Origin of the sequence: Caballeronia sp. LZ028 (assembly GCF_031451415.1) — a bacterium.
GTDB lineage: Bacteria > Pseudomonadota > Gammaproteobacteria > Burkholderiales > Burkholderiaceae > Caballeronia > Caballeronia zhejiangensis.
Genome location: NZ_JARUXN010000003.1, coordinates 499,651 through 613,084 on the forward strand (window position 1 = coordinate 499,651; position 113,434 = coordinate 613,084).

General features: G+C 61.9%; 109 protein-coding genes (1 of these 109 cut by a window edge). 62 read left to right on the forward strand and 47 right to left on the reverse strand.

Features of this window, described 5'->3' with window-relative positions:
• Positions 1-156: 156 nt before the first annotated feature.
• The gene (locus QCE58_RS19590; RefSeq protein ID WP_034470980.1) at positions 157-912 is read right to left on the reverse strand and encodes a GntR family transcriptional regulator; all 756 of its coding nucleotides are present in this window, start codon (positions 910-912) and stop codon (positions 157-159) included.
• Positions 913-1,076: 164 nt separating this feature from the next.
• Here QCE58_RS19590 and QCE58_RS19595 point away from each other — a divergent pair, with 164 nt between their 5' ends.
• The 7 genes from QCE58_RS19595 (at position 1,077) to QCE58_RS19625 (ending at position 11,051) form a co-directional block, all read left to right on the forward strand.
• Positions 1,077-2,297, forward strand: coding sequence for an alanine--glyoxylate aminotransferase family protein (locus tag QCE58_RS19595; RefSeq protein ID WP_250521864.1), 1,221 nt, complete (start codon positions 1,077-1,079; stop codon positions 2,295-2,297).
• Positions 2,294-3,058, forward strand: a complete 765-nt coding sequence (locus QCE58_RS19600; RefSeq protein ID WP_250457225.1) for a 2-keto-4-pentenoate hydratase — start codon at positions 2,294-2,296, stop codon at positions 3,056-3,058. Before QCE58_RS19595 ends, QCE58_RS19600 begins: the two co-directional genes overlap by 4 nt.
• A gap of 54 nt (positions 3,059-3,112) precedes the next feature.
• Positions 3,113-6,151 (forward strand): FAD-binding and (Fe-S)-binding domain-containing protein, encoded by a 3,039-nt coding sequence (locus QCE58_RS19605; protein ID WP_250521865.1) that lies wholly within the window; start codon positions 3,113-3,115, stop codon positions 6,149-6,151.
• A 253-nt stretch (positions 6,152-6,404) separates the two neighbouring features.
• Entirely contained in the window at positions 6,405-7,694 is a 1,290-nt protein-coding gene (locus tag QCE58_RS19610) for an MFS transporter (protein ID WP_008347831.1), read from the forward strand.
• A 65-nt stretch (positions 7,695-7,759) separates the two neighbouring features.
• Positions 7,760-8,569 carry an enoyl-CoA hydratase/isomerase family protein gene (locus QCE58_RS19615; RefSeq protein WP_008347833.1) on the forward strand — a complete coding sequence of 270 codons (810 nt, stop codon included), beginning with the start codon at positions 7,760-7,762 and terminating at the stop codon, positions 8,567-8,569.
• Between the two features lies 1 nt (position 8,570).
• Positions 8,571-9,809, forward strand: a complete 1,239-nt coding sequence (locus QCE58_RS19620; protein ID WP_250521866.1) for a CaiB/BaiF CoA-transferase family protein — start codon at positions 8,571-8,573, stop codon at positions 9,807-9,809.
• A gap of 93 nt (positions 9,810-9,902) precedes the next feature.
• Positions 9,903-11,051, forward strand: coding sequence for a DSD1 family PLP-dependent enzyme (locus QCE58_RS19625; RefSeq protein ID WP_250457228.1), 1,149 nt, complete (start codon positions 9,903-9,905; stop codon positions 11,049-11,051).
• On the opposite strand, the gene QCE58_RS19630 is transcribed toward QCE58_RS19625, so the two are convergent.
• The 6 genes from QCE58_RS19630 to QCE58_RS19660 all read right to left on the reverse strand — a co-directional run bounded on the left by QCE58_RS19630 (position 11,048) and on the right by QCE58_RS19660 (position 18,166).
• Positions 11,048-12,097, reverse strand: coding sequence for an aromatic acid exporter family protein (locus QCE58_RS19630; RefSeq protein ID WP_250521867.1), 1,050 nt, complete (start codon positions 12,095-12,097; stop codon positions 11,048-11,050). The genes QCE58_RS19625 and QCE58_RS19630 overlap by 4 nt on opposite strands.
• Positions 12,098-12,342: 245 nt before the next feature.
• Positions 12,343-13,539 (reverse strand): c-type cytochrome, encoded by a 1,197-nt coding sequence (locus QCE58_RS19635; protein ID WP_250521868.1) that lies wholly within the window; start codon positions 13,537-13,539, stop codon positions 12,343-12,345.
• A gap of 74 nt (positions 13,540-13,613) precedes the next feature.
• Complete coding sequence (locus QCE58_RS19640; protein WP_250521869.1) at positions 13,614-15,353, reverse strand: methanol/ethanol family PQQ-dependent dehydrogenase; 1,740 nt, start codon at positions 15,351-15,353, stop codon at positions 13,614-13,616.
• A gap of 240 nt (positions 15,354-15,593) precedes the next feature.
• Positions 15,594-15,875, reverse strand: coding sequence for a pyrroloquinoline quinone biosynthesis peptide chaperone PqqD (gene pqqD, locus QCE58_RS19645; RefSeq protein WP_008347844.1), 282 nt, complete (start codon positions 15,873-15,875; stop codon positions 15,594-15,596).
• A gap of 66 nt (positions 15,876-15,941) precedes the next feature.
• Positions 15,942-16,016 carry a pyrroloquinoline quinone precursor peptide PqqA gene (gene pqqA / locus QCE58_RS34125; RefSeq protein ID WP_008347847.1) on the reverse strand — a complete coding sequence of 25 codons (75 nt, stop codon included), beginning with the start codon at positions 16,014-16,016 and terminating at the stop codon, positions 15,942-15,944.
• A gap of 206 nt (positions 16,017-16,222) precedes the next feature.
• Complete coding sequence (locus tag QCE58_RS19660) at positions 16,223-18,166, reverse strand: sigma-54-dependent Fis family transcriptional regulator (protein WP_250521870.1); 1,944 nt, start codon at positions 18,164-18,166, stop codon at positions 16,223-16,225.
• A gap of 352 nt (positions 18,167-18,518) precedes the next feature.
• Between QCE58_RS19660 and QCE58_RS19665 the strand changes: the two genes are divergently transcribed.
• Entirely contained in the window at positions 18,519-18,713 is a 195-nt protein-coding gene (locus tag QCE58_RS19665) for a hypothetical protein (RefSeq protein WP_008347853.1), read from the forward strand.
• A gap of 162 nt (positions 18,714-18,875) precedes the next feature.
• Here QCE58_RS19665 and QCE58_RS19670 read toward each other — a convergent pair whose 3' ends face one another.
• The 3 genes from QCE58_RS19670 to QCE58_RS19680 all read right to left on the reverse strand — a co-directional run bounded on the left by QCE58_RS19670 (position 18,876) and on the right by QCE58_RS19680 (position 22,232).
• Entirely contained in the window at positions 18,876-19,520 is a 645-nt protein-coding gene (locus QCE58_RS19670; RefSeq protein ID WP_175980695.1) for a LysE family translocator, read from the reverse strand.
• A gap of 96 nt (positions 19,521-19,616) precedes the next feature.
• Positions 19,617-21,140: a diguanylate cyclase gene (locus tag QCE58_RS19675; RefSeq protein WP_250521871.1), complete on the reverse strand. Its 1,524-nt coding sequence runs from the start codon at positions 21,138-21,140 to the stop codon at positions 19,617-19,619.
• Between the two features lie 255 nt (positions 21,141-21,395).
• A complete protein-coding gene (locus QCE58_RS19680) occupies positions 21,396-22,232 on the reverse strand; it encodes a FadR/GntR family transcriptional regulator (RefSeq protein WP_008347857.1) in 837 nt (278 codons plus the stop codon).
• Between the two features lie 213 nt (positions 22,233-22,445).
• On the opposite strand from QCE58_RS19680, the gene QCE58_RS19685 reads away from it, so the two are divergent.
• The 7 genes from QCE58_RS19685 to QCE58_RS19715 all read left to right on the forward strand — a co-directional run bounded on the left by QCE58_RS19685 (position 22,446) and on the right by QCE58_RS19715 (position 29,854).
• Positions 22,446-23,654, forward strand: a complete 1,209-nt coding sequence (locus QCE58_RS19685; protein WP_008347858.1) for an ABC transporter substrate-binding protein — start codon at positions 22,446-22,448, stop codon at positions 23,652-23,654.
• Positions 23,655-23,738: 84 nt separating this feature from the next.
• Entirely contained in the window at positions 23,739-24,599 is an 861-nt protein-coding gene (locus tag QCE58_RS19690; RefSeq protein WP_250436444.1) for a branched-chain amino acid ABC transporter permease, read from the forward strand.
• Positions 24,600-24,628: 29 nt separating this feature from the next.
• A complete protein-coding gene (locus QCE58_RS19695) occupies positions 24,629-25,618 on the forward strand; it encodes a branched-chain amino acid ABC transporter permease (protein WP_235366230.1) in 990 nt (329 codons plus the stop codon).
• Positions 25,615-26,382: an ABC transporter ATP-binding protein gene (locus tag QCE58_RS19700; protein ID WP_008347861.1), complete on the forward strand. Its 768-nt coding sequence runs from the start codon at positions 25,615-25,617 to the stop codon at positions 26,380-26,382. The genes QCE58_RS19695 and QCE58_RS19700 overlap by 4 nt, the downstream gene beginning before the upstream one ends.
• Complete coding sequence (locus QCE58_RS19705) at positions 26,379-27,080, forward strand: ABC transporter ATP-binding protein (RefSeq protein WP_250440909.1); 702 nt, start codon at positions 26,379-26,381, stop codon at positions 27,078-27,080. The genes QCE58_RS19700 and QCE58_RS19705 overlap by 4 nt, the downstream gene beginning before the upstream one ends.
• 36 nt (positions 27,081-27,116) lie before the next feature.
• On the forward strand, positions 27,117-28,376 hold the full coding sequence (locus QCE58_RS19710; protein ID WP_250521872.1) for a Zn-dependent hydrolase: 1,260 nt from the start codon (positions 27,117-27,119) through the stop codon (positions 28,374-28,376).
• On the forward strand, positions 28,373-29,854 hold the full coding sequence (locus tag QCE58_RS19715) for a M81 family metallopeptidase (protein ID WP_250521873.1): 1,482 nt from the start codon (positions 28,373-28,375) through the stop codon (positions 29,852-29,854). Before QCE58_RS19710 ends, QCE58_RS19715 begins: the two co-directional genes overlap by 4 nt.
• A gap of 24 nt (positions 29,855-29,878) precedes the next feature.
• On the opposite strand, the gene QCE58_RS19720 is transcribed toward QCE58_RS19715, so the two are convergent.
• Complete coding sequence (locus QCE58_RS19720; RefSeq protein ID WP_250521874.1) at positions 29,879-30,550, reverse strand: hypothetical protein; 672 nt, start codon at positions 30,548-30,550, stop codon at positions 29,879-29,881.
• Between the two features lie 244 nt (positions 30,551-30,794).
• A complete protein-coding gene (locus tag QCE58_RS19725; RefSeq protein ID WP_250457242.1) occupies positions 30,795-32,261 on the reverse strand; it encodes a mannitol dehydrogenase family protein in 1,467 nt (488 codons plus the stop codon).
• Between the two features lie 121 nt (positions 32,262-32,382).
• Between QCE58_RS19725 and manD the strand changes: the two genes are divergently transcribed.
• The 12 genes from manD to QCE58_RS19785 all read left to right on the forward strand — a co-directional run bounded on the left by manD (position 32,383) and on the right by QCE58_RS19785 (position 45,191).
• A complete protein-coding gene (gene manD, locus QCE58_RS19730) occupies positions 32,383-33,591 on the forward strand; it encodes a D-mannonate dehydratase ManD (protein WP_008347871.1) in 1,209 nt (402 codons plus the stop codon).
• 47 nt (positions 33,592-33,638) lie between these two features.
• Positions 33,639-35,009, forward strand: coding sequence for an MFS transporter (locus tag QCE58_RS19735; RefSeq protein ID WP_250521875.1), 1,371 nt, complete (start codon positions 33,639-33,641; stop codon positions 35,007-35,009).
• Positions 35,010-35,064: 55 nt separating this feature from the next.
• The gene (locus tag QCE58_RS19740; RefSeq protein ID WP_250521876.1) at positions 35,065-36,102 is read left to right on the forward strand and encodes an L-idonate 5-dehydrogenase; all 1,038 of its coding nucleotides are present in this window, start codon (positions 35,065-35,067) and stop codon (positions 36,100-36,102) included.
• Between the two features lie 91 nt (positions 36,103-36,193).
• A complete protein-coding gene (locus QCE58_RS19745) occupies positions 36,194-37,492 on the forward strand; it encodes an MFS transporter (protein WP_008347877.1) in 1,299 nt (432 codons plus the stop codon).
• Between the two features lie 65 nt (positions 37,493-37,557).
• A complete protein-coding gene (locus QCE58_RS19750) occupies positions 37,558-38,364 on the forward strand; it encodes a GntR family transcriptional regulator (protein ID WP_008347879.1) in 807 nt (268 codons plus the stop codon).
• 132 nt (positions 38,365-38,496) lie between these two features.
• Entirely contained in the window at positions 38,497-39,651 is a 1,155-nt protein-coding gene (locus QCE58_RS19755; RefSeq protein WP_008347880.1) for an efflux RND transporter periplasmic adaptor subunit, read from the forward strand.
• 1 nt (position 39,652) lies between these two features.
• Positions 39,653-40,345 carry an ABC transporter ATP-binding protein gene (locus tag QCE58_RS19760; protein WP_008347883.1) on the forward strand — a complete coding sequence of 231 codons (693 nt, stop codon included), beginning with the start codon at positions 39,653-39,655 and terminating at the stop codon, positions 40,343-40,345.
• 6 nt (positions 40,346-40,351) lie between these two features.
• Positions 40,352-41,506: an ABC transporter permease gene (locus tag QCE58_RS19765; RefSeq protein WP_008347884.1), complete on the forward strand. Its 1,155-nt coding sequence runs from the start codon at positions 40,352-40,354 to the stop codon at positions 41,504-41,506.
• Positions 41,507-41,515: 9 nt separating this feature from the next.
• Positions 41,516-42,682 carry an ABC transporter permease gene (locus tag QCE58_RS19770; RefSeq protein ID WP_250521877.1) on the forward strand — a complete coding sequence of 389 codons (1,167 nt, stop codon included), beginning with the start codon at positions 41,516-41,518 and terminating at the stop codon, positions 42,680-42,682.
• Between the two features lie 103 nt (positions 42,683-42,785).
• Positions 42,786-43,178 carry a tautomerase family protein gene (locus QCE58_RS19775; RefSeq protein WP_008347888.1) on the forward strand — a complete coding sequence of 131 codons (393 nt, stop codon included), beginning with the start codon at positions 42,786-42,788 and terminating at the stop codon, positions 43,176-43,178.
• A gap of 29 nt (positions 43,179-43,207) precedes the next feature.
• Positions 43,208-43,579 carry a GFA family protein gene (locus QCE58_RS19780; protein ID WP_250521878.1) on the forward strand — a complete coding sequence of 124 codons (372 nt, stop codon included), beginning with the start codon at positions 43,208-43,210 and terminating at the stop codon, positions 43,577-43,579.
• A 142-nt stretch (positions 43,580-43,721) separates the two neighbouring features.
• Positions 43,722-45,191, forward strand: a complete 1,470-nt coding sequence (locus QCE58_RS19785) for an alkaline phosphatase family protein (protein WP_008347891.1) — start codon at positions 43,722-43,724, stop codon at positions 45,189-45,191.
• Between the two features lie 16 nt (positions 45,192-45,207).
• On the opposite strand, the gene QCE58_RS19790 is transcribed toward QCE58_RS19785, so the two are convergent.
• Complete coding sequence (locus QCE58_RS19790) at positions 45,208-45,726, reverse strand: GNAT family N-acetyltransferase (protein ID WP_250521879.1); 519 nt, start codon at positions 45,724-45,726, stop codon at positions 45,208-45,210.
• Positions 45,727-45,971: 245 nt separating this feature from the next.
• Between QCE58_RS19790 and QCE58_RS19795 the strand changes: the two genes are divergently transcribed.
• The 5 genes from QCE58_RS19795 to QCE58_RS19815 all read left to right on the forward strand — a co-directional run bounded on the left by QCE58_RS19795 (position 45,972) and on the right by QCE58_RS19815 (position 51,326).
• Positions 45,972-47,057, forward strand: coding sequence for a linear amide C-N hydrolase (locus tag QCE58_RS19795; RefSeq protein ID WP_250521880.1), 1,086 nt, complete (start codon positions 45,972-45,974; stop codon positions 47,055-47,057).
• Between the two features lie 107 nt (positions 47,058-47,164).
• The gene (locus tag QCE58_RS19800) at positions 47,165-47,851 is read left to right on the forward strand and encodes a DUF3348 domain-containing protein (RefSeq protein ID WP_250521881.1); all 687 of its coding nucleotides are present in this window, start codon (positions 47,165-47,167) and stop codon (positions 47,849-47,851) included.
• A gap of 10 nt (positions 47,852-47,861) precedes the next feature.
• The gene (locus QCE58_RS19805) at positions 47,862-50,108 is read left to right on the forward strand and encodes a DUF802 domain-containing protein (protein WP_250521882.1); all 2,247 of its coding nucleotides are present in this window, start codon (positions 47,862-47,864) and stop codon (positions 50,106-50,108) included.
• Positions 50,105-50,752, forward strand: coding sequence for an OmpA family protein (locus QCE58_RS19810; protein ID WP_008347904.1), 648 nt, complete (start codon positions 50,105-50,107; stop codon positions 50,750-50,752). Before QCE58_RS19805 ends, QCE58_RS19810 begins: the two co-directional genes overlap by 4 nt.
• Complete coding sequence (locus tag QCE58_RS19815; protein WP_250436471.1) at positions 50,745-51,326, forward strand: DUF2894 domain-containing protein; 582 nt, start codon at positions 50,745-50,747, stop codon at positions 51,324-51,326. The genes QCE58_RS19810 and QCE58_RS19815 overlap by 8 nt, the downstream gene beginning before the upstream one ends.
• A gap of 42 nt (positions 51,327-51,368) precedes the next feature.
• On the opposite strand, the gene QCE58_RS19820 is transcribed toward QCE58_RS19815, so the two are convergent.
• From QCE58_RS19820 to QCE58_RS19855, 8 genes are all read right to left on the reverse strand, one after another.
• The gene (locus tag QCE58_RS19820; RefSeq protein ID WP_008347908.1) at positions 51,369-52,352 is read right to left on the reverse strand and encodes a transketolase family protein; all 984 of its coding nucleotides are present in this window, start codon (positions 52,350-52,352) and stop codon (positions 51,369-51,371) included.
• Positions 52,349-53,191, reverse strand: a complete 843-nt coding sequence (locus tag QCE58_RS19825; protein ID WP_250521883.1) for a transketolase — start codon at positions 53,189-53,191, stop codon at positions 52,349-52,351. The genes QCE58_RS19820 and QCE58_RS19825 overlap by 4 nt, the downstream gene beginning before the upstream one ends.
• Positions 53,192-53,215: 24 nt before the next feature.
• Entirely contained in the window at positions 53,216-54,544 is a 1,329-nt protein-coding gene (locus tag QCE58_RS19830) for an MFS transporter (RefSeq protein WP_250436473.1), read from the reverse strand.
• A 55-nt stretch (positions 54,545-54,599) separates the two neighbouring features.
• Positions 54,600-55,349 (reverse strand): SDR family NAD(P)-dependent oxidoreductase, encoded by a 750-nt coding sequence (locus QCE58_RS19835; RefSeq protein ID WP_008347913.1) that lies wholly within the window; start codon positions 55,347-55,349, stop codon positions 54,600-54,602.
• A gap of 93 nt (positions 55,350-55,442) precedes the next feature.
• Complete coding sequence (locus QCE58_RS19840) at positions 55,443-56,336, reverse strand: LysR substrate-binding domain-containing protein (protein WP_175980739.1); 894 nt, start codon at positions 56,334-56,336, stop codon at positions 55,443-55,445.
• Between the two features lie 6 nt (positions 56,337-56,342).
• Positions 56,343-56,930: a peroxidase-related enzyme gene (locus QCE58_RS19845; protein ID WP_250436475.1), complete on the reverse strand. Its 588-nt coding sequence runs from the start codon at positions 56,928-56,930 to the stop codon at positions 56,343-56,345.
• A 48-nt stretch (positions 56,931-56,978) separates the two neighbouring features.
• A complete protein-coding gene (locus tag QCE58_RS19850) occupies positions 56,979-59,588 on the reverse strand; it encodes a PAS domain-containing protein (protein WP_175980743.1) in 2,610 nt (869 codons plus the stop codon).
• 230 nt (positions 59,589-59,818) lie between these two features.
• On the reverse strand, positions 59,819-60,184 hold the full coding sequence (locus QCE58_RS19855; protein WP_250457259.1) for a hypothetical protein: 366 nt from the start codon (positions 60,182-60,184) through the stop codon (positions 59,819-59,821).
• On the opposite strand from QCE58_RS19855, the gene QCE58_RS19860 reads away from it, so the two are divergent.
• Entirely contained in the window at positions 60,183-61,289 is a 1,107-nt protein-coding gene (locus tag QCE58_RS19860; protein WP_250521884.1) for an aldose epimerase family protein, read from the forward strand. The genes QCE58_RS19855 and QCE58_RS19860 overlap by 2 nt on opposite strands.
• A gap of 205 nt (positions 61,290-61,494) precedes the next feature.
• Here QCE58_RS19860 and QCE58_RS19865 read toward each other — a convergent pair whose 3' ends face one another.
• Positions 61,495-61,791, reverse strand: coding sequence for a hypothetical protein (locus QCE58_RS19865; RefSeq protein WP_008347927.1), 297 nt, complete (start codon positions 61,789-61,791; stop codon positions 61,495-61,497).
• A gap of 272 nt (positions 61,792-62,063) precedes the next feature.
• Here QCE58_RS19865 and QCE58_RS19870 point away from each other — a divergent pair, with 272 nt between their 5' ends.
• Entirely contained in the window at positions 62,064-63,116 is a 1,053-nt protein-coding gene (locus QCE58_RS19870) for a helix-turn-helix transcriptional regulator (protein WP_250521885.1), read from the forward strand.
• Here QCE58_RS19870 and QCE58_RS19875 read toward each other — a convergent pair.
• Complete coding sequence (locus QCE58_RS19875) at positions 63,067-64,356, reverse strand: MFS transporter (RefSeq protein WP_250521886.1); 1,290 nt, start codon at positions 64,354-64,356, stop codon at positions 63,067-63,069. The two genes, QCE58_RS19870 and QCE58_RS19875, sit on opposite strands and share 50 nt — an antisense overlap.
• A gap of 145 nt (positions 64,357-64,501) precedes the next feature.
• Between QCE58_RS19875 and QCE58_RS19880 the strand changes: the two genes are divergently transcribed.
• The 6 genes from QCE58_RS19880 (at position 64,502) to QCE58_RS19905 (ending at position 68,381) form a co-directional block, all read left to right on the forward strand.
• Positions 64,502-65,383, forward strand: coding sequence for an RNA polymerase sigma-70 factor (locus tag QCE58_RS19880; protein ID WP_250521887.1), 882 nt, complete (start codon positions 64,502-64,504; stop codon positions 65,381-65,383).
• Positions 65,384-65,500: 117 nt separating this feature from the next.
• Entirely contained in the window at positions 65,501-65,980 is a 480-nt protein-coding gene (locus tag QCE58_RS19885; protein WP_008347936.1) for a carboxymuconolactone decarboxylase family protein, read from the forward strand.
• Between the two features lie 38 nt (positions 65,981-66,018).
• Positions 66,019-66,426 (forward strand): cupin domain-containing protein, encoded by a 408-nt coding sequence (locus QCE58_RS19890; protein WP_250521888.1) that lies wholly within the window; start codon positions 66,019-66,021, stop codon positions 66,424-66,426.
• Between the two features lie 76 nt (positions 66,427-66,502).
• A complete protein-coding gene (locus QCE58_RS19895) occupies positions 66,503-67,516 on the forward strand; it encodes a LysR family transcriptional regulator (RefSeq protein ID WP_250482013.1) in 1,014 nt (337 codons plus the stop codon).
• Between the two features lie 118 nt (positions 67,517-67,634).
• A complete protein-coding gene (locus tag QCE58_RS19900; RefSeq protein ID WP_008347941.1) occupies positions 67,635-67,808 on the forward strand; it encodes an NAD-dependent epimerase/dehydratase family protein in 174 nt (57 codons plus the stop codon).
• 39 nt (positions 67,809-67,847) lie between these two features.
• Positions 67,848-68,381 carry an Ohr family peroxiredoxin gene (locus QCE58_RS19905; protein WP_008347943.1) on the forward strand — a complete coding sequence of 178 codons (534 nt, stop codon included), beginning with the start codon at positions 67,848-67,850 and terminating at the stop codon, positions 68,379-68,381.
• Here QCE58_RS19905 and QCE58_RS19910 read toward each other — a convergent pair.
• The 4 genes from QCE58_RS19910 to QCE58_RS19925 form a co-directional block, all read right to left on the reverse strand.
• Complete coding sequence (locus QCE58_RS19910) at positions 68,363-69,727, reverse strand: aromatic acid/H+ symport family MFS transporter (RefSeq protein WP_250521889.1); 1,365 nt, start codon at positions 69,725-69,727, stop codon at positions 68,363-68,365. The genes QCE58_RS19905 and QCE58_RS19910 overlap by 19 nt on opposite strands.
• Before the next feature lie 71 nt (positions 69,728-69,798).
• On the reverse strand, positions 69,799-70,134 hold the full coding sequence (locus tag QCE58_RS19915; protein WP_008347947.1) for an NIPSNAP family protein: 336 nt from the start codon (positions 70,132-70,134) through the stop codon (positions 69,799-69,801).
• Positions 70,131-71,876 carry an FAD-dependent oxidoreductase gene (locus tag QCE58_RS19920; protein WP_250521890.1) on the reverse strand — a complete coding sequence of 582 codons (1,746 nt, stop codon included), beginning with the start codon at positions 71,874-71,876 and terminating at the stop codon, positions 70,131-70,133. Before QCE58_RS19920 ends, QCE58_RS19915 begins: the two co-directional genes overlap by 4 nt.
• A gap of 60 nt (positions 71,877-71,936) precedes the next feature.
• A complete protein-coding gene (locus QCE58_RS19925; RefSeq protein WP_250521891.1) occupies positions 71,937-72,776 on the reverse strand; it encodes an SDR family NAD(P)-dependent oxidoreductase in 840 nt (279 codons plus the stop codon).
• 136 nt (positions 72,777-72,912) lie between these two features.
• Between QCE58_RS19925 and QCE58_RS19930 the strand changes: the two genes are divergently transcribed.
• Positions 72,913-73,806: a helix-turn-helix domain-containing protein gene (locus QCE58_RS19930; RefSeq protein ID WP_250457268.1), complete on the forward strand. Its 894-nt coding sequence runs from the start codon at positions 72,913-72,915 to the stop codon at positions 73,804-73,806.
• A gap of 133 nt (positions 73,807-73,939) precedes the next feature.
• Positions 73,940-75,589, forward strand: a complete 1,650-nt coding sequence (treA, locus tag QCE58_RS19935) for an alpha,alpha-trehalase TreA (RefSeq protein ID WP_250521892.1) — start codon at positions 73,940-73,942, stop codon at positions 75,587-75,589.
• A 60-nt stretch (positions 75,590-75,649) separates the two neighbouring features.
• Here treA and QCE58_RS19940 read toward each other — a convergent pair whose 3' ends face one another.
• Both QCE58_RS19940 and QCE58_RS19945 read right to left on the reverse strand, forming a co-directional pair.
• On the reverse strand, positions 75,650-75,886 hold the full coding sequence (locus QCE58_RS19940; RefSeq protein WP_008347957.1) for a 4-oxalocrotonate tautomerase family protein: 237 nt from the start codon (positions 75,884-75,886) through the stop codon (positions 75,650-75,652).
• 69 nt (positions 75,887-75,955) lie between these two features.
• The gene (locus tag QCE58_RS19945) at positions 75,956-76,666 is read right to left on the reverse strand and encodes an SDR family NAD(P)-dependent oxidoreductase (RefSeq protein WP_175980772.1); all 711 of its coding nucleotides are present in this window, start codon (positions 76,664-76,666) and stop codon (positions 75,956-75,958) included.
• A 186-nt stretch (positions 76,667-76,852) separates the two neighbouring features.
• On the opposite strand from QCE58_RS19945, the gene QCE58_RS19950 reads away from it, so the two are divergent.
• Positions 76,853-77,575 carry a haloacid dehalogenase type II gene (locus tag QCE58_RS19950; RefSeq protein WP_008347961.1) on the forward strand — a complete coding sequence of 241 codons (723 nt, stop codon included), beginning with the start codon at positions 76,853-76,855 and terminating at the stop codon, positions 77,573-77,575.
• Positions 77,576-77,608: 33 nt separating this feature from the next.
• Here the strand turns inward: QCE58_RS19950 and QCE58_RS19955 are convergent, their stop codons facing one another.
• Positions 77,609-77,902 (reverse strand): DUF1330 domain-containing protein, encoded by a 294-nt coding sequence (locus QCE58_RS19955; RefSeq protein ID WP_008347963.1) that lies wholly within the window; start codon positions 77,900-77,902, stop codon positions 77,609-77,611.
• 228 nt (positions 77,903-78,130) lie between these two features.
• Between QCE58_RS19955 and QCE58_RS19960 the strand changes: the two genes are divergently transcribed.
• Positions 78,131-78,430 (forward strand): DUF4148 domain-containing protein, encoded by a 300-nt coding sequence (locus tag QCE58_RS19960; protein WP_250457273.1) that lies wholly within the window; start codon positions 78,131-78,133, stop codon positions 78,428-78,430.
• A 48-nt stretch (positions 78,431-78,478) separates the two neighbouring features.
• On the opposite strand, the gene QCE58_RS19965 is transcribed toward QCE58_RS19960, so the two are convergent.
• The 3 genes from QCE58_RS19965 to QCE58_RS19975 all read right to left on the reverse strand — a co-directional run bounded on the left by QCE58_RS19965 (position 78,479) and on the right by QCE58_RS19975 (position 81,618).
• On the reverse strand, positions 78,479-79,360 hold the full coding sequence (locus QCE58_RS19965) for an oxaloacetate decarboxylase (protein WP_008347967.1): 882 nt from the start codon (positions 79,358-79,360) through the stop codon (positions 78,479-78,481).
• A 97-nt stretch (positions 79,361-79,457) separates the two neighbouring features.
• Positions 79,458-80,327 (reverse strand): amidohydrolase, encoded by an 870-nt coding sequence (locus QCE58_RS19970; RefSeq protein WP_250436492.1) that lies wholly within the window; start codon positions 80,325-80,327, stop codon positions 79,458-79,460.
• Positions 80,328-80,334: 7 nt separating this feature from the next.
• On the reverse strand, positions 80,335-81,618 hold the full coding sequence (locus QCE58_RS19975) for an MFS transporter (protein ID WP_250521893.1): 1,284 nt from the start codon (positions 81,616-81,618) through the stop codon (positions 80,335-80,337).
• Between the two features lie 126 nt (positions 81,619-81,744).
• Here QCE58_RS19975 and QCE58_RS19980 point away from each other — a divergent pair, with 126 nt between their 5' ends.
• From QCE58_RS19980 to QCE58_RS19995, 4 genes are all read left to right on the forward strand, one after another.
• Positions 81,745-82,626 carry a LysR family transcriptional regulator gene (locus tag QCE58_RS19980; protein WP_008347970.1) on the forward strand — a complete coding sequence of 294 codons (882 nt, stop codon included), beginning with the start codon at positions 81,745-81,747 and terminating at the stop codon, positions 82,624-82,626.
• Between the two features lie 29 nt (positions 82,627-82,655).
• Positions 82,656-83,828 (forward strand): alpha/beta hydrolase, encoded by a 1,173-nt coding sequence (locus QCE58_RS19985; protein WP_250440937.1) that lies wholly within the window; start codon positions 82,656-82,658, stop codon positions 83,826-83,828.
• A gap of 144 nt (positions 83,829-83,972) precedes the next feature.
• Entirely contained in the window at positions 83,973-85,169 is a 1,197-nt protein-coding gene (locus QCE58_RS19990) for an acyltransferase (protein ID WP_250521894.1), read from the forward strand.
• 14 nt (positions 85,170-85,183) lie between these two features.
• A complete protein-coding gene (locus tag QCE58_RS19995; RefSeq protein ID WP_250521895.1) occupies positions 85,184-85,888 on the forward strand; it encodes a class I SAM-dependent methyltransferase in 705 nt (234 codons plus the stop codon).
• Here the strand turns inward: QCE58_RS19995 and QCE58_RS20000 are convergent.
• Positions 85,873-87,180: an MATE family efflux transporter gene (locus tag QCE58_RS20000; RefSeq protein ID WP_250521896.1), complete on the reverse strand. Its 1,308-nt coding sequence runs from the start codon at positions 87,178-87,180 to the stop codon at positions 85,873-85,875. The two genes, QCE58_RS19995 and QCE58_RS20000, sit on opposite strands and share 16 nt — an antisense overlap.
• A 358-nt stretch (positions 87,181-87,538) precedes the next feature.
• A complete protein-coding gene (locus tag QCE58_RS20005; protein ID WP_008347976.1) occupies positions 87,539-88,912 on the reverse strand; it encodes a sigma-54 dependent transcriptional regulator in 1,374 nt (457 codons plus the stop codon).
• Between the two features lie 406 nt (positions 88,913-89,318).
• Between QCE58_RS20005 and QCE58_RS20010 the strand changes: the two genes are divergently transcribed.
• Positions 89,319-90,230, forward strand: a complete 912-nt coding sequence (locus tag QCE58_RS20010; RefSeq protein WP_284502573.1) for a response regulator — start codon at positions 89,319-89,321, stop codon at positions 90,228-90,230.
• A 21-nt stretch (positions 90,231-90,251) separates the two neighbouring features.
• On the opposite strand, the gene QCE58_RS20015 is transcribed toward QCE58_RS20010, so the two are convergent.
• Positions 90,252-94,199 carry a response regulator gene (locus QCE58_RS20015; protein ID WP_250521898.1) on the reverse strand — a complete coding sequence of 1,316 codons (3,948 nt, stop codon included), beginning with the start codon at positions 94,197-94,199 and terminating at the stop codon, positions 90,252-90,254.
• A 474-nt stretch (positions 94,200-94,673) separates the two neighbouring features.
• Here QCE58_RS20015 and QCE58_RS20020 point away from each other — a divergent pair, with 474 nt between their 5' ends.
• The gene (locus QCE58_RS20020) at positions 94,674-94,847 is read left to right on the forward strand and encodes a DUF3563 family protein (protein WP_235366224.1); all 174 of its coding nucleotides are present in this window, start codon (positions 94,674-94,676) and stop codon (positions 94,845-94,847) included.
• A gap of 25 nt (positions 94,848-94,872) precedes the next feature.
• Entirely contained in the window at positions 94,873-95,697 is an 825-nt protein-coding gene (locus QCE58_RS20025; RefSeq protein WP_081851823.1) for an alpha/beta fold hydrolase, read from the forward strand.
• On the opposite strand, the gene QCE58_RS20030 is transcribed toward QCE58_RS20025, so the two are convergent.
• Together QCE58_RS20030 and QCE58_RS20035 are read right to left on the reverse strand one after the other, a co-directional pair.
• On the reverse strand, positions 95,698-96,345 hold the full coding sequence (locus QCE58_RS20030) for a VC0807 family protein (RefSeq protein WP_008347981.1): 648 nt from the start codon (positions 96,343-96,345) through the stop codon (positions 95,698-95,700).
• A gap of 148 nt (positions 96,346-96,493) precedes the next feature.
• A complete protein-coding gene (locus QCE58_RS20035; RefSeq protein ID WP_250503641.1) occupies positions 96,494-96,805 on the reverse strand; it encodes a hypothetical protein in 312 nt (103 codons plus the stop codon).
• 222 nt (positions 96,806-97,027) lie between these two features.
• Here QCE58_RS20035 and QCE58_RS20040 point away from each other — a divergent pair, with 222 nt between their 5' ends.
• Together QCE58_RS20040 and ppk2 are read left to right on the forward strand one after the other, a co-directional pair.
• Positions 97,028-97,249 carry a YdcH family protein gene (locus QCE58_RS20040; protein WP_008347983.1) on the forward strand — a complete coding sequence of 74 codons (222 nt, stop codon included), beginning with the start codon at positions 97,028-97,030 and terminating at the stop codon, positions 97,247-97,249.
• A 52-nt stretch (positions 97,250-97,301) separates the two neighbouring features.
• Entirely contained in the window at positions 97,302-98,393 is a 1,092-nt protein-coding gene (gene ppk2, locus QCE58_RS20045) for a polyphosphate kinase 2 (protein ID WP_008347984.1), read from the forward strand.
• Here ppk2 and QCE58_RS20050 read toward each other — a convergent pair.
• On the reverse strand, positions 98,390-99,280 hold the full coding sequence (locus QCE58_RS20050) for a LysR substrate-binding domain-containing protein (RefSeq protein WP_175980791.1): 891 nt from the start codon (positions 99,278-99,280) through the stop codon (positions 98,390-98,392). The genes ppk2 and QCE58_RS20050 overlap by 4 nt on opposite strands.
• An 82-nt stretch (positions 99,281-99,362) precedes the next feature.
• On the opposite strand from QCE58_RS20050, the gene QCE58_RS20055 reads away from it, so the two are divergent.
• The gene (locus tag QCE58_RS20055) at positions 99,363-100,130 is read left to right on the forward strand and encodes a sulfite exporter TauE/SafE family protein (RefSeq protein ID WP_250521899.1); all 768 of its coding nucleotides are present in this window, start codon (positions 99,363-99,365) and stop codon (positions 100,128-100,130) included.
• A 220-nt stretch (positions 100,131-100,350) separates the two neighbouring features.
• On the opposite strand, the gene QCE58_RS20060 is transcribed toward QCE58_RS20055, so the two are convergent.
• Entirely contained in the window at positions 100,351-100,701 is a 351-nt protein-coding gene (locus QCE58_RS20060; RefSeq protein WP_235366225.1) for a hypothetical protein, read from the reverse strand.
• Between the two features lie 30 nt (positions 100,702-100,731).
• On the opposite strand from QCE58_RS20060, the gene QCE58_RS20065 reads away from it, so the two are divergent.
• The gene (locus tag QCE58_RS20065) at positions 100,732-101,001 is read left to right on the forward strand and encodes a hypothetical protein (RefSeq protein WP_235366226.1); all 270 of its coding nucleotides are present in this window, start codon (positions 100,732-100,734) and stop codon (positions 100,999-101,001) included.
• 69 nt (positions 101,002-101,070) lie between these two features.
• Here QCE58_RS20065 and QCE58_RS20070 read toward each other — a convergent pair whose 3' ends face one another.
• Entirely contained in the window at positions 101,071-101,274 is a 204-nt protein-coding gene (locus tag QCE58_RS20070; RefSeq protein WP_008347993.1) for a cold-shock protein, read from the reverse strand.
• 241 nt (positions 101,275-101,515) lie between these two features.
• On the opposite strand from QCE58_RS20070, the gene QCE58_RS20075 reads away from it, so the two are divergent.
• Positions 101,516-102,304: an aldolase gene (locus QCE58_RS20075; protein ID WP_250436501.1), complete on the forward strand. Its 789-nt coding sequence runs from the start codon at positions 101,516-101,518 to the stop codon at positions 102,302-102,304.
• Between the two features lie 111 nt (positions 102,305-102,415).
• Here QCE58_RS20075 and QCE58_RS20080 read toward each other — a convergent pair whose 3' ends face one another.
• Positions 102,416-103,042 carry a DUF1349 domain-containing protein gene (locus QCE58_RS20080; protein WP_250521900.1) on the reverse strand — a complete coding sequence of 209 codons (627 nt, stop codon included), beginning with the start codon at positions 103,040-103,042 and terminating at the stop codon, positions 102,416-102,418.
• A 129-nt stretch (positions 103,043-103,171) separates the two neighbouring features.
• On the opposite strand from QCE58_RS20080, the gene QCE58_RS20085 reads away from it, so the two are divergent.
• Positions 103,172-104,584 carry an HdeD family acid-resistance protein gene (locus QCE58_RS20085; RefSeq protein WP_250521901.1) on the forward strand — a complete coding sequence of 471 codons (1,413 nt, stop codon included), beginning with the start codon at positions 103,172-103,174 and terminating at the stop codon, positions 104,582-104,584.
• A 17-nt stretch (positions 104,585-104,601) separates the two neighbouring features.
• On the opposite strand, the gene QCE58_RS20090 is transcribed toward QCE58_RS20085, so the two are convergent.
• Together QCE58_RS20090 and QCE58_RS20095 are read right to left on the reverse strand one after the other, a co-directional pair.
• A complete protein-coding gene (locus QCE58_RS20090) occupies positions 104,602-104,859 on the reverse strand; it encodes a hypothetical protein (protein ID WP_033536198.1) in 258 nt (85 codons plus the stop codon).
• A gap of 38 nt (positions 104,860-104,897) precedes the next feature.
• Complete coding sequence (locus QCE58_RS20095; RefSeq protein ID WP_309780135.1) at positions 104,898-105,350, reverse strand: hypothetical protein; 453 nt, start codon at positions 105,348-105,350, stop codon at positions 104,898-104,900.
• Between the two features lie 42 nt (positions 105,351-105,392).
• Between QCE58_RS20095 and QCE58_RS20100 the strand changes: the two genes are divergently transcribed.
• Positions 105,393-105,713, forward strand: coding sequence for a hypothetical protein (locus QCE58_RS20100; protein WP_309780137.1), 321 nt, complete (start codon positions 105,393-105,395; stop codon positions 105,711-105,713).
• A 13-nt stretch (positions 105,714-105,726) separates the two neighbouring features.
• On the opposite strand, the gene QCE58_RS20105 is transcribed toward QCE58_RS20100, so the two are convergent.
• Positions 105,727-106,788, reverse strand: a complete 1,062-nt coding sequence (locus tag QCE58_RS20105) for a glycosyltransferase family 2 protein (RefSeq protein ID WP_250521904.1) — start codon at positions 106,786-106,788, stop codon at positions 105,727-105,729.
• A 339-nt stretch (positions 106,789-107,127) separates the two neighbouring features.
• On the opposite strand from QCE58_RS20105, the gene QCE58_RS20110 reads away from it, so the two are divergent.
• On the forward strand, positions 107,128-107,415 hold the full coding sequence (locus QCE58_RS20110) for a hypothetical protein (protein WP_250457295.1): 288 nt from the start codon (positions 107,128-107,130) through the stop codon (positions 107,413-107,415).
• A gap of 65 nt (positions 107,416-107,480) precedes the next feature.
• Here QCE58_RS20110 and QCE58_RS20115 read toward each other — a convergent pair whose 3' ends face one another.
• The gene (locus QCE58_RS20115; RefSeq protein ID WP_250521905.1) at positions 107,481-108,533 is read right to left on the reverse strand and encodes a LacI family DNA-binding transcriptional regulator; all 1,053 of its coding nucleotides are present in this window, start codon (positions 108,531-108,533) and stop codon (positions 107,481-107,483) included.
• Between the two features lie 146 nt (positions 108,534-108,679).
• Between QCE58_RS20115 and QCE58_RS20120 the strand changes: the two genes are divergently transcribed.
• Both QCE58_RS20120 and QCE58_RS20125 read left to right on the forward strand, forming a co-directional pair.
• Positions 108,680-109,759, forward strand: coding sequence for a fatty acid desaturase family protein (locus QCE58_RS20120; RefSeq protein WP_250521906.1), 1,080 nt, complete (start codon positions 108,680-108,682; stop codon positions 109,757-109,759).
• 17 nt (positions 109,760-109,776) lie between these two features.
• Positions 109,777-110,085, forward strand: a complete 309-nt coding sequence (locus QCE58_RS20125) for a non-heme iron oxygenase ferredoxin subunit (RefSeq protein WP_008348011.1) — start codon at positions 109,777-109,779, stop codon at positions 110,083-110,085.
• Between the two features lie 83 nt (positions 110,086-110,168).
• On the opposite strand, the gene QCE58_RS20130 is transcribed toward QCE58_RS20125, so the two are convergent.
• Positions 110,169-112,124, reverse strand: a complete 1,956-nt coding sequence (locus QCE58_RS20130; RefSeq protein ID WP_175980809.1) for a methyl-accepting chemotaxis protein — start codon at positions 112,122-112,124, stop codon at positions 110,169-110,171.
• Between the two features lie 401 nt (positions 112,125-112,525).
• Between QCE58_RS20130 and QCE58_RS20135 the strand changes: the two genes are divergently transcribed.
• A protein-coding gene (locus QCE58_RS20135; protein WP_250521907.1) for an MFS transporter crosses the window boundary here: on the forward strand, positions 112,526-113,434 show its 5' portion. The gene runs 381 nt beyond the window's last position; the window shows 909 of its 1,290 coding nt (coding positions 1-909); the start codon lies at positions 112,526-112,528; its stop codon lies off the right edge, out of view.

Below are 113,434 nucleotides of genomic sequence, written 5' to 3' on the forward strand. Positions count from 1 at the left end.
ATATTGCTTGCGCTTCATCGCCAACCTCCCGTTCCTATTGGGAAAATTGCCTCCGAAACACTAACACTCATTTGTGTCCAGGATTTCTAGAGCAGATCACTGACGCCCTTCGCGCCATACCTTACCTTCCGCGAAATCACGCGACCGTTCTATTCGCTACCGCCCGTCCGGCGTCGGCTTGGCCGTTGAGCGCTTTCTCGATGGCGCCGGCTTCACCGTCGTCAACGTGCGCTCCGCGAGCACCGCATCGCGCTTGGAGAGCAAATGCTTGCGCAGGATCTCGCCCATGCGTCGGCCATCGCGCGTTTCGAGCGCTTCGATCATTTCTTCGTGATCGCGAATCGCGCTGTCCCACTTCGGTGTCTGGAAATTCGAACGAAAGCGCAATGCCATGAGACGCCGGTTGATCGATACGTAAGTCTGACGCAAGGCCGTATTGCGCGCCGCTTCGTTGATCTTGTCGTGGATGGCCTGGTTGCGGCTGTAGTAGCCGGAGAGATCGTTCTGCGCGCGGCACGCGAGCATCGCGTAATGCAGCGCCTTGATCTCGGCGATCTCCAGCGGCGTGATGCGCTCGCACGCGAGTTCGCCTGAGAACGCCTCCAGCCCGCTCATCAATTCGAACATCTCGCGAATTTCGAACTCGCTCATCTGCGATACCGACGCCCCCCGGTTCGGCGAAATCTCGATCAGCCCTTCGGCCGCGAGCACCTTCAACGCCTCGCGCAGCGGCGTGCGCGAAATGCCGAGCGTCTCACACAGCTTGCGCTCGTTGAGCTTGACGCCGGGAGCAAGCAAGCCTTCGACGATGAAGCCGCGCAAGTGATCGACGACGGTGTCGTGCAGACGCAGGCGCTCTAACTTCGGAAGCGAGGACGAAACGTGCACGTCTGGTAAATCGGGATTTTGCATTCAATACCTCGCAATCTATTTGCGGCAATTTTAACGCAGTGCCAGCGGAAAAAACCGCCAGCGGGTTATCCCTAGGCCGTTCGGTCTATGTATTCCTTTACCTGCGGTTGTTGCTGCGTTATTGTATTTTGCATGCAAAATTACATTTACAAGGACGCGGACCCATGTTGAAGCTCGATTTCCATCCTGCTGGCCGTCACTTCCTGCAGATCCCGGGGCCGAGCCCTGTGCCCGATCGCATCCTGCGCGCGATGAGCTATCCGACGATCGATCACCGTGGGCCGGAGTTCGGCGCGCTGGGTCTCAAGGTGCTCGATGGCATCAAGAAGATCTTCAAGACGAGCCAACCGGTGGTGATCTATCCGGCATCGGGCACGGGCGCATGGGAAGCGGCGCTTTGCAACACGCTCAGTTCCGGCGACACGGTGCTGATGTATGAGACGGGCCACTTCGCAACGCTATGGAAGAAGATGGCCGAGAGCCTCGGGCTGAAGCCGGAGTTTCTCGGTCTGCCCGGCATCGAAGGCTGGCGGCGCGGCGTACAGGCCGACATGATCGAGAAGCGTCTGCGTGACGACACGAATCACGCTATCAAGGCCGTGTGTGTCGTCCATAACGAAACGTCGACGGGCGTGACATCGGATATCGCCGCCGTGCGACGCGCGATCGACGCCGCGAAGCATCCCGCGCTGTTGATGGTGGACACGATCTCGGGTTTGGCATCGGCTGACTATCGTCACGATGAATGGGGCGTCGACGTGACCGTTTCCGGTTCGCAGAAAGGTTTGATGCTGCCGCCGGGGATCAGCTTCAATGCGGTATCGGAGAAGGCGCGCGAGGCGTCGAAGCGCGCCACGTTGCCGCGCGCATTCTGGGATTGGACCGACATCATCGAGATGAACAAGCAAGGCTACTGGCCTTACACGCCGAACACGAACCTGCTCTACGGCCTCTCGGAAGCGCTCGACATGATCCTTGGCGAAGGGCTCGACAACGTGTTCGCGCGCCATCAACGGCTCGCGGCCGCGTGCCGCGCGGCGGTGAACGCATGGGGACTGGAGATTCAATGCGCCGATCCCGCCGTGTATTCGCCGGTGCTGACGGGCGTGATGACACCCGAAGGCGTCGATGCCGATGCGGTGCGCAAGCTCATCTACGAGCATTTCGATCTGTCGCTCGGTACGGGGCTCGGCAAGGCGAAGGGCCGCATGTTCCGCATCGGTCATCTCGGCGATTGCAACGAACTCACGCTGATGGCCGCGCTCACCGGTTGCGAGATGGGACTGAAGCTCTCGGGTATCGCGTTGAAGGACAGCGGCGTGGCGGCGGCGATGGACTATCTGACGAGCCACGTCGCGAAGCCCGCGTTGAAGGCGGCCGCATGAGCGCCGCGTTCGACGCCGATGCGCTCGCGCGGCTTCTCGTCGACGCGCGCGCGCATCGGGCGAAGCTCGACGCGCTGCCCTTGGGCGCACGTCCGTCCGACGCCGACGATGCCTACGCGGCGCAGGACGCGACGCTGCGCGCGCTGAACGCAGACATCGGCGGATGGAAGGTCGGCGCGAAGACGCACGACGGGCCGATCCAGGGTGCACCGCTTCCCGCCGATGGCATGCATAAAACCGGTGCGCGTCTCTCGATGCTCGCGTTCGGCAAGGCCGGTCTCGAACTCGAAGTGGCATTCAGGATCGGCCGGCGCTTCGAACCGAACAGCGGACCGTATAGCGATGAAGACGTGGTCGCTGCGATCGAGTCCGTGCATGCGGCCATCGAAGTGGTCGCGAGCCGTTTCGCCGCGTGGCCCGATGTCGAAAAGCCGTGGCAACTCGCCGATTTGCAGAATCACGGCGCGTTGATCGTGGGCGAGGGCGTGCCTTACGACGCGGCGTTCCCGTTCGTATCGCCCGCGATGGCGTTCACGTTCGACGGCGCGTCGCTTTTCGACGGCGTTCCGGCGAATCCTGCGGGCGACCCGCGGCGCCTGCTCGCGTGGACGGTCAATCACAGCGTGGCGCGCGGGCTCGCGGTCGAACGCGGGACCGTGCTCACGGCGGGTTCTTACACCGGCATGGCGTTTCCGGATGTGCCCGGCACGGCCATCGGCGCGATCGAAGGCTTGCCCGCCGTCGAATTGCATTTCGCATAACGCATTCATAAGGCCAGGAACCGCAAGGCACTCCGGCACTCACCGACAGCGACGATGCTCAATTCCCCCACAGACCGGCTCGTCAAGCCGATTCATCTGATGCCCGCTTCCGCGCGTGCGCGGGTCGCGTCAACGGCGACACCGCTGCAGGCGCGATTGCAGCGCGAGCTGAAAGGCGATGTGTTGTTCGATCGCGCATCGCGCGGACGCTATGCGACCGATGCGTCGATCTATCAGATCGTGCCGCTCGGCGTCGTCGTGCCGAAGGATCAGGACGACTTGCGCGTTGCGCTGCAGATTGCCCGCGACAGCCGCGCGAGCGTGCTGGCGCGCGGCGCAGGCACGAGCCAATGCGGGCAGACAGTGGGCGAAGCGCTCGTCATCGACACGACGAAGTGGGTCAACAACATCATTCACTTCGACAAGGACGCGCGCACGGTCACGGTCGAACCGGGCGTCGTGCTCGATCACCTGAATGCGTGGCTCAGGCCGCATGGCCTCTGGTTTCCGGTGGACGTATCGACGAGCGCGCAATGCACGATCGGCGGCATGGCGGGCAACAACTCGTGCGGCTCGCGATCGATGGAATACGGGATCATGGTGCATAACGTCGACGCGATCGACGCGATCCTCGCCGACGGTCACGAAGCGCGCTTCGGCAAGCTGTCGTCGATGACGATCGATGCACGCACGCGCGATCTCGTCGACGGCGTGCGGGGCATCGCCATGCGCGAGCAACAGGAGATGCGCGAACGCATCCCGAAGGTGCTGCGACGCGTCGCGGGTTACAACCTCGATGTCTTCGATTGTCAGAGCCCGCTTGCATTCACCAACGACGGCGAGCCGAATCTTGCAAACCTTCTGGTCGGCTCCGAAGGCACGCTCGCGTTCAGCCGTCAACTGACATTGACGCTCGCGCCGTTGCCCGCGCACAAAACGCTCGGCGTCGTGAACTTCCCGAGCTTCTACGATGCGATGGACATGACGCAGCACATCGTGAAGCTGGGGCCGGTGGCGGTCGAGTTGGTCGATCGCACGATGATCAACCTCGCGATGTCGAATCCGGCGTTTCGTCCCGTCATCGCGAAGGCTTTGGTCGGCGAGCCGGAAGCGATTCTGCTCGTCGAGTTCGCGGGCGCGGATCGCGATACGCAAGTAGCAAAGCTTGCGCAGCTCGTCGCGTTGATGAGCGATCTCGGCCTGCCGGGATCGGTCGTGCAAATGCCCGATGCGGGGCCGCAGAAGGCCCTGTGGGAAGTGCGCAAGGCCGGTCTCAACATCATGATGAGCATGAAGGGCGATGGCAAGCCGGTGTCCTTCATCGAAGACTGCGCGGTGCCGCTCGAACATCTCGCCGAATACACCAGCCGATTGACCGATGTATTCAGGAAGCACGGAACCGAAGGAACGTGGTACGCGCATGCGAGCGTCGGCACGCTGCATGTGAGGCCGATTCTCGACATGCGCCGCGACGGGGCCATCAAGATGCGCGCGATCGCCGAAGAAGCCGCGGCGATGGTGCGCGAATACAAGGGCGCGTTCTCGGGTGAGCACGGCGATGGTCTGTGCCGCGGCGAATGGGTGGCGTGGCAATACGGCCCGCGCATCAACGAGGCATTTCGCGAGATCAAGCGGCTCTTCGATCCGGAGAACCGGCTGAGCCCTGATCGCATCGTGGCGCCGCCGAAGATGGATGATGCGCGCAACTTCCGCTTTCCGCCTTCTTATCGCGAGCGTGGATTGACCCCTCGTCTCGACTGGTCGGCATGGAACGTCACCCGCGATCCATTGACGGGCGAGCACGGCGTGCCGGGATCGGGCGGCGATCTGTCGGGCGGGCTCGCGAAAGCGGTCGAGATGTGCAACAACAACGGCCATTGCCGCAAGTTCGATGCAGGCACGATGTGCCCGAGCTATCGCATCACGAAGGACGAGCAGCATCTCACGCGCGGCCGTGCGAACACGTTGCGGCTCGCATTGTCGGGACAATTGGGCGATGACGGCCTCGCGAGTCAGGATGTGAAGGACGTCCTCGATCTATGCGTCTCGTGCAAGGGTTGCAAGCGCGATTGCCCGACCGGTGTCGACATGGCGCGTATCAAGATCGAGGCACGCGCCGCATGGACGCAGCGTCATGGCGTTCGATTGCGTGAGCGCCTGATTGCGTTCCTGCCGCGCTATGCGCCGTATGCGAGCCGCATGCCTGCGCTGTCGCATGTTTTCGAATCGAACATGCCGGGCGTGGCGCGCTGGCTGAAGTCGAAACTCGGTCTCGCGCGGCAACGTGCGTTTCCACGTTTCGAAAAGCCGTTTCTCGCGAATGCCACGGACAAACCGGTTGCGTCTGCAACTAACGAAGTCCTGCTCTTCGTCGACACGTTCAACAACTACATCGAACCCGAGAACGCGCGCGCAGCCAAGCGCGTGCTCGAAGCGGCAGGCTATGCGGTTCATCTGAACGTGAAGGCGGCCGAGCGGCCGCTCTGTTGCGGGCGCACGTTTCTTTCCGCCGGTCTCGTCGATGAAGCGAAGGTCGAAGCACGCCGCGCGCTCGACGCACTCATGCCTTATGTCGAGCGCGGCGTGATGATCGTCGGCCTGGAGCCTTCATGTCTGCTCTCGCTGCGTGACGAGTTTCTCGGGTACGGCTATGGCGATGCCGCGCGCAAGCTGTCGCAAGCGTCGTTTCTGTTCGAGGAATTTCTCGTGCGCGAAGAAGCGGAAGGGCGATTGCAACTGAAGCTCAAACCGCTCGGTCGATCCAAGGCTCTGTTGCACGGACATTGTCACCAGAAGGCATTCGATGCCGTGCGTCCCATCGAGAAAGTGCTCGGCTGGATTCCGGGGCTCGATGTGAGAACGATCGAATCATCGTGCTGCGGCATGGCGGGCAGCTTCGGATATGAAGCGGAACATTACGACGCATCGCAGGCGATGGCGGAGTTGTCGCTGCTGCCGGCTGTTCGCGCCGCACACGATGCGCTGATCGTGGCGGACGGCACGAGTTGCCGTCACCAGATCGCGGATGGTGCACAACGTGAGGCGCTTCATGTCGCGCGAGTTCTCGCCATGGCGCTCGATGCGATGGATTGAAAAGAGCAGGACAAGCGTTTCATTCACCGAAGCAAAAAAAGCGGACATCGACGAGCCGCGATCAGGAGACGAACCATGACATCACCGCGCAAACCACGCATTCGCAAACTGCGCCGCAGAACGCAATAGGCAGGCTCATACCGAGCTGCAGTCCTCATCCGACGTATTCACGTGAAGTTCCGCATGCCGTGACATCGGGCGCCTTTCGACATTCGAAGGTGGCTCGCGCACGCACGCGGCCAACAAGGAGACGATGATGTTCCGTCGAGCCACGACGCGCGTTCTACTATTGCTATGCGCGATGTATTTCATCACCTATATCGACCGGGTCAATGTCAGCACGGCGGCGGCCCAGTTCGGCGCGGAGCTTGGCCTCTCGCACACGCAAGTCGGTTTCGTGTTTTCCGCCTTTGCGTATCCGTATCTCGTGTTTCAGATCATCGGCGGATGGGTCGGCGACCGGTTCGGACCGCGGCGAACGCTCACGCTATGCGCGATCATCTGGGCGGGAGCCACCGTCCTCTCCGGTCTCGCGGGCGGCTTCGTGTCGCTGATCGTGGCTCGCGTGCTGCTCGGCCTCGGTGAGGGCGCGACCTTTCCGACCGCGACGCGCGCAATGTCGAACTGGATGCCCGCCGATCAGCGTGGTTTTGCACAAGGCATTACGCATGCAGCATCACGCATCGGCAATGCAGTGGCGCCGCCGCTCATCGTCTGGCTGATGGTCGCGACGAGCTGGCGCGGCGCGTTCATCATCACCGGCGTCATCAGTTTCCTTTGGGCGCTCGCATGGGTCTTCTATTTCCGCGATAACCCACGCGATCATCCGCGCATCACGGAAACAGAATGCGCGACGCTCGCGACGTATTCGGGTGTGAAGCAACGCACGCCTGTGCCGTGGCGCACGCTGCTCGGCCGCATGGCGCCCGTCACGGCCGTGTATTTCTGCTATGGCTGGGTCCTGTGGCTCTTTCTCGGCTGGATTCCGCAATACTTTCTGCACAGCTATCACATGCAGCTCGGCAAATCGGCGCTGTTCGCCTCGGGCGTGTTCTTCGCTGGCGTACTCGGCGACTGGCTCGGCGGCTCGCTCACCGATCGCATCCTGAGAAAGAGCGGCAACGTGCGGCTTGCGCGCAACGTGATGGTCGGCGTGTGCATGCTGCTGACGCTGCTCTCGCTCGCGCCGATCATGCTGATCTCCAATATCTCCATCACGCTCGCGGCGGTGTGCCTCTCGGCCGGCTTCTTCTTCAACGAAATGACGATCGGCCCGATGTGGTCCGTGCCCATGGATATCGCGCCCAAGCATTCGGGCACCGCGGCCGGCATCATGAATTCCGGTTCGGCGCTTGCGGCGATCATCAGCCCGGTCGTGGGCGGCTGGCTGATCGACCGCACAGGCAACTGGAACCTGCCGTTCACCGTGTCGATGATCCTGATGGCGGCCGGCATCGTCCTTTCGTTCATGATGCGCCCGGACCGTGCTCTGGAAGTCGAGGAGGAAAAGAGCGACGCGGCAGACACCCGCAAGTTCGTCTGACTCGGCGCACGCGGCGGTTCGGTGCATTTTGCATGCATTGAACCGCATCGAATAAAGCATTCAGCATGCAGCATTCAATTCTTGGAGGCGACGTGGCGGAACCATCCATCCTGATCGAGCGTGACGGCGATATCGCGACAGTCGTGATCGACCGGCCCGAGAAGCTCAACGCAATGACCAAGCACTTGTGGCGCTCGCTCGGAGAGACCATCGAGACGCTTTCCGGCGACGACACGCTGCGCTGCATCGTGCTGCGCGGCGCGGGCGAGAAAGCGTTCTCGCCGGGCAACGACATCGCGGAGTTCCGCACGGATCGCTCGAACGTCGAACAGGCGCGTACGTACGGCGCGATCATGCATCGCACTTTGCATGCATTACGCGAGTGCCGGCATCCTATCGTCGCGATGATTCATGGCATCTGCGTCGGCGGCGGTCTCGAAATCGCGGCGATGTCCGATCTGCGCATTTGCGGCGAATCGAGCCGCTTCGGCGTCCCCATCAAGAATCTCGGCCTCGTGATGGCGCATGCGGAAATGGAAGGGCTCGTGCGTCTTGCGGGGCCTGCCGTCGCGCTCGAGATTCTTCTCGAAGGACGCATCTTCGATGCAAAGGAAGCGCTTGCAAAAGGACTCGTCACGCGTGTCGTCGCGGATGGGGAAGTGACGGCGCACGCGTATGAAACCGCGCGGCGCATCGCGGACGGCGCACCGCTCGTCGCGCGCTGGCACAAGCAGTTCGTGCGCCGCGCGATGGAGCCTCAGCCGCTTACCGACGAAGAGCGCGATGAAGGCTTCGCATGCTTCGGCACTGAGGATTTTCGCATCGGCTATCAGGCCTTCCTCGACAAGATCAAACCGCAATTCAAGGGACGTTGACATGGCAGACACGAAATCGACAGTAGCGCCCGGCGCGGGACCGCTTGCGGGGATGCGCGTGATCGAACTCGCGCACATCATGTCGGGGCCCATCTGCGGGATGATGCTCGCGGACATGGGCGCCGATGTCATCAAAGTGGAGAAGATCCCCGGCGGCGACGATTGCCGTCGTTTCGCACCCATTCTTGCGAGCGGCGAATCCGCGTCGTTCATGATCGTGAACCGCAACAAGCGCGGCATCGCCCTCAATCTCAAGACCGAGGGCGGCAAGGAAGTGCTGAGGAAGATGCTCGCGAGCGCGGACGTCGTGACGGAGAACTATCGGCGCGGCACGATGGAAAAGCTCGGCATGGGCTACGAAATGCTGAAGGCCGTGAATCCGGGACTCATCTACTGCGCGATATCGGGCTATGGCCGCAGCGGGCCGATGGCCGACAAGGGCGGCTTCGATCTCATCGCGCAAGGGCTGAGCGGTTTGATGAGCATGACGGGCGAGCCGGGGCAGGCGCCGATCAAGGCGGGCTCGCCCGTCACCGACATCAACGCGGGCATCCTCGCGGCGCTCGGCATCAGTGCGGCTTATGCGCGCAAGCAGGCGACCGGTCTCGGGCAGATGGTCGATACATCGCTGTTCGAAGCCGGCCTGCAGCAGATGTACTGGGCCTTCGCCAACTACTTCGCCGATGGCACCGTCCTGCCTAAAGCCGGCTCGGCCAACCCCACGAGCGCGCCGTATCAGGCGTTTCGCACGCGCGACGGCTGGGTGAACATCGGCGCGGCGAATCAGAGCAACTACGAGCGTCTCGTCGGCGTGTTGAATATTCCGGGACTCGCTGAGGACGAGCGCTTCCAGACCAACGCGGGACGTCTGAAGCATCGCGAGGCGCTCGTCGATATCCTGACGGCGCGTCTCATCGAACGCACGACCGACGAGTGGCTCGTTTCCTTCGATGCCATCGGATTGCCGAGCGGCGCGGTGTTGGGCGTGCCGGAAGCGTCGTCGCACGAGCAGGCCATGGCGCGCGGGATGATCGTCGAAACGGAGCATCCGCTTGCCGGCCCGATGCGCGGCATCGGGTTGCCGATTCACTTCTCCGAAGGCTGCACGAAGGCTTCGCGTCCCGCGCCGCTGCTCGGTCAGCACACCGGCGAAGTGCTCGACGAATACGGTTTCGACGAGGCGCGCATTCAGGCGCTCAAGGACGAAGGCGCGATTCTGGAAACGGACGTTCCCGCGTGAAAGCGACGGGCGAGCAAATGGTTTTATGCATTCATCATGCAGTATGCAGCGCTATGATCGATGTCTGATCCAACTTCATCGACACCCTCTGCCATGACGCTCGCACCTCCTCCCGCCGCTCGCGCGGGCGATTCGCTCGCTTCGGTCGCCACGCCTTCCCTGATGATCGATCTCGATGCCTTCGACGCCAATCTCGCGGCGATGTCGGCGTTCGCCGCGCGTCATGGCGTCGCGTTGCGTCCGCATGCGAAGGCGCACAAGTGCAGCGAGATCGCGAAGCGTCAGGTCGGCGCGGGTGCGGTCGGCGTGTGTTGTCAGAAGCTGTCGGAGGCGTATCCGTTCGCGGCGGCGGGCATCGCGAGCATTCATGTCAGCAATGAGTTCGTCGGCGCGGACAAACTCGCGATGGCCGTCGAACTCGCATCGCATGTGCATCTTTCGGTATGCGTGGATGCGTTGCCGCAAGTTCAGGCTCTCGGCGACGCAGCGGCACGCGCGGGCGTCACGATCGACGTGCTGCCGGAAGTCGATGCAGGTCAGCATCGCTGCGGCGTGACGAGCGAAGATGCGCTGCTCGCGCTCGTCGACGGCATCGCAGCGCAGAGCGCGCTGCGCTTCGCAGGACTGCAGGCGTATCACGGCGGCATCCAGCACGTCGCGGATTGGATTGCACGCAAGGCCGAAGCAAGCCGCGCCGCCGATATCGCCGCGCGCTACGTCCGCGCGCTCGATGTTCGCGGCGTGCGTTGCGGCATCGTGACGGGCGGCGGCACAGGCACTGTCGAGTTCGATGCTGCGAGTGGCGTCTTCACCGAATTGCAGCCGGGCTCGTATCTGTTCATGGACGGCGACTATGGCGGCATCGGTTGGGGCGGCGAATTGCGCTGGCGTCACAGTCTCTTCGTGCTGTCGACGGTCATGAGCGCCACGCGCCCCGGCATGGCCGTATGCGATGTCGGCCTGAAAGGGCTCGCGGTCGATTCGGGCTTGCCGCGCAGCGTGAACTGGCTCGGTGCGGGCGCCAAGCCCACGTTCAGTTATATCTCCGCGAACGATGAGCACGGCATGCTGCAAGCCCAGCACGATGCTGAAGGCGATTTCGCTGATCTCGTCGGCAAGCGTGTGCTGTTGCCGCCGGGTCATTGCGATCCGACCGTGAATCTCTACGATGAATACGTCTGCTATCGAGGCGAACGCGTGACCGACATATGGCCGATCGACGCGCGCGGTCTTTCGCGCTAAGCCCGTGACTCCTTCGGCGGATAGATCGTCGCGATCAGCGCATCGACGTCGGCAACGATCAGGCCGATCACGAACTGCGCCACTTCCTGCGCGCCGTGCGTCGCTTCCTGTTGCTCGAGCATGGCCTTGAGTTCGTTCACGGCGGAACGTGCGCGCGCGAGCTTCTCATCGTCCTGACGATTCGCTGCAAGCACGCTCGCGAGCGTCTCGAACAAAGCCTGCAATTCGCGACCGGCCGCGCCGAGCCGAGCCGCGCAAGTATCGCGATCGAGGCGCGATACAGCTTTCGCGAGAAAGAGCGCATCGCTATGGAGACGCCGCAGAAACGGTGCGGCCTTGTCGATGGCATCCGAGCGGCGGTTTTGCACGAGCACGATGATGTGTTCGCGTTCGGCTTCCTTCAACGCATCGTCGAAGGCTTTTTGCGCGTCGGTGCTTTGCGTTTCGAGGCGCGTCGCGCGAGCATCATCCCGCTCGCCCGAAAGATGGAGCGCGATCAACTGGCCGAGGCTCTTCAACGTATCGGCGACGCTGCGATGCGCGGCCGTAAGCGCACGATTGGGCCAGAGCGCCGACACGACGAAGGACGAAGCGGCGCCGATCAAAATCTCCAGCACGCGATGCATCGGCCGCTGGAAAGGCGATCCCGGTCCCGCCGGAATCAGCACGACGATCACGAGCGTCACGCACGCAAGCCTGAACGCAGGCCGCTTCGCGCTCAACGCGGCAAGCGGCACGAGCGCGACCGAAAACACCGCGAGCGGCGGCGCGCCGCGGTTCATCGCGACAATGCCGAGCACGCCCGCGATCGCGCCGATGAATGCGCCGATGATCTGGTCGCGAGCAATATCGACCGCCTGCGAGAGGCTCGGTTGCGTCACGATGACGAGCGTCGTGATAAGTGCCCAGTAACCTTCGGGCAGTGCGGCCAGTCGTGCGGCGGCATAGCTGATCGCGCAACTCATCAGTGTGCGAAGAAGGCGTCTTGCTTCGGGTGCGCCGAAGAAGGCGCGCACCTGAACTCGAGTACGAGTGATCGAAGTCATGCGGTCTCGGTCGTTGACGAAACGGGACAAGCGAAGGAGACGCGAAGCATGCGCGCCCGTGCTGCATTATGCCAATGTGCACGGTGCGAAAAAATGAAGCTGTTCAGGAAGGGAAAGACAAGGCGGCACATATGCCCGATGTTTCCGGGGCACATGTGCCGCCTTCGTGTCGCGACGTAAGCATCGGCACGGTTTCGACGAGCGTCACCATTCGAGCCTGAGTGGCCGGTGCCGGCATGGCGACCTTATCGGGCCGGCCCGGCGTTGAGCGGGAGTTTCGACGCGCGGGCACTGTCGGCTGTCATCTTTGCACCGCCGGGCTTGTAGCCGTTCGACATCAGCAGGAAGGCCATGATGTCGGCATAGTCCTGGTCCTTCATCTTGCCTGGACGGTCCGCGGGCATGTTGGTGGCCATGTAGGTGAAGATGCCGCCCACGGTGAGATGCGAATTCGACGGCGGTGCGAACGACGGACCTTGCAACGCGGGCGCTGTGATGCCTTGCAACTGTGCCCCATGGCACTTCGCGCACGAGCTCGAATAAAGCGCCTTGCCGTGCGTCGTTTGCGCTTGTTCGAACGTCGGCGGCTCGACGGTTCCCTCATTCGCGACCTTGGTGAAGCGGCCGGCGCGCGCGCCATTCATGTCGGCGAGCATGATGCCCGAGTGCTTCGACGGTGCTGCAGAAGACGATGCAGTTTGCACGGGCAACGTCCACTGTTTCGTGAGCGCCTGAAGGCGGCCTTCGTCGATCATCGATTTGAGCGCATCGTCGATGCGCGGACGCAACGCAGCGCTCCTGTCGCCGAATGCGAATGCCAGATGCCAGTCCGCGTAGGGCGAATTCGCGGCTGCGACGGTGAAGCTCTGTTGCGGATGCGCAATGCGATAAGCCACGACAGCGGGATACCACACGATCGCACGATAAGCGCGTCCGTTCGCGACTGCATCGACGGTCGATGCCGACGTGTTCTCCAGATCGAGCGTCACGTCGCGCTGCTGCACGGCGATCAGTTGTGCGGGGCTTGCATAGGTCGCGGCGACCGTGCGCTTTGCGGCATCGTTCAGAAGCACGTCAGGCGCTTCGATGCTGACATAGCCCGCACGCAGATAGCCGCGCGAGAATTGCATCTTGCCACCCGATGCATCGGCGACGGTGGAACGGGGAAAGCCAGCGATCACATCGCAATCGCGCGCGAGCGTCTTGTCGAGTTCGTGAAGCGACACGCCGTCGTCGTCGCCTTCGCCGATACCGTGCGATACGAACGTTGCTGCGATGTTGGCGCGGGCGAAGACCGCTTGCGCGACGCTGCGGTCGAGCGCGGCCGAAGGACTGCCGGGAAACGTGCAGATCTTCACGGCCGCGTCGGAAGCCGATGGTGCGAGCGCGATGCATGCGGCCAGCATGCCTGCTGCGCGAATGGAGTTGAGCGAATGATTCATGTCGAAGCGTCCGGTGATGTCGGTGAGCACCGCAAGCGCGCGGCGATGCGCGCTCGCGGTTCGATCAGCATGGGTCAGGCGCGATTGAGCGCGAACACATAGAGCGTGCCGCCGCGCGGCACCTTGTCCGCGGCCTTCGCCATCGGTCCGCCCCAGATCGGATTGGCGCCACCGTATCCCGCGAGAATGGCAACGTATTCCTTGCCGTCGATCTCGTACACCGAAGGCTGGGCGATGATGCCGCTCGCGAGTTTGGGGCTTTGCCACAAGACCTTGCCGGTCTTTTCATCGAACGCGTAGAGATGGCCGTCGAGCGAGCCGCTGAATGCGAGGCCGCCCGCCGTCGTCGCGACGCCGCCGTTCCAAGGCAGCTTGGTCCAGTGGCTCCAGATCTTCTTGCCGGTGTCGACATCGATCGCCTGCAGTTCGCCGTAGCCCTTGCTGTTCGGTTCCGGCTTGATCTCGAAGCCTTCGCCGAGATAGGGCAGGCCTTCCATGTAGTTCACCGATTTGCCGGACAGGGACATGCACGCATGCAGCGCCGGCACGAAGGCTATATGTTTCTGCGGATCGTATGAAACGGACCACCAGTTCTTGCCTCCGAGGAAGCTCGGACACGTTTCGATGGTCGTGCCGGTCTTCGGATACTTGGCGGGATCCTGAATCGGCTTGCCATCGTCCGTATAGCCTGTGACCGATGTCGCGGTGACGAAGGGCCGCGCATAGATTAGCTTGCCGTTGCTGCGATCGATCGCATGGAAAAAGCCATTGCGGTCTGCGTGAATGATCGCGTCGTAGTCCTTGCCCTGATACTTGATGTTCGCGAGTACCGGCGTATTGACGCCGTCATAGTCCCACGTGTCATTCGTCGTGTATTGATAGTGCCACTTGAGATCGCCCGTCTTCGGATCGAGCGCGAGCAACGAGTCGGAATAGAGGTTGTCGCCAGGACGAAGATCGGCGAGCCACGGTCCCGGATTTCCGACGCCCCAATAAAGCGTCTTGCTCGCCGCATCATAGGTGCCGGTGAGCCACGCGGGGGCGCCGCCATGCTCCTGCATGCCATCGGGCCATGTGTTGCCGCCGGGCTCCTTCGCGCCGGGCACCGTATAGCGTTTCCACAGCACATTGCCGTCGTTGGGATCGAGTGCTGCGATGAAGCCGCGCGCGCCATACTCGCCGCCCGAGCTTCCGACGACGAGCGCGCCATCGAGTGCGAGCGGTGCGAGCGAGAACGCATATCCGACGCCCGGATCGAACATCGCCTTCTTCCACACGAGCGAGCCCGTTTGCGCATCGAGCGCGGCCACTTCGCCGTTCAACATCGCGACATAAACGTTCTTGCCGTATAACGCGACTCCGCGATTGACCACATCGCAACATGCGGTCTTGAACGATTTCGCATCGAGATTCGGCTCGTATTTCCAGAGTTGTTTGCCCGTTGCGGCATCGAATGCATAGACGTTGTCCTTGGGCGTCGTCACGAAGAGAAAGCGACCGTTGACGATGGGCGTGGCCTCGAAGCCTTGCTGCAAGTCCTTTGGAAACTTGTAGCTCCAAACCTGCTTCAGGTTCTTCACGTTGCTCGTATCGATCTGCTTGAGCGGCGAATGCCCATGACCGTTATACGTGCGGTAATACGTGAGCCAGCCGGGGTCGTCTTGCGCGTTCGCGAGGCGTTCATAGCTGACGTCCGGGTACTGCGCCGGTGTGCCTTCCGCCGCGATGGCAAGATGCTGCGCCACGCTGAACGCAGCGACGGCACCTGCTGCAAGGGCCGCGACGCGCAGGGCCGGACTGAAGCGAATGTTCATCGTTGTCTCCTGGATATTGTCGATGCAACGTCTTATTGAAACTCGATAGCGATGCGAAGCAGTTGCGACGTCATCAAGGCAAGTCATGTGCCATCGACGACCGATACGCGCAATCGCCTTGCTGTACGCGGTTGTCGCGTCCAAAGCGCTCAATGCGGGCGCATTGAGGCGCTATTGAAGAGGTGTTGCATCGTGGAGCAGTGGGACGTTTGACGTGTTGCCCGATGTGACAACGCGAGCTCAGGCGAGCCAACCTAGTCGACGTGCTGCATCGACGAAGCGATAGACATCCGCGGCGAGACCTGCGATGCCGAAGCGCGTCTCCAGTTCGCCGATGATCTCGTCGAGCGCGCGCGTGCCATCGCAGCGTGCGAGTATCTCGCCCGCGCTGCGGTTCAGTTCGACGCTGCCGTGCCGATGAACGATCTCGCACGTTTGCATGTCCGCATGCCAATGCAGCTTGAATGACGCACGCAGGCGCGGGCGCGTGCATGCGTCCGCATGCGCGGTCGTAGAGTTCATGTGGGACGGAAAGGGAAGGGTGCAGGCCCGGGGCAGATTCGCCCCAGGCTTGCCGTCATCGAAGGATCAACGTGTAGCGATGTACATCGTGATCTCGAAGCCGAAGCGCAGGTCGGTGAAGGCGGGTGTCGTCCATTGCATGTTCATCTCCTTGATGATGTTCGAGTTGGATCGCGAGCCGTTTCGCGACCGGACCTCGAAATGCAAGGTCCATGCCTTCGATCATCGACAGTGCACGTGCACGCTCTTTGCCTTTCAATTCGATTTCGATGACGCGCAATGGATGTGACGATGTTGTTCCGCTTCGCAACAAGGGTGTACCGAAGTGAAACACTGCACTGAACAACTCATTGCTCCATCGATGAACATGCGGGCATCTTTCGATAGATGGTGTTGCGCGATATGCCCAAGGCGCGCGCGGCGGCGGAGACATTGCCACGATGTTGCGCGAGCGCCGCCGCGATCACGGATGCCGTGACTTCCTGCAGGCGTCCCGAAGCGAGCGCCGATGGAGCGCATGCTTCGGACACGCGATGCACGTTGGCGCGAGGTTCATCGAAGAAGTCTTCCGGTAGATGTTGCCGGCGAATGCAGCCGTCGTCGTCGACCATCGCTGCAGCAGTGCGTAGCAGGTTGCACAGTTGCCTGAAGTTGCCGGGCCACGCATAGCGCTCGAAGAGCGCCATTACGTCATCGTCGATGGACAGGCGCATGCCGCTCCCATCATCGGCGCTTACGGCGTGGAGCATCTTCGTGATCACGGCTGCGAGATCGGTGCGTTCGCGCAATGGCGGTAGTTTGACGACGAGCCCGTTCAGACGGTAGTACAAGTCCTCACGGAAGCGACTCTGCTCGATCATCTCGCGCAGGTTACGGTGCGTCGCGCAGATGATGGCGACATCGACAGGAATCGACTTGCTGGAGCCGAGCGGATCGACGACGCGCTCTTGCAGCACGCGCAAGAGGCGCACTTGCAGCGGGTAGGGCATGTCGCCGATTTCATCGAGAAAGAGCGTGCCGCCATTGGCCTGTAGCAGCTTGCCCGCCGCGCCCTTGCGCCGTGCGCCCGTGAACGCGCCTTCCTCATAACCGAAGAGTTCCGATTCGATCAGGTTCTCCGGGATCGATGCGCAGTTCACCGCGACGAACGGCCCCGCGCGACGCGGCGAATCGCTGTGAATGGCTTGTGCGAGCAGTTCCTTGCCGGTGCCGGTCTCGCCGGTGATGAGTATCGGTATGTCCTTGCCGATGACCTTGCGTACCTTGCCGATGACCGCGGCCACTTTCGGGTCGCCCGTGTCGAGCGATGCGAGCTTCGACGATGAATCGATCGCAGCCGATGCGCGCGGCGCGGATGTCATCGGCAAGGACGTGGACGCCGTTTCGACGAAAGGCGCGCGGTTGAGGCGCACGCGGGCGCATACGACTGCGCCATTGTTGAGATCGAGCGACATGTGCGGCGCGCGGCTCGCTTGCGAACGATCGATCAGTTGCGCGCTCGTCAGTCCGAAGAGCGACGACAGCGTATGCGCGCGCAGCGCCGAGAGCGGCAAGCCGAACTGAAACTGCGCGCTGCGATTGGCGGAGAGAAAACGTCCATCGCAGGTGAAGGCCATGATCCCTTCCATCAGCGTGCCGAGAAACTCGGGGCGGCTGTGAAATGCGATCTGCAACATCCCCTGAAAAGTGCTGGAAAACAGGTGGTTTTCGATCATCTGGACGGACATGCGCGCGAGGGCCATCGTGTGTCGATGGTAGCTGCGATGATCGCCGGTGACGTCGAGCACGCCGATCAGATCGCCGTACGGATCGAGAATCGGCACGCTGGAGCAGGTCAGAAAACGATTGGCCGCAAGATAGTGTTGATCGCCGTGCACGACCGTCGGCGAGCGCTCTGCGATGGCCGTGCCGATGGCGTTGGTCCCTTGCCGTTCCTCGGCCCAGTTCGCCCCCGCCCTGAGCGCGACCTTTTCTGCGCGTGCGAGGAAGTCGTCATCGCCTGTGGAGTGGAGGATGAGCCCTTGTGCGTCGGTCAGTACGATCATGCTTTGCGTGTTGACGATCTGTTCACGCAGCGTTTCCATCACCGGCGTCGCGTGCGCGCATAGCACGCGGTTCTGCTCGAGCTTGAGGAGCAACTCGCCTTCGGTAAGCACGTCGTAGTCGGGTCGTGTCGAGGCGTTCAGACCGAATGTCTCGGAGCGTTCGTGCGCCTTGCGTATCGCGGGAATCAGCCAGGCGCTCTGTCGTTCATCGTGGGTAGCCGCGATCTCGTGGATGTCGTCTTGCATCGTCTCCTCCGTTGTGCAAGTGCCGGTCATGTCGCCGGATATTTGAGCGGGGAGAAAAGCAAGTCCTGCGCCAATGAGCGCCGTCGACGGCTGTTGTTGGCTAATCGAAAGGATGCGGGATGTCATCGTGACGCCGACAGCTCCGCGGACGTTGTGTTGGGCTGCGGATGACTCGGCGCGCTGACGGAGCAGGTGTGTCTGCACCCTGCGAGCGCGCCGCGCAAGGCGCTGCGGGCATTCGAGCGTTGCGCCCGCGCGTTGGCATATCGAATGCAAAAGACCAGGCGAGCGCCGACACACGCTCGATTCGACTCAAACGAACGCTTGCTCACGCACCGTAAGGAGAAACACCATGACGAACCTGAAGCTCGACGATCTGCAACATAGTCAGGAGCTTTCCGCTTCCGAGATGAAGCGCATCATCGGCGGAGACAAAAAGGAGCCAGCCGGCAGACCCATCCATATCGACGCTCAGAGCGGCGTGCTGACGTTCAAGGACGGCTCGAAGTGGACGATGGATCTTGACGGCAAGTTGCATCCGCTGTGATTCGCGCACATCGATGCTGCTTGCAGGAAGGCCGGACGAGCCTCGCGGCGCGGCCGGCCTTTTGTCTTTTGTCTTTTCTCTTTTGCCTTTTGCCTTTTGCCTTTTGCCTTTTGCATTCAGAGTTTCCGAAGGCTTTTTGAGTTACGCGTTTTGCATGCGAAATCAAAGGCCGGTTCGACCCGCCGTCAGCACGAGGCGCAGGCCGAGCATCGCGATGACGCTCGCTGCGAAACGGTCGATCCACTTCCTCGCCCGCAGATACATCTCGCGCGGACGCTTGCTTGAGAAGCCAAGCGCGACGATGGTGTACCAGCCCGTCTCGATCACGAAGACCATAGGCGGCAATACGAAGTAGCACCACAGCGGAGGATGCTGCGGCAAGAGCGCCGCGAAAATGCTGCCGTACCAGATGGCTGTCTTGGGATTGCTCAGTTGCGTCGAGAGGCCAAGCCAAAAGGACTTTCGAGCGCGCCCGGTGAGCCGGGACGCGCCGTCCGTTGCCGGCATCTCCATCGGCTGCGCGGCGCCCCGCCAAATCTTCGACGCCACATAAATCAGATACAGGCCACCGGCGACCTTCAGCGCGAGATAGAGCCACTCGACGGCAACGAGCAGCGTGTACAGTCCCGCGAGGGCGACGCCGCCGAAGAAGATGCCGCCCACGCCCATGCCGAGCGCGGTCGCGAGGCCATCGGTGCGTGATATGCCGATGGCATTGCGCGCCACGATTACGAAGCTCGGGCCCGGAATCATCGCGCCCAGCAACAGTGAAAAGAGAATCGCGAGTACGGCGGTCGAAGCGGTCATCGGAATAACTCCTTCGGATGTGCAGTTTGAATGCGGCATGCAAAACGCCGGATTGCATTCACGACGCATGATACGTCCGACTTCACGTGCATCGCGTCAGGCGCCGCTGCCGGCGACGCTGTCTTCGTGGATGGCGCGATTGCGCCCGCTGCGTTTGGCGAGATAGAGCGCGGCGTCGGCATTGTTCAGCAACTTGAGCGCGTCGTCGTTATGGCGTGGCGAGGCTGTGGCAATGCCGATGCTGATCGTCAGCACGCTCCTTGGCGCCGCGCTGTGAGGAATGGCGAGTTGTTCCACGTTCTCGCGCAGACGCTCGGCAAATGTGAGCGCGCCGCTCGCCGCGGCGCCCGGCAAAACCACGACGAATTCTTCGCCGCCATAGCGCGCGACGATGTCGCCGGGGCGCTTCGCGGCATTTTGTATGCAGTCGGCCACGGCGATGAGCGCGTCGTCGCCCATCGCGTGACCGTAGGTGTCGTTATAGAGCTTGAAGTGGTCGACGTCGATGAACAGCGCGGACAGGGGCTGATCGACGCGGCGCGCTCGCCGCCATTCTTCGTCGAGCTGCCGGTCCAGCGCGCGGCGGTTGCATAGTCCGGTGAGCGCATCGGTACCCGCGAGCCGTTGCAGCTTCTCTTGCGCAATTGCTCGCGAGCGCAGTGAAATTGCGAGCAGCCATGAGATGACGATGAAGCCGCCTCCGAACGCCATCGTCAATCCGCCGATGACGAGGCTGCGTTCGCGCCACGCCGCGAGGACGTCATCCTCGGCGGGCGCGACCGCCGCGATCAATCGGGTGCCGGGTACGTGCTGGAATGTATAGAGCCGCCTGACGCCATCGAGCGGAGACCGTGAGATGTATGAGCCTGAAGCCGCGTCGCGCATCGCGGAGAAGGTCGGTGACTTCGCGACGTAGCCGTCGCTATCGCCTGGCAGCGCAGGCTTGCGCGCGATCATCACGCCATCCTGCTGTACGATGAACACCGCGCCCGAAGTGCCGAGCTTCACGCGCGACAGCAGGTCCTTGAAGTAGGAGACGTTCAAGGCGATCACGGCGACGCCCGCAAACGAGCCATCCGATGCATCGATGCGCCGGCTCAATGCGAGCGAAGCCGCGCCCTTGCGCAATCGCGACGCATAGGGTCCGGAAATGTAGAGACCGGCGTTCGGGTGTTCGGCGTGGGCCTTGAAGTAGTCGCGATCGTTGAAGAGCAAGTCGGCATGATCGGAAGGATCGCGTTCGATGACGATGCGTCCCTCGCGATTCATCACGAATGCGCCGCCGACGGAGTTCATGCCGGTGGCGCCATCGAATAGAACAAGCTTGCGCAGATCAGGCGGAAGCCCCATTACGGCAGGGTTTCTAACGCCATTGACGATGGTGCGCAGCGACAGGTCGCTCGATTCGATATTGCGCGCGATATCGGCGCTCAAGGTGGCGACGAGGTTGGCCGCAGCCTGATGCGCGTTTTGCAGCGCTTGCGCGCGTCCCTGCCACAGCGCGGCAAACGACAACACGGCCATACAAATGGCGATGGCGGTGCCGATAAGACCAGCGAGCGCCGGAAAGTGCGAAAACACTTCGGCGAAACGGATTGCGGCGGTGCTGTTGCGTCGCATCAACCGGCGACTGACCATGCGTCCGGTCTTACGAACGGCTTTTAATCTGGCGGGCATTCAGGTTCTCCGCGCGGCGCGATTTCCGCACATCCGGGCACGACATGATGTGCGGCGCGACTGCGCTATGCGTCGAAAAACTCCGTATCTTATGGATTGGTTTGCATCTTATGCGCTATGTGGTGAACAGCGCCGCGCGTATTTGCACCCCGATTGTAGTCGCTCAGGCTCAATCCTTTCTGCACGGCCATGCTCGAATCACCCGCCGCGCCCGCCCATGCGCTTGCGAATCTCCGAGTCGAGAATGAGCCGCCCGCGCAGCTTGCCCTTCATGCGCTTCACATAGCGCGGCGCCTCGGTCATGTGAATCACCATCAGTTCTCGAACCTTGTCCGCGTCCCGCGCGCGCGCCGCTTCGGTGATCGCCTTGTGAATCTTCACGTTCGCGCGGCCGAAGCGTTCATGTTCGGCTTGCGGCGTGTCGTTCCTGAACTCGATGAGTTGCCGGATCATTTCGTTGATCAACTCGCAGGTGAAGCGCAAAAACGGATTGGGATTCGCAGCGGCCAGAATATCGTGGAAGTTCACGTCTTCCTGTCGTTGCCGGACGATGTCGCGATTCGCGTGCGCCGAGGCCGGCTCGTCGCAACAAGCGATGTTCGCTTCCAGCGCGTTGAAGTCATCGTCGGTGAGATGCGGCACTGCGCCTGCCGCGAGCTCCGGTTCGAGCAACTGACGCACCGTATAGATATCGTCGATGGTCACGTCCTTGAAGAACAGATAGTTCTGCAAGAGTTGCAAGGTGCGATCGAGCGGCACCTCGACGATCGTGCCGCCACCCGAAGGTCCCGTCGTCACTTTGATCAGCCCTTGCACTTCCAGCGATTTGAGCGCCTCGCGCGTCGTGCTCTTGCTGACGGAAAAGAGCTGCTGCAATTCCACTTCACGCGGCAGCTTGTCGCCGGGCTTCAGGTTCTTTTCCGTGATCAGCCGCTTGATTTCTTCGGCGACGAGATCCGCGCGCTTGGGCTGTTTGATCGGCTGCTGCGCGATTTCGATTGCCGCCCCGGTGCGTTTTGCACGCTCCATCACCATGTCGATGCTCCCTGTCTTTGTCTGCTTTATACGCGCGCGTGTCGCGAATTCGCAGACTGGAATATTGCCTTATTGACACCCGAATTTATTGTTCCTAGCATCAGGTTCATTCTATTTATCATGATAAATAGAATGAACCGAGCCGAGGCTTGAACCTACCACGAAAAAAAAGCGGGGCGGCTGCGCGGGTCATCTTCTCAAGGAGCGTCAATTTTGAATCGCCGAAACATGTTGAAGCTGGCCGCGCTGTCGGCCATTCCAGGATCGTTCGAAGCGCTCGTCGCAAGAAGCGCCTTTGCGCAGGGCTCGCCGATCCAGTTCGCATGCCCTGTGCCGATGTCCGGTCCGTTCGCGGCCAATGGCAAGTACGCCGATCTCGGCATGAAGCTGGCTATCGAACAATACGGCAAGGTGCTGGGTCAACCGCTCGCCTATGCGACGCTCGACACCGAGGGAAAACCCGCAACGGCCGTGCGCCGCGTGCAGGAAATCGCGCAGCAGAAGAACGCACGTTATTTCGCGGGCGGCATTCTTTCGTCGGAAGCACTCGCGATGGGCAAGGAAGCGGAGAAGGCCGGCGGCATCTTCATCACGACTGCGGGCGCCGACGAACTCACCGGCAAGGATTGCAACAGCGCGACGTTTCGCTGGTCGGTGCCCACTTTCGGCGCGATCGAGCAAACGGTGCGGCCGCTCATTCAGTCGATGCCCAATGCAAAGCGCTGGTACACGATCACGCCGCAATACGTGTTCGGAGACGGGCTTTTATCGGCGGCGAAGAACATCTTCAAAGAGAAGGGTATCGAGCATGTGGGCAACAGCTATCACTCGCTCAATGAAAAAGAGTTCAGCGGTTATTTGACGAATGCTGTCGCGGCGAAGCCCGATGTTCTTCTTATCCTCAACTTCGGCTCGCAATCATCGGACACGTTGCGTCAGGCCGTGAGCTTTGGCATGAAGAACAACTGCACGATCCTGATGGCATGGGCGTCGGGGCTGGAGCAATTCGAAGCACTCGGACCGGAAATCTGCGAGGGCGTCTATTTCGGCGCGCAATACTGGCATGCGGTCGATACGCCGCTCAATCAGGACCTCGTCAAGCGCGTGAATGCGGCTTATAAGTCGAACCCTAACTATAGCCTCGCGGGTTCGTACATCTGCACGAAGATTTTGCTCGACGGCATCGTAAAAGCGGGCACCGCCGACCCGAAAAAAGTCGTCGCTGCGCTGCAAGGCATGAAGTACGCGGGCCTGACCGGGCCGGAGGAAATTCGCGCGGGCGATCATCAGGTGTTGAAGAACTACTATCTTCTCAAAGGCAAGCCCAAGAGCAAGATGAAGGATAAAGACGATTACGCCGACATCGTGAGTTCGGGCCAGTCGTTCCTGCCGCTCGACAAGACGCAATGCAAGCTTGCGTGATCGCCTGATCTTGTGACGCGCGTTGTTTTCATGCGAATGCGGGCGAGTTCTGCATTCGCGTTGCCACTCTTCTGATGCAAGGCCATGAACGTTTATCTGTTGCAGGTCGTGAACGGCATCGGCGTGGGCATGCTGTATTTTCTGCTCGCGGTCGGGTTGTCGATCGTGTTCGGGTTGCTGCGCTTCGTGAACTTCGCGCACGGCGCTTTCTATCTGCTGGGCGCGTACTTCTGTTATCAGGCGATGCAGTGGTCGATGAACTTCTGGAGTGCGCTCGCCGTCGTGCCCATCGTCGTCGGCGTGATCGCATGGATCGTCGAGAAAGTCGTGCTGCGCCACGTCTATGCACAGCAACACGAGTTTCATATTCTCGCGACAGTCGGCCTTGCGCTCGTGATTCAGGAGTGCGCGATCATCGCGTGGGGACCGCTCGGCGATAACGTCCCGGTGCCGGATGTTCTCAACGGCGTTGTGATGTGGGGCAGCTTCATCTACCCGAAGTATCGCCTCTTCGTCATCGCGTTCACGGCGGTGCTGGCGGGCATTCTATGGTGGGTGCTCGAAGGCACGCGGCTCGGCAGCGCTGTGCGAGCGGGCAGCGAATCGAGCGAGATGGTATCGCTGCTCGGCATCAACGTGACGCGCATCTTCAGTCTTGTATTCGCGCTCGGTGCGGGAACAGCGGCACTCGCGGGCGTGCTTGCCGCGCCGATACGCGGCGTCGATCCGTTCATGGGGATCGAAGCACTCGGCGTCGCATTCGTCGTCGTGGTCGTGGGCGGCATGGGCAATTTTCTGGGTGCGCTCGTCGGCGGACTGCTCGTCGGCATCGTGCAGAGCGTGATGAGTACGCTGTGGCCGGAAGGCGCGCGTCTCATGATCTATGTGGCGATGGCCGCGGTGCTGCTGCTGCGTCCGAACGGATTACTCGGGAGGACCGCGTGAATTCCAAACTGGATTCGAAGACACTGGACATGAGCGCGCCACCGCGATCCCTCAGGCAGTCGCTTCATCGCTATCGCTTTCTGTTGCTCGCGGCCATCGTCGTCTGCGTTCTTCCGCTGACGATCCGCTCCGGATCGCTCGCAACCGAAGTGCTCGTCTATGCGCTCGCCGCGCTCGGCTGTAATCTGCTGCTCGGGCATACGGGCCTGCTGTCGTTCGGACAAGGCATATTCTTCGGTCTAGGAAGCTATGCCGCGGGTCTGATCCTCACGAAGTCGGGGCTTCAGATTCCTGCGGCATTGCTCGGCGCCATCATCGCGGGTGCGCTCGCCGCGGCTCTCGTCGGATGGTTCTCCATTCGTCAGCGCGGCGCGTACTTCGTGATGCTCACGCTCGCATTCGGGCAGATGTTCTACTTCCTTGCCTATACGACACCCGATCTCACCGGCGGCGACAACGGCTTGCTCGATATTCCGCGGCCCGCGTTGTCATTCTTCGGGCAGCCACTCGTTTCGCTCGTGTCGCCGTGGCAGTACTACGCGTTCGTCGCCGTATTGTTCTTGATCGCATTCTGGTTCATGTTGCGCGTGTCGCATTCGGTCTTCGGCCGCACGCTGCTCGCAATCCGCGATAACGAGGCGCGCGCCGCTGCCGTAGGTTATGACGTAAAGCGTTTCAAGCTGGCCGCGTTCGTCGTATCGGGTGCGGTCACTGGCCTGGCCGGGGCATTGCACGCGATGATGACGGGCATCGCGCCGTTATCGAACATCGACTACCACACGAGCGAGATGATTCTCGTGATGACCGTTATCGGCGGTACGGGCAATCTCTTTTCTTCCGTACTGGGCGCAGCGTTCTATGTGCTATTCGCCGACTGGCTTTCAACGCTATGGCCGCGCTGGCTGCTGTTGCTCGGGCTCGTGCTGATCGCGGTAAGTCTCTTCATGCAGCGCGGTTTGTGGGGTCTGGGTGAACGCATCTGGCGCGCGATGAAGCGCGATCGAGGAGAGCCGGCATGAGCGCGTCGATACTGGAAGCAAAGGGCGTCGTGAAGCGCTATGGCAAGTTCGCCGCGCTAACCGATGTCAATCTGCGCATCGCAAGGAACACGGTGCATTCCGTGATCGGACCGAACGGTGCGGGCAAGACCACACTGTTTCATGTGTTGACCGGGACCGTGCCGATCACCGCGGGCAATATCGTGTTCGATGGTCACGACGTGACACAGGAACCCGATCATCGTCGCGTGAAGCGTGGCATCGCACGATCGTTTCAGGTGACGAGCCTCTTCACGAATCTGTCGGTGCGTGAGAATCTGCGGCTCGCCGCGCAGGGCGTGGACTCGAAGCGCGCACTCAACGCATGGACGCCGCCGCGCGGCGCGCTGGAACATCGCGATACGGTCGATGGCATTCTCGAACGTCTCGCGCTGCAACGCCTGGCGTCGACGCAGGCGAGCGCGTTATCGCATGGCCAGCAGCGGCGTCTCGAAGTGGGCATGGCGCTCGCCGCCCGGCCCAAGGCGATCTTTCTCGACGAGCCGACCTCGGGTATGGGCATCGACGATCTCGACGACATGAAGCATCTGATCCGCAGTCTGCGCGATGACTACACGGTCGTGCTGATCGAGCACAACATGGATATCGTGATGGACATCTCCGACATCATCACGGTGATGCAGCAAGGCCGCGTGCTTGTCGAAGGCAAGCCCGCCGATATCCGCGGGGACGAACGTGTGCGCAGCGCCTATCTCGGCAACATGATCACCGGAGGACGCGCATGATGCTCGATGTCGATAACATTCACGGCTATTACGGCAAGAGCCATATTCTTCAAGGCGTCTCGCTCACGATGGGCGAAGGCGAAACCGTCACGCTGCTCGGCCGTAACGGCGCGGGAAAATCGACCACGCTGAAAAGCATCGCCGGCGTCGTGGCGCCGCAGCGTGGCAGCGTGAAGTTCAAGGGCGTCGAGCTCGCGAAGATGCCGCCGCACAAGATCGCTGCGCGCGGCGTGTGCTTCGTGCCGGAACATCGCGGTATCTTCAAGCTCTTGTCCGTCGAAGAGAATCTGCGGCTCGGCGCGCGCAAAGGTTCTCCATGGCAACTCGCGGATATCTATCGCATCTTTCCGCGTCTCAAGGAGCGCCGGACGAACGGCGGTGGCCAACTCTCGGGCGGCGAGCAGCAGATGCTCGCGATCGGCCGCGCATTGATGAATCATCCGCGCTTGCTGATGCTCGATGAACCGGTGGAAGGACTCGCGCCTGTGATCGTCGAGGAAATCGTCGCGCAACTGAAGCTGATTCGCCAAGCGGGCGTGACGATTCTGCTCGTCGAACAGAATCTGGAAGTCTGCACGCAACTCGCCGACCGCCATTACATCATTGAGCAAGGGCGCATCGTGTACGAAGGAACGAACGATGCGTTCATCGCCGATGAATCGATCAAGGATCGCTATCTCGGCGTGGGCGTCGTCTGAACCTCATATCTGCATCACTCAGCTCAGGAACCTCGAATGCAAGCTCATGATATGCCGGCGCAGGCCGCTCTGCGCATCGACGGTGCGCGTCTCTGGAACAGTCTGATGGATCTCGCGCGCATCGGCGCGACGGAGAAGGGCGGCGTGTGCCGTCTTGCATTGACGCAACTCGACAAGCAAGGCCGCGATCTTTTTATCGCGTGGGCAAAGGAAATCGGCTGCACCGTGCGCGTGGATGCGATCGGCAACATCTTCGCGCGCCGTGCGGGCACGCGTGACGATCTTCCGCCTGTGATGACGGGCAGCCATATCGATACGCAACCGACGGGCGGCAAGTTCGATGGCAACTATGGCGTGCTGGCGGGCCTCGAAGTGTTGCGCACGCTGAATGACAATAACGTGCGTACGGTTGCGCCGCTCGAAGTTGCCGTCTGGACTAACGAGGAAGGCTCGCGCTTCGTGCCGGTGATGATGGGTTCCGGTGTATTCGCGGGCGCGTTCACGCTGGATCATGCACTCGCGCAGAAGGATCGCGACGGCGTGTTCGTGCGGGACGCGCTGGCATCGATAGGTTATGCGGGAGATCGCGTCGAGGCGCATGACGTGGGTGCGTATTTCGAAGCGCACATTGAGCAGGGTCCGGTGCTGGAGGCGAAGGACAAGGTGATCGGCGTCGTGCAAGGCGCGCTCGGTCAACGCTGGTACGACGTGACGATCGAAGGCATGGAAGCGCACGCGGGTCCGACGCCGATGGAACTGCGCCGCGACGCCTTGCTCGTCGCGGCAGATCTCATTCGCGCCGTCAATCGCATCGCAATCGATCATGCGCCGCATGGACGCGGAACGGTCGGCTGGGTCGACGTGCATCCGAACTCGCGCAATGTCATTCCGGGGCGCGTCAAGCTGACCGTTGATCTGCGCGCGCCAGACGACGCGACGCTTCTCGCAATGGACCGTGCAATGCGCGACGCATGCGAGCAAGCGGATCTGCCGGTCAAGGTAGACGAAGTTGTCTACTTCGCGCCGCAACCGTTCGACGCATCGCTGGTTGCGTCGGTGCGCGAGAGCGCCGATGCGCTCGGCTTCACGTCGATGGATGTTGTGAGCGGCGCGGGTCATGACGCCGTCTATCTCGCACGCGTGGCGCCGGCAGCGATGATCTTCGTGCCGTGCAAGGACGGCATCAGCCACAACGAGATCGAGGATGCGCGCGCCGATCATCTCGAAGCAGGCTGCAATGTGCTTCTGCAAGCGATGCTGCGCGCAGCCAACGCGTCCGAAGGAGACGCAGCATGAAGATACTCATCGCCCGCATGAACCACGAGACCAACACGTTCTCGCCCGTTGCGACGCCGCTCGAAGCATTCGGGCGCGACGGTCCGTGTCATGGCGCCGAAGCGTATAACGAGAATGCCGGCATGCGTACGGCGATGTCCGCATTCATCGATGCTGCGAAGCGCGAACATGCGGACATCGTGACGCCGATATCCGCTTCGGCAAATCCGAGCGGTCGCGTCGCTGCTGCCGCTTATGACGCGATCTGCCAGTCGATCGTCGATGCAACAGAAGGCTGCGATGCCGTGATGCTCGACCTCCACGGCGCGATGGTCGCGGAGAATTCGCCCGATGGCGAAGGCGATTTGCTGGAACGCGTGCGACGCGCGCTGCCACATGCGCCTATTGCCGTATCGCTCGATCTGCATGCGAACGTCACGCAGAAGATGATCGACAACGCGGACGTGATCACGAGCTTCAAGACCTATCCTCACGTCGATATGTACGAGAGCGGTGAGCATGCGGCGCGACTGCTGCTCGATCTGATTCATGACAAGGCGAAGCCCGTGATCGCTTGGGCGCAGCCGCCGCTGCTAACGCATACGCTGAGGAGTTCGACAGCGGACGGTGCAATGAAACGTGCAGTCGATGCCGCGCGCGCAGCCGAAGCTGAAGATGGCGTGCTGGCCGTGTCGGTGCTATCCGGTTTCTCGTTGGCGGATATCGCCGCCCCTTGCATCAGCGTGGTCGTGGTGGCGGATGGCGAGCGCGCGAAGGCGCAGAGCGTGGCGGACCGCATCGCGCGGCAAATCTGGAACGAGCGTGACGCGTTCGTTTATCGGAGCGTGCCGCTCGCGCAATCGATCAGCGAGGGCGCTGCGCTCGCACGCGAAACGGACAAGCCCGTACTGCTGCTCGACCACGGCGACAACTGCATGTCGGGCGGAACGTGCGACACGACCGACGCATTCGAAGAAGCGTTGAAGCAAGGACTCGATGGCATCGTCGTCGGACCTTTATGCGATCCCGAAGCTGTCGCGCAACTCTTCGCAGCCGGCGAGGGCGCAACGGTCACGATCGGCGTCGGCAACAAGCTAGCGAGCGTGGCGTCGCGAGCAAAGCCGCCGCTCGAGGTTACCGGCATAGTGCGGGCGTTGACCGATGGCGAATACATCATCAGCGGACCGACGTATACGGGGCAGCGCGCGTTCATGGGCCGCGCGGCCGTGATCGAGACCGCCGCGGCGCGCATCCTTGTAACGGAACGCACGCACGAGCCGTGGGACCTGGGCGTGTTCGAGAGTGTCGGCATCGATCCACGCGGCGCGCGCTTTCTGATTCTCAAGTCGCGCATGTATTGCCGCCCCGTCTTCGTGCCGATATCGGGTGGCCTCGTCGAATGCGATAGCCGCGGCGTCACGAGTTCGGACTATGGACTCTTCGCATTCGAGAACCTGAAGCGGCCCGTCTATCCGCTGGATCCGAACGTCGAATATTGATCGAACAGAAGAGCGGCGCGCCTTTCACTTCACGAGGCGCAGCCGCTTCGTAATGATCGTGCCTTCCTTGCGATCGATGAGCCACGCTGCATCGACATGGCCCATCAATATCGATGTTCTGCGCGTGATATCCGTGGGTTCTTCATCGGTGGGCGCGTTATGCTCGATGTCGTCCGTCAGGTAGGGTGGCGCGAGCGTGCAGATGAGCACGATCGCGAAGTCATCGCTGCCATGCGCGCGGTCGAAGTTCGGAAGCACGATGCTGCCTCTGACCGTGGTTCTCGCGCTGCCTTCCTGCTTCAGTTCAATGCTGTCGAAGGTCTGAACGAAACCCTTTTCCTTCGCTTCGGGCGCAACAACGAGCTTGCGGCCGCTTTGCCCCTTCACCGTTTCCTTCAGCAGGATGGCATCCGGATCGTGAGACGCCGCCAGGGAGACGTTCACCGTCAGCACTTTCTTCTTCGACAGATAGCGCACGCCGTATGAAACCGGAATGACGAACGTGAACCTGCGATCTGTCTGCGCGCCGGGTTGGCTCGCGGCATGCTGCGCCTTGGTGAAGGGCCGCGAAAGAAACGCCCCTACGCGGCCGGTGATCGATGCAGGCTGTCCCGGTGCTGAATGACCTGCCAGCGCATCGCGGACGTGTTCCGGATCGTCGCCGGTAAAGTTCGGTGCAAGCGCGTCGGCCGACATGATGCCTTGAGCATTGGCGCCGCTCGCTATGTCGGCAGCGCTCGCTGCACGGCCAGGCTGCGGCGCGGCCGCCAGAGCGGATACGGATACCCACGACAGCGCGCATGCGATGCACAGAGCAGAGCTACGTCCACGTTTCAATAAATACACCTGCCACTCCTGGCGCGTCAGGGCCGCTCATGATGGAAGTGGCTATCTTAAAACGAAGCGGACTGTTCGGCATTTTGCGTGCGTGATAATGAATTCAATCCAACCGCACATATTCGTCGATCGCCGTGAGCGCGCCGTTCGCGAGCCTTGTCGCGGCGCGCAGAAGCGCTTCCCGGAGAACCGGATTGCGTGCCAGCGATGCGGGGAAAACATCGCTTGCGCCGACGAGCGCATCGACGAGGCCTGCCGGCGTGGTCGCATCCTCCGCCGCTTTCGTGAGACGTTCGGCCAGCGGATCGCTGATCGCGTAACGGGTGCCGTCGTCCGCTCGTCCGCGCAGAAACGTGAACCATGCCGCCACCGCAAGCGCGAGCCGTTCGAACGGCTGACCCGCGTCGAGCCTTGCCTGAATGGTCGACAAAATTCGCGGCGGCATCTTCTGGCTACCGTCCATCGCAATCTGGCTGCAACGGTGTTTCAGCGCGGGATTCGCGTAGCGGTCGAGGAGCGCGTCGCGATATGCGGCGAGATCGAACGATGCCGGTACCGCGAGCGTCGGCGCTATCTCGCGCGTCATCATCGCGTGGATCAGTGACTTCAGCGGCGGGTGGCCGACGGCGTCGCTGATCGTGTCGAAACCGGCGAGCATGGACAGATACGCGAGCGTCGAGTGTGTCGCGTTGAGCATGCGCAGTTTCGCGATCTCGAAGGGCGCGACGTCGTCGACAAGTTGCGCGCCTGCCGTTTCCCACGCAGGACGCCCGGCGGGGAAGCGATCTTCGATGACCCATTGCCTGAACGGCTCGCACGGCACGGGCACTTCATCGCCCACGCCCAGCGCCGCTTGGGCGGCTTCGCGATCCGCGTCGGTCGTGGCGGGGACGATGCGATCGACCATCGTCGACGGAAACGCGACGCGCGTCTCGATCCACGTCGCGAGCGCCGGGTCCAGCCTGCGTGCGAACGAACACACCGCCTGACGCAATGCATCGCCGTTGTGCGAGAGGTTGTCGCAGGAAAGCACGGTGAAGGGCGTGGCGTCCGCGTCGCGTCGCGCTCGCAACGCGGCGCAGAGTATGCCCGGCACGGTGGACGGCTCGTCCGGATGCGCGAGATCGTGCGCGACGCCCGCGTGCGCAAAGTCGGCATCGCCGGTTCGCGGATCGCGACAGTAGCCTTTTTCCGTAACCGTCAGCGACACGATGCGGACGCGTTCGTCGGCGAAAAGCTCGACGAGACGTGCGCGATCGAAGGGCATCGCCAGCACTTCGCGCAATGCACGCACGACCGTCACGCGCACGCCGTCCGGCCCGCGTTCCACGACGCTGTAGAGGCCGTCCTGTGCCATCAACGCATCGCGCTTGGTGACGTCGCCCTGCAGCGTGACGCCGCAAATGCCCCAATCGCCCGGCTCGGCGAGCATCGCCTCTTCGGTATAGAGCGCTTCATGCGCGCGATGAAAGTTGCCGATGCCCAGATGCACGATGCCGATAGCTGGCTCGTGCCACTCGCGCGACAGGCAATGGCCTTCGAGTGCATTGAGCGATGTACGGGAGAGCATTGGTTTCTCAGGCATTTTCGATGGCATTTTGAATTAGGAATGGGGAAAACCCGTTATTGACGTCGTAACATACTGGTATGGTAGTATCCGCCACATCGAATGCCCATTCAAGGAAATACCTATGAAGATCATCCGCGCCGACGTGATCGTGACTTGCCCCGGCCGCAACTTCGTCACGCTGAAAGTGGAAACGGACGAGGGCATCTACGGTATCGGCGATGCGACGCTCAATGGCCGCGAACTCGCTGTCGCGTCGTATCTGAAGGATCACGTATGTCCGCTGTTGATCGGGCGCGAAGCGGGCCGCATCGAAGACACGTGGCAGTTTCTCTACAAGGGCGCGTACTGGCGACGCGGCCCCGTCACGATGACCGCAATCGCCGCCGTCGACATGGCGCTCTGGGACATCCTCGGCAAGGCCGCGAACATGCCGCTCTACAAGCTGCTCGGCGGTGCGTCGCGCGACGGCGTGATGGTCTACGGACACGCAACCGGCCGCGACATCCCCGAAGCGCTCGACCGCTACGCGGAGCATATCGAAGAGGGCTACAGGGCGATTCGCATCCAGTGCGGCGTGCCGAACATGCGTTCGGTTTATGGCGTCGCGAAGGGCGACGGCATGTATGAGCCGGCGACGAAGGGTGCGGTCGAGGAGCAGAGCTGGTCCTCCGAAAAGTACCTGGATTTCGTGCCGAAACTCTTTGAAGCCGTGCGCGACAAGTTCGGTTTCGACACGCATCTGCTGCACGATGTGCATCACCGGCTTACGCCGATCGAAGCGGCGCGGTTCGGCAAATCGGTCGAGCCGTATCGCCTGTTCTGGATGGAGGATCCGACGCCCGCCGAGAATCAGGCCGGCTTCCGTCTGATCCGCGAGCACACCGTGACCCCGATTGCGGTGGGCGAGGTGTTCAACAGCATCTGGGACTGCAAGCAGCTGATCGAAGAGCAACTGATCGACTACATCCGCGCGACGCTCACGCATGCGGGCGGCATCACGCATCTGAAGCGCATCGCCGATTTCGCATCGCTGTATCAGGTCCGCACGGGCTGCCACGGTCCTTCGGATCTGTCGCCGGTCTGCATGGGCGCAGCGCTGCACTTCGACTTGTGGGTGCCCAACTTCGGCGTGCAGGAGTACATGGGCTTTCCGAAGGAAGCGCTCGATGTGTTCCCGCATGCATGGTCGTTCGATCGCGGGATGATGCACCCGGGCGAAGCGCCGGGGCACGGTGTAGACATCGACGAAAAGCTCGCCGCAAGGTATCCGTACGATCCGGCGTACTTGCCGGTGGCGCGCCTCGAAGACGGCACGCTCTGGAACTGGTAATCGCGTTTGGTTTAAGGCATTCAAAACACAAGATACCGGAGACAGACATGGCACACAGGGAAACCAGCGCGATGCTGCGCCGGGTGGCAGCGGCATCGACCATCGGCACGGCGGCGGAGTATTACGACTTCTTCGTGTACGGCACGGCAGCGGTGCTCGTGTTCGGCGCAAAATTCTTTCCGAGCCACGATCCGCTGATCGGCACGTTGGCCGCGTTCGCCACGTATGCGGTCGGGTTCGTCGCGCGGCCTGTCGGCGGTATCGTGTTCGGGCATTTCGGCGACAAGATCGGCCGCAAGAAAGCGCTGATTGTCACCATTCTGATCGTGGGTCTGGGCACGTTCGCCATCGGCTTGTTGCCGGATTACTCGCAGATCGGCATCTGGGCGCCGGCGGCGCTTGTGCTGATCCGCGTGCTGCAAGGCTTCGGCGTCGGCGGCGAGCAGGCCGGCGCGGTCTTGCTCACCGCCGAATATGCGCCGCCGCGCGAACGCGGCTTCTTCGCGAGCCTCGTCCAGCTCGGCGCGCCCGCGGGCTTTCTGATCCCATCGGGCATCTTCGCCGTTCTGACCGCGATGCTCACGCACGAACAACTGATGGACTGGGGCTGGCGTCTGCCATTTCTCGGCAGCATCGTGCTTGTCGTCGTCGGGCTCTATATTCGACTGCGCACCGAGGAATCGCCGGTGTTCGCGGCGATCCGCGAGACCAAGGCGGTCGAATCGCGGCCCGTCGTGGAAGTGGTGAAGCAGCAGGGCGCGACCATCGTGAAGGGTGTCGGCGCGAAGCTGATCGAGGCTTGCACGTTCGCGATGTACACGATGATCGTGCTCGCCTACGGCCGCGCGCACGGCATCGCGGACTCGCTGCTCCTGCAGACGATCATCGTCGCGGTCGTGCTCGAACTGATTGCGATCCCGCTCGCGGGCGCACTGTCGGATCGCATCGGTCGGCGCGCGACATTCATCGCGGGCGCAGTGCTGCATGTGCTGCTCGTCATGCCGCTCTTTCACGCTATCGATAGCGGCAGCCGCCTCGCGATCCAGACCGTGATGATTCTCGCGATCACCGTCGGCCACAGCCTTTGTTATGCACCGCAAGCATCGCTCTTTCCCGAGCTCTTTCCGGCACGCGTGCGATGCAGCGGCATTGCGCTCATCTGGCAGATCGGTTCGCTGATCGGCAGCGGCGTGCTAGGTCTCGTCGCGGTGAAGCTGATTCAGGCGACGGGCGGAAGCTCGATCGGTCTCATCGTGTACGTTGCCGCGCTCGGCATCGTCTCGACGATCTCGCTTCTGCTTCTGCCCGAGACCGCGCCGGCGCGCGTCGGCCGTGATCTGCACGACTGGGGCGCGCCGCAACACGATGCCGCGATCGCCGGATCGAACGCAGAACCGGCGCTCGCCGCCCGCCGTTGATTGCATGCAAAACGCTTTATACAAAGTGCAAACCGCAGATTCCAGGACACAGATCATGCTCGCAGCCGTTCTACACGAACCGAAGAACCTCGTCATCGACGAGATCGACACGCCCGAACCAGAACCCGGACAGGTGCAGATTCGCGTGCGCGCGGGCGGCATCTGCGGGTCGGATCTTTCGTATTACTTCAAGGGCAAGAGCGGCGACTTCGCCGTGCGCGAGCCGTTCGTGCTCGGTCACGAAGTCGCGGGCGAGATTGCCGCGCTGGGCGAGGGCGTGACGGGCCTTGCAGTCGGCCAGCGGGTCGCGGTGAATCCGGGCCTGAATTGCGGAACGTGCCGCTTTTGCGTGAAAGGCATGCCGAACCATTGCCTGAAGATGCGCTTCATGGGCAGCGCGTCGACGTTCCCGCATATGCAGGGCATGTTCCGGCAATACATCACGGCAGCCGCGCGGCAATGCGTTCCGGTGCCGGATACACTCGATTTCGCGCAGGCGTCGATGGCCGAGCCGCTTGCTGTCGCGCTGCACGCGTTGAAGCTCGCCGGCCCGCTCGTCGGCGCGAAGATGCTGCTCGTGGGTTGCGGGCCGATCGGCTGCATCGTGTTGGCCGCCGCGCGGCGCGCGGGCGCGCATCGCATCGTCGCGCTCGATCTTGCTGACAAGGCGCTCGCGATGGCGGCGTCGCTCGGCGCCGACGAGACCGTGCTCGCGAACGATCAGGCGCGCATCGATGCCTGGTCGCGCGAACGCGGCACCTTCGACGTCGTGATCGAGGCATCGGGCAGCCCCGCCGGTCTCGACACCGCGTTGCGCTCGGTGCGTGCGGGCGGCACGGTGATCCAGCTCGGAAATCTGCCGGCTGGTCAGTCGCCGGTCGCGGCGAACCTCGTGATGGCGAAAGAGCTGCGTTATCAGGGCTCGTTCCGCTTCACCGATGAATACGCGATCGCCGCGGATGAAATCGCCTCGCAGCGCATCGACCTTCGTCTGCTGATGACGCACGCATTTCCGCTCGCCGAAGCGAATCGTGCATTCGAAGTCGCGCTGGATCGCTCTCAATCGATGAAGGTGCATCTCCAGTTCGACTGACGGGCGCCACTTGGCATCGGCATTCAAAATTCATCATTCATGAAACCGCCGGACCGGAAGGCCACAAGAAGCGGTGCATCGGAGACTCGACATGATCAAAAGTCAGCGGTGGTTCGTCGTCGGCCTGCTGTTCCTCGCGGGCGTCGTCAACTATCTCGACCGCGCGGCGCTTTCCATCGCCGCTCCGCTCATCCAGAAAGACCTGCATTTCACGCATGCACAGATGGGCATCGTGTTCAGCAGCTTTTTCATCGGGTATGCATTATTCAATTTTGTCGGCGGCGTGCTGTCGGACAGGATCGGCGCGAAGAAAGTCTTCGGCGGCGCAATGGGTATCTGGTCGCTGTTTTGCGGTGCGACTGCGCTGGCGAGCAGTCTCGTGTCGCTGATCGTGCTTCGCGTGCTCTTCGGCATGGGAGAGGGACCGTTCAGCTCGTCGAACAGCAAGATGGTGAACAACTGGTTTCCGCGTCGTGAAGTGGCGAGCGCGATCGGGGTCATCAGTTCGGGGACGCCGCTGGGCGGCGCGCTCGCCGGCCCGGTCGTCGGTTACATGGCGATCCAGTTCGGCTGGCGCTGGGCGTTCGTCATCATCATGATGATCGGCTTCGCGTGGCTCGTGCTTTGGGCGCTTTCGACGACCGAGCATCCGCAACAGAACAAGCGCGTCACGCAGGCCGAACTCGATCTGATCGTCGCGGGCCAGCAGGACGCCGCGTCGATGGAGCACGGCACGCACGGCAAGCAGGCGAATCTCGGCTTTTATCTGCGTCAGCCGATCATCCTCGCCACGGCATTCGCGTTTTTTGCATACAACTACGTGCTGTTCTTCTTTCTCTCGTGGTTCCCGACGTATCTGACCGAAGCGCATCACATGTCGCTGCGCGACATGAGCTTTGCGACGGTGATTCCGTGGCTGCTCGGCAGCATCGGGCTCGCGGCGGGCGGCTTCATCACCGATGCGATTCTGCGTATCACAGGCAAGCCGCTCATGTCGCGCCGCATCGTGCTGACCGTGTGCCTCGGCATGGCGGCGCTGTGCGTCGCGTTCGCGGGGCGTGTGGAGAGCACGCAGGGCGCGGTGGCGTTGATGTCCGTGACGATCTTCTTCCTCTATGTAACCGGGTCCGTGTACTGGGCCGTGATTCAGGACACGGTGCGGCGCGAAAACGTCGGCGGCGTGGGCGGTTTCGTGCATCTGCTCGCGAATCTCGCGGGCGTGATCGGACCGGCGGTGACGGGCTTCATCGTCGAGGCGACGCACGGCGCGTATGGCAGCGCCTTCGTTCTGGCGGGCGCGATCGCGGTGCTCGGCGCGCTGTGTTCGCTCGTATGGATTCGCGAGCCGAAAGCGCGCGCGAAGCGTGAAAGCGCGGCGAGTGCTGCGTGATAGTATCGGGAAGCGAGGCGCGCGAACGTGGCTCGCTTTCTCCTCATTAGCGTTCAGGTTCAATCATGCAAGACGGTATCGTGTCGAATGGCTCGGCTGCAGTGCGGCGTGCGCGCGTACGCAGGCCGCTCGCATCGCAGAAGTTCGAATTGCCCGATCTGACTTCGGCGATATCGCACGACTCGCATGAGCCCATCGGCAAGCAGATTTTTCGGGCGCTGCGTCAGGCGATCTTCGCGGGACAACTCGTGCCCGGCACGCCGCTTTCCGAAAAGGAAGTCGCGGAGATGTTCCAGGTTTCGCGGCAGCCGGTGCGCGAGACCTTCATCAAGCTCGTCGAGGCGGGCGTGCTGCAAGTGTTGCCTCAGCGCGGCACCTTCGTGAAAAAAATCTCGCCGCGTCAGGTGCGCGAAGGGCGTTTCATTCGCGAGGCGATCGAAACGGCGGTCGCGCGCAAGGCCGCGGTCGCCATCACCGATTCGCAACTCGACGATCTCGCCGCGAATCTTCGCGAGCAGAAGAGCGCATCGAAAGTGAACGACACCACTGCCTTTCTCGCACTCGATGAACAGTTCCACATGCAGATCGCGCAATCGATCGACTGCGTCGCTGCATGGGACACGATCCAGGACATCAAGGCGCAGATGGATCGCGTGCGTTATCTGAGCTTGCCGGATGTATCGCCGCTCGATCTGCTCATCAAGCAGCATGCGCGCATCGTTAGCGCGTTGAAGGCGCATGATCCCGATGGCGCCGAGGAAGCGATGCGCGCGCATCTGCGCGAGATTCTGGTGTCGTTGCATCCGATCGCGGAACGCAATCCCGATTGGTTCGAGCCCGACGAGCCGGAGCGGGTGGCCTTGGGAAGCTGATTGAAAGGACAGCGCTATACTGACCATCCTTTCACCGCATGCCGATCCGCGGGCCCATTCCGCGGCGCACGTCCAAAATTGGCTGAACACAACTTAGAAAAACTCAAGATCGACCGGGGTCCGTCTGCCGCGATGCCGCGGCGCCGGCGCAACTGGCTTCGTTACGCCATCATCGTTGCGATTCTGCTCGCGCTCATCGGCGTGGCGTTTCGTCTCACCGGCCCGCAGGCCGTCGAAACCGCCACGGTCACGTCGGTGTATCCGTCGCAGAGCTATACGCTTCTGAACGCCACGGGCTATGTCGTGCCGCAACGCAAGGCCGCAGTCGCATCGAAAGGACAAGGGCGCGTCGAATGGCTCGGCGTGCTCGAAGGCACGCCGGTGAAGGAAGGGCAGATCATCGCGCGGCTGGAGAGCAATGACGTGGCTGCGTCGCTCGCGCAGGCCCAGGCGCAGGTCAAGGTCGCGCGGGCGAATCTCGAGCTGCAGCGCGCCGAACTGAAGAACGCGGAAGTCGATCTCAAGCGCTACAAGATCCTCGCACCGCAAGGCGCGATTCCGGCGACACAGTACGATGCCGCGCTCGCCCGCTTCGACAAGGCCAAGGCGTCGATCAACAGCGACGAAGCCGCGATCGTCTCCGCGCAAGCCAACGCGCAGGCAGCGCAAGTAGCCGTCGATCAAACCGTGATTCGCGCGCCCTTCGACGGCGTCGTGATCGAGAAGCACGCGAATGTCGGCGACAACATCACGCCGTTCTCATCGGCGTCGGACAGCAAGGGCGCGGTTGTCACCATCGCTGACATGAAGACGCTCGAAGTCGAAGCCGATGTCGCCGAGTCGAACATCGCGCGCATCGCTGTCGATCAGCCGTGCGAGATTCAACTCGATGCGCTGCCCGACGCGCGCTTTGCGGGCCGCGTGTCGCGCATCGTGCCGACGGTCGATCGATCCAAAGCCACCGTGCTCGTGAAAGTGCGTTTCGTCGAACGCGATTCGCGCGTGCTGCCCGATATGTCCGCGAAAGTCGCGTTCCTGTCGAAGCCGGTGCCGCCCGAGGAGAAGAAGGCGGTTGTCGCCGTGCAGCCATCGGCGGTCGTCACGCGTGATGGCAGGAAAGTGGTCTACGTGGTCGATCACGACGCCGCGCGCGAAGTGCCGGTGACGACGGGCGAGCGCATCGGCGATCTGCTGGCCGTGCAGGGCGTGAAGCCCGGCGACGTGCTCGTGCTCGCGCCCGGCGACAAGATCAAGAACGGCGCCAAAGTCACGCTGGCGAAGAAATAACGTGAGCACGACGCCTCTCGTTCAGATCAGCCACGTCGCGAAGTCGTATCGGCGCGGTGTGCAGACCGTGCCGGTGCTCACCGACATCACGTTGTCCATCGCGGAAGGCAATTTCGTCGCGTTGATGGGGCCGTCCGGTTCGGGCAAGAGCACGCTGCTCAACCTGATCGCGGGCATCGACCGGCCCGATAGCGGCGAGTTGCTCGTCGGCGGACTCGATATCACGCGCCTGCCCGAAGCCGCGCTTGCCGACTGGCGCGCGGCGAACGTCGGCTTCATCTTCCAGTTCTATAACCTGATGCCGGTGCTGTCCGCGTTCGAGAACGTCGAGTTGCCGCTGATGCTCACGCGCCTCACGCGCCACGAGCGCAAGGAACGCGTCGCGATGGTGCTCGACATGGTCAACATGGCCGATCGCATGAGTCACTATCCGTCGGAGCTGTCGGGCGGGCAGCAGCAGCGCGTCGCGATCGCGCGTGCGCTGATCACGGACCCGAAGCTGATCGTCGCCGACGAACCGACCGGCGATCTCGACCGCAGCTCCGCCGCCGATGTCCTCGCGATGCTGCAACGTCTCAACGACAAGCTCGGCAAGACCATCATCATGGTGACGCATGACGCGCACGCGGCCGGCGCGGCGAAGGCGCTCGTGCATCTGGAGAAAGGCGAGCTGATCGATGGAACCGTGGGCTAAGCCATCATGTTCGTGTTCAAGCTGATCCTGCGCAACGCGATGCGGCACAAGCTGCGCACCACGCTGACGGTGCTCGGGCTGACCATCGCGGTGCTCGCATATGGTCTTTTGCATACCGTCGTCGATGCGTGGTATGCAGGCGCCGCGGCTGCATCGAACGCGCGGCTCGTCACGCGCAATGCAATCTCGCTCGTGTTTCCGTTGCCGCTCGCCTATGAGAACCGCATACGCGGCGTCGAGGGCGTGACGCTCGTTGCGCGCTCGAACTGGTTCGGCGGCGTGTATCGCGATCCGAAGAACTTCTTCGCGCAGTTCGCCGTGTCCGACAACTATCTCGATCTCTATCCCGAGTTCATCGTGCCCGAGCAGCAACGCGCCGATTATCGACGCGATCGCAAAGGCGCGCTCATCGGCCGGCAGCTCGCGGATCAATACGGCTTCAAGGTCGGCGACGTCATTCCGCTCAAGGGCACGATCTATCCGGGAACATGGGACTTCGTCGTGCGCGGCATCATGGAAGGGCGCGACGAATCGACCATTACGCGGCAACTGATTTTTCACTACGACTATCTGAACGAGACGATCCGCAAGACGACCAAGCGCAATGTCGATCAGGTCGGCGTGTACGTGGTCGGCATCAAGGATCCGGACGAAGCGGCTGTCGTGTCGCGCAAGATCGACAATGTCTTCAAGAACTCGCTCGCCGAAACGCTGACGGAAACGGAGCAGGCGTTTCAGCTCGGCTTCGTCGCAATGTCGAATCAGATCATCGCGGCGATACGCGTCGTGTCATATGTAGTGATCCTGATCATCATGGCGGTGATGGCGAACGCGATGGCAATGAGCGCGCGCGAGCGCATCACCGAATACGCGACATTGAAGGCGCTCGGCTTCGGCTCCGCATTTCTATCGGTGCTCGTGTTCGGCGAATCGATGGCAATCTGCGCGATCGGCGGTGGCATCGGCATCCTGGCGACGCCGCCGATGGCCGAAGTCTTCAAGCACGCCACAGGCGGCGTGTTCCCGGTCTTCATGGTGTCGCACGAGACGATGCTTCTGCAGGCGGCATGCGCGTTCGCCGTCGCGATGGCAGCGGCGATCGTGCCGGCGGTGCAGGCGAGCCGCGTGCGCATCGTCGAAGGCCTGCGGGCGATCGGCTGAGGACGCGCGATGGCCATTCCCGTTTCCTACGTCGCACGCAATCTCTGGGCGCGCCGTCTCACGACGATGCTGACGGCAGGCGGTCTCGCGCTCGTGGTGTTCGTGTTCGCGACCGTGCTGATGCTCGACGCGGGACTGAAGAAAACGCTCGTATCGACGGGCGAAGCGGACAACGTCGTCGTGATCCGAAAGGGCGCGGAGACGGAGATACAAAGCGCGATCGACCGCAATCAGGCGAACGTGATGGAGATGCATCCGTCGGTCGCGATGAACGGCGACGGCGAGCCGCTCGCATCGAAGGAAACCGTCGTGCTGATCTCGCTCACCAAGCTCGGCACCAACACGCCCGCCAACGTCGTGATTCGCGGCGTCTCGCCGATGGGCGTGCAATTGCGTCCGCAAGTGAAGCTCACGGCGGGGCGCATGTTCAGGCGCGGCTCGTCGGAGATCATCGTGGGCAGCAGCATCGCGAAGGGGTTCGGCGGCACGCGCATCGGCGACTCGCTGCGTTTCGCGCAGCGCGACTGGACCGTGGTCGGCCATTTCGATGCGGGCGGCAGCGGCTTCGATTCGGAAATATGGGGCGACGTCGATCAGTTGATGCAATCGTTCCGGCGCACGAGTTATTCGTCGATGGTCGTGCGGCTCGCCCGCAGCGATGCATTCGAGCGCTTTCGCGGCGATATCGACGTGGACCCGCGCCTCGCCGACGAAGCGAAGCGCGAACAGGTGTTCTACGGCGATCAGTCGAAGGCGCTGTCGACGTTCATCAATATCCTCGGCTTCACGCTGTCGATCATCTTTTCGATCGCGGCGATGATCGGGGCGATGATCACGATGTACGCGTCGGTGGCCAATCGTGTCGCGGAGATCGGAACGTTGCGCGCGCTCGGCTTCAAGCGCTTCGACGTGCTCGGGGCGTTCCTGCTCGAAGCGTTGTTGCTCGGGCTGGTCGGCGGCGTGGCCGGACTTTCGTGCGCCGCGCTGATGCAGTTCGCTTCGTTTTCCACGACCAATTTTCAGACCTTCGCGGACTTGTCGTTCCGCTTTATCCTGACGCCTTCGGTGATCGCAAAGACACTCGGGTTCTCGCTCGCGATGGGACTCGTCGGCGGATTCCTGCCGGCGATGCGGGCGTCGCGGATGAATATCGTGGACGCGCTGCGCGCGCGATGATCCCGTTTCGTCGAACGGTCGCTCCGAAAGTATTCAATATTCAACATGCATTGTGCGGCGTAGAGTCGAGATCACCCGAACTCGATCTCGAAGGAGTTTCATCATGCCGCTCGTCAGAATCTCGCTCATGAAAGGCAAGCCGCGCGAGCATATCCGCGCGATCTCGAACGGCGTGCACGAAGCGCTCGTCGAAGCGTTCAAGGTCCCCGCCGACGACCGCTTTCAATTGATCGACGAACACGAGCGCGACCACTTCATTTACGATCCCGGTTATCTCGGTGTCGAACGCAGCGACGACGTCGTGTTCATCCACATCACCGCGAGCGACTGGCGCGACACGGCGACGAAGAAAGCGTTCTACAAGACACTGGTGGCGAAGCTCGCGGCATCGCCCGGACTGCGGCCCGACGACGTGATGATCGCGCTCGCGCCGAATCGCCGCGAAGACTGGTCGTTCGGACGCGGACTCGCGCAGTACGTGGAGGACGCGGCCTGACCGAAAACCGCAAAGGAGCCGTATCCACGATGAACCCGACGACCCTGAAAGGCGCGTGTCACTGCGGCGCGATCACCTTCGAAGTCGAAACTTCGCCGGAACCCGCCGCGCGCTGCAATTGCAGTTTCTGCCGAAGGCGCGGCGCGGTCATGTCGCCGCCCTTTGTCAAAGAGAAGTTGCACATCCTGTCGGGCGAGGACGAACTCACGCTTTATCAATTCAACACGCAGGTCGCGAAGCATTACTTTTGCAAGCGCTGTGGAATTTACACGTTCCATCAAACGCGTTCGAATCCTGCTGAATGGCGCGTGAACCTCGGCTGTGTCGATGGCGTGGATGCGTATTCGCTCGATGCACCCGTCAAGGACGGCGCGAGCAGTTCGGTAGTGGGGCGCGCATAGCAGCGTCGCCATGTGAGTGAAGGGTGCCGGGAACGCGGCGTGCTACAACCCGGCACCCACAAGCCGTTCGCGTTCGATGTTCAAGGCGCAACCGCGTTTCCGAGAACGGCGTTCGATAACAACACTCACATGGAGCGCCGTCATGGCACACAAGCCTTCCAACGAACCCGACGCGGTACGCCGGCGTCTGCTTGCCGCGTTCGCCAGCACGGCGATGCTGTCGGCCTGCGGTGGCGGCGGCAGCGACGATGACTCGGGCACCGTCACGCCGACGAGTCCTATCGGCACGATTCCGTCCGATCGCGCGAATCTGCCGCGTCCGGCGTTGCCCGCGCCGGAGACTTCGGGCATCGATCACATCGTGCTCGTGACGATGGAAAACCGCTCCTTCGATCACATGCTCGGCTGGGTGCCGGGCGCGGAGGGCGTGCAGGCGGGCAAGCAGTTCACCGATGCGTTCGGCACGGTGCAATCGACATTCGCGCTGTCCGCCAACGCTGCGTTTGGTTATCAAGGCTGCCAGTTTGCCGATCCCGATCACGCCTACGACGCAGGCCGCACGCATCTCGCGAACGGCGCGATGAACGGCTTCCTGCTCACGCCGGATACGAACAAGACGCGCGGCGATCTGCTGCCGATCGGTTACTTCACCGGCAGCGATCTCGAGTTCTATCGACAGGCGGCGACGCAATACACCGTCTGCGATTACTACATGAGCGGCATTCTCGCCGACACGTTTCCGAACCGCGTCTATCTGCATAGCGGCGAAACGGATCGCTTGAGCGATACGCTCGATACATCGTCGCTATCGACGATCTGGGACCGGCTCGATGCGAAGAACGTGTCGTCGAAGTATTACTTTCATGACGTGCCGTTCACGGCGCTTTACGGCACGCGTTACGTCGGCCGCTCGAAGCTCTTTTCCGATTTCCTGTCCGATGCGGCGGGCGGCAATCTGCCGTCGTTCTGCATGGTCGATCCGAGCTTTGCCGGCGAGGCGAACGGCACGTCCAACGACGATCATCCTCATGCCGATGTCCGCAACGGCCAGGTCCTGCTCGCGCAAATCTACGAAGCGCTGCGCACGAGCCCGAACTGGAGCAAGACGCTCATGATCGTCGTCTACGACGAGTGGGGCGGATTCTTCGAGCATGTCGCGCCGCCGGTCAAGTCGCTGTCGGAGGCGGAACAGAAGCTCGGCAACGACGGCCGCTTGGGGTTTCGTGTGCCATGCGTATTGCTCGGACCGCGCGTGCGCGCGAACAACGTGGCGCGCTATCCGTTCGATCCGAGTTCGATCCATCAACTGCTTGCCTGGCGCTTCGGGCTCGATCCGCTGGGCGTGCGCGCGAGCGATCCGACCACGTTCAACATGGCTTACGCGCTCGATCTGAGCGATGCGCCACGCACCGATGCGCCCGCGATTACGGTGGCGCAAGGGCCGTTCGGACTCGAATGCTCGAACACGGCGTCGACAGGATCGGGTCTCGAGACCATCGACAAGTCGCGGACGGCGAAAGCAGCGGAGGGCGCATCGCAGACGCCGACGCCCGGCGGGCGCTTCGCCGACTTGCGCGCCAAGGCAACTGCGCTGGGATTCCCTTCTTCGTGATTTCCTGATCGACGCGCTATGCACCGCGCGCGAAGTCGAGCGTCATGAGGACCGAATCGTGATACGTGCCGTCGATCTTCAGCGCACGCGGCTCGCGCGCGTATTCGACGAATCCCGCCGCGCGATACAGCCTCATTGCAGCGAGATTCTCCGGCGCGACTTCGAGCTTGATTTCGTCGACGACGCCCCGCGCGTACGCAAGCACGGCATCGACGAGCGCAGCGGCAAGTCCCGTGCCGCGCGCACTCTCGCGCACGTACATGCCCCAGAGAACGCCTTTGTGCCGGAGCTTTGCGCCCGTCGGCACGAGCAGCCCGGCTACCCCGGCTAACCTGCCATCGCGGCCGTCGCCACCGAACACCGCGTGATCCGCGATGCGCGCGCCGAACCAGTCGGGCGTCTGCATGCGCTCGTCGTCATACGAAGCGCCGAACGACGTTGGATAACGCTGCAGGCCTTCGAGACGAATATCGCGGAACGCTTGTGCGTCGGCGGGCGTCAGGCGTCTGATCGGCGGGATGATGGCATTCTGCATAACGCATGCAATGAACAAATGGGGGGACATCCATGATAGCCGGGCGCCTCACATCTCCTCTTCGCAGACGGACGAATCGGAAATAAATCCTTAGCCCATGCGCCGATCGAATGTCTTCAGGTAATTGTCACCATCGGGTAATCATAAAGACGACGCCCTTGTTGCCACCGGTGCGCTTTACAAAGCAGGGCGAATCCAATATTTCTGAAGGCGGCTTCACGAACCAACGAAAAGGGAACACGGCCATGACCCGTCTGATTCGAACGTTCGCTTTCCTCTTCGCGCTGGCATTGCTCTCCACGTCGCTCGCGCTTGCCTGCACGCGCACGCTCTATGTCGGCGACAAGGGCCTCGTCATCACCGGCCGTTCGATGGACTGGTCCGAGGACATGCGTTCGAATCTCTGGGTGATGCCCGCGGGCATCGAACGCGATGGCAACGCGGGGCCGCGCTCGATCAAATGGAAATCGAAGTACGGCAGCGTGGTGGTGTCGGGTTATGAAATTGGCACGGTGGACGGCATGAACGAGCGCGGGCTCGTCGCCAATGCGCTCTATCTCGCGGAGACCGATTACGGCAAGCCCGACCCGAAGCGCGATCCGATGTCTATCAGTCTGTGGGCGCAATATGCGCTCGATAACTTCGCGACCGTCGGGCAAGCCGTGTATGTGATGTCGCGCGAACCGTTCCAGATCATCGCGCCGCCCCTGCCCAACGGCAAGCCGCTGACGATCCATCTTTCTCTTTCCGATGCGCGCGGCGACTCTGCGATCTTCGAGTACATCAACGGCAAGCTCATCATTCGTCAAGGCAAGAAGTACAAGGTGATGACCAACTCGCCGATCTACGATGAACAGCTTGCTATCGATACTTACTGGAGAAGCGTCGGCGGCATGGGCTTCTTGCCGGGCACGAATCGCGCGGCGGACCGCTTCGTGCGCGCGTCGTTTCTGCTCGATGCGATTCCGAAGCAGGCCGATGCGAATTACATGGCGGGCGTGCCGCAGCAGTCGTACGCGTTCCAGGCCGTCGCGAGCGTGATGAGTCTCATGCGTTCGGTGAGCGTGCCGCTCGGCATCAGCACGCCGGAGCAGCCGAATCTGTCGTCGACGATATGGCGCACGGTCTCGGATCAGCAGAACCTGATCTATTACTTCGACTCAGCGACGCGGCCCGATACGTTCTGGGTGTCGCTCAAGAAGCTCAACCTGAATCCAGGCGCGCCGGTGATGAAGCTGACGATCGATTCGGGACAGGTCTTCTCCGGCGAGACGGCGGGCAGCTTCGTCGCGACGCAGCCTTTCGCGTTCATGCCCGCGAAGGCGCCATGAGCCAGCATTTGCCTCGACGTTGTCGCGGCTCCGCACGAAACGGGGCATCGATTTCGCCCGCGCAGGTAAAATAGTGTCCTTTTGCCCCCGGTGATCCTGTGCAAGGCATGAAGCGCACGGCATTCAGCGGCCCGGCGCTCGTTCGCCTGCTGGCACATTTTGCCGATCTCGACGTTCACGAACCCGCTCAATCGCTCGCGGACCGCCTGAGCCAATGGCTCGGCTGGACCGATGCGATTGCGCTGTCCACTGCGCTCGCATCCGATCCGCCCGCCGCGTCGGGCGCGCGATCCGTTGCGCGCGAGGTGGAAGAAGAGTGCGCGCGCGTGCGCAACTCGCTCGCAGGCGCATTCGCACGCGAGGAAGCGGCCGCGCGCCGCAGGAATCGTACGCCGGTGAAGCCGTCGTCCGACGATGCGCCCATCGACCACGCGGACTTTCGTCAGCGCTATGTGTCCTTGCAGCAAGCGATGGAATCCGACATCGGTGCGCTGCGCACGCGTCTGCGAGCGACGCTCGCGACGAAATCGCCGGACATGGCGCGTCTCGCCGTCGTCGATGCCGTGATGGAACAGGCGTTGAGCGCGCGCGAACGCAGTCTGCTCGGCAACGTGCCCGCGCTGCTCGGCAAGCATTTCGAGCGTCTGAAGCGCGCTCAAGCCGCTGTCGAGACATCGGCGCCGAATGCATGGCTCGACGTGTTTCGCAAGGATCTGCAGAGCGTGCTGCTCGCCGAACTGGATGTTCGTTTTCAACCGATCGAAGGCTTGCTCGCGGCTCTTCGGCCCCGCTAACTGGCTCGCTATGCCCCGAAATCTTTTGAACATCGCTGTATTTTCGATTGGCCTCGCCGCGGTGCTCGGCATCGGCATTGCATACGTCACGTCGAATGCGATCGCGTTCGCCGTCACGCTCGTGATCGCCGCATGCTATCTCGCGGGCGCGGCGGAATTGCGCCGCTATCAACAGATCACCGGCTCGCTCGAACAGGCCGTCGCACAACTCTCGACCGCGCCGCGCAGCCTCGCCGTGTGGCTCGACAGCCTCGATCCGAGCCTGCGCAATGCGGTGCGTCTGCGTGTCGAAGGCGAGCGCGCGCCGTTGCCCGGTCCGGTGCTCGCGCCGTATCTCGTCGGTCTGCTCGTGTTGCTCGGCATGCTCGGTACGCTGCTCGGCATGGTCGCGACCTTGCGCGGCACCGGCACGGCGCTGCAAAGCGCATCCGATCTGACGGCGATCCGCGCATCGCTTTCCGCGCCCGTGACTGGGCTGGGCTTCGCGTTCGGCACGTCGATCGCGGGTGTCGCGACATCCGCGATGCTCGGCCTGCTGTCGGCGCTGTGCCGTCGCGAGCGTCTTCATGTCACGCAGCAACTCGACGTGAAGATCGCGACGACACTTCGCGTCTTCACGCAGGCGCATCAACGCGACGAAACGTTCAAGCTGCTGCAGCTTCAGACCGAACTGATGCCGAAGCTCGTCGATCGTCTTCAGTCGATGACGATCGCAATCGAACAGCAAAGCCTCGCCGCGAGCGAGCGTCAGATCGCGAGTCAGGATGCGTTTCATGCGAAAGCGGAGACGTCGTATCGGCGGCTCGCAACATCGGTCGAACTGTCGTTGAAGCAAAGCGTTGCCGATAGCGCGCGCGCCGCGAGCGCCGCGTTGCAGCCCGTCATGCAGGCGACGATGGATGGCATCGCGCGCGAAGTCACCGCGTTGCACGGCAATGTCGAGCAGGCGGTGGCGCGTCAACTGGAAGGCTTGTCGAGCGGCTTCGAGGCATCGTCGGCGAAGGTCGCGGACATCTGGAACGCATCGCTCGCGAAGCACGCGCAGTCGAACGCAACGCTCGTCGGCGAGATGAGCGCGTCGCTCGATCGCTTCGCGCAAGCATTCGAGCAACGTTCGACGCATCTCGTCGACGGCGTGTCCGCGCAAATGGATCGCGTGTCGGGCGCGCTGGCGTCGTCGGTTGCGAAGCACGAGCAATCGCGCGATGCGCTCGTCGCACGCATGGATGCATCGCTGGAACGCTTCGCACAGACTTTCGATACGCGTTCGTCCGGCTTGATCGACGATGTGTCCGCGCGCCTCGAAACCGCGACGGGCAACATGTCGCAAGCGTGGACCGATGCGCTCGCACAGCACGCGCGCGCGAGCGAGCAGGCAGCCGCGCAGAACCAGAACGCGTTGACGACCGCGGCGGCCAGCTTCGAGCAACATGCAGCGGCGCTCGTGCAATCGGTCGATCGTTCGCATGCGGATTTACGCGCCGAACTCGCGCAAAGCGGGGAAGAGCGCCTCGCCACATGGAGCAGCGCGCTCGACTCGATGACCGGCTCGTTGCGCGAGCAATGGCAGCAAACGAGCGACGTCGCGGCGAATCGTCAGAAGGACATCTGCGATGCCCTCGCGCAAACCGCGCGCGACATGTCCGCGCAATCGCAGACACACGCGAGCGCGACCATCGCGGAGATCGAGCGGCTCGTGCAGGCCGCATCGGAAGCACCGAAGGCAGCCGCCGAAGTCGTCGCCGAAATGCGTCAGAAGCTGTCCGATTCGATGGTCCGCGATACCGCGATGCTCGATGAACGCAGCCGCTTGCTCGCCACCGTCGAGACATTGCTCGGCGCGGTGAACCTCGCATCGAACGAGCAACGCGCCGCGATCGATGCGCTCGTCGACACATCGGCGACGCTGCTCGAACGCGTCGGCGCGCAGTTCACCGGCACGGTCGAAGCCGAGGCCGGCAAACTCGTTTCGATGGCCGCGCAAGTGACGACGAGCGCCGTCGAAATGGCGAGCCTCTCGGATGCGTTCGGCGCGGCCGTGCAGTCTTTCGGCGAATCGAACGACAAGCTCGTCGCGCATCTCGAACGCATCGAGAGCGCGCTCGACAAATCGCTTGCGCGCAGCGATGAACAGCTCGCGTATTACGTTGCGCAGGCGAAGGAAGTGATCGACCTGAGCATGATGTCGCAGAAGCAGATCGTCGAGGACTTGCAGCATATCGCCGGGCAACGCGTGGCCGGAGCGCGCGCGGCATGAACGAGGAAATCGACGGCGGCGCGGAACACGCCGCGCCGATCTGGGCCGCGTTCGCCGATCTGATGTCGGTGCTGCTGGGCGCGTTCGTGCTGATACTCGTCGGCGTGATCGGCGTGCAGTTGCAGCTGGAGAACAAGCTCGACGAAGAGGTGAAGCATCGTCAGGAAGAGACGCAGCGCCGCAAGACGCTGGAACAGGCGCTCGCGGGACCGCTCGCATCGGGACGCGTGACGCTCGTGAACGGTCGCATCGGCATCAGCGGCAGCGTGCTTTTCGCGCTCAATTCCGATCAATTGCAGCCGCAGGGCCGCGATGTGCTGAAGAGTCTCGCAGCGCCGCTTTCGACGTATCTGCGTGCGCATGAAGAGATTCTCATGGTGAGCGGTTTCGCCGACGATCAGCAAGTCCACGAAGGTAACCGCCGATTCGCGGACAACTGGGAGCTTTCAGCGAAACGCGCACTGACGGTCATGCGCGCGTTGATCGATGCGGGCGTGCCTTCGTCGTCGGTGTTCGCGGCGGCGTTCGGCTCGGAACAGCCGGTGAGTTCCAATGCCGATGAAAGCGGGCGCGCGAAGAATCGTCGCGTGGAGATTTCAGCTGTGCCGCGTTCGTCGGATGGCGCGGTGAAGGCGCATGAGTAACGTGGCCTCTGCACGCGCGATACTCGAAGCATGGCGCGCGAATGGCGACGATCGCGCGAATCCCGTGCGCTTCCATCTGATCGATGCGCTGGACAAGCGCGCGGCCGCGTATGAAGGCGAGGCGCGTCGCCTGCTCGATGAACGTGTCGCGCAATTGCTCGATGCGTATCGAAGTGATATGGAACGTGCTGCATCTTCGGATGCACCGATAAGCGATGCCGATGTGCGCGGTCCGCTGGCAACGCTGATCGCTGACATCGCCAAAGCATCTTCGATGCATGGAACATCTCATGCGGAGTTGCTCGATTACTTTCGCGCGGTATGGTCGAAAGTCAGTGCGGAAAAGCAGTTGCGCGATTCGCTCGCACAGGTGCCCCGAAACGCAGGACCGCTCAATTCGAGCAGTCTCGTGCATCGTTCGTTGTCGCTGATGCGCGAAGTATCGCCGGGTTATCTCCAGCAATTTCTTGCCTACGTCGATGCGCTTTCGTGGATGGAAGAGTTGAATGGGCCGACTGTGACCGTCGCGAAAGAAGCGTCGGGTGCGAAGAAGGGCGGACGCAAGAAGAAGTGATGAAGCGCCGCGCGATTCATCGATCGCGCGGCGTGCAGTCTGTTACGCGAGCCAGCCTTTGATCGTGCTCGACATCACGTTCGTCGAAATGCCGTAGCGATCGTGCAGCGTAGGCAACGCGCCTGCATCGAGGAACGCATCGGGCAATGCGATCTGACGATAAGCCGGCGCGACCCCCGCCGTCAGCAGTGCGGTTGCCACCGCTTCGCCGAGCCCGCCGATCACCGTATGGTTTTCCGCCACCACGACGAGACGTCCCGAGCGCTTCGCTTCGCGGACGATCGTCTCCGTGTCGAGCGGCTTGATCGTCGGCACATGCAGCACGGCGACATCGACGTTATCGGCTTGCAATGCCTTCGCGGTTTCGAGCGCGCGCATCGTCAGAATGCCCGACGAAATGATGAGCACGTCCCGGCCATCGCGCAGCAGCTTCGCCTTGCCGAGTTCAAAGCGATAGTCGTATTCGTCGAGCACGGCGGGCACGTTGCCGCGCAAGAGACGCGCATACACCGGACCTTTGTGCGCGGCGATCGCGGGCACCATCTGTTCGATATCGAGCGCATCGCACGGATCGATCACGGTCATGTTCGGCATCGCGCGCATCAGTGCGAGGTCCTCCGCGGCTTGATGGCTCGGGCCGTAACCCGTCGTGAGTCCCGGCAGCGCGGCGACGATCTTTACATCGAGATTGTCTTCCGCGATCGTTTGATGGATGAAGTCATACGCACGGCGCGTCGCGAATACCGCGTACGTCGTCACGAACGGCTGCGCGCCTTCGTGTGCGAAGCCCGCAGCCGCGCCCATCAGCAATTGCTCGGCCATGCCCATCTGGTAGTAACGCTCGGGGAATGCCTTCGCGAAGATATGCAGGTCCGTGTACTTGCCGAGATCGGCCGTCATGCCGATGATATTCGTCTTCGTGCGCGCTTCTTCCACGAGCGCATGGCCGAAGGGGGCCGAACGCGTGACCTGTCCTTCGCTTGCGATCGACGCGATCATCGCGGATGTCTTCAAACGAGTGCTCATGCTTGTCTCCCTGCTTCGAGTGCTTGCAGCGCCAGTTGCCATTCATGGGCATCGACGCGGATGAAGTGGTTTTTCTCGCGTTGTTCGAGAAAGGGCACGCCACGGCCCATCTGCGTATCGCATACGATGATGCGCGGCTTCGCGTCCTCAAGATTGCGCGCGTTGTCGAAAGCGTTCTTCACCGCATCGATGTCGTTGCCGTTCACGCGCTGCACGTACCAGCCGAATGCTTCGAGCTTGTCGACGAGCGGCTCGAACGACATGATCTGCGTCGACGGGCCATCCGCCTGCTGATTGTTCACATCGATCATTGCGATGAGATTGTCGAGCTTCCAGTGCGCCGCCGACATCAAACCTTCCCAGATCGAGCCTTCATCGAGCTCGCCATCGGAGAAGAGCGTGTACACGAAAGACTTCGAGCCCTTGCGCTTCAGACCGAGGCAGCGGCCCACAGCGATCGTGAGACCTTGCCCGAGCGACCCGCCGGACATTTCCATGCCGGGCGTGTAGCTTGCCATGCCGGACATCGGCAGACGGCTATCGTCGCTGCCATACGTTTCGAGTTCCTCTTGCGGCAGGATGCCTGCTTCGAAGAGCGCGGCATACAGCGCAATTGCATAGTGACCGTTCGACAGCAGGAAGCGGTCGCGGCCTTCCCATTCGGGATCGTCGGGGCGGTAGTTCATCGCGCCGAAGTAGGCGACGGCCAGCACATCGGCGATATCGAGCGCCTGGCCGATATAACCTTGACCTTGCACTTCGCCCATCAGAAGGGCATTGCGGCGGATACGATAGGCGCGCTCGGCGAGCGTCACCTCTTCGATAACGGGAGCATTCATGCGTTGTCTCCTTGATTAATAAAATTAGCGATTGACCGTTTTCGCGGGCACGAAGAACACGAGCGCCGCGCCGATCACGATGGCTATGGAAATGAAGATCAGGCCCGCGGTCGATTTGCCGGTGAAGTCGTTGAGCCATCCGACGATGGCAGGCGAGAAGAAGCCCGCGAGATTGGCGAAGCAGTTGACCGCGGCAATGCCCGCCGCCGCCGACATGCCGCCCAGCACAGCCGTAGGCAAGGACCAGAATTGCGACGATGACGCGAGGATGCCTGCTGCCGCGATGCTCACGCAGACGATCGATGCGCCCACGCTGCCGAGCATCGGCAAGGTGGCGAAGCCGGCTGCGGACACAAGCATCGGAATCGCGAGATGCAGGCGGCGTTCGCGACGCTTGTCGGCACTTGCACCGATCAGCGGCAGCGCGACGATGGCGCAAAGATACGGAATCGCGGTGAGAATGCCGACCCACAGCGGGTCCGCTACGCCGGTGCGGCGCACGATGGTCGGCAGCCAGAACGTGAGTCCGTATTGACCCATCACGACGCAGAAGTAGATCGCGGCCATCAGCCAAAGACGACGATCGCCGATGAACGCGCGGATCGATACGTGCTTCACCGTCTGCGCGTTGTCCTTCTCGACATTGCGCCGAAGCAATGCTTTCTCTTCGTCGCTGAGCCACTTCGCGCCGGCGATGCCGTTGTCGAGGTAGAACAGGATCGCGACACCCAGGAAGAGCGAAGGCAGCGCTTCGAGCATGAAGAGCCACTTCCATCCGGCGAGCCCCTGCACGCCCTGGAACGCATGCATGATGTAGCCCGAGAGCGGTCCGCCGACGATGCCTGCGAGCGGAATCGCCATGAAGAACAGCGAGAGCGCTTTGGCGCGGCGCGCGGCGGGAAACCAGTACGTCAGATAGAGAATGACGCCGGGCGCGAAACCCGCTTCTGCGACGCCCAGCAAAAATCGCAGGACATAGAAGACTGTCGGTGACTTCACGAACACGAAGCTCGCGGATATCACGGCCCACGTCAGCATGATGCGTGCGAGCCAGTTGCGCGCGCCCACTTTATGAAGGATGACGTTACTGGGCACTTCGAACAGGAAGTAGCCGAGAAAGAAGATGCCCGCGCCGATGCCGTAGATGGTTTCGGAGAAGCGCAGATCGTTGAGCATCTGCAGCTTGGCGAAGCCGACGTTCACGCGATCCAGATACGCGCCGAGATAGCACAGCATCAGAAAGGGAATCAGGCGGCGTCCGACCTTGGCATAGGTCTTTGCTTCGAAGCTGGCGGCATCGTCGGACGATGTGAACTCAGCGCTTACCGCCGCCGCGGATAACTTTGGTTTCATGTGTGTCTCCATCCATGTTCGGCGCCCTGGTTTCCAGGTGCGCCCGTACGTGCAATCAATGAATCAGCATGCCGCCGTTGACATCGAGTGTGACGCCAGTGAGATAGGAAGAAAGATCGCTCGCGAGATACAGGCACGCGTTGGCGATATCCGCTGCATCGCCGAGACGCGCGAGCGGAATGCTCTTGATGATGTCCGCGCGCATTTCGGGCGTGAGCTTGTCACCGGTGATGTCGGTTTGAATGAGGCCCGGCGTGATCGAATTCACACGGATGCCGTCGGCGCCGAATTCACGCGCCATTGCCTTCGCGAGGCCCAGCACGCCGGCCTTCGCCGCGCTGTAATGCGGCCCGCCGAAGATGCCGCCGCCACGTTGCGCCGACACTGACGACATGCATACGATGCTGCCGCTCTTCTGCTTTTTCATCTGCGGAATAACGGCTTGCGACATATACAGCGTGCCGCGCAGATTCACGTCGATGACGGCATCGAAGTTATCGGCGCCTATCTCCAGCGTCTTGATCGGCTGCGTGATGCCCGCGTTGTTGATGAGCGCGTCGATGCGTCCGTATTTATCGATGGTGGCATTGGCGGCCGCGATGCACGCGTTCTTATCGGTGACGTCGCAAGCGAGACCGAGATGGCCATCGCCCAGATCGTTCGCGGCGCTTTGCGCGTCTGCTTCCTTCAGATCCAGCACGACGATGCGCGCGCCTTGCGCCGCAAGCGCCTTCGCCGTTGCCTTGCCGATACCGCGCGCCGAAGCCGCGCCCGTGACGATCACTACCTGGTTCTCGAGCAACATCGTTGTCTCCGTTGGTTGTCTGGTGTAGGCGCAGTTTCTCCGCCTTCGACCTGACGATCAACGCAGTTTGGCTCAACTATTGCTGAGAAATTTTCAGGTATCGCCGCGACGCTCGATTTGCTGATCCATCCACGCCAGAAACTTTGCGACGCGTGGCAATCCGGCGTTTTGACTCGGGTAAACGAGATGATGCGCGCCGACTTCGACCGCGTATTCCTTGCCGAATACAGGCACGAGCGAACCGCGTTCCAGATGCCCGGACGCGAGCATCGTGCTTTCGAGCGCGATGCCGTGACCGAGCGCGGCCGCTTCGAGCGACATGTACGAGCGGTCGAATGAAAAGTCGAATGCCTTGCGCTTCACCGCGACGCCGAACTTGCCGAACCACTGCTGCCATTGAACGAGCGGCGATTCGGAGAGAATCAGACGACGGTCGAGCAGATCATCTGGCGTAGCGACTGGAAAGCGTTCGAGATAGGCGCGCGAAGCGAGCGGCGCAATGCTTTCATGCCGCAGCGTCTTCACTTCGACATCGGTCCAATGAGCATAGCCATGACGCACGGCGATATCGTAGTAACCCGATGTGAACGACACGTCTTCATACGAGCACGCGAGGTTCATTTGAATATCGCCATTGGCTTCCTGAAACGCGGCGAGACGCGGCAATAGCCACATCAGGCCGAAGCTCGGACTCGAATGAATGCGCAGTATCTCGACGGATGTTTCGCTCGATGCGCGTTCCGTCGCGCGATTCAATTCGGCGAGCGCGCCGGTGACGTCGGCAAGATATTGCGTGCCGGTCGGGGTGAGGACGAGACCGCGGCCGAACCGCGTGAACAACGGCCGCCCGACGATGCTCTCCAGATTCGCCAGTTGATGACTGACGGCCGAAGGCGTGAGGCCGAGTTCGTCGGCTGCGCGGTTGACGCTCTTCGTGCGCGCGACGCTCTCGAACGCGATGATGGATTTGAGAGGAGGAAGGCGCATGGAAGCTTACTTCGGCTCCTTCGGCACGCGCCCCATCAAAAAGAACTCGTCGTTGGGCCGCATTGAAATGACATTCGCCATGCGATTCGATAACCCGAAAAATGCGGTGATCGCGGCGATATCCCAGATATCTTCATCGCTGAAGTCATGCGCGTGCAATGCCGCGAAATCGGCATCATTCACCGTGCCCGATGCGCGGCATACCTTAAGCGCAAAATCGAGCATCGCCTTCTGACGCGGCGTGATATCCGCCTTGCGATGATTCACCGCCACCTGATCCGCCACGAGCGCGTTCTTTTCATAGATGCGCAGAATCGCTCCGTGCGCGACGACGCAATAAAGGCAATCGTTCACCGCGCTCGTCGCGACGACGATCATCTCGCGCTCGCCCTTGCTCAGGCCGCCTTCCTTGAGCATCAGCGCATCGTGATAAGCGAAGAACGCGCGGAATTCATCGGGCCGGTGCGCAAGCGTGAGAAACACGTTCGGCACGAACCCCGCCTTGTCCTGCACTTCGAGAATGCGTGCGCGGATATCGTCGGGCCATTCTTTCGGATCGGGAACGGGATAGCGGCTGATGGGCTTTGGCGTCATGACGTCCTCGAAGGCTTGATCGAACGCCCATTGTAGAGCGAGAGTTCGTCAACGCGTGACTGTGAGCGACGACAATAGCTTCAAGAGGCTCTCGACATTCACGGGCTTCACGAAGTGATAGTCGAAGCCTGCCGATTGCGCGCGCAATCGGTCTTCGGCCTGGCCATAACCCGTGATCGCGATCAGCAAAGGCGTCGTGTCTCCCTTGCGACGCAAACGACGCGCGAGTTCGTAGCCGTCGATATCTGGCAGGCCGATATCGAGCAGCGCCACATCGGGCTGCAAGAGCGGCGCGGCTTCCAGCGCTTCCGCCGATGAATACGCGACGCGCGCGACATGTTCCTCCGACTCGCACAGCATCGCGAGCGAATCGGCGGCATCGCGGTTATCGTCCACGACGAGAATGCGCAGCGCCGTGCGCGTCTCGCGCATGCTCGTCTCCGAAAGTGCGAGCGCGGAATGCCTTTCGTGATGATGCAAACGCGGCAGCCGCACGGTCACCGTCGTGCCGAGGCCCGGTCCCGGGCTTTGCACGGTGATCGTGCCTTTATGCATTTCCACGAGCTTCTTCACGAGAGAAAGCCCGATGCCGAGGCCGCCGTTCGAGCGGTCGAGCGTGCGCTCGCCTTGCGAGAATAGCTCGAATACTTTCGGCAGAAGGTCGGCGGAAATGCCCGTGCCCGTATCGGCGATGACGATAGACACCGAATCGTCGGCAGCCTGCACACTCACGCTGATACGGCCTTGCTCCGGTGTGTACTTGCTCGCATTGTTCAGCACGTTGACAAGGATCTGCGAGAGACGCGTGGGATCGCCGCAGACCCATGTCGTCGCATCGGAAACATCGACTTGAATGTTTTGCGAACGCGACTCGACCATGCCCGCAATGGCTTCGACTGCGTGATATACCGCCGTGCCGACGAGAATCGGTTCGAGTTGCAAGGCGATGCGTCCCTGCGTAATGCGCGAAACCTCCAGCAAGTCGTCGACGATGCGCGTCATGTGCTCCACTTGCCGGCGCATGAGATCGATAAGATCGCGCGGATGCGTGTCGCCATCTTGATCCTTTTGCAGGAGCGCTATGGCCGTTCGCAGCGGCGCAAGCGGATTGCGCAGTTCATGCGCGAGCATCGCGAGGAACTCGTCCTTGCGTCGTCCCGCTTCGCGCAACATCAGCTCCATATGCTTGCGTTCGGTGATGTCTATCACGCTGCCGATGATGCGCAGCGGCTCGCCGTCCTTGCTGCGCTGGAGCAGGGCGCTGCCTTGCATCCACTGTTCTCCGTGCATGTTGCGCACGCGAAACTCGAAATGTCCCTCGGCGTCTTCACCGGCCGCGATGCTGCGCACATAGCGATCGAGCATGGCGCTGTCATCGGGATGCACGCGTGCGAGCGCTGCCTCATAGCTGAGCGTTTCGGTGGTCTGACGCTCGCCGCCGGTTTCGAGCGACAACGTCCACGTCGCGAGTTCCAGCGACGCGATATGAATGTTCGCGGCCTGCATCGCCACCGTGAGGCGCAAGCTGCGCGCCTCGATTGCGGCTTGCGCTTCGAAGCGCGGCGTGACGTCGGTCGTCGTGCCGAACCATTCCTGCAAGCTACCCTTGTCGTCGTAGAGTGGCGCGGCGTGCGCCTGCACCATGCGATAAACGCCGTCGCGACGGTACATGCGAAAGGTGAGCGTGCAAGCGACGCCGTCGCGCAATGCATCGAGCCATGCCTGATGCGTGCGCTCGCGATCGTCGGGATGGATGTAATCGAGCCAGCCCCAGCCGGACAACACGTCCGGCGACGTGCCCGTGAACTGTTCCCATTCGCCGCCAGAAGGACGAATTTCGCCGTTTGCATCGGCGGACCAGACGAGCGCGCCCGTCGTTTCGACGAGTGCCCGATAGCGTCGTTCCGAAAGGCTCAGGCGATCTTCATCGGCGCGTTGCGTGCTGATATCGAAGCTCACGCCATAGACGCGCGTGAGCACGCCATGACGGTCGAACTCGGGATGCCCGCGCATGCGCAGCCATCGACGTTGTCCTTGTTCGCTTTCCAGAACGAAGTCGAATTCGAATGGTCCGCCATCGCGCAATGCTTCGGTCAACTTGCGCTGAAACGGCTCGCGATGTTCGGGCGCGACGCGGTCCCACACTTCCGAAAGAAGAACCGCTTCGGTTCCGGGCGGAAAAGAATAGAGCGCGGCGAGCTGTGCGGTCATGCGTACGACGCGCGTCTTCATGTCCCATTCCCACGCGCCCATGCGTGCGCCCGCGAAAGCGGCCTGCAAGCGCCGCTCGCTGGCTTCATACATTGCCCATGCGTGACGACACTCATGAATGTCGATGGCCACACCGACCGTCTCGCCGATCTGCCCTTCCTCATCGCGCCGCGCCTGAAGATGGAGCGTATGCCAGCGGAACGCGGCATCGTTGCGTAACAGGCGCACATCGACGTTGCGAAGCAGCGTGCCGTCGCGCATCTGACGCAGTGCTTCGAGAACCGGCGGGATGTCGTCGGGGTGAACAAAAGCTTTCCAATGCTGCCCGACGAGTTCGGGAAACGGAATGCCGAGATACCGGCAAGCCCACGGATTGGCGTACTGGATTACCCCGTCTCGTGCCGCGCGCCACACAAACGACGGCAGGAAATGAGCAGGATCGTGCATGGCGTCCTTGCTTCCTTACTCCGGCGAAAAGCGTCGCCGCGCACGCCATCCGAGGCTTTGATAGCTTAGGGATACCATACAACAAAAGCGATGGGCTTCATCGCGATACGGCGATGCAGCCATCATCGCTCCGAAAGGTTATATGTAATTTATACGTATCAAAGAATGTTTCGTCTTATGAATCAGCGCGTCGCCTTATTGATTCATTGGACGATAGCAAGCACGCAAGATCAGCCGGCCTCACCTACGTCTTTCGGATTCGGCAGCTTTTCTTCCTTGCTTTGATCGGTGCGCTTCGGCGGCTCGGGCTCATTTCTCATCGTGCGCTTTTGCTCGTCGGACAAGCGGCGGTCGGCCATGTTCGGATCTTCTGGCGTTTGGGTGGGCGGCGTCGGTCGATCGGTTTGCTGATTCATGAGCGGCTCCTTGTCGTGTTCGTCGGATGACATGAAGAGGTCGCATCCGACGTGCCCGCCGTACCGGGTACAGCCGATGCTCAATTCACACTCCGATGTATCGATCGAACGTTCTTCTCTCATTGCTCTTATGCAGTTCGCGAAAAACACGCTCATTCGTTTTGCCGCTATCGCATGCATGATTTTGTTATCGCCGCGCGGCTTCGCTGCTTCGATTGCCTCCGCGCCCTATGGCGCGACCCAACAAGGCCAGGCGGTGACGCAATTCACGTTGTCCAATGCGCGCGGCGTGTCGATGAACTGCATCACGTATGGCGGCATCGTCACGCGTCTCGATGTGCCGGACCGGCGCGGGCGTCGCGCGGATATCGTGCTCGGCTTTGGCTCGCTCAACGACTATGAGAAGTACAACGGCAAGATCCATTTCGGCGGTCTGATCGGGCGTTATGCGAATCGCATCGCCGATGGAAAGTTCGAACTTGATGGCCGCGACTACAAGCTGCCCGTCAACGAGCCACCGAATACACTGCATGGCGGTCCGCATGGATTCGACGAGAAAATCTGGACCGTGGTGAAGACGTTTCAGGGCGCGCAAGGCGCGGGCGTGCAGCTTCGCTATGTGAGTCCCGATGGCGAGAACGGCTTTCCCGGCACGCTTACTGTCGACGTAACCTACACGCTCACCGACGATAACGAAGTGCGTATCGACTATCGTGCGAAGACGGACAAGCCGACCGTCCTGAACCTCACGAACCATAGCTACTTCAACCTCGCGGGCGAGGGCAGCGGCAATGTCGAAGGGCAGCTCATCATGATCGCGGGATCGAGCTATACGCCGACGCGCGCCGATTCGATTCCGTCCGGCGAGATGGCGAGCGTCGAGAACACACCGCTGGATCTGCGAGCGCTGACGCCGATCGGCGCGCGTTTGCGTTCGTCGAATCAGCAGATGCGTTATGCGCGCGGCTACGACCACAACTGGAAGCTCAACAAGAACGGACAGCGCAATGGAGAACCCGGCTTTGCCGCGCGCGCCTACGATCCGTCGAGCGGCCGCGTGCTCGATGTCTATACGACGCAGCCCGGCTTGCAGTTCTACACGGGCAACGGTCTCGATGGCAGCGCGATCGGCACGTCGGGCGTGGCGTATCGACAAACGGATGGCTTCGCGCTAGAAACCCAGCATTTCCCGGACTCGCCGAACCGCCCCACGTTCCCATCGACCGAACTCACGCCCGGCGACGAGTATCACGAAGTCACCGTCTGGAAGATCGGTGTGCGTTAGCGCATGTGTCGGGTGCGAATCGCACCCCGGGACGCGAAGCCACACGTAGAGGCACTTTTCGACGCGGTGGTCGGAATCGGCCCCCGCGTCGAGTGCTCTCTCTCAGGCTGGCCCTCGGAATTCGTTCGGCGCAAACGGAATTTTGCGTTTTGCATTCGAAATGCCTTGTCCTGTTTTGCATTTCGCATGCGTTGCTGGCGGAGCGCTAGGCGGCCGCCTTGTCGGAGTCTGCTGCCCGGTTCTGTTCGAGAAGATCGAGGAGCCGCAGCACGCGGGCGCGTTGCGTCGAGACGAGATCGCTTTCGTCGCCGACCGCGGCGAGCCGCCTTTTCCAGTAGGCATGATCGAACTGGTCGACCGCCTTTGAATTTCCCGATAGCGCGAGCGAACGGATCATGTGCTCGAGATGATCGAGCTGGGTGTCCGCGAGACGCGCGGGCTTGAGCATCGCTCGCGTGGCCTGCGCGGCGCGCCCGACTTGCACAATTTTCGACTTTTCCATGTGTGACGCCCCGAAACGTCTTTTCTCTCTTTATGTGCGGCTGAATTTTTTATCTTGACTAGCCGTAAACCCTAGGATGGGGAGTCAGCAATGTGACGGCGGGATGAAGGCAAGGAATCGCCGACCTGGCCGCCCACGACGCCGCACACGCTGCTCCTCGTCCAGCACGATATACCGGCATTCAAAATACGCTTTACCATGCGTCTCATTTGCTGGCGCGTATCGTGCGCGCCACAGCGCGAAGGACGACCCGACAACATCGACTGCCGCATATGCCCGCAGATTCCGATCCGCCGAAGATTTCCACGCACTTTTCGACGCGCGCCTGTCCGCGTGAGCGTCAATTGCTCGCATGGCGCGATCGGGTCGGGCAGGTGGTCGATGTCGTGCCGGACAAGGATCAGATTGCACGCGGCTTCTCGGGCAGCATCGATTTGCATGCGGCGGGCGGCCTCGTGTTCACGGAAGCGCGCACCGACGCGCTCGTGCTCGAGCGATCTATCGCGCGCGTCTCCACTGACACGCGTCGCGATTTCGCATTTCACGTCTATGTGGAAGGCGAGACCGGTCACGTCAGCGGGCTGAGCGTCAAGCGCAGCGCGCCTGGCTCTGTGCGCGGCATCATCGCACTCGATCTGAATCAGCGCTTTCGCGTCGAACGTCCGGCGTGCCGCGTGCTGACGATGTTCGTACCGCGTGCAATCGTCGCCGCGCATATCGGCGACTGCGACGCGTTGCACGGTCGCGTGCTGCCCGACCAAGCGCCGCTCGTGCATTTCGTGTTCGAACATTTCGAGGCCACCGCGCGAGAATTGCCCGTGCTCGACCGGCCCGACGCCGCTGACGCGCTCGATGCCGGCGCGCGGCTCCTGCTCGGGGCATTCGCCGACAAGCCGAATGCCGCGAGCGATTCACGCGCCGCACTGCAAACGGCCGTGAAGAGCCAGGTGAAGCGTTACATCGAAACGCGCCTGCATGAGGCCGATCTCACGCCGACCGCGATCGTCGAGGCACTCGGGCTCAAGCGCGCGACAGTCTATCGGTGGTTCGAGCAGGAGGGCGGGCTCGCCGCATATATTCGACTTCGCCGCTTGCGCGAAGCGGCCGACGAACTCGCGCTGTTTCCCAATCTGCAGATTGCGGATATCGCATTCGGTCTCGGCTTCAAGAGCGCATCGGATTTCACGCGCGCGTTTCGCCGCGCGTTCGACGTCAGTCCGCTCGAGATGCGCCTGCGCGCGCTCGAACTGTTGCGCGCGACGAGTGGCGATCCCGTCATGCGGATGCGCGCCGCGCACTCGCGCGGCCTTCCGGAAAGCGGCTGAGCGCAAGAAGCGTCAGGCAGTTCGCGGCGAGCAGATACCACGCGGGCGTCATTACGTTGCCCGTCGCGCCGACGAGCCATGCGACCGTCAACGGCGAGAATCCCCCGAAGATGACGACGCCGAAGGTATAGATCACGGCGAGGCTCGCCGCGCGCCGATGCTTCGGGAAGGCTTCGAGCATGAGCACCGAAGCGGCGCCCGCGTTGTTCAGCGCGACTGCGACATAGAGCAGGATGATGACGAGCGCGAGCCCATCCGGTGCGCCTCGCGTGAGCGCATAAAACGCGGGATAAGCCGTCGCGAGCGCGGCGAAGAGCGAGGCATATTGCAGCGTCTTGCGGCTCATCAGCCGATCGGCCGCAAGCGCGACGAGCGGCGTGACGATCAGAATAACGAGGCCGGAGAGCGACGCGATCAGAAAGCTGATGACAGGGGGCCGCTGCAGCGTATGCGTCAGATAGCTCGGCATGTACAGCACGGCGATGTAGATGCTCGACGATGGCGCGGCCATCATCAGAATGCCGCATGCGAGCGGGCGCGCGTGCTCGCGCAGTACAGTTGCGAGCGGCGTGCGCGCGGGTCGGGGCTTCGACGTGGATGCGTCGCCCGGCATGCGCCGCAGAAACCATCCGAGCGGCGCGATCAGTCCGCCGATGAAGAAGGGCACGCGCCATCCCCATTGCAAGAGTTGCTCCGGCGACAGAAGCGCCGATGTGCACGCGCCGACGAGCGCCGCCACGCACGCGGCCGCGCCCTGACTCGCACCACGCCAGCTGACGATGAAGCAGCGCCGTTCATAAGGCACGGCTTCCATCAGCAGCGCCGATGCCGGTCCGATCTCGCCGCCCGCCGCGAGTCCTTGCAAAAGCCGCGCGACCACGATCAGCACGGTCGCGCTCGCGCCGATCGCCGCGTGCGTCGGCAAGCATGCGATCAGCCACGTACCCAGCGCCATCACGGCGATCGACAGCCGCATGCCGGCTTCGCGTCCGCATCGATCCGCGTATCGTCCGATGAGCACTGCGCCGAGCGGACGCATCACGAAGCCGGCGCCGAATGTCGCGAGCGATAGCAGCAGAGACGAGGCGGGATCATGCGCGGGAAAGAACAGCCGCCCGATGATCGCCGCGGAGAAGCCGTACACAGTGAAGTCGTATGCGACGAAGCCGTTGCTGATAACCGTCGCTACGATGATGCGGGTCAGATTCGCGGGCGCTTGTGGACGTTCGATTTCAGTCATGAATGAGATTGGCGCGTTCGATTCTGGCCATCGATATTAACGGCCGTATTATTCATATCTTTAAAGGAATATCGCGCACGCGTAATATACGATCTCCTTTCAAGCCGATGACTTTACAGACGTTCAGTAATGAGGAATCGCCGTCATGGATGACGCCACGCGCGAATTCGACCGCTTGCGCCCTCGTCTGCAGGGCATTGCGTATCGCATGCTCGGTTCGGTCGCCGAAGCCGAGGATATCGTGCAGGACGTGTGGCTGCGCTGGCATGCGGCGGCTCGCGAAGCGATCGGGAATGCCGAGGCGTGGCTCGTCGCAGTGACGACGCGCCATTCGATCGACCGGTTGCGCGCCGCGAAGTTGCAGCGCGAACACTACACCGGCATCTGGCTGCCCGAGCCGCAGATCACCGACCCGCCGGCAACGCCGGAGGAAGTCACGGAGCGCGCGGACGACGTATCCGTCGCGTTCCTCATGCTGCTCGAACGCCTCACGCCCGAAGCGCGCGCGGCGTTTCTGTTGCGCGAGGTCTTCGACGCCGACTATGCGGAGGTCGCGAACATCATCGGCAAGACGGAGGCCGCATGCCGCCAGCTCGTGAGCCGAGCCAAGGCACAACTACGCGAAGAGCGTCCGCGACGTTCGGTGTCGCGAGAGATTCAAAGGCGCTTGCTGCATGCATTCGCGCACGCGATGGAGCTCGGCGATTTCGCAGCTATTCACGCGATGCTCGCGGAGGACGCCATGCTGATCGGCGATGGCGGCGGGCGCGTGCAGAGTTTCCCCAAACCGCTTTTGGGCGGCAAACGCATCGCGCAGCTTTTTTATGCGGCCTTTCTGCGGTATGGAAACGGCGTGTGTCTCGAACTCGTCATGCTGAATGAGCAATGGGCGCTGCTGCGTTTCATCGACGGCAAGCTCGAATCCGCGCAGACTTTCGATATCGAAGGTGAACGCATCGTACGCATACAGGTGCAGCGCAATCCGGATAAGCTCGAACGCATTGCGGCTCGCCATGGCAATGCATGAACGCTCGCGATTCGATTGATGCATGCGAGGCAACAGCGTGGGCACGTTCGCATGTCTACCGCGACAAGCCGCGCAAACCTAGGATGACATCCATCTTCAACCAGACATGGAGTCATCATGACGCAGCGAGTCAACTACATTCAACAATCTCCCGAGCTTTTCCGGAAGTTCTATGAGTTCAGTCAGGCGGTGCGTGAATGCTCGATCGAGCAGACGACCCGCGATCTCGTGACGCTTCGCGCATCGCAAATGAATGGCTGTGCGTTTTGCGTCGATATGCATGTGAAGGAAGCGAAGATTCATGGCGAGCGCGAACTGCGCACGCATCACGTTGCGATCTGGCGTGAATCGCCGCTGTTTTCGCCGCGCGAACGTGCCGCGCTCGCGTGGACCGAAGTGCTGACGCGCATTCCCGAGCATGGCGTGTCCGACGATCTCTTTGCACGCGTGCGTGAGCAGTTTTCGGAGAAGGAGTTGTCGGATCTGACGTATATCATCATCGAGATCAATGGGTGGAACCGTGCGAATGTCGCGTTTCAGACGGTTCCGGGTTCGTCGGATAAAGCTTTCGGCCTGGACAAGGCAAACCTGTCGTAGTGCGTTCGCGCCGTCGTTCGATCATGGGAGAACGGATCATGCACAGCATCAAACGCGTGGGACTTGCACTCGTCTTCGGATGCGCGGCGCTCGCGGCGAGCACGGCGCACGCGGCGCCGGAGGCCATCGTCAAGGAACTCATGACGAAGGCGCTTCCGGAATATCCCGGCAAGGAGGCGCTGATGATCAGGGTGGAGTATCCTCCGGGCGCGGTCGATCCCGTGCATCGTCACGACGCTCATGCCTACGTATATGTCCTGGAAGGTACGATCGTCATGCAGGTTCGCGGCGGCAAGGCCGTGACGCTCAAAGCCGGCGATACCTTTTATGAAGGCCCTGACGACATTCACACTGTGGGACGCAACGCGAGCAACACGAAGCGCGCGAAATTCATCGTGCTGCTTCTCAAAGACAAGGACAAGCCCGTTCTGACGCCCGTTAAATAAAAAATTCGGCATGGCGCGTCACAAACCGTGTGGCGCAAACGTCTTGTTGGACAGAGCCACTACGTTTCGTGCCGCCATGCCATCAGACCTTGTGTGTCATTCCGACGATTCTCTCGCGTATAGCTTCGTAGCGAGTTATGCGGGCGTCGTTTCTTTTCTTGCCGTCGCCAACGAAGGCAGCTTCGCGAAAGCGAGCGACCGCCTGGGCATCGGCCGTTCCGCCGTCAGCCGCAACGTACAGAAGCTGGAAGCACAGCTCGATGCGCGTCTCTTCCTGCGCACGACGCGCAGCACGTCGCTCACACGCGAAGGCGAGCTCTTCTACAAGAATTGTCAGCCAGGCGTGGAGCGCATCGTGCAGGCGCTGGAGGACATGCGCGAGTTGCGCAACGGGCCGCCACGCGGTCACTTGCGCATCGCGTCGGCACCGGGCTTCGGCCGCAAGGTCGTCGCGCCGCTTCTAGCCGGCTTTAATGCACGCTATCCGGACATCGCACTCGAACTGCTGCTCAACGATCGTCCGTGCGATTTCACGGCAGATCGGGTGGATGTCGCGTTTCGCGATGGTCACATGGAAGATAGCGAAGTCGTTGCAAAGCAATTGATTCCGATGCAGATGATCGTCTGCGCATCGCCGGCGTATGCGCGCGAGCACGGCCTGCCGCGTCATGTCGACGATCTCGACGACCATCGCTGCATCAATTTCCGCGCGCCGGCGGGGCGCATCGCTGAATGGGAATTCAAGGTCGACGGCCTTGCGCGAAAGCGCTCGCCCGCGGCCCGGCAAACCTTCAACGATATCGACCTGATGCTGCAAGCAGTGCTCGACGGGCAGGGCATCGCACAACTGCCTGCGTATCTCGTCTGCGATTCGCTCAAGGCGGGGCGCCTCGTCACGTGTCTCGCGCAATACGCGCCCGACGATGGCGGCCACTATCTTTGCTATCTCAGCCGCAAGCATTTGCCCGCGCGCGTGCGTGTATTCGTCGATTACATGACCGAGCAGACGCGCGCGCTTGATCTGCATTGCCTGACGACGTTCATCACGAACCCACGTGCGGGCGTGCAGCAGCTCGTCTCAACCGATTGATGCATCGAAGGCAACACTGCGCATCCGTGCGAGGCGCTACCGGATGCACGCCTGCACGCCTACGATGCGTCACGCATCGCGCATTCGCGCATTCGCGCATCGTTTCGAGGAGGAAATCATGAACATCGTAGTCATCGGCGGAAGCGGACTCATCGGCAGCAAGGTCGTGGAGCGTCTGCGTGCGCGCGGGCACGAAGTAATCGCGGCATCGCCGGCATCAGGCGTCGACACGATGACAGGAAAGGGCCTGCAAGAAGGGTTGCAGGACGCGCGCGAGGTCGCGGCGCCTTGAGCGATCGTGCAACGTTCGCGCGAAGAATGGATGACCGCCATGGAGCATATCGATCCGCCGCCCGTCAGCCTGCTCGACAGGTATCAAGGACGCGACGTGCAACCCCTGTATTCGACGACCGTCGCGGTGACGGGTGGCGATGCGGGACATGGCCGCGCGACGGGCGAGGCACGATCCGACGACGGCAATCTCGCTCTTGACCTGCGTATGCCCGAGGCGCTCGGCGGTCCCGGCGGCGGCACGAACCCCGAGCAACTGTTCGCCGCGGCCTACGCTGCATGTTTTCATGGCGCGATGGTCCTGCTTGCGGCGCGCGCCGGCATCGTTGTCGCGGCTGCAAGCGTGTACGTCACGGTCGAATTCAGCCGCGATCCGATGGACGGGCTCTTCGTGTTGACCGCCCACACACGCGTGCAGATGCCCGGCATCGAACGCAGCGTAGCTGAGGAACTCGTGCGCAGCACGGAACGCTTTTGCCCTTATACGAAGATGGCGCGTCAAGGCATCGTCAACATAGTTGCGCTTGCAAATACCGACGATGCCTCGAAAGCACATCAAGTCATCAAACGTTGAGTGGCTTCACTCGCTCTATCGCGCCGGCTCAACGCGCCCAACGCGAACGCGGCGATGATTGCGGGAATCGCGAGCAGCGTGAAGACCGCGCCAAATTGCAGCCCCATGCTCATGAGCACGCCGCCGGTCATTGCGCCCGCGACCGCGCCCATGCGGCCGATGCCAAGCATCCATGCGACGCCGGTCGCGCGGCTTCGCGTCGGATAGAACGACGCGGCGAGCGCCGACATCGATGTAACCGCGCTCGTCACCGCTGTTCCGGTCAGGAAGATCAGCACAGCAAGCCAGAACTGATCCGCGATGCCGCGTCCGATTGTCAGCACCATCGCCGCTGCGAGCACATAAGCGCACGCGTTCACGCATCGCGGATTGGCCTTGCCCATCACCCAGCCAAGGCACAGGTTGCCGAGAATGCCGCCGAGCGGAAAGAGCGATGTCGTGAGCGCAGCGCGCTCGGCGGAGAAGCCTGCATCCTTGAAAAGCGTAGGAAGCCAGTTCGTCAGCAGATAGAAGATCATCAGCCCCATGAAATAGGCGAGCCATAACATGGACGTGCCAAAGCGATAGGGACGCGAGACGATGATGCCGAGCGAAGATTTGTCGGCGCCAGCCGTGCGCGTATCGGCAGAAGTGAACGTGACGCGCGCGCCTTCCGCGAGACGCGGATCGTTCGAGATGCGGCGCAGGACGCGCGCGATCTTTCGCGTAGGGCGTTGTCTCACGACCATGAACTGTGCGGACTCGGGCAACAGAACGAGCAACAGCACGGTGAGCCCGATAGGACCGAGTCCGCCGGCGACGAGCACGCTTTGCCAGCCGAAATGCGGTATGAGCCATGCGGCGCAGAGCCCGCCAAGCGATAGTCCTACGGAGAAGCCGCAGAACATCGCATTGACGGCGATAGCACGAACGCGCGCCGGTGCGTATTCGGACATCAGCGTGACCGCGTTGGGCATTGCCGCGCCGAGACCCAGGCCGGTGAGAAAGCGCCACGCGGTTAGTGTTTCGACTGAGCTTGCTTGTGCCGATGCGAGGCTCCATACGCCAAAGAAGAACACGGAAAGGGCAAGCACCGCCTTGCGTCCGATACGGTCGGCGGCCGGCCCGGCCACGAGCGCGCCGATGCCGAGACCGACGAGCGCCGCACTCATCACCGGGCCTAACGCGGCGCGCGTGATGCCCCAGTCGCCGATCAACGACGGCGCGATAAAACCGATTGCCGCGGTATCGAAGCCGTCGGCCGCGACGACGAGAAAGCACAGGATCAGAATGACCCATTGATAGGGCGAGAAGCGCTCGCCGTCGATAAAGCTCTGGACCTCGATGGTCCCGACGTTCTTTTCCATGCCGTTATGTCTCCATTCATTCATGTGCAAGCGGAAGAATGCGGCCTTCGTCGTGCCGCTATGCCGCGCGCTTATCGAACTGCTGGCGAAAGACTCTTGAACTCGACGCGCCTGATGATGCGGCTTTCTTGGGCGACGATGAGATGCGCCGACGCATGCAGATAAGCGGGCCATTCGGGGTCGTTGTCGCGCGCGGTGCGCCGCTGGTCGTAATCCGCGATGCTCTCGTAGCCCCACAGATGCACGACCTGATTCAACGCGCCGATATCGCTCATATAGAAACCTACGGGCGCGCCGAGATATCTGGTCTGAATAGGCATCGCTAGACGGTCGAATACGTCGATGAATTCCGACATGCCGCGCGGCTTGATCGTATAGATGCGGTGATCGATGAAAGGCTTGCTCATGCTGCGCTCCTCAATTCGCTGGACTTCGCGTGCGCGTCGACGCTGCCCGCGAGATGCAATCCGGTGAGATAACCGAACGTCATGATTGGACCGAGCGTGATGCCCGCGCCGGGGTAGTTGCCGCCCATGACGCTCGCGCGGTCGTTGCCGACGGCATAGAGCCCTGGTATCGGCTCGCTGCCCTTGAGTACCTGGCCATGCGGATTCGTCGCGATTCCGTCGAAGGTGCCGAGATCGCCCATAACGACCTTGAGCGCGTAGTACGGACCGTCGCCAATCGGTGCGATGCAAGGATTCGGCTTGTGAGCGGCATCGCCGAGATAGCGGTTGAAAGATGTCGTGCCACGGCCGAAAGCAGTGTCCTTGCCCTGCGTGGCATCGTGGTTATAGTCGCGGACCGTCGCTTCGAGCGCTGTGGCGTCGATGCCTGTCTGCCGTGCCAGTTCCGCGAGCGTGCGGCCTTTGACGAGATAACCGTTCTTCAGATGAGGACCGACCGGTAGCGGCGCGGGCTTTGCAAAGCCGAGGCCGTATTTGCGAATCGTCGCGTGATCGCAGATGAGCCACATGGCTGTTTCGCTTTCATCGCGACAGGCTTCGATCATCGCTGCGCCGACATCGTGGTAGGAATTCGATTCGTTGGTGAAGCGCACGCCGCTGCGTGTCACGCCGATCACGCCCGGCTTGTAGCGATCGAGCAGATGCGGGAACACGCCGTATTTGCCGCCTTTGAGCGGCACGCGCGAGACCGGCATCCACGCAGCGGGCTGCGGATAGCGAATATCGACACGTCCGCCCACGCGCTCGGCCATGCGCGCGCCATCGCCGGTATTGCCTGCCGGCACAGGCGATACATGTTCGCCGCCGCGCCGCACATGCGGATAGGCCTTTGCGATGCGCGCGACATCGTGAGAGAAGCCGCCACACGCCAGCACGACACCGCGTCGCGCAACGATGCGCGTTTCATGTCCGTTCGCAATCACGATCGCCCCGGTCACGCGGCCCTTCACCGTAGTCAGTTCTTTCGCGCCCGTTCGCGTGTGAATCGGAATGCCGAGATCGAGCGCGGATCTCGCGAGGCGCGCGGCGAGTGCGTTGCCGCTCGTGATCTGCACGCCGCGCTTGTATTGTGCGAGTTCCCGGATATGGCTCGCGAGTCGCTTCGCGACATACCACGCGGATTCGATCGATTTCGTTGCGTTAAAGAAATGCTTGAGATCCGCGCTCGACGAATTGAACATCATGCCGATGAAAGTTATCGTCTTGAGCGGCGGGCGCAGGCGCACGATGTCCTTGCCAAGCGCGCGTGCGTCGAACGGTTTTGCAACGACGGAACGTCCCACGTCGACACCGCCCGGCGCATCGGGATGATAGTCGGGGTAGAGCGTCGGCAGAAATTCGACCGAGGTCTCGCGCTCGAAGAAATCGATCATGCGTGGGCCGCTTTCAAGGAACGCTTCGACGGCTGCTTCGTCATACATCGCGCCCGTTTCGCTGCGCATGTATCGAACTGCGGCTTCGCGCGTATCCTGCACGCCCGCTTCTTTCGCGTGGCGATTTCCCGGTATCCACAAGACGCCGCCCGAGAACGCGGTCGTGCCGCCGAAGTATTCCTCCTTCTCGACGACGATCACGTCGAGCCCTTGCTTCTTCGCTGTAATGGCCGTGGAAAGGCCGCCGGCGCCCGAGCCGATCACGAGCACATCGCAAGCGAGATCGGACGACCGCGTTACGGTAGTCATGATGAAGTCCTTTGATTGAAGCCGGGCGCTTCGCACGCCCGTGAGATGAGAAGCAGCGTGTCAGGCGTTGCGCGGCGCTTCGAAGCCGGGACGTGGAACGAGATCCATCAACATGCATTCGAAGCCGCCGTCGACGGCAAGCTCCGCGCCGTTCACATAGGCCGCGCGCTGGCTTGCGAGGAATGCAACCACCTCGGCGATATCGCGCGGTTCGCCGATGCGCCGGCTTGCGATCATTGCGCTGCGGCGGGCTTCGACATCGCCTTGCTCATAGAACGCCATCGAAAGCGGCGTGCGGATCATGCCGGGGCAGACCGTATTGCTGCGCACGCCGCGCACGCCCCATTCGGCGGCGATCTGACGGGATAACATTGCGATGCCCGCCTTGCTCGGGCTATATGCGCCGCTCCACGTCTGCGGATGATGCGCCGCCACCGATGCGATATGCACGATGCTTCCGGCGCCGCGCGCGAGCATGTCGCGCCCGAATGCCTGCGCACATAACATGTAGCCGGTGAGATTGACGGCGAGCATCGCATTCCATGCATCGAGGCCGATATCTTCGATGCCGCCCGCGCGCAACAGGCCTGCGTTATTGACGAGCACATCGACCTGACCGAACTTGCGTGCAACCTGATCGCGTGCGCGGTTCACGCTCGTTGCATCGCCGATATCGCAAGTTATGGCGATGGCATCGACGCCAGTTGCGCGCAATGCTTGCGCCGCATCGTTGCAGCCCGCTTCATCGCGATCGAGTAGCGCGAGCCTTGCGCCCGCATCGGCGAATGTCGATGCAATGGCGCGCCCGATTCCGCCGGCCGAACCCGTCACTACGCATACGCTCGATTCGAGGCCGAGCCAATGCTGCGCGGTGTGATCCCGCGCCGCCTGATTAGTCATCCTTGTCTCCTGAGTTCGTTCGATGCAAAGGCGCCGATAGCCTTGCCTGTGAAAAAAGTATATTCACGGCCATGCACGAAAGATTGGACAAAGGACGCAGACGACAGGACAATTTGTGCATCAGGAGACGCAGGATATGAGGAAAATCCCTAACTACAACTTGTACGGGGAATCGGCGCGTCCGCCGTGGTATGACGCGTTCAACTTCGAATGGATCGTCGAGCGCAGCGCGCCCAACGACTGGCATATCGACGCGCATCGCCACGACGCGCTCTTGCAATTTCTGTACATTCGCGGCGGCGGCGGGCAAGTGCTGATCGAGAACAGCATGATCGATCTCGTGCCGCCGTGCGTCATCATGCTGCCCGCGCAAACGGTTCATGGATTCAACTTCGCGCCGAACGTGGATGGTCTCGTCGTGACCGTCGCGCAAAGATCGATCGAGGCGCTGGCATCGATCGCGGCGCCGGGACTCGTTCCGGTGTTGCAACGCGCAGGCGTCTCGCGCATGAGTGCCCACTCCGTGAAGGAAAGCGCATTCGTGCCGATCGTCGAATTGCTCGAGAAGGAATTCCGCGCGACGAATCGCGGTCACATGGCGGCGGGCATGTCGCTATTGATTGCACTCTTTGTGCATGTCGTGCGCCTATGCGAAAGCGCATCTGCGCCGAGTGTCGCATCGACCGAAAGGCGGGCGCAGCAGATCAAGCGCTTCAGGGAACTGGTGGCCGCGCATTTTCGCGAGCATCGACCTGTCGAGTTCTATGCGCAGAAGCTCGGCATGACGGTCACACAACTCGGGCGGATATGCCGCGAAGAGATCTCGAGTTCGCCGCTCGCAATGATCAACGAGCATCTTGTGCGCGAGGCGCAGCGCGATCTCGTTTATTCCAGTATGTCGGTCAAGCAGATCGCACATGGACTGGGCTTTGCCGATATCGCTTATTTCAGCCGCTATTTTCGCAAGCAGACCGGCGTCACGCCGACCCAATTCCAGGCGGAAGCGCACAAGGCGCTGGCCATTCAATAGCCCGTTCGCTTCCTTCTTCGAGGGTTGCCAGCTTCGTACAAGCGTGCGATGCTTCGCCGTGCTGTAAATCGATAACAACAAGAAAGGCCCGAGCGAGACCAGTCCGGTTCAATCACCCTTCGAAGGAGTGAACATGATCGTACTGTCATCGGATCGAGCGGCGCACGACGCGTCGCGGCGCTTCCGCATAAAGGCACGCGGAATGCTGTGCGCCTGGCTCGTCATGAGCTCGGCTGCCAATTTCGCCTATGCCGACGCACAAACGGCGTATACGCTTCTGCCGCCACCCAGCGAGTTATACGGTGACCTTTTCGTCGCCGTGCAGACGCAGGGCGTCTATCCCGATCAGAAGACTTTCGTCGATGCCATACCCAAGATAGACCCCGCGCAGATCGTGCAGGCTTATCATCAGCAGATGTCGGTGCCGGGCTTCTCGCTCGCGACGTTCGTCGCACAATACTTCACGCCGCCAACGGATCAGGTGATTACGCCGCCGCCGAATCAGAGCCTGCGCGAACATATCGACTGGCTTTGGCCCGAACTCACGCGTCTGACGACGACCGCGAACGTACCCGCCAACAGTTCCCTGATTCCGATGCCAAAGCAGTACGTGGTGCCTGGCGGACGCTTTCGGGAAGGTTACTACTGGGATACCTATTTCACGATGCTCGGTCTGCAGGAGGCAGGCCGCGAAGATCTCGTCGACGATATGCTCGATAACTTCGCGTATCTGATCGACACGATCGGCCATATTCCGAATGGCAATCGCACATACTATGTGAGCCGTTCGCAGCCGCCGTTCTTCTCCTATATGGTCGAACTTGCCGCGCACAAGGAAGGTGGACGTGTTTATCAGAAGTATTTGCCGCAATTGCGCCGCGAACATGATTACTGGATGCAAGGAGCGGATACGCTGCAGCCAGGCGGCGCGGTACGCAACGTCGTGATGATGCCGGACAAGACCGTGCTCAATCGGTATTGGGACGAACGCGATACGCCGCGCGACGAGTCCTACTCGGAAGACGTGGCGACCGCCAAGCTGGTCACGAACCGTCCGGCGAACGAGGTGTATCGCGACTTGCGTGCGGCGGCTGAAAGCGGCTGGGACTTCAGCTCGCGCTGGTTCGGCGACAATATGACGCTTGCGACGATCCGCACGACATCGATCATCCCCGTCGATTTGAATAGCCTGATGTTCCACCTCGAAACGACGATCGCAATCGGTTGCGGCGAGGCGCGTGATTTCCGTTGTGTCGGCGAATTCGTGGGGCGTGCGGCCAAACGCGCGATCGGCATCAACAGATATCTCTGGAACAAGAACGGGTATTACGGCGATTACGACTGGAAACTCGGTCAGCCGCGCAACAACCCATCGGCTGCTATGCTCTATCCGCTCTTCGCCAACGTGGCGTGGCCGGAGCGCGCGCACAAGACCGCGGAAACCGTCGAAGCGATCTTGCTCAAGCCGGGCGGACTCACGACGACCACGTACAACACGACGCAGCAATGGGACGCGCCGAATGGCTGGGCGCCATTGCACTGGATCGCCGTGCAAGGATTGAAGCGCTATGGGCGCAGCGATCTCGCGCAACAGATCGGCACGCGCTTTCTTGCCGACGTGAATAACGTCTATAACACTCAACATAAGCTCGTTGAGAAGTACATCGTGGAAGGTAGTGGAACGGGCGGCGGAGGAGGTGGGGAATATCCGTTACAGGATGGTTTCGGATGGACGAATGGCGTGACGCTGAAACTGCTCGATCTCTATTCGCCGGGGCAATGAGCCGATGAAACGGCGGGCATCGTCAAAGGTCATGTAGCGATGCCCGCGTTTCGGTTCGCGTCAATCCTTCTTCGCCTGCTTTTGCCGCCGATATTCCGGTACTGTCATGCCGCCCACGCCCCAGTTCTCCATTTCCACTTCCTGGATGACGACGAACGTGGTATCGAGCGGCTTGTTCAATACTTCGAGAAGGAGTTGGCTCGCGCCCTCGATGAGTTGCTTCTTTTCCTCGGCAGTCACCGCGTTCGTGCCGGGCTTGTTGCCTTCGCGTGTCACCTGAATCGTTACGATCGGCATGACGATCTCCTTGAGTGGGAAACGACGAAGCGCCTGCGAGAGGCGCATCCTCAACGGGTAAAGAATCGATCAATGTCCCGCGCTTTGACCGCCGTCGACGTGCAGGATCTCGCCCGTCACGAACGGCGCCGCATCAAGATACAGCACCGCGTTCGCGATGTCGCTCATTTCGCCCATGTGTCCCATCGGATGCAGTGCGCCGAGCGCGTCGTGCGTTTCGGGCGCATGCATCGGCGACTTGATGATGCCGGGCGACACTGCATTCGCGCGAATGCCTGACTTCGCATACTCGATAGCAAGCGACTTTGTCGCGGAATTCAGACCGCCCTTGGTCAGCGACGCCAGTACCGAAGGCACGCCGCTTACCGCATGATCCACGAGCGACGTGGTGATGCTGACGATGTGGCCGCTCTTGTTCTTTTCCATTTGCTCGATAGCCAGTTGCGTGATGTGGAAGAAGCCATTCACATTCACGTTCAGAACCGCGGCATAGTCTTCCTGCGTATATTGCGTGAAAGGCTTCGCGACGAATATGCCGGCGTTGTTGACGAGCGTATCGATGCGGCCGAACTTTGCGATTGCCGCTTCGACCACGCGCTGCGCGGTGGCGCGATCGCCGATATCACCGGCGACAGCGACGACGTTCGGATCGTCCGGTTGCTGAATCGAGCGGGCGGTCGCGACGACGCGATAACCTTGCGCACGGAATGCCTTGACGATTTCAGCGCCGATGCCTTGCGATGCACCGGTAACGATAGCGACTTTGCTTGCGTTGCTCATGATGAACCTCGATGAATGTTGGTTTGGGCCTGTTGCGGATCGGACCGACGGCTCCGATGGCTCGTAATCTAGGCCTTTCGAGATTCCTTGCGTACACCCGTGATGGACAATCAGTCTTGCGTGCGAGGAACAAATGGGCCGCAGCGAAATCGATCAGACGAATGAATCACCGATAGGAGAAACGACGTGACGCTGCAAAACGTAAAGGCCTTCGTGTTCGACGTATTCGGCACGGTAGTGGACTGGCGCGGCGGAGTTGCACGCGAGGCTGCGCCATTTCTTCAACGCCACGGCGCAATCGACGCAACGCCCGAAGCGTTCGCCGATGCATGGCGAAGCCGCTACGTGCCTGCGATGCGCAAGGTGATCAACGGGGAGCGGCCATTCGTGCGGCTCGATGTGCTGCATCGCGAGAATCTGCTCGACGTGCTGCCGGAGTTCGGCATCGATCCGAATGCCGTGGCTGCCGAAGCGCTCGAAGAGTTGAATCTTGCATGGCATCGGCTCGATCCGTGGCCGGATTCGATAACGGGTTTGCAACGGCTCAAGGCGCGCCATATCATCGCGCCGCTTTCGAACGGCAATATTCGATTAATGGTCGATATGGCGAAGCGCGCCGGTCTGCCTTGGGATGCGATTCTCGGCGCGGAGATTGCGCAAATCTATAAGCCCGATCCGCAGGCGTATTTGCGCACGGCCGAAGTGTTGATGCTGACGCCGGAAGAAGTATGTCTCGTCGCCGCGCATAACGACGATCTCGCGGCGGCAAGAAGGTGTGGGTTGCGCACGGCGTTCATCGCACGGCCCTATGAACGCGGTCCCGCTCAGACAGTGGATTTAAAAGCCGAAAGCGATTGGGATGTCGTTGCCAAGGATATGAACGAATTGGCCGATGCCGTGGGTGCGTGAGCGCTGCGAGCATCGGCCAATGACGAGCTGGATTTAAGCGACGCCTTCGACGATGCGGAAGTCGCGCACGACGGAATCGCCCAGCACTTCCAGTGCGCGCTTATACGTTGCACTGTTATAGGCGGCGACGGCTGCTTCGAGTGAATCGTATTCGATGACGACGGTGCGCTCGAGCACGCCTTCGCCTTGCACCATCGACGCAACGCCGCGCACGAGCGGACGGCCGCCGCCTTCTGCAATAGCCTGCGTTGCGATCTTCGAGTATTCCGCAACCTGATCGGGCTTCATGATTTTTGTGTACACACTGACCCAATATCCCTTTGCCATCTTTATCTCCAGTGTTTGAAGGGCGCCTTGCGCCATGAGGCGAACGCACTGTGCATTTGCATTCAGTCCGGCGGACAGCATAGCAAATTCTCGATTAAGCGCGTTTCGGTGAAAGGTGCTTTCTTGCGCTAGGGGTTAACCCGAGAGCACCTGCGTCATAAACTGCTTTCACTGCTTCGAAAGGCACTGTGTTCGAAGCCGGGCACCTCATAACACTGGAGTTTCATCATGAAGTCGATCATCCGCGCAGCACTCGTCGCAACCGCTCTCGTCATTCCCGTCGCTTCGTTCGCGCAAAGCCAGATCACGCGCGCTCAAGTGCGCGCGGAATTGGCGGCATTGGAGAGCGTCGGCTACCACGTCGGCGACGGCGATCAGGCGCACTATCCCGAAGCCATTCAAGCGGCCGAAGCGAAGCTCGCCGCACGCGATGGTGCGACGGCCTATGGCGGCGCGGCCAACGGTGCATCGCAATCGGGTAGCGCACGTGTGTCGCAGTCCGAGTGGAACGCAATGTACTCGCGCTAAATGCGTGAATGACTGAAGCGGTCTATATGACCGCCTCAGGCGATGCATTCAGTCCGCAGCGTATTTGCGGTCGAGTGCATCGAAGAGCGGCTTGTTCACGAGCCGTTGACGCTCGGCGAAAGGCGCAACGACAGCGGGATTTTCGTCGAGACGTCCCTGCGATTTCAAGGCGCCGAGCGCGGTCTGCATGCCGCGCACGGCGCTTTGCAATGCCGCATTTGCATAGAGCACGAGGCTGAAGCCGAGGCGTTCGAGATCCGCGCGGTCGGTAACAGGCGTCTTTCCGCCGATCACGATGTTGATCAGTTGCGGCGCGTCGAGCAGCTTCGGCAGTGACGCGATTTGCTCCGGCGTTTCGATCGCTTCGACGAAGAGAATGTCGGCGCCCGCTTCGACGAATGCGCGTGCTCGTTCGATCGCTGCATCGAAGCCCTCCACCGCGCACGCATCGGTGCGCGCGATGATCAGAAAGTTATCGTCTTCGCGGGCATCCGCCGCTGCGCGTATCTTCCCTACCATTTCATTCGTCGATATCACGGCTTTGCCCGCGAAGTGCCCGCATTTCTTCGGCATAACCTGATCTTCGAGCTGAATGGCGTCCGCGCCCGCGCGCTCCAGCGTGCGTACCGTGTGACGCACGTTGAGCGCATTGCCGAAGCCCGTGTCCGCGTCGACGATAAGCGGCAGGTCCACTGCATCGCGGATGCGCGACGTATGCTCCGCGATTTCCGCGAGTCCCATGAAGCCGAGATCCGGCAGGCCGAGCGACATGTTGGTTACACCTGCACCGGTGATGTAGATCGCCTCGAAGCCGAGATCGGCGGCGACTTGCGCGCTCATTGCGTTGAATGCGCCGGGCAGCAGCAGGGCGCTGCGAGCGTTGACCCGTTCGCGAAAGGCCGCGCGGCGGCGCGAGGAAGAAGTGGTCATGGCTAAGGTTCCGGAAAGATAGTTCGTGTTCGGCGTCGATGCATGCGCCAGCGTCTGCAATGCTAACGCGCGATGCGCTTCGGCGCTCGCACGAACGTCATTCGAAGCGGAACAGCGCACGCGCCGAATCGCGCAACACGATGGTACGCAGCGATGCGTCGGGAATCCAGCGGTCGAGCGCATCGCGCGATGCGCCGTAGTCCATCAGGCTTTGATGTTGCGTGTGCGGCCAGTCGCTGCCCCACACGAGCCGCGCTGCGCCGAATGAATCGAGCAAGGCGGACGTGAGCGTCTGACCGAGCGACGTGCCGGTTTCGCCTTCCACGCTGCGGTAAGCCGCCGATAGCTTGACCCACACGCGGCCGCATTGCGCCGTCGTCAGCAGATAGCGAAAGCCCGGATCGTCGGCGCCAAATGCCGGATCGGGACGGCCGAAATGATCGATCACGATTGTGCAGGCTTGTTCGAGCAATGGCGCGATAAGCATCGGCAAGTCCACGGCATCGCGATGAATCTCGACGTGCCAGCCGAGCGCGTTGACGCGCTCGAATAACGCTCGCCAACGCGCTTCACGCAGATCGGGCAACGCAAGCCCGATCAGATTGAGCCGCATGCCGACGACGCCGAGTGCCGCTAGGCGATACAACTCCGCGTCGCTGATCGAAGGATCGATAACGGCCACACCGCGAAAGCGTTGCGGATAGCGCTGCAGCACATCGAGAAAAAACGAATTGTCGGTGCCGAGAAAACTCGGTTGCACGAGCACCGCATGAGAGACGCCGTTGGTGCGCAAGTGTTCCGCATAGGCATCGAGCGTTGCGTCGTAGTCGGGTGCGTGTCGACGATGCGGTGCCAGCGGCAGGCCGCGCACGAAGACATGCGCGTGACTGTCGATCGCTTCGATGGCGGCAGGCTTCGATTCGAGCCATTGCTCATCGCCGAGCGTGGAATGAAGTGAACGCGTCATGGAAAGTTCAGACATGCTTGGGCGAACGCTCGTTCGACGCAGCTTGACCAGGCACAACAGCAATGCGACGGCCTTTCGTTTCAGGCAAGAGCAACGCGGCCACGACGACGAGTCCATAGGCCGCGCCCGCGTCGATGCCGATTGCCTGTCCGATCGGCATCGAATTGCCCATGTGGCCGACGAGCACCGGAAACGCCGCCGACACGACGCGTCCGAAGTTGTAGCAGAAGCCGACGCCCGTACCGCGCACGCCTTGCGGATAGAGCTCGTTGAAGAGCGCGCCGAGCGTTGCGGGAATGCCCGCGGAGAACAGACCGAGCGGGAAGCTCAATACGAGCATGGCAATATCGCCGATGGGCAGGAACACATAGACGTTGACCGTGACCGCGCAACAGACAGCGAAGAGAATCACGTTCTTCCTGCGACCGATCTTGTCTTGCAGCCATGCACTGACAAAGCATCCGATGATGAATGCCGTAATCACGACAGCCAGATAGCCGCCCGTGCCGAGCACCGACAAATGCCGCTCGGTTTTCAGGTAGGTAGGCAGCCATGTGGTAATGGCGTGATAGCCGCCGTGCGCGCCGAGCCCGATCAATCCGCCGACGATCGTCGTGCGCAGCACAGAAGGATGAAAGATTCCAGCGAGAATGGCGAGAGCGCTCTGACGTTGTGCATGTTCCTTTTCGGCAGGTTTCCATTCACGCGGCGGCTCTTCGATATTGCGGCGCATATAAATGACGAGCACAGCCGGAATGAGGCCGACGGCGAACAGCACGCGCCAGGCCCAGTCGGGTGATACCCATGAAAACACGATTGCATAGAGCAGAACCGCACCGGCCCAGCCAAAGCCCCATGCGCTTTGCACGATGCCCATAGCTTTGCCGCGATGTTTCGCGCGAATCGTTTCGCTCAACAATACTGCGCCCGCCGTCCATTCGCCGCCGAAGCCGAGTCCCTGAAGCGACTTGAGCACGAGCAACTGTTCGAAATTCTGCGCAAAGGCGCTGAGAAACGTGAAAAGCGAAAACCAGAGAACCGTGACTTGCAAGGCCTTGACGCGTCCGATTCGATCGGAAAGCACGCCCGCGAAGAGTCCGCCCAATGCGCCCGCGACGAGCGTCGCGCCGCCGATCAGACCGGCTTGTCCTTTTCCGATGCCCCATGTCGCGATGAGTGTCGGAATGACGAGACTGAATAACTGCGTATCGACGCCGTCGAGCGCCCAGCCTGCAAAGCATCCCCAAAGCGTGCGTCTTTCCGCCGTGGAAATTTCACGGTACCAATTCATCTCGCGTCTCCTGTGCTGGCCTCTGGCCGGCTCTTGTTCAATATGCCACTGAATTCTAAAAACGAATCGCGGCCGCGCATACTATGGATACGTTCATCTTTCATAGCATTTTGATATGCTCGCAAGATGGAGACGCGCAACCTCAAATACTTTCTCGCGGTAGTCGATGCAGGCAGCGTCACGCGCGCGGCCGAGGTACTCGATATTGCGCAACCCGCGTTGAGTCAGGCGCTTTCGCGCATGGAGCGCGATCTTGGCGTGAAGCTTTTCGAGCGCACGCGACGTGGCGCGCAATTGACTCCGGCGGGCGACGCAATCGTCGAAGACATTCGATTGAGCGTGGCGCGCATTGACGCGGCATCGCATCGTGCGCGTGAAATCGGTGCGCAGCGCGGCGGGCGTCTGACGATAGGCTTTGCATCGGCGGCACTTTTCAGCCTGTTGCCTCGCGCGATTGCGGCGCTGCGCGAAGAGGTGCCGAACGTCGAACTCATGCTGAGAGAAATGAGCAATGCGGAGCAGGCAAGCGCGTTGGAGAAAGGCACGATCGATATCGGCTTGCTGCATACGCCTGTTGCCGTGGGCGGGCGCATGCGCGAAAAGTTGATCGTGAGAGAGCGCTTGCTCGCGGTACTGCCGATGTCTTTTGTTATTGGCGACGATGGAAAAGTCGGTTTGAAGGAGTTATCCGATGCAGGCCTCGTATGGTTTCCGAGCGATCAATTGCCGGTAGTTCGCGCGGGCATCCTCAGTGCTTTTCGTAAAGCGGGTTGCGAAGCCAACGTCGTGCAGGACGCGAATCGTTCTCTGACGGTATTGGCTTGCGTCGCGGCCGGATGCGGCGCATCGCTCCTGCCGCAATCCGTGACTGCGTTGCAGTTCGCCGGCGTGCGCTTCTGCGACGTGCGCGACGGCGATAACCTGCCACCATTCGAACTCAGCGCAATATGGCCGATGCGTTCCCGCCCGACGCTCGCGGATCGCTTCGCGGCCTTGCTCGAAGCATGAGCGCATGATCGCATCGCAAGGAGACACGCATGAATGAAACATCGAACGATCTGCCGCTACCGGACGGCATTCGCGCGCGCATGATCGACAATGGCAATGGCCTTTCGATGCATGTGCTCGAAGCCGGATTCGATATCCCCGGTCGGCCTTGCATCGTGCTCCTTCACGGCTTTCCCGAACTCGCTTATAGCTGGCGCAAGATCATGAAACCGCTTGCCGATGCGGGCTTTCATGTCGTCGCGCCGGATCAGCGCGGTTATGGGCGCACTATCGGCGGTATTGCTTCATTCGATACCGATCTCGACGAGTTCACATTTCCGAATCTGGTCCGCGATGTACTGGGTCTCGTGTCGGCGCTGGGTTATCGCAGAGTCGCATCGGTTATCGGTCACGATTTCGGCTCGCCCGTTGCCGCGTGGTGTGCATTGATTCGTCCCGATGTATTCGCATCGGTCGTGATGATGAGCGCGCCTTTTGCGGGGCCGCCCGCATTCGCCTTCAATACCGCGAACGACGATGCAAGGCTCGCGCGCGTCGAGACGGCGCAATCGATCATGGCCGAAGCGGTCGCCGGGCTCGCGTCGCTCGATCCGCCGCGCAAGCACTATCAATGGTATTACTCGGGCGCGCAGGCGAATGACGACATGTGGCACCCGCCGCAAGGACTCGCCGCGTTCTTGCGCGCGTATTACCACATGAAGAGCGCGGACTGGCCGGACAATGATCCGCATCCGCTCGCATCCGTTTCTGCCGATCAACTGGCTTTGCTGCCCACGTACTACGTAATGAACGCGGATGCGACGATGCCGCAAACCGTCGCCGAACATTCGCCCGACGCCGATCAAATCGCCGGATGTGCCTGGCTGTCCGACCGCGATTTGAACGTCTATGCGAGTGAGTACGCGCGCACGGGATTTCAGGGTGGACTGAACTGGTATCGGTGCGGCACCGATCCGAGTCTTGCTGCTGCACTGCGGATGTGGTCGGGGCGCACTATCGACGTGCCGTCATGCTTTATCGCAGGCGCGAGCGATTGGGGCTATTACCAGCGGCCGGGCGATTTCGAAGCGATGCGCGTGCTGGCCTGCACCGATTTTCGCGCGACGCATCTGATCGAAGGCGCAGGGCATTGGGTGCAGCAGGAGCAGCCGAGCACGGTCGTCAGCCGCATACTGCGGTTTCTCCGTCAGAATGCGCCATAGAAATGTATCCATACGTGTATGAAGTTTCTTGTTGTAAGAGTCTCATCTGAATGAGTTGTCCGGCGGAACTTCATTGAAATCGCGTCTGTCCACGAGCCTCGCGGCCTTTTTTGTAGGTCGGCATGAACCGCGAGGAGAGTATCGATGGATAAAGGACGTGTTGCCGCGCTCGACGCTGGCCGGGCGCTCGCGATCGTCGGGGTAGTCGCAGTACACCTGTCGTTTCAGTTTCCCAATCTGCCGGGCACCGTCACGCTCATTGCGCGCATGGGCCAATACGGCGTGCAGTTGTTCTTCGTGATCAGCGCGATCACGATCTTCATGACGCTCGAAGTGGATCACGCGCGCTGCGCGGATGCGCGTCATGTCACGTTGCGCTTCTATATCAAGCGTTTCTTTCGCATAGCGCCGATGTACTACGCGGCGATCGCGGTCTATGGACTCATCAGCTATGGCGCGACGCGCTCGGGCATCGAACGCGCATGGATTCTCGGCGCACATGGGCCGATGGACGTGCTGCTCAACCTGGTCTTTCTGCATGCGCTTTCGCCGACAGCGATCAATAACGTCGTGCCAGGCGGATGGTCGATCGGCGTGGAGATGCTGTTCTACCTGATTGCGCCACTTCTATTTTTTCTCGCGATGAATCGCGCGCGCCTCTTGCTGGCTACGGTGTTGTTGCTCGGCCTCTCGTATGCCGTGATGTCGATGGCCGATTGCAACGGCACGCTCGATTGCAATGTCGCCAATAACACGTTCAGCTACTTCTGGCCGCCCGTGCAGGGTCCGTGCTTCATCGTCGGCATGTGGGCGTGGTATGCATTTCGCTCGCATCTTCTCGGCGCGTCCGACGTGACGGCGCGCGTGTCTTTACTGTATTTTTCACTGGCGCTGGCTTTTGCGCTCACGACCGCAGCGCTCGGCGTGTGGCTCGACAAGGCGCATGCGCTCGCGCCCGTATTCGCGGCATGCAGCGCCGTGGCCTTTCTGCTCTTCGTGTGTTCACGTCATGCCCGCAAGCATCGCGATAACAAGCATGCCGTGCCGCGCGTCACACTCGTTCGACGCGCCGCCGCCGCGCTCGGCCGCGAAAGTTATGGTATTTATCTCTGGCACTTCATCTGCGTCTACGTGACGTTTCATTTCTTCGATCGCTCATTCGGACAGAAGAATGGAGAGACGTCGCTCGCGTTGTTCGGCGCGACGCTGATCGCGGTGCTCGTCGTCTCTTATGCATTGTCGCGTGTGTCGGACCGGCTGATTCAAGGGCGTGCTACACGCTTGTCGAGACGCCTGCTCGCATCGGTCGATCGACGCTTTCATCTGACGCGCGACGCCTGATCGCGAGGATAAGCATGAGCGGAGAACGCCTGACGGAAAGCCGGCATGGCTCGGCTTTCCCGCTGTCAAAGTACACGCGCGCGTTCATTCGATTCGCTCGCAAGCGAGGTGGGGTATTGCTGGATATCGGCGCAGGTTATGGAACCGCGTCCCTGCCTGCGTTGAGCAAACGCACGCGCGTGATTGCGAATGACATTTCCCGGGCGCAACTGGAGCAAATCCGGCAGGCTGCACCGGCCGCGTACGTCAGTAATCTCGTCTTGCTGGAAGGCGCGTTCCCGCACTACGAACTCGAAGCCTCTTCTCTCGACGTGATTCTCGCGTCTCACGTACTCCATTTCCTCGCGCCCGATGATTTCCGTACGGGCGTCGCCCGGCTATTCGATTGGCTCAAACCCAACGGCAAGGCATTCGTGCTGTGCTTCACGCCGTATCATCGTTTCATGGCGAAGATGATTTCCGACTACGAGCGGGCGATCGTATCGGGCAATGCATGGCCAGGATTGACGGAGGATTCGGATCGCTATGCACTCGCGCCAAAGCTATTGCCCGCGACAGTCAACCTCATGGACCCGACGATACTCGCCCGCGAATTCATGCTCGCGGGTTTTCGCATCGAGTGCGTGGAATTCACGCCGTGTCCTCGCGGCGTGAATCCGGAATACTTCCCTCTCGATGGCCGCGAGTGGGTCGGACTCGTTGCCTACAAAAGCGCCTGATTCGTCGTCGCTGGCGCGGGCAATTCGAACCGCCTTCCGCGCGTGCGATACAGCACGATGCTCAGAGCCAGCGTCGCAAGCTCGGTGATGGCGACGGTCATCCAGATGCCGCGCGGCCCGAACCATTCGGTCAGAAGCCAGAGCATCGACAAGAGCAGCAGCCAGCTTCGCAACAGGGCGACGATCATCGACGCGAGCGGCGCTTCGATGGCCGTCAGATAGCCGCTGATCGCTACGTTGATCGCGGCAGGCAGGAACGCGAGCGCGCACCACGGCAATGCGTCGCGCAGAAGCGCTTGTGCCGCAGGACTGTCGGGCACGAAGAGCGCCCCGAGCGGTTGCGCGAGCGCGAGGATCGCGAAAGCGGCGGCGAGTGCGAAGCCTGCCGTAACGATGACGCCGATCGAAAACGCGCGCGACACGGCATGCGCGTTGCCCGCGCCGCGCTGAAAGCTCACGATAGGCTGCATGCTCTGTACGAGCGCGACCATCGTGACCGACGCGATCATCGTCATGTATTCCACGACTGCAAACGCAACGAGGCCGGTGTCGCCGAGCCAGCGCAATACAGCGTGATTGAACGCGAAGAGCGTGACGCTTGGCGCGATCTCGCCGAGAAACTCCGATGCCCCGTTATAAGCCATGCGCCATGCGTGATCGAGCCGTGTGAAAGCATGGGCAACAGGCCGAACGTGCCGGGCCTTGACGAAGTGGTAGCCGAGCATCGGCATGCAGGCGAGCGCCTGGCTGATGCCCGATGCGAGCGCCGCGCCACGCATGCCCCATTGCATGTGGCTCACCATCCACCATGTCAAGGCGACATCGGCGATGCCGCCCGCGATCAGGCAGACGAGACCGAACTTCGCCGCGCCTTCGATTCGCAAGAACAGTTCGAGCGCATAACATGCGGTCGGAAACAGAACGAAAGGCGCATAAGCGTGCAGGAAGTCTTTCGCGAGCAGCGCAAGCTCGCCGCGCGCGCCCGTCCATTGCACGAAGGTATCGGCATAAAAATGGATCGCCATCGCGAATGTCACGCCGCATAGACCGAGCAGCCAGAGCGCCTGTGTGAATGCTTCGGCGGCATCGCGTTCGCGCTGCTCGCCGAGCAATCTCGCGACGAGCGTCGATCCGCCGACGCCGATCATCACGCTGAATGCGTAAGGCAGATAGAGCAACGGAACGAGCAGATTCAACGCGGCAAGCGCATCTGGGCCGACATGGCGTCCGATGAAGATGCCGCTGATGACCGAGTGCATGCAGTACACCCATGCAGCTAGCACGGTGGGCACTGCATAGTTCGAAAATTGACGAATGAGAGAAGCGTTGTTATTGAAAGCCATGACTGACAACCAGACGTTACTCGCTAGGCACGCCCATAAGAATTCGCGACGCATCATGCGTGCGAATGAATGTTATGGCATGGCGCATTAGCGCAGAATGAGCGCGCCGAAGATACGCAGGCGGGCCGCAAATGATTGAAACGAGACTGCGTAGCGCGGGAGCGCTACGAGAGGAACTGCGACGTGCGTGAGGTACGAATGCGGTGTGAATGCCGCTTCACGCTTTCATGACGCCGTGATTGGAGCGGCGAAGGCGAATGAAGGTTCCTTATTGCCCCTTTTAAGCGAATCATAATTCGCGCACCGGTCAGCCGCCTGATGCCTCCAGCGGCCTGTCGGCCTTGGCGCGCAAGCCATAGGCAGTCAACATGCGATACAGCGTGACGCGCGAGATGCCCAGTTCGTCCGCCGCTTCGCCGAGACGTCCGCGATGACGCAACAACGCCACGTCGATAGCCTGTCGCTCGGCTGCTTCGCGCGCTTGTGCGAGCGTCATCGGCGCGGCTTCCGCATATTCGCCCAGTTCGAGATCGCTGGCGAGAATCTGCCTTCCTTCCGACATGACGATTGCGCGACGCACGCGATTGATCAACTCGCGCACATTGCCGGGCCAGCCATAGTTATGCAGCGCTGCAATCGCGCACGGCGCGAAGCCGCGAAGCCGCCGGCTCGCGTCCTTTCTGAAGCGATCGAGCATGTGATTCGCAAGCAGTTCGATATCCTTGCCGCGCACGCGCAGCGGCGGCTCGTCGATCTGCAATACGCACAGGCGATGGTACAAGTCCGCGCGGAAGCGTCCTTCGAGCATGGCCGTCTGCATGTCGACGTGCGTCGCCGAAATGATGCGTACATCGACGTCCGTCGAACCTTGTCCGCCGAGACGCTCGATCTTGCGCTCTTGAAGAAAGCGCAGCAGACTCGCCTGACTTTCGAGCGGCAGATCGCCGATTTCATCGAGAAAAAGCGTGCCGCCGTCGGCCGCTTCAACGCGACCAATCTTGCGTTGATTGGCGCCGGTAAATGCGCCGCGCTCATAACCGAAGAGTTCCGACTGCAACAGATGCGCGGGAATCGCGCCGCAGTTGATCGCGACGAAAGGCCGCTCGCGCCGCACGGATCGCTCGTGAATCGCAACAGCGGTGAGTTCCTTGCCCGTGCCCGATTCGCCGGAGATGAAGACGGGCGCATCGGTCATCGCGACTTTTCGAATCGAGCGATAAAGCGCCTGCATCGCATCGCAGGAACCGACCATGCTGCCTTCCTTGCATTCGTCCTTGCGCGGATCGTTGCTCGCGGCATCGTGCAGCGAAACCATGCCGTATGCGTGTCCCACTGCATCGACGATTCGATCGGCGGTGGACGGCACGGTCACATAGTCGAAACAAAAATCGCGAATGAGGCGGCAGATATCGGGGTTATCGACATGCTCGGCGTCGACGGTTGCGACCCAGCCGATCTGATAACTTGCGAGCATCGCGGTGAGCGCGGCCGCGTCCTGTGCAAAACCGCGACTGGTGAGATCGACGATACCCGCCGCTGCGCGTTTGCCGTGTTTGGCGGACTTGGGCGGCTTGGCCGGGTCGATGCGCTCGACGGTCCAGCCACGAGCGCACAAACGCTCGGAGACATCGTCCGATAATGCGCGGCCCACGAAGTAGAGCGTTCTGGCTTCCCCGTACATGGCTATTCCCGGCTTTTATAGATATTGCGGCAAGTATGCGCCCTGCGGTCGCAATGTAAAAAGCCTCGCAAACGATAAGCCGTTTTTGAATGTTTACATTGATCGGCGGATTCGATTAAAAACGTCATAGCATTTTTTGCGGGACGCCCGTGCGAAAACCTGCGGAACGAACGTGCTTTATCCGGCCGTGCCCTACGTGACACGGACGGGCGCGCACGGAGCGCTCGGAACAAGTTACTTATTCACTTATGAATATGTCCATGCACGAAAGTATTTGCGGAACAGAAATCTGCGAGCACTGAAATATCAGATAATTAATACCTCCACGCATTGCAATTTGCGGCGCACGCATTGCGGGCGTAGAGTTCATAAAGGTGCATCTCGTCTGATGAATGACCGTTCGAATATGGATAAAGCAGAGAACTCCACCTCAACGTACCAGCCGCGTTTGCTTCTCGTCGACGACGACCCGGCGATGATTCGCATCATCGGGGACATGCTCGCGGAGTTCCCCAACCAGCGCTTTGCCACCACTGGCGAAGCGGCACTCGCGCTGGCGCGCGAGTCGACGCCGGATCTGATCCTTCTCGACGCCAATCTGCCCAACATGACGGGCTTCGATGTCTGCGAAATCCTCAAGCGCGATGCGAAGCTCGCGCGCGTGCCGGTGATATTCGTCACCAGTCACGACGCGCCCGCGCTCGAAGTCGACGCCTTCAACATCGGCGCGGCGGATTACGTCATCAAACCGCTGGTCGCGCCGCGCCTGCAGGCACGTGTGCGGGCACAGCTTCGTCTGCGGCATCGCGTGATGGAGGCGCAGGCGCGTCGGCACGAGCAGGGTAAAGCGGCGGCGTCGAAACCTACGGGCGTGCGCGTGCTCGGCATCCTCGGGGACGACACGATCGAGGCGCATCGGCATGCGCTCGAAGGCATCGGCGCACTCGATCTCGCGAAGGATTGCAATGCCGCGCTAGGTCTTGCGCAAAGCAAGGAGCCGGATGCGATCGTGCTGGATGCGCGTTGCTGCGATAACCCTTGCGCGGCGGTGCGCGCATTGTTGTCGGAACTGGCCCACGTACCGATCGTCGTGCTGGCCGATGCGCGCGATGTCGAAACGGAGCAATGCACGCTCGATGCGGGCGCGGCGGATGTCATTGCAAAGCCGGCCAGGTCCGCCGTGTTGCAGGCGCGCGTGCAGGGCGCGCTGGCTTCTGCGTGCAAGGCGCGGGAAGAATTGCGCGCGATGCTGGACTCGGCATGCGGCGCGAACGTCCATCCGTTTCCGGTGTATGTTCGCGATGCAAATGGCCGCTAACGTCTAGCGTTCTCGTTCGGCTCAAACCTGTTCGAGCATATCGCGCGCGATCTCCGATGCGCGCGCGAATTCGAGTGCGCGCACGCACGCGAGAAACTGCTCGAAGTGCTCGCGATACGCGCTCGGCGCATAAGGCGACAAGTTCTCGGATAGCGCGATCGCCTGCAGATTCGATGCATCGAGCAATTCGACGATAGCAGTGAGGCGTGCGCGCCAGTCGTAGTCTTGCAGCGGTGAAACGTTGGAAGTGTTCCGTGCAGGCGATCGGGGCCGACCGAATTCATCGACGAGTTGCGCCACGCTCGATGCAAGCAACTGCTGCATGCGCGGCAACGCCACGCGCGCAGCTTCCAGAACATGCGCGTCCTTCTCGAGCGTGCTCGCGAGCCGCGCGAGCGCAGCAGCGCCGATCGTGCCCGCGCTGCCTTTGATCGCATGCAGCATCGCCGCGGCGCCGCGCACGTCGTGCGCCGCGAGCGCCGAGGCGAGCATCGCGAGTTGCTTGCCAGTCTGCGCGTCGAGGCCGTCGATCGCCTTGCGGATCAGATCGACGTTGCCGCCGAAACGCGCGACGATCGAATCACGCGGCTCGATGATAGATTCGATATCGGCATTCGCGTGATGTGCATCCGGCGCTTGCAGCGTGCGTTCGGTGTGCGCGCGCAGCACCGCGACCAGCCGCTCCACATCGATTGGCTTGCCTACATGTTCGTTCATGCCGGCCGCTATGCATGCATCGCGATCCGCGCCCGATGCATTGGCCGTCATCGCGATGACGGGCAGCGCGGCGAAGCGGCCGTCCGCGCGAATGAGGCGTGTCGCTTCGAGTCCATCGAGATCGGGCATCTGCACGTCCATGAGCACCGCGTCGAAGCAGGCGTTTGCTGCGATGACCCGATCGACGCCTTCACGGCCGCTTTGCGCAAGCGTGACGGATGCGCCTTCAGCGAGCAGCACGCCTTCGGCAACCTGGCGGTTGAGCGCATTGTCTTCGACGACGAGCAACGCGAGTCCCGCAAGGCGGCGCGCTTTCATTGTCGGCAGCGGCGTGACGGGCCGCGTCGTTTCGGTGTCGCGAGGCAGCGCGGCACGGATTGCCGCCGCGAGTTGCTTCGGCGTCACGGGCTTCGTCAGGAAGCCGGCGAAAGGCGCGTCGCCGCCTTCCTGCGACTCCTTCAACACCTCGCGGCCGAATGCCGTGACGAGCAGCACGAGAGGCGGCGCAGCGCGGCCTTTCATCGCGTGAATCTGCCTGGCGGCGTTGAGCCCGTCGAGTTCCGGCATGCGCCAGTCGAGGAGGGCGATGTCGTAGGGCGCATCGTTCAGCGCAGCTTCGCCGATGCGTTCGACCGCTTCGCGTCCGCTCGTCACGATGTCCGCGCGCCAGCCGAGCGAGCGCACCGTGCGCGCCATGATCTCGCCTGCGATCGCGTTGTCATCGGCGATGAGAATGCGCGCGCCATGTCCGAGGTTCGCGCTTTCGTCATGCGTCAACGCGCTCGCCGTTTCGACGCCAAGCGTGATGTCGAACCAGAAGCGGCTGCCTTCGCCCACGCGGCTTTCGACTTCGAGCTGCCCGCCCATCATCGCGACGAGCCGCTTGCTGATGACGAGCCCAAGGCCCGAGCCGCCGTAACGGCGCGAAGTCGATGCCTCCGCCTGCGTGAAGCCCTCAAAGATGCGTTCGAGCTGTGCCTCGCTGATGCCGATGCCGCTATCGCTGACCGTGATACGCAAGCGCACCGCATCGCCGGATGCATCGGGCGAATCGTCGAGCCGATGCACGCTCACGACGATCTGCCCCGCCGACGTGAACTTGAGCGCATTGCCCGCGAGATTGATCAGCACTTGCTGAAGGCGGAAGCTATCGCCGACGAGCACAGTCGGCACGGACGGATCGAGATCGAACAGCACTTCGACATCCTTCGCGCCCTGGTTGCCCGAGAGCACGATGCCGAGCTCTTCCATCAGTTTTTCCGGCTCGAACGGATGGCTGTCGAGCTGCAGCTTGCCCGCTTCGATCTTCGAATAATCGAGAATATCGTTGAGCGAATTCAGCAACGATCTGGCCGCGGTTTCCGCCTTGCTCACATAGTCCTGCTGGCGCGCATTGAGCGCCGTCAGCTGCACGAGATGCAACATGCCGAGCACCGCGTTCATCGGAGTGCGGATTTCGTGGCTCATGTTCGCGAGGAACGAAGACTTCGCCGCGCTCGCGGCATCGGCCTGCTCCTTCGCATTGCGCAGATGGAACTCCAGTTCGTACTGGTCGGTGACGTCGTAGTTCACGCCGGTCATCACGACGGGCGTGCCATTCGCGTTGCGCTGCGTGCGCAGCCCGCTCTCGATGCGCCGCGTCGTCCCGTCTGGCAGGACGATCCGGAACGGCTGCAAGGTCTCGATCTCTCCGGCAGCGGCCGCGCGCAGGTTCGCCATGATCGCGTCGTGATCCTCGGGATGTATGCGCAGGCGCCAGTGCTCGAAGTGCAGCCCGTTATCGAGCATCTCCGGCGGATATTGATAAATCTCGAACATGCGCGCGTTCCAGTCCAGCTTGTCCGTCACCAGATCCCACGACCAGATGCCCAGTTCGGCAATGTCGGCAGCCAGAAGCAACTGGTCGCGCGCGTGCGCCAGTTCGCTGCGTTCCTTCCGCTGCCTGGAGATATCCGTAATTACGGATACAAAATGCAAAGCGCCATCGAGACGCATCGCGCCCGTCGATACATGGGCGGGAAACGACGTGCCGTCCTTTCGCTGTCCGGCGAGTTCGCAGTCGGCCGTCGCGACGCCGCTTTCCCCCTTGAATTGCATTATGTATTCGTTATACAAATCCAGATGGGGCGGCGGCACCAGCATCCGGATGTTTTGCCCGATGACTTCGCTCGCCTTATAGCCGAATACCTTTTCGCCGGCCGAATTGAAGGAGCGGACCGCGCCGCGCTCGTCCACGGTGATGATCGGGCTGATCGCGGTGTCGAGGACGGTTTGAGTCGTCGCGAGGCTGCGAGCGAGCGCCTGCTCGATGTGGGTGCGCGCCGTGACCTGACGCACGAGCCGTGCGCCGAACATCGCGATGACGAGCGCGAGCACGGTCGTGACCGAGGCGTGCCAGAGCGTATCGCGCCACCACGGGCCGAGGATTTCATCTTCCGAAAGTGCTGCGGCGACGAAGAGCGGATAGTCCTGCAATTCCCGCAGGCTGTTTAGACGAGTGACGTGATCCTGCGACGATTTAGTCGTGAACACGCCCGAGCGGCCTTCCAGATGCGAGCGATAAAGCGCGGTGTCGCTCACGTTCTTGCCGACGAAACGATCCTCGAAAGGGCGGCGCACGATCATCGTGCCCGAGTTCAGCACGAGCACCGCCGCGCCCGACTGGCCGAGATCGAGGCTGTCGTAGAAGCGCGAAAAGAAATCGATGTCGATGGTCGCGAGCGCGACGCCCGCGAAGCTGCCGTCGGGCGCGTCGATGCGGCGTGATACCGGCACGATCCACTTTCCCGTCGAACGGCTCTTGACCGGCGGCCCGATGTGCGAGCCCTGATCGGTATGCGTGCGGTGATATTCGAAGTACTCGCGGTCCGAGTTATTGAATCGCGAGTCGAGCTTCGCCTGCGAATTGACGATCCACGCGCCGTCCCTATCGAAGATGAAGAGCCCGTTCAATTGCGGCAACTGCTGCACGCGTGACACGAGCGAGCGGTGCAGGCGCGCGAGGTCGGCCGGCGACGTGCCGTCCTCCTCGACGCGCTCCACCATGCCGATGAGCGTCGTATCGGCTTCCTTGAACGCGTCGTTCGCGTGCTGCGCCATCGCGCGCGCGAGGTTGGACGTCGCCGTCGTCATCTCGTCGATCTGCGCGCGGCGTGCGGCGACGCTGCGCCAGAGATCGGTGCCGATGAGGAGCACGCAGACGACGCCGATGAACACCGTCATCCTGAAAGTGAGCGAGTGGCGACTGTGCAAGCCGTTTGTCTCCGAATGAGCGATTGCGGGACGCTAAGATCGAACGCTGCCGTATCTTATCGCGCCATCCGAAGCGGGCCGGTCGACGGGCAGGCGCGCCGGGCGAAGCGACTTTCGCGGCAATCAGCCGTATTAACGGCGCGGCGGCGCGAAAGCTTGATCCCATGCGAAGGGAATATTCTCGCGGCCTTTTCCGTATCTCACGCAAGGAGTCGCTTCCGACGAGGTCCGGCGACGTGTTCGACGTCCGCCGTCTTTCCGAAGACGAAGCGTTGGCTCGCGCCCGACACTCGCGTCGGCCTGCGCGCGGCTGATTTCGCCCCGAGCCTTGACTGGCACGGCATCGGCGAAACTGGCACGGTCGCTGCATTGCATCGACACCCGCCGCCTCAGCGACTCTCCGATTCATCCGTCTTGCACGTTCGCTCAGCCGGCATTTCATGGAAGGTCTCGTTGGTGCAAGTGGAGCGAATCATGTTGGGATACCTAATCAATGTCGGAAAGGACTTCATGCTGCCGCATCTGATCTGCTGGACCGGGATGCTGCTGGAACGTGCGGAGCATAGCCGCCGCGACGCCTATCTCGGATCGTGCGCGGATATCGGCGAGCTCGAACGCCGTATGCGCGCGTGCGACGGCGACGCCTGATCACTCACGAAAGCGAGAACGAACGATGATGGATTCGAACGACGAACACACCGCCGCAGCGGTCATCGCGCTGCACTGCTCGGGCGCGGGCGCGAATCAATGGCGCCAGCTCGGCGAAACGCTCGACGCACTCAACGCGGATCACGCGCGCTACACGTTGATGGCGCCGGAGCACTATGGTTGCGACAGCGTCGGACCGTGGAGCGGCGAGCGCGCCTTCACGCTCGCGGACGAAGCAGCCCGCACGATCGACATCATCGATCGTCAGCGCGGCAAGGTGCATCTCGTCGGACATTCGTATGGCGGCGGCGTCGCGTTGCGCGCCGCGCTGGAACGGCCGCACGGCGTCGCGAGCATCACGCTTTACGAGCCGTCGGCGTTTCATCTGCTGAAGAGCATGGGCGCGCGCGGTGCGACTGAATTCGCCGAGATTCTCGCGATCGCGGCGCGCACGGCGGAGGGCGTCGTCGCCGGCGATCTGCGCGGCGCGGCGCGTTCCTTCGTCGATTATTGGGGCGGACATGGCGCATGGTCGGCGTTGCGGCCGTCCGTACAGGCGATGCTCACGCGCTGGGTGCCGAAAGCGCCGCTCGATTTTCGCGCGCTGATTCACGAGCCGACGCCGGCGAGCGCGTATGCGAAGCTGCGCATTCCCACGCTCGTCATGCGCGGCGAGCACGCGCCCGCGCCGACGCGCCTGATCGCGGAAACCTTGCCCGATCTGATGCCGGCGGCGAAGCTGATCGTCGTGCCGGATGCGGGACACATGGGGCCGCTCACGCATGCCTGTGCGGTGAACGCGGCGATCGCGGATCACATCGCGATGGCGACGTGCGCGCCGCTGGCCTAGCTAGCCGAGCAGACCGTCGCGCGACGACGCGCTTTCTCCCTGACGCTCGATGAGCCGCGCGCGGAACCAAAACGTCCACGCGAGCAATCCGCCGTAGATCACGTAGCTCACGACCGGCGAGACGACCAGATAACGCTCGACCGGCCACGTCCACGCGAACCAGAAGCGCAGCACGGTCTCGAGCGAGAGCCCGACGCCCCACACGAGCGTCATCAGCCGCAACGACATGCGCAGCGAAGCGCTCTCGCTCCAGTACGCCTCGAAGCGTTTCGCGCCGTCTTCCTGCTCGCGCGTGACGGTCGCGCGGGCGAGATAGAAGACGAGCGGGCGCTCGAAAAACAGCGAGATCAGAAAAACGATGCCCGTTGCGCCCGCCGCGAGCGATTCGCGCACGAGCAGGATGCGCGGGCTGCCGCCCATCGCGAGCATGACGATCGATAGCGCGATGCCGAACAGCACGAGCGCGGAAAGCGCATCCACGCGGCGCGAGCGCGCGAATTCGGCGACGCTCCACATGAGCGGCGGCGCGGCCGATGCATACAGCGCGCCGACATCGCCCCAGTAAGGCAGCGCGAGCCGGTACGCAAGCCACGGAAGCAGCAGGTTAGCGACGAGTTCGAGCACGAGACCGGGTTTGATCTTTTTCATGGACTCAGGAATGTGCGCTTTGAATGGCAATGCCTGAGCCAAGTATAAGAGATCGACAATGCGCGGCCGTGCGAACGCGCGCGCCGGTTCGCTGGGAAGGGCTCGGGCCGCTCCCGATCCAACGAGCGGCCCGACGCGCACATGGCGCCTACTTTCTCGGGGGCGCGCCCGCGGCGGCGGGCGTTCCGGGCACGGCGCCGTTTGCCGTATTGCCCGCGTTGGGGTTGTAGTTCGAGTTCGCGTTGTAGTTCGGCGTCGTCGTATTCGCGTTCGGCGTGTTCGGCGTCGCCGGCTTCAGGGGCTTCGGCTGCAGTGTCTGGTTGATGACGCCCATCTGGCCCATCTTCTTCGCGGCTTGGCTGTCCGCGCTGGCCGCCGTGGCGAAGCACAAGCCAGCAGCGCCGGCGATCAACGCAATGTGCAGGGCGCGTCCCTGCGCGCGATTGCGGCTTTTCTTCATGTCGGCCTCCTTGGCTCACGCCGGCCGCGCGGATGCCCGGCCGGCGACATCATTCTGTGCAAGGACGATACCCGGGCGAAAGAGGGTTTTGCCTAGGTGCTTGCAAATGCAATCCGCGGCGGTCTGACACAGCATCGCTTGATATTTGTCTAAGAAAAGGCCCTCTCCGGTCGGTAATATGTACTTCGAATTGCTAATTGTTTATCAACCGGAGGATCAAGCATGTTTCCCGAATATCGCGATCTCATCTCGCGCCTGAAGACCGAAGACGGCCACTTCTCGCGGCTCTTCGAGCGCCACAACGAACTCGATCATCAGATCCACAACATGGAGACCGGTGTCACGCCTGCGGATGGCTTCGCCATCGAATCGCTGAAAAAAGAAAAGCTGCTGCTGAAGGACAAGCTCTACACGGTCTTGCGAAAGGCGCACGAAGCCGCCTGAAGACAAAACGACGTGAGAGACAGAGACTCCGAGCAACAACATCGAGGAAGGAATGAAGTTGATATCGCCAGGTAACACTGCCGAATCGAGCGACGGCGGCGTCGCGGCGCGAACGAAGCCGCCGTCCATCGAACAGGAAGAAACGGGCCGCGCGGTCGAAGCGGCGCATGACCTGCTGACGAGCAGCCTGGACGACATACTGAAGCGCTTCGACGCGCGAGACGGCGCACAAGCTGAATCGCTGGTCGATACCGTCCGAACCTTGATCGGCGGTATGTCGCCGGATGAAGTATCGGCGTTGCGCGCCCATCTTTTCGATGGCGACGCGATGCTGCGGGCCGCCAACGGCACGCCTGATCCCGACGACGAACTGTCGCCGTCGTGGAGAGATGGCGGCTATCCGTATCGGAACCTGATGTCGCGGCGCGCGTATGAGAAGCAGAAGTATCGCCTTCAGGTGGAGTTGCTGAAGTTGCAGGCGTGGGTGCGCGACACGGGTCAGCGCGTCGTCATCCTCTTCGAAGGGCGCGACGCGGCGGGCAAGGGTGGCACCATCAAGCGCTTCATGGAGCATCTGAATCCGCGCGGCGCGCGCGTCGTCGCACTCGAAAAGCCGTCCGAACGCGAGCGTGGTCAATGGTATTTTCAGCGCTATGTCGAACACTTGCCGACGGCGGGCGAAATCGTGCTCTTCGACCGCTCGTGGTACAACCGCGCGGGCGTCGAGCGCGTGATGGGCTTCTGCTCGCCGCGCGAATACGAAGACTTCATGCAGCAGGTGCCCGCGTTCGAACGGCATCTTTCGCAGAGCGGCACGCACGTCATCAAGCTGTGGTTCTCCGTGAGCCGCGCCGAGCAGCGCCGACGCTTCAAGGAGCGCGAGATTCATCCGCTGAAGCAATGGAAGCTGAGTCCGGTCGATCTCGCGTCGCTCGACAAGTGGGATGCGTACACCGACGCCAAGGAAGCCATGTTCGCGCATACCGATAGCGCGGACACGCCCTGGACCGTCGTACGCTCCGATTGCAAGAAGCGCGCGCGCCTCAACGCGATGCGCTATGTGCTGCACAAGCTGCCCTACGCGAATCGCGATCTCAAAGCGATCGGCGCGGTCGATCCGTTTATCGTCGGGCGTCCGTTCTAGCTTGCGGTTGCGCCGTCCATCAACGTTTCGGCGAGCAAACGCGCGTGCGGCGTGAGCGCGCGGAAGTCGCGGGCACACAGATGCAGACGGCGTGTCGCCCACGGCTCCGATAGCGGCACGACCGCGAGCGTCGGCCGCTCCAGCATCCGCGCCGATGCCTCGGACAGAATCGCGAGTCCGATGCCCGATTCGACGAGCATCCCGACGTTGTCGATACTGCGCATGCGGATTCGGTAGCCGATCTGCCGGCCAAGTCGCGAGGCGCGCTCCGCAAGATGCAATTCGAGCGCGGCATCCGACAGCCCGACGAATGCCTCGCCGACGATTTCCGCGAACGCCACCTCGCTTTCTCCCGCAATCCGATGCGCGCGATTCGCCACGACCACGAGTCGATCCTTCGCGAGCAGATGCGTCTCCAATTGTCCAAGATCTGTCGTGTCCGAGACGACGCCGAGATCCGCGCGCCTCTCCGCGAGCGCCTGCACGATCTCCACACTCGGGCGTTCGTCGAGATCGATCGAAAGATCGGGATAGGCGACGAGAAAACGCGAGAGTCTCGGCGGCAGGAAGGCGGCCAGCGCCGCCGTGTTGGACATCAGCCGGATGCGGCCTTTGAGGCCGGTTGCGAACGAGCGCAGCTCGCCGCGCATCTGCTCGACCTGGCCGAGAATCGCGCGCGCGTGGCGCACGAAGGCATCGCCGGCGGCGGTCGCCTGCACGCCGCGGCGGTTGCGCTCGAGCAGCGGCGCGCCAAGCGCGGCCTCCATGCCCGCGATGCGCTCGCTCGCCGAGGCCAGCGCGAGGTGCATCGCCTGAGCGCCCGCCGTGATGCTGCCGCGCTCGACCACGGTCAGGAAAAGCCGCATGTCGGTCAGATCGAAACGCATCGCGCTTCCTTCGGATTGGCCGAAGCCTCGCATTGGAAATGCCAGATTGTAAGGGGACGGCCGCGTCGCTAGCATCTGTCGCATGGAACCCTTCATTGTCGTTATCGGCGCCGGTTTTCTTGCGGGCGGGATGAATGCGCTGGCCGGCGGCGGCTCGTTCGTGAGCCTCCCCGCGATGATCGCCGCCGGCTTGCCACCGGTTCAGGCGAACGCTTCGAGCACCGTCGCGCTGTTTCCGGGCGGTGTCGTGAGCGCGTGGGCCTATCGCGACGGGCTCGGTCCGGTCGGCTCGGTGTCGATCCGCAAGATGCTCGTGACGACGCTCGCCGGCGGGCTCGTCGGCGCAGTCTTGTTGCTGTCCACGTCGTCGCGGACGTTTTCGTTCGTGCTGCCGTGGCTGCTTCTGTGCGCGAGCTTCACGCTTGCGTTCGGCCGCAAGCTGGGCGAGATGTTGCGGCGGCGCTGGCATATCGGCGCGGCGGCGGTGCTGTCGATCCAGTTCGCGCTCGGCGTGTATGGCGGGTATTTCGGCGGCGCGGTCGGCATCATGATGATGGCCGTCTGGGGCCTGCTCGATTCGCGCGACCTGAAGAGCCTTAACGCGCCGCGCACGTTGCTCGTGAGCGCGGCCAACTCGGTGGCCGTGCTGACGTTCGCGGCGGCGCAGGCAGTGCGCTGGCCGGAGACGATCGCGATGCTGCTCGCGGCGATCGCCGGCGGGTATGGCGGCGCGCAGATCGGCCGGCGCGCGCCGCCGCAGTGGGTTCGCGCGGGCACCTTGATCGTCAGCGCCGGTATCACGATTGCATTTTTCGTAAAGACCTACGGGCCGATGCTCTCGCATCGATGATCGAGTGCGTCGACGTTGAGGGAGACCGACATGATTCCCGCCTTGCTTGAGACCATCGGGGCGCTATCGCTGCTCGTAAGCATCGCGGCGAAGGTCGTCCTGCTGCACGGATCGCGCGAGGAAGACGAGCCCGAAACGCCGAAATCCGCATCGATCAGGCGCGCGCGAATCGGATGTTTTCGCTCGAGAATCCGCGAAACACATCGCGCCCGTATGCCGCTCAGTGCGCGTTGCGTTCGATTGGCGGCAGGCCGAGCGGCTTTCTCGCGGACTCGTAGGCACGGATGAAGCGCGGATCGTCGTCGAGTTCGCGCGCCATCCACTTGGACAGATCCGCGCCGCAAGCCGGGTCGGCGATGTCGCGGAAGCACGGCGAATTCGCCGGCATCATGCTGGCGGCCCAGTAGAAGCCGAAGAGCGCCTGCTTTTCCGCTGGGTCCATGGCGATGGCCTGGGGATCGGCGCCCGAAAGCCAGCGATCGAGCCTGGCAGACAAGGACGCTTCGGTTTCGCGGCTATCGTAGGAAAACACGTAACCGCCGCCCGCCTGGGCGGTGCGAAAGTCGTTCATCACAACCTCCGAGACGAAACGCGCGGCATTTTGATTCGCCGCGAACGATTGCGCGCGCGCATCGCAAGTCAGGAACCAAACGAAGACGAGCAATGCTTTTGTTTTGTGCCGAACCAGCGGACGGCATTTTTTCCGATTGCTTGCCGAGTTCACGTGAATCAGAGGAAAGAATTTCGCATTACCGTCAATGAGAACGGCGCTGCAAATACAGTATTTATTCTACTGATTTATTCAAAGGACATGCGCGCCGAGGTCAGTCTGCGCTGGCGCGAAAATCCCGACCATCCGGTAGATAAATAATCTCCGCCTGCACCAATGCAAAAACGGCCCATACGGGCCGTTTCGTGCCTGAGGCGCCAGCGTTGAAACTTACAGCGGCTGGATCGTCGAAGCTTGCTTGCCCTTCGGGCCTTGCTTGACTTCGAAGCTCACCTTTTGATTCTCCTGGAGAGACTTGAAACCCTTGGACTGGATTTCGGAGAAATGTGCAAACAAGTCTTCACCGCCGTCGTCCGGCGTGATGAAGCCAAAACCCTTTGCATCGTTGAACCACTTCACAGTACCTGTTGCCATTTTTCCAAACCCTATTGAGACGAATTACGTTGAAGATGCGCTTCGAATTTCGAGCGGCATAGAGTTTTACCATGCCACAAGTCGGAGTTCAAATAAGCGTTTCTGCTAAGAGACATGACATACACGCGTCATACTCCGCGCTCAGGCGCCGGTCGCGCTGATTTTTTTGTCGGACATAATGCGCGCGTCCTTTCGATTATCCTCGCCTTCACGGTCACGCAAACGACAAAGGCAAGCTCATATGGCACATACGCTTTCCAGCGGCGCACCGCGCGCCGCGTCCGCTTCCGCACGGCTCGACGCGCCCGGGATCGCCGAAGCGCGCCGGCAGCTTGCAGCCTGCTTCCGGCTGGCGGCGCTGAACGGGTTCGAAGAGGGCGTCTGCAATCATTTTTCCGCGATGGTTCCAGGGCACGACGATCTTTTCTTCGTGAACCCCTACGGCTATGCGTTCGGCGAGATCACGGCGTCGCGTCTGCTGATCTGCGATTTCCACGGCAACGTAATCGACGGCGAAGGCGAGCCCGAAGCGACCGCATTCTACATTCACGCACGCGTGCACAAGCTGATGCCGCGCGTGAAGGCGGCTTTTCATACGCATATGCCGAACGCGACCGCACTGTGCCTGCTCGACGGCCCGCCGCTTCTGTGGCTCGGGCAGACGTCGCTGAAGTTCTACGGCCGCACGGCGGTCGACGAGGACTACAACGGTCTCGCACTCGACAACGCGGAAGGCGATCGCATCGCGCGCACGATGGGCGACGCCGATATCCTGTTCCTCAAGAATCACGGCGTGATGGTTGCAGGCGCAACTATCGCGGAGGCTTGGGACGATCTCTACTATCTGGAGCGCGCGGCCGAAGTGCAATTGCGCGCGATGAGCGCGAACCGGCCGCTCAAGCCGGTGCCGCACGAGATCGCGCAGCGCACGTACGAACAGATGCGCGCGGGCGATGCCGAAAGCGCGCGGGCGCATCTCGCGAGTGGCATGCGCCAGTTGCGCGCGCGAGGCATCGATTTCGAGGCGTGATGACTCCTTCGCGTCGAAGCGCCTGAACCAGCCGCGTTTGCCCATGTCGGTCTGCTGCAGGAATCGCGGCCTGGCCCTGCAAATGAGTGTTTTTGCGAGCCGGTGTGTGCCTTACATCGAGATGTCGTGCAGGTCTTTCACGATGGGCGGCCCGATCGTGAAGTCTGAGAAATGGACCGTGAGACCGCCGCGCTCGGGCGTGCAACACATCGGGCCGACGAGCCATCGTGCGTTCGCGCCGCTCGATGAGAAAGGCGCGAGACGCATGAGCGTCCAGTTGCGTTCATCGGCGCTGCATTGCACTTTCAGCACGCCTTGCGCGATCGTCACGCGAAGCCGGAAGCGGTTTGCGCCGGCACGCGAGCCGAGCGACCAGTCCGAGAGGTCGTTCGTGAGTACGGTGCTGAACGTGAGCGCGCCGTCGTTGTATTCGGCGCCGGCCTTGATCCAGCGCTCGGGGCTTTCGCGGATCATCAGGCCCGCCTGATCGTATAGCGCGGAGAAATCGCCAGCGACGGCGACTTCCGCCGTAAAGTCGCCTTCCACGCTCGCCGCGAAAACATGGCCGTTGTCGCGCACGAAGCCGTAATGCGTCTTGCGCCAGAAGTCGGTGTTCGTGTCGGTCGTGACGATGAGCGTGTCGTTGTCGACGCGCCATTGCGCGGGCTCGTTGATCCATCGGCATTGCTCGAACATGGCGTCTGGCGTCGCGTGAAGATGGCAGCGCAAGTATTTCACGGCGCGCAAGCCGTCATGCTGCCGCGCGTGACACAGTGCAGGGCAACGAACGGTCGTAGGAAAACGGTTTTCTGTGTCGACTGCATTAACATACGAACACTTACCGTCACGCTTTGAATCGAGAGAACGATGGTCAAGCTGATGATGATTCTGCTGGGCGTCGACTATTTGCGCAATCGTTGGCGCAGCCTGACGGTCACGGGCTGGTTGCTTCTGGCCGTCGGCATCGGCGTCTTCATCGATGCCCTCGACGGCGCGCTCGGCTTTCCGGTCGCGTTCGTCGGCTGGCTGCTGCTGATCGAGGGCGCGCTGACATTGTCCGTCGCGTGGGCGGGCGTCGGCGGACAGCGTAGACTGCGCTATGCGAAGGGCATTGCATTCGTTCTTACTGCCGCGTTGATCTTCGAAGGCGATCATCACGGTCACTTCATTCTTTCGATCCTGATTGGTCTCGCGTTTATCTTCGACGGCCTGTTGCAGGCGACATCGGCGCTTGTCGTGCGTTACCGGCGCTATCGTGTCGCACTCGGCTTCGCCATCTTCGAGATCGTCCTCGGCATCTTCATGATTCAACCCTATCCGACGCATTACAAAGGCACGGTGCCGTATTGCATCGGTGCGTTCTTTATCTTCGCGGGCTGGAATCTGATCATGATCGGCATGCGCGTGCGCAAGCTGACGAGCAATCCGGCCGTATGGGGCGATGCAAGCGCGGAAGCGGCGAGCGTTGCGGACAAGGCGCCCGATAACGAAGCGCGCGTCTTGCAAGCCAGCGAATGGGACGGCCCACCCGCCGATAACGAACCGGCGCTCACCGTGCATGTGTGGACGCCGGTCGGATCGTCGAAGGCGGAAACGCAATGGCACCCGATCGTCGATCGTTATATCGCCGCGGTGGATCGCAATGGCGTGATCTCGACGGGACACGCGGCGCTCGAATCGCCGGAAGGCATCTATGTGAGTCTCTATCCCGCGGTTGAAATCGACCGCTCGCCCGATGACTTCGCGCGCCTGCTGCGTGCCACGCGCGAGAACGATGTGCCCGGCGTGTTCCAGCCGAGTTATGCGATCGAATCGAAGGCATGGTGTCCATCGACCGTGCGCGTGCGTATCCGCAATTACGACCCGGCGCGGCTCGATAGTTTCTGGCGCAACTATCGCGCGGATACGACTTATAACCTCACGCACCGCAACTGTTCGAGCAGCGTGTCGCGCGCACTCGACGCCGCGCTCGAAGGGGCGGCAGGGCGCCTTTACGGTTCGCGCGCGGGTTGGGGCGCGCTCGTCAGGATGATCGTGACGCCGGAACTGTGGGTCGCGGCGCAGATACGCAAGCGCGCGGTGACGATGGCCTGGACGCCCGGCCTCACGCTCGACTATGCGCGCGCGCTCAGCATGGTTGCCGATCCGCGTCCCTATGGCTGGCTGAAGGTCGCGCGCATGGCGCTTACGAAGATGCGCAAGTCGCGGCGTGCATGGCGCGAGGAAGGTGCGCTTGCGCAGAACGGCGGATCGAATGCCGATCCGCCCGAACGCGTTTGATGCGCTGCGCCGCTACGCTATAGATCGAGGTCTTCGGCTTCCTTGCGTGCGCGGCGTTCCTCGTTCGCGCGCCGTGCGCGCAAGCGCTGACGCGATAGCTGAGCGATCACTTCGCCCGTCGACGCGCCCGGCGGAATCTCATTGCGAATGACCTTCGGTACCATCGGCAATCCCATGCGTTGTCGACGCAGCGCGCGGGCGATGGCGGTGCGGCATTCCTGACCGTGACAGTCCCATTCATCACGGATTCGCTCGCAGTAGGGACATTTTTCCATCCCTCAAGTCTACCGCGAAACAGTGGCGGCTTCGTGCGTCACACATCCCATACGCCGCTCGCCGCGGCTCGCGTGGCGTAGTCCTCGAACGAGCAGGCTTCGCGATGCAACGCGGCGCGCACGCCATCGGCGGGCTTGTCGTTGCGGCCATCCAGCACGGTCATGAAGAGATGGAGAATCAGGTCGGTCTCGGGCTTCGGCACGCCAGCCGCGAGCAGAGCGTCGCGAAATGCATGGGGCGGCACGGGCACGAGCCGCACGTCACGTCTCGTCGCTTTCGCGAAGCATGCGAGCGCTTCGGCGAAAGTGATCGCGCGAGGTCCGGTGAGTTCGTAAAGCCGCTTTTCGTGGCCTGGCTGCGTGAGTGCGGCGACGGCTGCATCGGCGATATCTTCCGCATCGACGAAAGGCTCTTTGATATCGGCGACGGGCAGCGCGAGCGTGCCCTCACGGATCGGATCCAGCAGAAAGCTCTCGCTGAAGTTCTGCATGAACCAACTGCAACGCAGGATGGTCCAGCTCGCCCCGGAGCGTTGCAGCGCTTCTTCCGCCGCCTGCGTTTCTTCTTCGCCACGTCCGGACAACAGCACGATGCGTTCGGCGCCGCTCGACAACGACGCGTCGAAGAATACATCGAGATCGCGGAGAGCCGCGCGTGCGGCGCATTGCTGGCGTCGGCGATCCGGCGCGTGATGCCGCGTGCGGACAGCAAGCGCGTCAATGCGCTCGCGTTCCTGATCTGGCAGCCAGGCGAAGAAACAATGCGCCTTGCCGTCGCGCACAAGCGCGGTGAGGGCGCATTGCTCGTCGATGCCTATAAGCGAATGAGCTTGCGCGCCATCGAAGAGGCGTGAAAGGGGGGCCGCGTCATCCGCTCAACTGATTGGACGTGCTCGGCCGCCGCGCCCGCTGATGATGGTCGAGGCTGCGGCGCAACACCTTTTTCACGAGGCCCTTGAGGAAGTGGATCGAGCGGTCCGCGCGTACGTTCAGATCGAACGGCTTCAGTTCGACAACCTGACGCTTGCCGCCTTCGGTGAGTTTCTCGCGGATCTTCCGATGATCGACGGCCATGGCCGTGAGCGTCTCGGACGCCTGCTTGAACGAAGCGCGATCGACGCGCGCGCAAACGTGGCACGCACGCTGAAAGAGCTTGTCGAAGACGGTGAGCCAGAAATCGTCCATGTCACTGCCGTCGCAACGTGCGAGCGCTTCCTGCCCTGTGAGGCGCAGATTGTGCATGTCGCGCAGCTTGGCTGTCTGCGTGATGCTGCCGAAGCGCCGCCGATAGCCGATCAGCGGCGCGGGAATCCGATAGATGCTTTTTGCGCGCAGATAAGTCGAGGGCACGAGGGCCATGTCTTCGTAGTTTCGTCCTTCGGGAAAGGGCGCTGCGTCGAACAGGTTGGTGCGATAGACGCGCGCCCACGCAAAGGTATGGAATCGATCGGCAAACTGCTGCAGCGCCGCGCGATCCATCGGATGACCGCCGCTCGTCGCATGGTCGACGAGTTCGATGTTATCGAGCTCGCGGTCGTCGTCATCGATGATCTTGACGTTGTACTCCACCACATCCCACTTGCGCTCGGCGAGCACCGGGATCATCGCTTCGGTGAAGCCCTTCAGATAGATATCGTCGCCGTCCAGGAAGCCGACATAAGGCGTTCGCACCGCCGCGAGGCCGGTATTGCGCGCGGCGCTCAGGCCGCGATTTTCCTGGTGTATCAATTCGATGTGCACGCCGCGATCGCGCTCCACGACCGAGCGCGCTGCCGCATAGGTCTCATCGCGAGAACCGTCATCGACCACGATGATCTTCATCGCGTCGATATGAGGTTGGGACAGCAGGGATTCGAGCGCTTCCTCGATGTATCCCTCGATGTTATAAGCCGCCACGACGATGCTGAGCAGCGGACTGGTGTCTCGCAAGGAGTCACTCTCAAACGGCATGGATGACGCTCTCCGTCGATTGATTGGGCTCTGTCTCTCCGCACGCACCATGCGAAGAGCCGTTGTCGATGTCCCGCCGTGCCGCCGCGCGCAAACGCGCATCACCTTGTGATTGATTGCGGCACGACCGGACATGCAGCTGGTCTGATGGATGAGGCTGGCTCGATCACCGTACAAGACGGGAAGCTCTGGCAGCGCATTATTGTTGGAGCATGTCACGTCATATGGCGGGCCCCGGACACCCCGGCCTGACGTGCATGTCGATGGAACAATCGTTAATAGAGCCGTTTTTGCCGGGCGGGTTCCCCGAGCAACTGCATGCTAGTCCTTCAAAGCAACGAAGCGATGACACTCGCCTCTTTCAGCGTGCAGGCAAATGCAGTCCACCGGGACATACTAGTGGAAAAACGGCCGCGTGAAGCTGGGATTTCATCGCCGCCGCTTCATATCGGCGACGCAGGATGGCTCGCAAACGTTATCGTCCTGAGTCGATGGTCGCAGTTCGGTGCGCTCGGCCACATGCCCGAGCATCTTCAGCATTCAGTCGTGACAAACGGTTTCTGCGTGCAAGCGACTGTAGCAATGCACTGCATATTTTTCTCATGACTTTCGCGTCGTGAGGTCGAAGAAGAAAATAATACGCATTCGGTTGAAGCGGCACGCTATCAAGCTCAGACGTTCTCCGGCGTATAAAGCTGCGCCGACAGCGGATACTGGCTGGCCTGTGCTGCTTCGCCCGGCAGCGCTTGCAACGCGCGCAGCATTGCCTGAATGGCCGTCTCGGCGATGCGCTGAAGCGGCGTGTCGATCACGAGATCGATGACGCCTTCGACGAGCGCCTCGTACCGGTCGGGCATCAGGTCGCTGCACACGGTGACGATGCGTCGTCCCGCGGCCTCTTCGCGCAGCGCGCGTATCACGCCGCCCACGCCGCCGCCGGGGATATAGAGGCCGGCGAGATCGGCATGACGCGCGAGCATCGCGAGCGTCGCCTCGTAAGCGAGTTGCTTGTCTTCGAGATTGATCTGCGTATCGAGCACGCGCAATCCGGGCGCATGTTCGCGCAAGTACGAGCGAAAGCTGATCTCGCAGCTTTCCTGACCGAGATAACGCGGCGTGCCGACGAACACGCCAACAGTGCCTTCGTCGCGACGCGTGAGGCGGCTCACGGCCCACGCGGCCGTGCGTCCGCTCTTGCGCGGATCGACGCCGATATAACCCGCGCGTAAGGGCGCACTCAGATCCGATAGCAACGTGACCGTCGGCTTGCCCTGCCCGTGAAGCGTTTCGATTGCGGCGGTCACATGCGGATGGTCCACTGCGACGACGCCGAGCGCATCCACCTGCTCGCCGAGCGTAAGCAGCGTGCGTGCGATGGAAGCCGGATCGAGTTCATCCATGTACTCGATGACGGCGTTGCAATGCTCCGGTTCGTGGCGCGCGGCGGCATCCGTCAGAATGCGCGCGAACGTCTGATAGAAAGGATCCGCACGTTTCTGCAGACAGAAGCCGAGGGCGTAGCGTTCATGGCGCTCGCCGCGTTGCGCGCGCAGACGTTCGCGCATCAAGCCTGCGCCGTGATAGCCGATGCGCTCGGCTGCCTCGATCACGCGCAATGCAGTGCCTTCGCGTACGCTGAGACGTCCGTTGAAGACGCGATCCACTGTTGCCGGACTGACGCCGGCAGCCTCGGCCACGGATTGAAGCGTGGGACGCTTGCTCATCTTTGATGTAATTGATGGGTTTTCAATTCGCTCGATGATGCCTAAAGATAGCAAATGCGCGTCAACATTGCGCGGGCGATGCATCCGCTTTTATCATCGAATCAGCAATGACGAATGATGCAAATCCAATCATCGCTTGAGGTGACATGATGGATTCCGAGCAGGCGCAAGGTGCGGGCGCGCGGGACGGCTATCGCGATTACCGGCTCATCGACGGCGCAGGCGAGCGTGCGAAAGCGTCGGGCCTGGTCAATGCGGACTGGTACAAGTGCGCGGTGCCGCGGCCGGTCATGAAGAGCCTGATGCAGCGTGGCGATGCACGCGCCATCCGCGACACCTTGCTCTGGTATGCGTCGATCATCGCGAGCGGCGTGCTGGCGTGGTTCGCATGGCAAGCGCATTCGCTCTGGGCGATTCCCGCATTTCTTCTTTACGGCACGCTCTATTGCAGCCCCGCCGATTCGCGCTGGCACGAAAGCGGTCACGGCACCGCATTCAAGACGTCGTGGATGAACAAGGCGCTCTATCAGTTCGCGTCGTTTCAGGTGTTTCGCCGGCCGACGATCTGGCGCTGGAGTCACGCGCGTCATCACACGGATACGCTGGTCGTCGGAAGGGATCGCGAGATTGCCGTGCCGCTGCCGACGGACTGGCTGAGTCTCGCATTGAACGTCTTCGCGCTGAAGCACGCAGCAGGCGAAGTGCCGAAGATCGTTTCATCCGCGTTCGGCAATATCGGCGACGAAGAAAAGACCTACGTGCCGGAATCGGAATGGCCGAAAGTCATTCTTGAAGCGCGCGTGACGCTCGCGATCTATGCGGCGGTGATTGGCGCATGCTTCGTGTCTCATTCGATCCTTCCCCTGCTTTATATCGGCTTGCCGAGTCTGTACGGCGCGTGGCTCTATCTCTTCTTCGGCCTCACGCAGCATGCGGGGATGCCGGAGAACGTGCTGGATCATCGCAAGAACTGCCGCACGGTGATGATGAATCCCGTGTTCCGCTTTCTGTATCTGAACATGAACTATCACGTCGAACATCACATGTTCCCGATGGTGCCTTATTACGCGCTGCCGCGCCTGCACGAAGCGGTGAAGCATGACATGCCGCCGCCTTACACGAGCACGATCGCGGCATATGCAGAGATCATTCCGGCGCTCGTGCGGCAAACGCGCGATCCGTCGTATCACGTCGAAAGACCGATGCCCGCCGCGACGCAGGCATGACCAAGGAGGCCGTTCCGATGACGCAATGGATCGATGCAGCTGCGATGGACGATATCGAAGACGAAGACGTGATGCGTTTCGATCACGATGGCCGCACCTTCGCGATCTATCGTGTGAACGATGCCGTCTATGCCAGCGATGGCCTATGCACGCACGAGCACGTTCATCTGAGTGACGGATTCGTGATGGACCACGTCATCGAATGTCCGAAGCACAACGGACGCTTCGACATTCGCGACGGCCGGCCGCTGTGCGCGCCTGTTTGCGAAAAGCTGCGGACGTATCCCGCGAAAGTCGAGGATGGCCGCATCTTCATCGAGGTCTGATGCCCCGTCGACGATCGACGTCGGTATGTGGCGCGCACGACGACGCGCCACGTCCGCTTGAACCGCTATGAATGCGCGAAGGCTTAAACGCGGAACATGCTGACGACGCGCGCAAGCCGCTCGGCCTGATCGCGCAGTTCGGCGGTGGAATGCTCCGCTTCACCGACGAGCGCGGCGTTCTGTTGCGTCGCTTCGCCGATCAGCATGACCGCGCTGTTCACCTGCTCGATGCCGCTTGCCTGCTCGCGTGACGCAACGCCGATTTCATCGACGATGGCATTCACGCGCGAGACTTGCTCGACGATGCCGCCCATCGTGCTGCTCGCTTCCTCGGCGATCTTGTAGCCGTGCGAGACCTTCGCGGCCGATTCGGCGATCAGCACTTCGATCTCTTTGACTGCGCCCGCGCTGCGTTGTGCGAGCGCGCGCACTTCCGATGCGACCACCGCGAAGCCCTTGCCGTGCTCGCCCGCGCGCGCGGCTTCGACGGCAGCGTTCAACGCGAGAATGTTGGTCTGGAACGCGATGCCTTCGATCGTCGCGGTGATGTCGGCGATGCGTCGTGCCGATGCGTCGATCTCGCCCATCGTCGCGACCACGCGCCCGACTGCATGACCGCCTGCGCGCGCGGCATCGGATGCGGACGCGACGAGCGTCCCCGCCTGCGCCGTATTCGCAGCGTTCTGCTGCACGGTGCTCGTGATTTCTTCCATGCTCGCAGCGGTTTCTTCGACGCTCGCGGCCTGGGTTGCGATACGCGTGGCGATATCGCTGCTGCCCGATGCAATGCGCGCCGTCCCTTCGTTCATGTCCGCCGATGCGCTGCGCACCTGCGCGACGATGCCCGCGAGTCCGCGCGCGATGCCGTCGATCGCACGCATCAGCCGGCCGATATCGTCCTCGCGCGCGCTGTCGATACGCACGGTCAGGTCGCCCGCGGCGATGCGTTCCGACGCGCGCGTCACGTCGTCGATGGGACGGCCCACGAGTCGCGTGACCGCATAGAGCAGCACGCCGACGAGCAGCGCCACGATGACGAGCCCGAGAACCAGGAAGCGATTGCGGCTCGCGTGAACGTCGGCGAGCACTTCGTCGCGATATGCAATGCCGCCGATCATCCATTGCCATTGCGGCACCGTCATATAAATGATTTCCTTGTTGCCGCCATGCACGCGCGAATCCGCGCCCGCGATATCGGGGCCGTCGAACGAGAGCTCGCCTTCGTGCGTGTCGAGCATCTGCTTGAAGGGCGCAACGCGCTCATCGGCCAGTTCGCCTTTCGAACCGGGATGCACGAGCAGCTTGCCGCGGTTCGGGCCAGTCGATGCATCGACGACGAAGTGATAGCCGCTCGCGCCGATCGCGAGCTTCGCGATGGTGTCCTGCAACGCTGCGAATTCGGATGTCACGTCGACGCCAACGAAAAGTGCGCCGATGATGCGTCCCGATGCATCGGTGACGGGCTTGTACGCGGTGATGTACTGCTTGCCGAAAAGCGCTGCGATGCCGATATAGGGCTTGCCTGCAAGGATCGGCGCATACGCGGGGCCCTTGCGGTCGAGCAGCGTGCCGATCGCGCGCGTGCCGTCCTGCTTCTTGAGCGACGTCGTCACGCGCACGAAATCGTCCCCGGTGCGGGCGAAGATCGTCGCGATGGCGCCGCTTTCCTCGAGGAACGCGTCGGGAATCGTGAAGTCGTTGTTCAGCGCCTTGTCGCCCGCGAGGAAAGTCGGCGTGGCTTTACCGTCGATGTCCACGGTGCGGGTTTCATCGAGCGCGAACGTCGAAGGCAGACGATGCGCGAAGATCGTCATGAAGCGCGTGACTTCCGCGCTCACGGCCTTGTCGAAGAGGCCGATCATCGTCGCGATCGAGCGATTCTCGCTTTCGACGCGCGCGAGCGCATGCGTATCGACTTGCTCGCCCGCGCTGCGCGTGACGGCGATGGTGAAGAACGCGACGACGACTGCCGTGAGCGCGCATGCGAGCACGGCGAATTTGGTCCCGACGTTGGTCCGGGCCAGAACATTACGAAACATGGGGAATCACTGGGCGATAAGAGTTGTGATGATCCTTATCGGCAGATGCTTAAGAAACTTTAATTTACCGCAGGCATGAAAGCCATTGCGATGGCTTCGCGTGCGCCGAGCGGCTCCTGTTTTCCAAGACAACTCCTAGAAAACGATTAACTTTCAGTACGCGTCGATACGGGTGGTGAAAGGACCTCCAATTGGCCCGTCAGCAACAGTTCTGCCACATATTAGGGCAAATACTAGGATAGCCAGTAGGCAGCAAACCCACTATTCTTCGAAAAAACGTTTTCCAAAACCTCGGCGAGCTTGCGCTTTTAACCGGCGCAAAGCCATCGCCCACGGCGCTCGTCGCCGTTCACGCAACAAGAAACGCGGCACGACGAGCGCCGCCGCGTCCGGAGACTTACATGAACACTGTCGTTGCCGGCGTCGTGCGTACCGCCAGCCGCTATCGCTGGACCGTGTGCGCGCTGCTGTTTTTCGCCACGGTCATCAACTACATGGACCGGCAGATCCTCGGTCTGCTCGCCCCGATGCTGCAGCACGACATCGGCTGGACGCAGGTGCAGTACGGCCGCATCGTGATCGCGTTCTCGGCCTTCTATGCGATCGGCCTGCTGTGTTTCGGGCGTATCGTCGACTGGCTCGGCACGCGCATCTCTTATGCGCTCGCGATGTTCGTCTGGAGCATCGCCGCGATGCTGCACGCGGCCGTCGGCTCCGTGATGGGCTTCGCCATGGTCCGCGCGCTGCTGGGCATCGGCGAGGGCGGCAACTTCCCCGCGGCCATCAAGACAACCGCCGAATGGTTCCCGCGCCGTGAGCGCGCCCTCGCGACTGGTATTTTTAATTCCGGCGCGAACATCGGCGCGGTCTTCGCACCGGCACTCATTCCCGCGCTCGCGGTGGCCTTCGGGTGGCGCGCTGCGTTCGTGATGGTCGGCGCGATCGGCCTCGTGTGGCTCGTCGTGTGGTTCGTGATGTACCGCCAGCCGGACGGCCGCGCGCACGACGACGATATCGCCGACGAAGGCGATGACACCAACGCCGCCGACGCGGCCAACGCCAAGGCGCGCGCGCCGGGGTTCAAGGAACTCATCAGGAAGCGTGAGACGTGGGCATTCATCGTCGGCAAGTTCCTGACGGACCCGGTGTGGTGGTTCTATCTGTTCTGGCTGCCGAAGTGGCTCAACGAATCGCGCGGCATGGACATGCAGCACATCGGCTTGCCGCTCGTCGTGATCTACGCGATCACGACCATCGGCAGCATCGGCGGCGGCTGGATTTCTTCCGCGCTGCTGCGCGCGGGCTGGACC

Excerpts from the sequence above, each read along its gene's own strand:
- QCE58_RS19590 (WP_034470980.1), bottom strand. The coding sequence starts at position 912 with ATGCAAAATCCCGATTTACCAGACGTGCACGTTTCGTCCTCGCTTCCG.
- QCE58_RS19595 (WP_250521864.1), top strand. The coding sequence starts at position 1,077 with ATGTTGAAGCTCGATTTCCATCCTGCTGGCCGTCACTTCCTGCAGATC.
- QCE58_RS19600 (WP_250457225.1), top strand. The coding sequence starts at position 2,294 with ATGAGCGCCGCGTTCGACGCCGATGCGCTCGCGCGGCTTCTCGTCGAC.
- QCE58_RS19605 (WP_250521865.1), top strand. The coding sequence starts at position 3,113 with ATGCTCAATTCCCCCACAGACCGGCTCGTCAAGCCGATTCATCTGATG.
- QCE58_RS19610 (WP_008347831.1), top strand. The coding sequence starts at position 6,405 with ATGATGTTCCGTCGAGCCACGACGCGCGTTCTACTATTGCTATGCGCG.
- QCE58_RS19615 (WP_008347833.1), top strand. The coding sequence starts at position 7,760 with ATGCAGCATTCAATTCTTGGAGGCGACGTGGCGGAACCATCCATCCTG.
- QCE58_RS19620 (WP_250521866.1), top strand. The coding sequence starts at position 8,571 with ATGGCAGACACGAAATCGACAGTAGCGCCCGGCGCGGGACCGCTTGCG.
- QCE58_RS19625 (WP_250457228.1), top strand. The coding sequence starts at position 9,903 with ATGACGCTCGCACCTCCTCCCGCCGCTCGCGCGGGCGATTCGCTCGCT.
- QCE58_RS19630 (WP_250521867.1), bottom strand. The coding sequence starts at position 12,097 with ATGACTTCGATCACTCGTACTCGAGTTCAGGTGCGCGCCTTCTTCGGC.
- QCE58_RS19635 (WP_250521868.1), bottom strand. The coding sequence starts at position 13,539 with ATGAATCATTCGCTCAACTCCATTCGCGCAGCAGGCATGCTGGCCGCA.
- QCE58_RS19640 (WP_250521869.1), bottom strand. The coding sequence starts at position 15,353 with ATGAACATTCGCTTCAGTCCGGCCCTGCGCGTCGCGGCCCTTGCAGCA.
- pqqD (WP_008347844.1), bottom strand. The coding sequence starts at position 15,875 with ATGAACTCTACGACCGCGCATGCGGACGCATGCACGCGCCCGCGCCTG.
- QCE58_RS19660 (WP_250521870.1), bottom strand. The coding sequence starts at position 18,166 with ATGCAAGACGACATCCACGAGATCGCGGCTACCCACGATGAACGACAG.
- QCE58_RS19665 (WP_008347853.1), top strand. The coding sequence starts at position 18,519 with ATGACGAACCTGAAGCTCGACGATCTGCAACATAGTCAGGAGCTTTCC.
- QCE58_RS19670 (WP_175980695.1), bottom strand. The coding sequence starts at position 19,520 with ATGACCGCTTCGACCGCCGTACTCGCGATTCTCTTTTCACTGTTGCTG.
- QCE58_RS19675 (WP_250521871.1), bottom strand. The coding sequence starts at position 21,140 with ATGCGACGCAACAGCACCGCCGCAATCCGTTTCGCCGAAGTGTTTTCG.
- QCE58_RS19680 (WP_008347857.1), bottom strand. The coding sequence starts at position 22,232 with ATGGTGATGGAGCGTGCAAAACGCACCGGGGCGGCAATCGAAATCGCG.
- QCE58_RS19690 (WP_250436444.1), top strand. The coding sequence starts at position 23,739 with ATGAACGTTTATCTGTTGCAGGTCGTGAACGGCATCGGCGTGGGCATG.
- QCE58_RS19695 (WP_235366230.1), top strand. The coding sequence starts at position 24,629 with ATGAGCGCGCCACCGCGATCCCTCAGGCAGTCGCTTCATCGCTATCGC.
- QCE58_RS19700 (WP_008347861.1), top strand. The coding sequence starts at position 25,615 with ATGAGCGCGTCGATACTGGAAGCAAAGGGCGTCGTGAAGCGCTATGGC.
- QCE58_RS19705 (WP_250440909.1), top strand. The coding sequence starts at position 26,379 with ATGATGCTCGATGTCGATAACATTCACGGCTATTACGGCAAGAGCCAT.
- QCE58_RS19710 (WP_250521872.1), top strand. The coding sequence starts at position 27,117 with ATGCAAGCTCATGATATGCCGGCGCAGGCCGCTCTGCGCATCGACGGT.
- QCE58_RS19715 (WP_250521873.1), top strand. The coding sequence starts at position 28,373 with ATGAAGATACTCATCGCCCGCATGAACCACGAGACCAACACGTTCTCG.
- QCE58_RS19720 (WP_250521874.1), bottom strand. The coding sequence starts at position 30,550 with ATGTCGGCCGACGCGCTTGCACCGAACTTTACCGGCGACGATCCGGAA.
- QCE58_RS19725 (WP_250457242.1), bottom strand. The coding sequence starts at position 32,261 with ATGCTCTCCCGTACATCGCTCAATGCACTCGAAGGCCATTGCCTGTCG.
- manD (WP_008347871.1), top strand. The coding sequence starts at position 32,383 with ATGAAGATCATCCGCGCCGACGTGATCGTGACTTGCCCCGGCCGCAAC.
- QCE58_RS19735 (WP_250521875.1), top strand. The coding sequence starts at position 33,639 with ATGGCACACAGGGAAACCAGCGCGATGCTGCGCCGGGTGGCAGCGGCA.
- QCE58_RS19740 (WP_250521876.1), top strand. The coding sequence starts at position 35,065 with ATGCTCGCAGCCGTTCTACACGAACCGAAGAACCTCGTCATCGACGAG.
- QCE58_RS19745 (WP_008347877.1), top strand. The coding sequence starts at position 36,194 with ATGATCAAAAGTCAGCGGTGGTTCGTCGTCGGCCTGCTGTTCCTCGCG.
- QCE58_RS19750 (WP_008347879.1), top strand. The coding sequence starts at position 37,558 with ATGCAAGACGGTATCGTGTCGAATGGCTCGGCTGCAGTGCGGCGTGCG.
- QCE58_RS19755 (WP_008347880.1), top strand. The coding sequence starts at position 38,497 with ATGCCGCGGCGCCGGCGCAACTGGCTTCGTTACGCCATCATCGTTGCG.
- QCE58_RS19765 (WP_008347884.1), top strand. The coding sequence starts at position 40,352 with ATGTTCGTGTTCAAGCTGATCCTGCGCAACGCGATGCGGCACAAGCTG.
- QCE58_RS19770 (WP_250521877.1), top strand. The coding sequence starts at position 41,516 with ATGGCCATTCCCGTTTCCTACGTCGCACGCAATCTCTGGGCGCGCCGT.
- QCE58_RS19775 (WP_008347888.1), top strand. The coding sequence starts at position 42,786 with ATGCCGCTCGTCAGAATCTCGCTCATGAAAGGCAAGCCGCGCGAGCAT.
- QCE58_RS19780 (WP_250521878.1), top strand. The coding sequence starts at position 43,208 with ATGAACCCGACGACCCTGAAAGGCGCGTGTCACTGCGGCGCGATCACC.
- QCE58_RS19785 (WP_008347891.1), top strand. The coding sequence starts at position 43,722 with ATGGCACACAAGCCTTCCAACGAACCCGACGCGGTACGCCGGCGTCTG.
- QCE58_RS19790 (WP_250521879.1), bottom strand. The coding sequence starts at position 45,726 with ATGCAGAATGCCATCATCCCGCCGATCAGACGCCTGACGCCCGCCGAC.
- QCE58_RS19795 (WP_250521880.1), top strand. The coding sequence starts at position 45,972 with ATGACCCGTCTGATTCGAACGTTCGCTTTCCTCTTCGCGCTGGCATTG.
- QCE58_RS19800 (WP_250521881.1), top strand. The coding sequence starts at position 47,165 with ATGAAGCGCACGGCATTCAGCGGCCCGGCGCTCGTTCGCCTGCTGGCA.
- QCE58_RS19805 (WP_250521882.1), top strand. The coding sequence starts at position 47,862 with ATGCCCCGAAATCTTTTGAACATCGCTGTATTTTCGATTGGCCTCGCC.
- QCE58_RS19810 (WP_008347904.1), top strand. The coding sequence starts at position 50,105 with ATGAACGAGGAAATCGACGGCGGCGCGGAACACGCCGCGCCGATCTGG.
- QCE58_RS19815 (WP_250436471.1), top strand. The coding sequence starts at position 50,745 with ATGAGTAACGTGGCCTCTGCACGCGCGATACTCGAAGCATGGCGCGCG.
- QCE58_RS19820 (WP_008347908.1), bottom strand. The coding sequence starts at position 52,352 with ATGAGCACTCGTTTGAAGACATCCGCGATGATCGCGTCGATCGCAAGC.
- QCE58_RS19825 (WP_250521883.1), bottom strand. The coding sequence starts at position 53,191 with ATGAATGCTCCCGTTATCGAAGAGGTGACGCTCGCCGAGCGCGCCTAT.
- QCE58_RS19830 (WP_250436473.1), bottom strand. The coding sequence starts at position 54,544 with ATGAAACCAAAGTTATCCGCGGCGGCGGTAAGCGCTGAGTTCACATCG.
- QCE58_RS19835 (WP_008347913.1), bottom strand. The coding sequence starts at position 55,349 with ATGTTGCTCGAGAACCAGGTAGTGATCGTCACGGGCGCGGCTTCGGCG.
- QCE58_RS19840 (WP_175980739.1), bottom strand. The coding sequence starts at position 56,336 with ATGCGCCTTCCTCCTCTCAAATCCATCATCGCGTTCGAGAGCGTCGCG.
- QCE58_RS19845 (WP_250436475.1), bottom strand. The coding sequence starts at position 56,930 with ATGACGCCAAAGCCCATCAGCCGCTATCCCGTTCCCGATCCGAAAGAA.
- QCE58_RS19850 (WP_175980743.1), bottom strand. The coding sequence starts at position 59,588 with ATGCACGATCCTGCTCATTTCCTGCCGTCGTTTGTGTGGCGCGCGGCA.
- QCE58_RS19860 (WP_250521884.1), top strand. The coding sequence starts at position 60,183 with ATGATTTTGTTATCGCCGCGCGGCTTCGCTGCTTCGATTGCCTCCGCG.
- QCE58_RS19855 (WP_250457259.1), bottom strand. The coding sequence starts at position 60,184 with ATGCATGCGATAGCGGCAAAACGAATGAGCGTGTTTTTCGCGAACTGC.
- QCE58_RS19865 (WP_008347927.1), bottom strand. The coding sequence starts at position 61,791 with ATGGAAAAGTCGAAAATTGTGCAAGTCGGGCGCGCCGCGCAGGCCACG.
- QCE58_RS19870 (WP_250521885.1), top strand. The coding sequence starts at position 62,064 with ATGCCCGCAGATTCCGATCCGCCGAAGATTTCCACGCACTTTTCGACG.
- QCE58_RS19875 (WP_250521886.1), bottom strand. The coding sequence starts at position 64,356 with ATGACTGAAATCGAACGTCCACAAGCGCCCGCGAATCTGACCCGCATC.
- QCE58_RS19880 (WP_250521887.1), top strand. The coding sequence starts at position 64,502 with ATGGATGACGCCACGCGCGAATTCGACCGCTTGCGCCCTCGTCTGCAG.
- QCE58_RS19885 (WP_008347936.1), top strand. The coding sequence starts at position 65,501 with ATGACGCAGCGAGTCAACTACATTCAACAATCTCCCGAGCTTTTCCGG.
- QCE58_RS19890 (WP_250521888.1), top strand. The coding sequence starts at position 66,019 with ATGCACAGCATCAAACGCGTGGGACTTGCACTCGTCTTCGGATGCGCG.
- QCE58_RS19895 (WP_250482013.1), top strand. The coding sequence starts at position 66,503 with ATGCCATCAGACCTTGTGTGTCATTCCGACGATTCTCTCGCGTATAGC.
- QCE58_RS19900 (WP_008347941.1), top strand. The coding sequence starts at position 67,635 with ATGAACATCGTAGTCATCGGCGGAAGCGGACTCATCGGCAGCAAGGTC.
- QCE58_RS19905 (WP_008347943.1), top strand. The coding sequence starts at position 67,848 with ATGGAGCATATCGATCCGCCGCCCGTCAGCCTGCTCGACAGGTATCAA.
- QCE58_RS19910 (WP_250521889.1), bottom strand. The coding sequence starts at position 69,727 with ATGGAAAAGAACGTCGGGACCATCGAGGTCCAGAGCTTTATCGACGGC.
- QCE58_RS19915 (WP_008347947.1), bottom strand. The coding sequence starts at position 70,134 with ATGAGCAAGCCTTTCATCGATCACCGCATCTATACGATCAAGCCGCGC.
- QCE58_RS19920 (WP_250521890.1), bottom strand. The coding sequence starts at position 71,876 with ATGACTACCGTAACGCGGTCGTCCGATCTCGCTTGCGATGTGCTCGTG.
- QCE58_RS19925 (WP_250521891.1), bottom strand. The coding sequence starts at position 72,776 with ATGACTAATCAGGCGGCGCGGGATCACACCGCGCAGCATTGGCTCGGC.
- QCE58_RS19930 (WP_250457268.1), top strand. The coding sequence starts at position 72,913 with ATGAGGAAAATCCCTAACTACAACTTGTACGGGGAATCGGCGCGTCCG.
- treA (WP_250521892.1), top strand. The coding sequence starts at position 73,940 with ATGATCGTACTGTCATCGGATCGAGCGGCGCACGACGCGTCGCGGCGC.
- QCE58_RS19940 (WP_008347957.1), bottom strand. The coding sequence starts at position 75,886 with ATGCCGATCGTAACGATTCAGGTGACACGCGAAGGCAACAAGCCCGGC.
- QCE58_RS19945 (WP_175980772.1), bottom strand. The coding sequence starts at position 76,666 with ATGAGCAACGCAAGCAAAGTCGCTATCGTTACCGGTGCATCGCAAGGC.
- QCE58_RS19955 (WP_008347963.1), bottom strand. The coding sequence starts at position 77,902 with ATGGCAAAGGGATATTGGGTCAGTGTGTACACAAAAATCATGAAGCCC.
- QCE58_RS19960 (WP_250457273.1), top strand. The coding sequence starts at position 78,131 with ATGAAGTCGATCATCCGCGCAGCACTCGTCGCAACCGCTCTCGTCATT.
- QCE58_RS19965 (WP_008347967.1), bottom strand. The coding sequence starts at position 79,360 with ATGACCACTTCTTCCTCGCGCCGCCGCGCGGCCTTTCGCGAACGGGTC.
- QCE58_RS19970 (WP_250436492.1), bottom strand. The coding sequence starts at position 80,327 with ATGACGCGTTCACTTCATTCCACGCTCGGCGATGAGCAATGGCTCGAA.
- QCE58_RS19975 (WP_250521893.1), bottom strand. The coding sequence starts at position 81,618 with ATGAATTGGTACCGTGAAATTTCCACGGCGGAAAGACGCACGCTTTGG.
- QCE58_RS19980 (WP_008347970.1), top strand. The coding sequence starts at position 81,745 with ATGGAGACGCGCAACCTCAAATACTTTCTCGCGGTAGTCGATGCAGGC.
- QCE58_RS19985 (WP_250440937.1), top strand. The coding sequence starts at position 82,656 with ATGAATGAAACATCGAACGATCTGCCGCTACCGGACGGCATTCGCGCG.
- QCE58_RS19990 (WP_250521894.1), top strand. The coding sequence starts at position 83,973 with ATGGATAAAGGACGTGTTGCCGCGCTCGACGCTGGCCGGGCGCTCGCG.
- QCE58_RS19995 (WP_250521895.1), top strand. The coding sequence starts at position 85,184 with ATGAGCGGAGAACGCCTGACGGAAAGCCGGCATGGCTCGGCTTTCCCG.
- QCE58_RS20005 (WP_008347976.1), bottom strand. The coding sequence starts at position 88,912 with ATGTACGGGGAAGCCAGAACGCTCTACTTCGTGGGCCGCGCATTATCG.
- QCE58_RS20010 (WP_284502573.1), top strand. The coding sequence starts at position 89,319 with ATGGATAAAGCAGAGAACTCCACCTCAACGTACCAGCCGCGTTTGCTT.
- QCE58_RS20020 (WP_235366224.1), top strand. The coding sequence starts at position 94,674 with ATGTTGGGATACCTAATCAATGTCGGAAAGGACTTCATGCTGCCGCAT.
- QCE58_RS20025 (WP_081851823.1), top strand. The coding sequence starts at position 94,873 with ATGATGGATTCGAACGACGAACACACCGCCGCAGCGGTCATCGCGCTG.
- QCE58_RS20030 (WP_008347981.1), bottom strand. The coding sequence starts at position 96,345 with ATGAAAAAGATCAAACCCGGTCTCGTGCTCGAACTCGTCGCTAACCTG.
- QCE58_RS20035 (WP_250503641.1), bottom strand. The coding sequence starts at position 96,805 with ATGAAGAAAAGCCGCAATCGCGCGCAGGGACGCGCCCTGCACATTGCG.
- QCE58_RS20040 (WP_008347983.1), top strand. The coding sequence starts at position 97,028 with ATGTTTCCCGAATATCGCGATCTCATCTCGCGCCTGAAGACCGAAGAC.
- ppk2 (WP_008347984.1), top strand. The coding sequence starts at position 97,302 with ATGAAGTTGATATCGCCAGGTAACACTGCCGAATCGAGCGACGGCGGC.
- QCE58_RS20050 (WP_175980791.1), bottom strand. The coding sequence starts at position 99,280 with ATGCGTTTCGATCTGACCGACATGCGGCTTTTCCTGACCGTGGTCGAG.
- QCE58_RS20055 (WP_250521899.1), top strand. The coding sequence starts at position 99,363 with ATGGAACCCTTCATTGTCGTTATCGGCGCCGGTTTTCTTGCGGGCGGG.
- QCE58_RS20060 (WP_235366225.1), bottom strand. The coding sequence starts at position 100,701 with ATGAACGACTTTCGCACCGCCCAGGCGGGCGGCGGTTACGTGTTTTCC.
- QCE58_RS20070 (WP_008347993.1), bottom strand. The coding sequence starts at position 101,274 with ATGGCAACAGGTACTGTGAAGTGGTTCAACGATGCAAAGGGTTTTGGC.
- QCE58_RS20075 (WP_250436501.1), top strand. The coding sequence starts at position 101,516 with ATGGCACATACGCTTTCCAGCGGCGCACCGCGCGCCGCGTCCGCTTCC.
- QCE58_RS20085 (WP_250521901.1), top strand. The coding sequence starts at position 103,172 with ATGGTCAAGCTGATGATGATTCTGCTGGGCGTCGACTATTTGCGCAAT.
- QCE58_RS20090 (WP_033536198.1), bottom strand. The coding sequence starts at position 104,859 with ATGGAAAAATGTCCCTACTGCGAGCGAATCCGTGATGAATGGGACTGT.
- QCE58_RS20095 (WP_309780135.1), bottom strand. The coding sequence starts at position 105,350 with ATGCAGAACTTCAGCGAGAGCTTTCTGCTGGATCCGATCCGTGAGGGC.
- QCE58_RS20110 (WP_250457295.1), top strand. The coding sequence starts at position 107,128 with ATGCTAGTCCTTCAAAGCAACGAAGCGATGACACTCGCCTCTTTCAGC.
- QCE58_RS20115 (WP_250521905.1), bottom strand. The coding sequence starts at position 108,533 with ATGAGCAAGCGTCCCACGCTTCAATCCGTGGCCGAGGCTGCCGGCGTC.
- QCE58_RS20120 (WP_250521906.1), top strand. The coding sequence starts at position 108,680 with ATGATGGATTCCGAGCAGGCGCAAGGTGCGGGCGCGCGGGACGGCTAT.
- QCE58_RS20125 (WP_008348011.1), top strand. The coding sequence starts at position 109,777 with ATGACGCAATGGATCGATGCAGCTGCGATGGACGATATCGAAGACGAA.
- QCE58_RS20130 (WP_175980809.1), bottom strand. The coding sequence starts at position 112,124 with ATGTTTCGTAATGTTCTGGCCCGGACCAACGTCGGGACCAAATTCGCC.